The sequence below is a fragment of the Chryseobacterium taiwanense genome (assembly GCF_000813825.1).
Taxonomy (GTDB): Bacteria; Bacteroidota; Bacteroidia; order Flavobacteriales; family Weeksellaceae; genus Chryseobacterium; species Chryseobacterium taiwanense.
Genome location: NZ_JWTA01000001.1, coordinates 57,672 through 173,014 on the forward strand (window position 1 = coordinate 57,672; position 115,343 = coordinate 173,014).

The 115,343-nt window shown below is 34.2% G+C and carries 91 protein-coding genes and 1 riboswitch (2 of these 92 cut by a window edge); of the genes, 33 read left to right on the forward strand and 58 right to left on the reverse strand.

Features of this window, described 5'->3' with window-relative positions; translation table 11 throughout:
• Positions 1-133 carry the beginning of a M28 family peptidase gene (locus RM51_RS00270; protein WP_039363704.1) on the reverse strand. It extends 791 nt beyond the left edge of the window, so the window shows 133 of its 924 coding nt (coding positions 1-133); its start codon is at positions 131-133; its stop codon lies off the left edge, out of view.
• Between the two features lie 241 nt (positions 134-374).
• Positions 375-764 carry a DUF4293 family protein gene (locus tag RM51_RS00275; protein WP_039363707.1) on the reverse strand — a complete coding sequence of 130 codons (390 nt, stop codon included), beginning with the start codon at positions 762-764 and terminating at the stop codon, positions 375-377.
• Between the two features lie 144 nt (positions 765-908).
• Here RM51_RS00275 and rho point away from each other — a divergent pair, with 144 nt between their 5' ends.
• Both rho and RM51_RS00285 read left to right on the forward strand, forming a co-directional pair.
• Positions 909-2,735, forward strand: a complete 1,827-nt coding sequence (gene rho / locus RM51_RS00280) for a transcription termination factor Rho (protein WP_039363710.1) — start codon at positions 909-911, stop codon at positions 2,733-2,735.
• A gap of 273 nt (positions 2,736-3,008) precedes the next feature.
• Complete coding sequence (locus RM51_RS00285; RefSeq protein WP_039363713.1) at positions 3,009-3,605, forward strand: superoxide dismutase; 597 nt, start codon at positions 3,009-3,011, stop codon at positions 3,603-3,605.
• A 68-nt stretch (positions 3,606-3,673) separates the two neighbouring features.
• Here RM51_RS00285 and RM51_RS00290 read toward each other — a convergent pair whose 3' ends face one another.
• The 5 genes from RM51_RS00290 to RM51_RS00310 form a co-directional block, all read right to left on the reverse strand.
• Positions 3,674-5,506, reverse strand: a complete 1,833-nt coding sequence (locus RM51_RS00290) for a T9SS type A sorting domain-containing protein (protein ID WP_084110871.1) — start codon at positions 5,504-5,506, stop codon at positions 3,674-3,676.
• 21 nt (positions 5,507-5,527) lie between these two features.
• Positions 5,528-6,478 carry a hypothetical protein gene (locus RM51_RS19360; RefSeq protein WP_052248328.1) on the reverse strand — a complete coding sequence of 317 codons (951 nt, stop codon included), beginning with the start codon at positions 6,476-6,478 and terminating at the stop codon, positions 5,528-5,530.
• Positions 6,475-7,293 (reverse strand): hypothetical protein, encoded by an 819-nt coding sequence (locus tag RM51_RS19605; protein WP_052248329.1) that lies wholly within the window; start codon positions 7,291-7,293, stop codon positions 6,475-6,477. Before RM51_RS19605 ends, RM51_RS19360 begins: the two co-directional genes overlap by 4 nt.
• Positions 7,290-8,111: a hypothetical protein gene (locus tag RM51_RS19610; RefSeq protein ID WP_052248330.1), complete on the reverse strand. Its 822-nt coding sequence runs from the start codon at positions 8,109-8,111 to the stop codon at positions 7,290-7,292. Before RM51_RS19610 ends, RM51_RS19605 begins: the two co-directional genes overlap by 4 nt.
• 224 nt (positions 8,112-8,335) lie before the next feature.
• Entirely contained in the window at positions 8,336-9,535 is a 1,200-nt protein-coding gene (locus RM51_RS00310) for an endonuclease/exonuclease/phosphatase family protein (RefSeq protein ID WP_039363719.1), read from the reverse strand.
• A gap of 238 nt (positions 9,536-9,773) precedes the next feature.
• On the opposite strand from RM51_RS00310, the gene RM51_RS00315 reads away from it, so the two are divergent.
• From RM51_RS00315 to RM51_RS00340, 6 genes are all read left to right on the forward strand, one after another.
• The gene (locus tag RM51_RS00315; RefSeq protein ID WP_039363722.1) at positions 9,774-12,509 is read left to right on the forward strand and encodes a TonB-dependent receptor; all 2,736 of its coding nucleotides are present in this window, start codon (positions 9,774-9,776) and stop codon (positions 12,507-12,509) included.
• Positions 12,510-12,519: 10 nt separating this feature from the next.
• The gene (locus RM51_RS00320) at positions 12,520-14,589 is read left to right on the forward strand and encodes a DUF5689 domain-containing protein (RefSeq protein ID WP_039363725.1); all 2,070 of its coding nucleotides are present in this window, start codon (positions 12,520-12,522) and stop codon (positions 14,587-14,589) included.
• 193 nt (positions 14,590-14,782) lie between these two features.
• Positions 14,783-16,396, forward strand: a complete 1,614-nt coding sequence (locus tag RM51_RS00325) for a T9SS type A sorting domain-containing protein (protein ID WP_039363728.1) — start codon at positions 14,783-14,785, stop codon at positions 16,394-16,396.
• A gap of 3 nt (positions 16,397-16,399) precedes the next feature.
• The gene (locus RM51_RS00330) at positions 16,400-19,585 is read left to right on the forward strand and encodes a hypothetical protein (protein WP_052248331.1); all 3,186 of its coding nucleotides are present in this window, start codon (positions 16,400-16,402) and stop codon (positions 19,583-19,585) included.
• Positions 19,586-19,601: 16 nt separating this feature from the next.
• On the forward strand, positions 19,602-23,111 hold the full coding sequence (locus tag RM51_RS18940; protein ID WP_117590312.1) for a DUF6443 domain-containing protein: 3,510 nt from the start codon (positions 19,602-19,604) through the stop codon (positions 23,109-23,111).
• Between the two features lie 65 nt (positions 23,112-23,176).
• Positions 23,177-23,566 carry a hypothetical protein gene (locus RM51_RS00340; RefSeq protein ID WP_131667037.1) on the forward strand — a complete coding sequence of 130 codons (390 nt, stop codon included), beginning with the start codon at positions 23,177-23,179 and terminating at the stop codon, positions 23,564-23,566.
• Between the two features lie 110 nt (positions 23,567-23,676).
• On the opposite strand, the gene RM51_RS00345 is transcribed toward RM51_RS00340, so the two are convergent.
• The 5 genes from RM51_RS00345 to RM51_RS00365 form a co-directional block, all read right to left on the reverse strand.
• Positions 23,677-24,147: a DUF6702 family protein gene (locus RM51_RS00345; RefSeq protein WP_228375753.1), complete on the reverse strand. Its 471-nt coding sequence runs from the start codon at positions 24,145-24,147 to the stop codon at positions 23,677-23,679.
• Between the two features lie 58 nt (positions 24,148-24,205).
• The gene (locus RM51_RS00350; protein ID WP_052248333.1) at positions 24,206-24,955 is read right to left on the reverse strand and encodes an LOG family protein; all 750 of its coding nucleotides are present in this window, start codon (positions 24,953-24,955) and stop codon (positions 24,206-24,208) included.
• A 5-nt stretch (positions 24,956-24,960) separates the two neighbouring features.
• Positions 24,961-25,674 carry a nucleotidyltransferase family protein gene (locus RM51_RS00355; RefSeq protein WP_039363739.1) on the reverse strand — a complete coding sequence of 238 codons (714 nt, stop codon included), beginning with the start codon at positions 25,672-25,674 and terminating at the stop codon, positions 24,961-24,963.
• An 84-nt stretch (positions 25,675-25,758) separates the two neighbouring features.
• Positions 25,759-26,166 carry a RapZ C-terminal domain-containing protein gene (locus RM51_RS00360; protein ID WP_084110874.1) on the reverse strand — a complete coding sequence of 136 codons (408 nt, stop codon included), beginning with the start codon at positions 26,164-26,166 and terminating at the stop codon, positions 25,759-25,761.
• A 162-nt stretch (positions 26,167-26,328) separates the two neighbouring features.
• Positions 26,329-27,348, reverse strand: coding sequence for an aminoglycoside phosphotransferase family protein (locus tag RM51_RS00365; protein ID WP_039363744.1), 1,020 nt, complete (start codon positions 27,346-27,348; stop codon positions 26,329-26,331).
• Positions 27,349-27,397: 49 nt separating this feature from the next.
• Here RM51_RS00365 and xrtF point away from each other — a divergent pair, with 49 nt between their 5' ends.
• Both xrtF and RM51_RS00375 read left to right on the forward strand, forming a co-directional pair.
• Complete coding sequence (xrtF, locus tag RM51_RS00370) at positions 27,398-27,928, forward strand: exosortase family protein XrtF (RefSeq protein WP_039363747.1); 531 nt, start codon at positions 27,398-27,400, stop codon at positions 27,926-27,928.
• Positions 27,915-28,349 carry an exosortase F system-associated membrane protein gene (locus RM51_RS00375; protein ID WP_039363750.1) on the forward strand — a complete coding sequence of 145 codons (435 nt, stop codon included), beginning with the start codon at positions 27,915-27,917 and terminating at the stop codon, positions 28,347-28,349. Before xrtF ends, RM51_RS00375 begins: the two co-directional genes overlap by 14 nt.
• Here RM51_RS00375 and RM51_RS00380 read toward each other — a convergent pair whose 3' ends face one another.
• From RM51_RS00380 to RM51_RS00460, 17 genes are all read right to left on the reverse strand, one after another.
• On the reverse strand, positions 28,350-29,348 hold the full coding sequence (locus tag RM51_RS00380) for a cation diffusion facilitator family transporter (RefSeq protein WP_039363753.1): 999 nt from the start codon (positions 29,346-29,348) through the stop codon (positions 28,350-28,352). It lies immediately after the preceding gene.
• Between the two features lie 54 nt (positions 29,349-29,402).
• Positions 29,403-30,395, reverse strand: a complete 993-nt coding sequence (locus tag RM51_RS00385) for an aspartate-semialdehyde dehydrogenase (protein ID WP_039363756.1) — start codon at positions 30,393-30,395, stop codon at positions 29,403-29,405.
• Positions 30,396-30,426: 31 nt separating this feature from the next.
• On the reverse strand, positions 30,427-30,858 hold the full coding sequence (locus tag RM51_RS00390) for a hypothetical protein (protein WP_039363759.1): 432 nt from the start codon (positions 30,856-30,858) through the stop codon (positions 30,427-30,429).
• Between the two features lie 89 nt (positions 30,859-30,947).
• Positions 30,948-33,542, reverse strand: a complete 2,595-nt coding sequence (locus tag RM51_RS00395; protein ID WP_039363762.1) for a TonB-dependent receptor — start codon at positions 33,540-33,542, stop codon at positions 30,948-30,950.
• 213 nt (positions 33,543-33,755) lie between these two features.
• Positions 33,756-34,616, reverse strand: coding sequence for a carboxylating nicotinate-nucleotide diphosphorylase (gene nadC, locus RM51_RS00400; protein ID WP_039363765.1), 861 nt, complete (start codon positions 34,614-34,616; stop codon positions 33,756-33,758).
• 12 nt (positions 34,617-34,628) lie between these two features.
• A complete protein-coding gene (nadB, locus tag RM51_RS00405; RefSeq protein ID WP_039363767.1) occupies positions 34,629-36,200 on the reverse strand; it encodes an L-aspartate oxidase in 1,572 nt (523 codons plus the stop codon).
• Between the two features lie 30 nt (positions 36,201-36,230).
• Complete coding sequence (locus RM51_RS00410) at positions 36,231-36,857, reverse strand: NAD(P)H-dependent oxidoreductase (protein ID WP_039363770.1); 627 nt, start codon at positions 36,855-36,857, stop codon at positions 36,231-36,233.
• A gap of 104 nt (positions 36,858-36,961) precedes the next feature.
• Positions 36,962-38,953 (reverse strand): T9SS type B sorting domain-containing protein, encoded by a 1,992-nt coding sequence (locus tag RM51_RS18945; RefSeq protein WP_052248334.1) that lies wholly within the window; start codon positions 38,951-38,953, stop codon positions 36,962-36,964.
• Between the two features lie 91 nt (positions 38,954-39,044).
• Positions 39,045-41,297, reverse strand: a complete 2,253-nt coding sequence (locus tag RM51_RS18950; RefSeq protein WP_052248335.1) for a T9SS type B sorting domain-containing protein — start codon at positions 41,295-41,297, stop codon at positions 39,045-39,047.
• Between the two features lie 166 nt (positions 41,298-41,463).
• Complete coding sequence (rnhA, locus tag RM51_RS00425; RefSeq protein ID WP_039363772.1) at positions 41,464-41,940, reverse strand: ribonuclease HI; 477 nt, start codon at positions 41,938-41,940, stop codon at positions 41,464-41,466.
• A gap of 18 nt (positions 41,941-41,958) precedes the next feature.
• Positions 41,959-43,536 (reverse strand): replicative DNA helicase, encoded by a 1,578-nt coding sequence (dnaB, locus tag RM51_RS00430; RefSeq protein WP_039363776.1) that lies wholly within the window; start codon positions 43,534-43,536, stop codon positions 41,959-41,961.
• A gap of 156 nt (positions 43,537-43,692) precedes the next feature.
• Entirely contained in the window at positions 43,693-45,777 is a 2,085-nt protein-coding gene (locus tag RM51_RS00435; RefSeq protein ID WP_039363779.1) for a T9SS type B sorting domain-containing protein, read from the reverse strand.
• A gap of 153 nt (positions 45,778-45,930) precedes the next feature.
• A complete protein-coding gene (locus tag RM51_RS00440) occupies positions 45,931-47,166 on the reverse strand; it encodes an MFS transporter (protein WP_039363782.1) in 1,236 nt (411 codons plus the stop codon).
• A gap of 93 nt (positions 47,167-47,259) precedes the next feature.
• Entirely contained in the window at positions 47,260-47,625 is a 366-nt protein-coding gene (locus tag RM51_RS00445; protein WP_039363786.1) for a hypothetical protein, read from the reverse strand.
• Positions 47,626-47,693: 68 nt separating this feature from the next.
• Positions 47,694-49,193, reverse strand: coding sequence for a GH3 auxin-responsive promoter family protein (locus RM51_RS00450; RefSeq protein ID WP_039363789.1), 1,500 nt, complete (start codon positions 49,191-49,193; stop codon positions 47,694-47,696).
• Between the two features lie 128 nt (positions 49,194-49,321).
• The gene (locus RM51_RS00455) at positions 49,322-49,609 is read right to left on the reverse strand and encodes a hypothetical protein (RefSeq protein WP_039363791.1); all 288 of its coding nucleotides are present in this window, start codon (positions 49,607-49,609) and stop codon (positions 49,322-49,324) included.
• 233 nt (positions 49,610-49,842) lie between these two features.
• Complete coding sequence (locus RM51_RS00460; protein WP_039363794.1) at positions 49,843-50,238, reverse strand: hypothetical protein; 396 nt, start codon at positions 50,236-50,238, stop codon at positions 49,843-49,845.
• A 245-nt stretch (positions 50,239-50,483) separates the two neighbouring features.
• Here RM51_RS00460 and mfd point away from each other — a divergent pair, with 245 nt between their 5' ends.
• The 3 genes from mfd to pth all read left to right on the forward strand — a co-directional run bounded on the left by mfd (position 50,484) and on the right by pth (position 55,537).
• Entirely contained in the window at positions 50,484-53,849 is a 3,366-nt protein-coding gene (mfd, locus tag RM51_RS00465) for a transcription-repair coupling factor (RefSeq protein ID WP_039363797.1), read from the forward strand.
• A gap of 124 nt (positions 53,850-53,973) precedes the next feature.
• A complete protein-coding gene (locus RM51_RS00470) occupies positions 53,974-54,885 on the forward strand; it encodes a hypothetical protein (RefSeq protein ID WP_039363800.1) in 912 nt (303 codons plus the stop codon).
• Positions 54,886-54,973: 88 nt separating this feature from the next.
• Entirely contained in the window at positions 54,974-55,537 is a 564-nt protein-coding gene (pth, locus tag RM51_RS00475; protein ID WP_039363803.1) for an aminoacyl-tRNA hydrolase, read from the forward strand.
• Positions 55,538-55,592: 55 nt separating this feature from the next.
• On the opposite strand, the gene RM51_RS00480 is transcribed toward pth, so the two are convergent.
• From RM51_RS00480 to RM51_RS00520, 9 genes are all read right to left on the reverse strand, one after another.
• Positions 55,593-56,228 carry a carbonic anhydrase gene (locus tag RM51_RS00480; protein WP_039363806.1) on the reverse strand — a complete coding sequence of 212 codons (636 nt, stop codon included), beginning with the start codon at positions 56,226-56,228 and terminating at the stop codon, positions 55,593-55,595.
• 46 nt (positions 56,229-56,274) lie between these two features.
• The gene (locus tag RM51_RS00485; RefSeq protein WP_039363809.1) at positions 56,275-57,867 is read right to left on the reverse strand and encodes a SulP family inorganic anion transporter; all 1,593 of its coding nucleotides are present in this window, start codon (positions 57,865-57,867) and stop codon (positions 56,275-56,277) included.
• 142 nt (positions 57,868-58,009) lie between these two features.
• Positions 58,010-58,309, reverse strand: coding sequence for a hypothetical protein (locus RM51_RS00490; RefSeq protein WP_039363812.1), 300 nt, complete (start codon positions 58,307-58,309; stop codon positions 58,010-58,012).
• Positions 58,310-58,331: 22 nt separating this feature from the next.
• Positions 58,332-59,000, reverse strand: a complete 669-nt coding sequence (locus RM51_RS00495; protein ID WP_039363815.1) for a carbonic anhydrase — start codon at positions 58,998-59,000, stop codon at positions 58,332-58,334.
• 301 nt (positions 59,001-59,301) lie between these two features.
• Positions 59,302-59,856 (reverse strand): serine acetyltransferase, encoded by a 555-nt coding sequence (locus RM51_RS00500; RefSeq protein ID WP_039363818.1) that lies wholly within the window; start codon positions 59,854-59,856, stop codon positions 59,302-59,304.
• Positions 59,857-59,883: 27 nt separating this feature from the next.
• Positions 59,884-61,035 carry a glycosyltransferase gene (locus RM51_RS00505; RefSeq protein WP_039363821.1) on the reverse strand — a complete coding sequence of 384 codons (1,152 nt, stop codon included), beginning with the start codon at positions 61,033-61,035 and terminating at the stop codon, positions 59,884-59,886.
• Positions 61,036-61,596, reverse strand: coding sequence for an acyltransferase (locus RM51_RS00510; RefSeq protein ID WP_039363824.1), 561 nt, complete (start codon positions 61,594-61,596; stop codon positions 61,036-61,038).
• A 2-nt stretch (positions 61,597-61,598) separates the two neighbouring features.
• Complete coding sequence (locus RM51_RS00515) at positions 61,599-62,753, reverse strand: glycosyltransferase (protein WP_039363827.1); 1,155 nt, start codon at positions 62,751-62,753, stop codon at positions 61,599-61,601.
• A 6-nt stretch (positions 62,754-62,759) separates the two neighbouring features.
• Complete coding sequence (locus RM51_RS00520; protein WP_039363830.1) at positions 62,760-63,593, reverse strand: glycosyltransferase family 2 protein; 834 nt, start codon at positions 63,591-63,593, stop codon at positions 62,760-62,762.
• Positions 63,594-63,700: 107 nt separating this feature from the next.
• Between RM51_RS00520 and RM51_RS00525 the strand changes: the two genes are divergently transcribed.
• Genes RM51_RS00525 through RM51_RS00540 form a run of 4 tightly spaced genes read left to right on the forward strand, consistent with a single transcriptional unit; the run spans position 63,701 to position 67,889 of the window.
• Complete coding sequence (locus RM51_RS00525; RefSeq protein WP_039363833.1) at positions 63,701-64,471, forward strand: class I SAM-dependent methyltransferase; 771 nt, start codon at positions 63,701-63,703, stop codon at positions 64,469-64,471.
• A gap of 10 nt (positions 64,472-64,481) precedes the next feature.
• Positions 64,482-65,507 (forward strand): acyltransferase family protein, encoded by a 1,026-nt coding sequence (locus RM51_RS19250; RefSeq protein WP_117590313.1) that lies wholly within the window; start codon positions 64,482-64,484, stop codon positions 65,505-65,507.
• A 38-nt stretch (positions 65,508-65,545) separates the two neighbouring features.
• Complete coding sequence (locus tag RM51_RS00535) at positions 65,546-66,976, forward strand: MBOAT family O-acyltransferase (protein WP_039363836.1); 1,431 nt, start codon at positions 65,546-65,548, stop codon at positions 66,974-66,976.
• A 1-nt stretch (position 66,977) separates the two neighbouring features.
• Positions 66,978-67,889, forward strand: coding sequence for a hypothetical protein (locus RM51_RS00540; RefSeq protein WP_228375754.1), 912 nt, complete (start codon positions 66,978-66,980; stop codon positions 67,887-67,889).
• Here RM51_RS00540 and RM51_RS00545 read toward each other — a convergent pair whose 3' ends face one another.
• The 19 genes from RM51_RS00545 to RM51_RS00635 all read right to left on the reverse strand — a co-directional run bounded on the left by RM51_RS00545 (position 67,890) and on the right by RM51_RS00635 (position 87,220).
• Entirely contained in the window at positions 67,890-68,831 is a 942-nt protein-coding gene (locus RM51_RS00545; protein WP_039363842.1) for a glycosyltransferase family 2 protein, read from the reverse strand.
• Between the two features lie 51 nt (positions 68,832-68,882).
• On the reverse strand, positions 68,883-69,833 hold the full coding sequence (locus tag RM51_RS00550; protein WP_039363845.1) for a glycosyltransferase family 2 protein: 951 nt from the start codon (positions 69,831-69,833) through the stop codon (positions 68,883-68,885).
• Positions 69,834-71,630 (reverse strand): asparagine synthase (glutamine-hydrolyzing), encoded by a 1,797-nt coding sequence (gene asnB / locus RM51_RS00555; RefSeq protein WP_039363848.1) that lies wholly within the window; start codon positions 71,628-71,630, stop codon positions 69,834-69,836.
• 17 nt (positions 71,631-71,647) lie between these two features.
• Positions 71,648-72,415 (reverse strand): class I SAM-dependent methyltransferase, encoded by a 768-nt coding sequence (locus RM51_RS19430; RefSeq protein ID WP_052248336.1) that lies wholly within the window; start codon positions 72,413-72,415, stop codon positions 71,648-71,650.
• 37 nt (positions 72,416-72,452) lie between these two features.
• Positions 72,453-73,379: a glycosyltransferase family 2 protein gene (locus tag RM51_RS00565; RefSeq protein ID WP_039363851.1), complete on the reverse strand. Its 927-nt coding sequence runs from the start codon at positions 73,377-73,379 to the stop codon at positions 72,453-72,455.
• Positions 73,380-73,382: 3 nt separating this feature from the next.
• Positions 73,383-74,051 carry a Rossmann-fold NAD(P)-binding domain-containing protein gene (locus tag RM51_RS00570; RefSeq protein ID WP_039363854.1) on the reverse strand — a complete coding sequence of 223 codons (669 nt, stop codon included), beginning with the start codon at positions 74,049-74,051 and terminating at the stop codon, positions 73,383-73,385.
• Positions 74,052-74,069: 18 nt separating this feature from the next.
• Positions 74,070-75,002, reverse strand: coding sequence for a glycosyltransferase family 2 protein (locus tag RM51_RS18955; RefSeq protein ID WP_052248337.1), 933 nt, complete (start codon positions 75,000-75,002; stop codon positions 74,070-74,072).
• 9 nt (positions 75,003-75,011) lie between these two features.
• Complete coding sequence (locus tag RM51_RS18960; protein ID WP_052248338.1) at positions 75,012-75,956, reverse strand: glycosyltransferase; 945 nt, start codon at positions 75,954-75,956, stop codon at positions 75,012-75,014.
• Positions 75,957-75,960: 4 nt separating this feature from the next.
• Positions 75,961-76,779, reverse strand: coding sequence for a glycosyltransferase family 2 protein (locus tag RM51_RS00585; protein ID WP_039363857.1), 819 nt, complete (start codon positions 76,777-76,779; stop codon positions 75,961-75,963).
• A gap of 49 nt (positions 76,780-76,828) precedes the next feature.
• Positions 76,829-77,731, reverse strand: a complete 903-nt coding sequence (locus tag RM51_RS00590; protein WP_052248339.1) for a glycosyltransferase family 2 protein — start codon at positions 77,729-77,731, stop codon at positions 76,829-76,831.
• A gap of 87 nt (positions 77,732-77,818) precedes the next feature.
• Entirely contained in the window at positions 77,819-78,673 is an 855-nt protein-coding gene (locus RM51_RS00595) for a glycosyltransferase (protein ID WP_039363860.1), read from the reverse strand.
• Between the two features lies 1 nt (position 78,674).
• The gene (locus tag RM51_RS00600; protein WP_052248340.1) at positions 78,675-79,511 is read right to left on the reverse strand and encodes an FkbM family methyltransferase; all 837 of its coding nucleotides are present in this window, start codon (positions 79,509-79,511) and stop codon (positions 78,675-78,677) included.
• A complete protein-coding gene (locus RM51_RS00605) occupies positions 79,511-80,737 on the reverse strand; it encodes an ABC transporter ATP-binding protein (protein ID WP_039363863.1) in 1,227 nt (408 codons plus the stop codon). Before RM51_RS00605 ends, RM51_RS00600 begins: the two co-directional genes overlap by 1 nt.
• A gap of 35 nt (positions 80,738-80,772) precedes the next feature.
• Complete coding sequence (locus RM51_RS00610; protein ID WP_039363865.1) at positions 80,773-81,621, reverse strand: ABC transporter permease; 849 nt, start codon at positions 81,619-81,621, stop codon at positions 80,773-80,775.
• A 136-nt stretch (positions 81,622-81,757) separates the two neighbouring features.
• A complete protein-coding gene (gene rfbA, locus RM51_RS00615; RefSeq protein WP_039363869.1) occupies positions 81,758-82,621 on the reverse strand; it encodes a glucose-1-phosphate thymidylyltransferase RfbA in 864 nt (287 codons plus the stop codon).
• 22 nt (positions 82,622-82,643) lie between these two features.
• Positions 82,644-83,723 (reverse strand): dTDP-glucose 4,6-dehydratase, encoded by a 1,080-nt coding sequence (gene rfbB, locus RM51_RS00620; protein WP_039364549.1) that lies wholly within the window; start codon positions 83,721-83,723, stop codon positions 82,644-82,646.
• Positions 83,720-84,982, reverse strand: a complete 1,263-nt coding sequence (locus RM51_RS00625) for a hypothetical protein (RefSeq protein ID WP_039363872.1) — start codon at positions 84,980-84,982, stop codon at positions 83,720-83,722. Before RM51_RS00625 ends, rfbB begins: the two co-directional genes overlap by 4 nt.
• A gap of 1 nt (position 84,983) precedes the next feature.
• Positions 84,984-85,910, reverse strand: a complete 927-nt coding sequence (locus RM51_RS00630) for a glycosyltransferase family 2 protein (protein ID WP_228375755.1) — start codon at positions 85,908-85,910, stop codon at positions 84,984-84,986.
• Positions 85,907-87,220 carry a UDP-glucose dehydrogenase family protein gene (locus RM51_RS00635; RefSeq protein WP_039363875.1) on the reverse strand — a complete coding sequence of 438 codons (1,314 nt, stop codon included), beginning with the start codon at positions 87,218-87,220 and terminating at the stop codon, positions 85,907-85,909. Before RM51_RS00635 ends, RM51_RS00630 begins: the two co-directional genes overlap by 4 nt.
• A 227-nt stretch (positions 87,221-87,447) precedes the next feature.
• Between RM51_RS00635 and rimP the strand changes: the two genes are divergently transcribed.
• The 12 genes from rimP (at position 87,448) to pckA (ending at position 107,045) form a co-directional block, all read left to right on the forward strand.
• Positions 87,448-87,915 (forward strand): ribosome assembly cofactor RimP, encoded by a 468-nt coding sequence (rimP, locus tag RM51_RS00640; RefSeq protein WP_039363878.1) that lies wholly within the window; start codon positions 87,448-87,450, stop codon positions 87,913-87,915.
• 17 nt (positions 87,916-87,932) lie between these two features.
• A complete protein-coding gene (gene nusA / locus RM51_RS00645; protein ID WP_039363881.1) occupies positions 87,933-89,168 on the forward strand; it encodes a transcription termination factor NusA in 1,236 nt (411 codons plus the stop codon).
• Between the two features lie 80 nt (positions 89,169-89,248).
• Positions 89,249-92,239 (forward strand): translation initiation factor IF-2, encoded by a 2,991-nt coding sequence (gene infB / locus RM51_RS00650; protein ID WP_039363885.1) that lies wholly within the window; start codon positions 89,249-89,251, stop codon positions 92,237-92,239.
• A 297-nt stretch (positions 92,240-92,536) separates the two neighbouring features.
• Complete coding sequence (locus tag RM51_RS00655) at positions 92,537-95,413, forward strand: SusC/RagA family TonB-linked outer membrane protein (RefSeq protein WP_039363888.1); 2,877 nt, start codon at positions 92,537-92,539, stop codon at positions 95,411-95,413.
• A gap of 14 nt (positions 95,414-95,427) precedes the next feature.
• A complete protein-coding gene (locus tag RM51_RS00660) occupies positions 95,428-96,999 on the forward strand; it encodes a RagB/SusD family nutrient uptake outer membrane protein (RefSeq protein WP_039363891.1) in 1,572 nt (523 codons plus the stop codon).
• Positions 97,000-97,015: 16 nt separating this feature from the next.
• Positions 97,016-97,840 (forward strand): hypothetical protein, encoded by an 825-nt coding sequence (locus tag RM51_RS00665; RefSeq protein ID WP_131667038.1) that lies wholly within the window; start codon positions 97,016-97,018, stop codon positions 97,838-97,840.
• 95 nt (positions 97,841-97,935) lie between these two features.
• Positions 97,936-99,873, forward strand: a complete 1,938-nt coding sequence (locus RM51_RS00670; protein ID WP_039363898.1) for a putative porin — start codon at positions 97,936-97,938, stop codon at positions 99,871-99,873.
• 14 nt (positions 99,874-99,887) lie between these two features.
• The gene (bshC, locus tag RM51_RS00675; protein ID WP_039364551.1) at positions 99,888-101,474 is read left to right on the forward strand and encodes a bacillithiol biosynthesis cysteine-adding enzyme BshC; all 1,587 of its coding nucleotides are present in this window, start codon (positions 99,888-99,890) and stop codon (positions 101,472-101,474) included.
• 37 nt (positions 101,475-101,511) lie between these two features.
• Positions 101,512-103,437 (forward strand): LysM peptidoglycan-binding domain-containing protein, encoded by a 1,926-nt coding sequence (locus tag RM51_RS00680; protein ID WP_052248342.1) that lies wholly within the window; start codon positions 101,512-101,514, stop codon positions 103,435-103,437.
• Between the two features lie 66 nt (positions 103,438-103,503).
• A complete protein-coding gene (gene fabD, locus RM51_RS00685) occupies positions 103,504-104,379 on the forward strand; it encodes an ACP S-malonyltransferase (RefSeq protein WP_039363904.1) in 876 nt (291 codons plus the stop codon).
• Between the two features lie 13 nt (positions 104,380-104,392).
• On the forward strand, positions 104,393-105,295 hold the full coding sequence (locus tag RM51_RS00690) for a GYDIA family GHMP kinase (RefSeq protein WP_039363907.1): 903 nt from the start codon (positions 104,393-104,395) through the stop codon (positions 105,293-105,295).
• A gap of 130 nt (positions 105,296-105,425) precedes the next feature.
• Positions 105,426-107,045 (forward strand): phosphoenolpyruvate carboxykinase (ATP), encoded by a 1,620-nt coding sequence (pckA, locus tag RM51_RS00695; protein WP_039363910.1) that lies wholly within the window; start codon positions 105,426-105,428, stop codon positions 107,043-107,045.
• Positions 107,046-107,298: 253 nt separating this feature from the next.
• Here pckA and RM51_RS00700 read toward each other — a convergent pair whose 3' ends face one another.
• The gene (locus RM51_RS00700) at positions 107,299-107,706 is read right to left on the reverse strand and encodes a type II 3-dehydroquinate dehydratase (protein ID WP_039363915.1); all 408 of its coding nucleotides are present in this window, start codon (positions 107,704-107,706) and stop codon (positions 107,299-107,301) included.
• Between the two features lie 330 nt (positions 107,707-108,036).
• A riboswitch (SAM riboswitch) is annotated at positions 108,037-108,135 on the forward strand.
• Between the two features lie 83 nt (positions 108,136-108,218).
• On the opposite strand from RM51_RS00700, the gene RM51_RS00705 reads away from it, so the two are divergent.
• The 4 genes from RM51_RS00705 to RM51_RS00725 all read left to right on the forward strand — a co-directional run.
• On the forward strand, positions 108,219-111,128 hold the full coding sequence (locus RM51_RS00705) for a SusC/RagA family TonB-linked outer membrane protein (RefSeq protein ID WP_039363918.1): 2,910 nt from the start codon (positions 108,219-108,221) through the stop codon (positions 111,126-111,128).
• A gap of 17 nt (positions 111,129-111,145) precedes the next feature.
• The gene (locus RM51_RS00710; protein ID WP_039364552.1) at positions 111,146-112,639 is read left to right on the forward strand and encodes a RagB/SusD family nutrient uptake outer membrane protein; all 1,494 of its coding nucleotides are present in this window, start codon (positions 111,146-111,148) and stop codon (positions 112,637-112,639) included.
• Between the two features lie 499 nt (positions 112,640-113,138).
• Positions 113,139-113,558: a Fur family transcriptional regulator gene (locus RM51_RS00720; protein ID WP_039364553.1), complete on the forward strand. Its 420-nt coding sequence runs from the start codon at positions 113,139-113,141 to the stop codon at positions 113,556-113,558.
• 353 nt (positions 113,559-113,911) lie between these two features.
• Positions 113,912-115,343 carry the 5' portion of a heavy metal translocating P-type ATPase gene (locus RM51_RS00725; protein WP_394330992.1) on the forward strand. 218 nt of this gene lie beyond the right edge of the window, so only the first 1,432 of its 1,650 coding nucleotides appear in the window; it begins with the start codon at positions 113,912-113,914; its stop codon lies off the right edge, out of view.

Below are 115,343 nucleotides of genomic sequence, written 5' to 3' on the forward strand. Positions count from 1 at the left end.
TTCCGATTTCGCGGCCTTTCATTTCGTCAGAAGCTAATGTCGCCAAAACGGTATTGATTCTTTCTTTGGAAACTTCCTGTGCAAAAGAAAATATGGAGAAAAGTGAGAATGTTAAGTAGGTTAGTTTTTTCATTTAGAATAAGATTTATAATAATCTGTCGCACGTTTATTGAAAATGTTGCATCTGAATTTTTATTTCCCACAAATTGCATAGATCCCACAAATACTTAGTATGATGATATTATAATTTTCTAAAATAAAAATCCGCGCAATCATCTGTGAAATCTGAGTGATCTGTGTGATCTGCGGGAACTCAAACATAAAAAAACAGCTCCTAAAAAGAAGCTGTTCTCACTCAAAAAATCGTTGTAAGGTTATCGAAGTCTGTCTACAGATTTTACGAGCCTTTCATCTTTTTTGATATATATGTTTGCAATGAACAAACAGATAATCGCAATCAATGAAAAAATTGGCTCAATACCCTTCTCAGGAAATTGAATTCCTCCGGATAATTTTAGTAACCAGTAAATCAATATACCAATCAACAAAGCGTTTATAATGATGCTGATGTTGTTCAGCAAAATTTGTCTTTTTCTGTTTTTGAAGCTGAATACACTCAGTAATCCAACTAAAACAAGTGCAATACAGGCAATATTAAGTACAGGAAAACTATCAGAAATGATAACATCTTGTCCTGTAACGAACAGAAACACAGCAGCTAAAACTGCTAAAAAAGTCCATATAGTCTGTATTCTTTGTAGCATTGAATAGTAAATTCTAGGCAAAAATAATATAAATTTTGCACAATTCAAAAATAAGTGTAGATTTGCATTATACGAATGTACTTGAAAACAACAGTCACCGGACTTACTTTTCTTACTCACAATTAATTACATTTTTACATAAATATGTTTAACATTGAAACGTTAAGGTCAAAATCCGTAACGGAGCTGACTAAAATCTTAAAAGATTTAGGCGTTAAAGTTGCAAGAAACAGCAATGAGAATGATAAAATCTTTGCGATTCTTGACTTTCAGGCTTCCAACCCTAAAGTTGCTAAAGATTATTTCAACGCCACAGAAAGTAGTACAACTACTGAGGAACCTGCTGTAGAGAAACCAGTAAAGGCTCCGGCAAAAAAAGCTGCTCCTAAAAAAGCTGCTCCCAAACCTAAAGCGGAATCAAAACCGCAGATTGAAGAAAAGGTAGAAGAAAAAGAAATTGTTGCTGAAGAACCTGTGAAAGCAGAGGAAACAAAAGTGGAAATCAGTACTGAAGATACTCCGAGTGAATCTGCCTCAGCTGCAAATGCTAAGAAGAAAAGAAAAAGACTTCCTTCAGCAAATACAGGAAACTCTGAAAATCCTCAAGAAAAAACAGAAGTTCCTAACAATACAGAATCTCCAGAAGCTGCTTCAGCAGACGAAAAGCCGACTCCTTCTCAACATCAGGCTAGACCTCAAAAAGGTCAAAATCATCCGCAAAACAACGGAAACCAACATAAAAACCAAAACCAACAACATCATAATCAGCATCAAAATCAGAACAGGCAGCAACAGCAGCATTCTGAAAGAAATGATGAACACCAACAACATCATGAGCCGAAGAAGGAATTCAGCTTTGATGGAATGGTAAGTATTGAAGGTGTTTTGGAAATCTTACCGGATAACTACGGATTCTTACGTTCATCAGATTTTAGTTATATCTCTTCTCCTGATGATGTGTATGTTTCTACTGCACAGATCAGAAATTTTGGATTGAAAACCGGAGATACTGTAAAAGGGATTGTAAGGTTGCCAAAAGAAGGAGAAAAGTATTTTTCTTTATTGAGGCCAACTGAAGTTAACGGACGTGATCTTGCATTTATTAAAGATCGTGTTGCTTTTGAATATTTAACGCCACTTTTTCCTGAAGAAAAATTTAATTTAGCAGGAAACGGATCTACGATGTCTACAAGAATTGTTGATCTATTTGCGCCTATCGGAAAAGGACAAAGAGCAATGATCGTTGCCCAGCCAAAAACGGGTAAAACGATGTTGTTGAAAGATATTGCAAATTCTATTGCATCCAATCATCCAGAAGTGTATATGATGGTTCTTCTGATTGACGAACGTCCGGAAGAGGTTACCGATATGGAAAGAAGTGTAAATGCAGAAGTAATTGCATCTACCTTTGATGAGGCGGCGGATAAACACGTGAAAGTAGCCAATCTTGTACTTGCTAAAGCACAAAGAATGGTAGAATGCGGTCACGATGTTGTTATTCTACTAGATTCAATTACAAGACTTGCAAGAGCATATAATACGGTTACGCCTGCTTCAGGTAAAGTATTATCGGGAGGGGTTGATGCAAATGCTCTTCACAAACCGAAAAGATTCTTTGGTGCTGCAAGAAAAATTGAAGGAGGTGGTTCTTTAACGATTATTGCAACTGCTCTTATCGACACTGGTTCTAAAATGGATGAAGTGATCTTTGAAGAATTCAAAGGAACGGGTAATATGGAACTTCAGTTAGATAGAAAAATTGCCAACAGAAGAATTTACCCAGCAATTGATTTGGTTGCATCCAGTACTCGTAGAGATGATCTTCTTTTAGATGAAGTGACCTCTCAGAGAATGTGGATCTTAAGAAAATACCTTTCTGAAATGAATCCTATAGAAGCTATGGAATTTGTGGATAGAAATATCAAAGGAACTCGCAATAACGAAGAATTCCTTATGTCTATGAATAAGTAAATTAATTTAATATTGTTAAGAAAAAGCACAAACTTTCTGGGTTTGTGCTTTTTTGTTGGTTTGAACTAGAGAAATTAGAAAATTTTTAGGGATAATCTCTAATCATTTTAATTAAAACTGTCTCTTATTTTTCATACTCGATTTTTTTATTATAAAATTTAATTCATTCTAAATCAATATATCAATGTTAAAGATTTATTAAAGTAATCTCCATTTTTTGAATATAGGTCAAATTATGGCTAAATTTGGATTAATAACATTAAAAATAAAATTATGTCATTTGAATTACCACAACTAGGATATGCTTACGATGCATTAGAGCCGACTATCGATGCAAGAACTATGGAAATCCACCATACAAAGCACCACCAAGCGTATATCGACAACTTAAATAATGCAATTAAAGGTACTGATCTAGAAGGAAAAAATATAGAAGAAATCTGCCAGACTGGAACTGATAAACCAGCGGTAAGAAACAATGGAGGTGGTCACTTCAACCACTCTTTATTCTGGGAAATCTTAACTCCAGGTGGAAGCAATGAGCCTGTAGGAAATGTAAAAGCTGCTATCGAAGCTTATGGTGGTCTTGAAAAATTCAAAACTGATTTTTCTGATGCTGCTAAAACAAGATTCGGTTCAGGATGGGCTTGGTTGGTAAAAAATACTGATGGTTCAGTTTCTGTATCTTCTACTCCAAACCAGGATAATCCTTTGATGCCTGTTGCAGATGTAAAAGGAACACCAGTTTTAGGACTTGATGTTTGGGAACATGCGTATTACCTAAACTACCAAAACAGAAGACCTGACTATGTAGCAGCGTTTTTCTCTGTTGTAAACTGGGATAAAGTAGAGGAATTATTCAACAAATAATTGTTGATTTTCTATAAACAAAAAAGGTTCAGAATTATTCTGAACCTTTTTGTATTTAAGTTGTATAATTATTTAATAATTATAATTTTTGAGACTTGTTTTTTCTCTAAATTAATTTTTAATAAATAGCTTCCTTTTAAGATATTTTGAACATCTATTGAAGTCGTATTTCCTTTCAAGACAGATTTACCAGACATATCATATATTTCCCAAGAAATTAGTTTTTCATTTTCTGAAGTTATATTGATATAATTTGATGCTGGATTCGGGTAAATTTTAATATCCGAATTTTCAACGAATTCTGGTGTAACTTTATTGGCTAATCTTGATGATGAAGATTGTTGGGATGAAATGTTGCTATTATCTTCACATGGTGCAATGTATGCATGGAAATTTCCGGTATTATAACCAGATACATAGAATCCCTCCTTTAAAATGATTTCAAATGCAGCTCTAAAATCTACGGTAAGATTAGGATAAATAATCGAACTCGAGATAATACAACAGCTAGCTTGGAAATTCTGAGAAGTCGTAATTGGCTGATCCTTTTCGAAAGTTATTGCTTCTAAACAAGGATTAGGACAACTTTTAAATGAAACATCTGGTCCAGGAGGATTTGTGTTATTTATTACAACTGGTGTTTGTGGTATTCCACTAATTGTATAATTTAAAGTAGCTTTGATATTAAAATCTTGATTATTATTAGGACCTGAAGGATAAAAGTCTGAATAGTCAAGATTTGTGGAAAAAGCACCTGCAGGAGCAGAGGTAATAATCTTTGTACCTACAACATTATTGGAAGTGTCTAAAACCTGTATAGTTACATTGGTAAATGAAGCATTACTTGGTAATGTAATGTTACCAGAAACAGGAAGCGGAAACTTTGGACAATCTCTTGGTAAAGGATTTAGAGTTATCCCAGGGTTAAATGCTGGATTAGTACACGTAAATCCACAGAAATCATCGAAATATCCATATCCCCAATGGCCTCCTTGACCGCAATCACTTAAAATGATTTCTAAAGTTACTGTTTGTCCTATGAGATTAGCGGTGTTAATGTTTTCACATGCCCAATTAGTGTAAAGGACTCCGTTGTCCTTTTGGAAAAGAGGATTAGTTGGATTGGCCATTACATTTCGAGTAAAGATGGGTTGATTATTACTATTTAATAATTTTACCTGATAATATGGGTTAGTATTAGAGGTTACATGCACACTTCCACCATCTTGTAAAACTAAAGCAAATGCAAAACTGATTGAAGATTCATTTACTGTAAATGTTCTTGTCATTTTAGTGACATGATATAAGTATGGGTCAGTAGAATATGGATTACCTATTCTTATCGCACGTGTGCCGGTATTAACTCTTTGAAGAATCCCTCCTACTATTATAGGGTCAGGTATCGAATTATCTACGAGTGTTGCGTGTGCTGTTGGAGAAGCTGCAATTGGTGTAGTCGGATTATTGTTGAATATGCTCCATCCTGTGGATATTTTATTGTGAGCAAAGCTATAGCCATTTACAGATCCTCCGTTGTCTTCAAATCCCCCATTTACGCATCGCTGTAATTGCTTTGCGTAATAGTTATTTAATTTTTCTGGGTTTTCTTCAAAATAAAGATTTCTTAATCTTGCTTTTTTTGCGGACAGTAACTCACCTTGATAAGCTGAACCGGTTAATGCCTGCCCATTTTCATCCTTAATTTGATTTACCATATTAATAACTTTAGTAAAATCATAAGTACCTATATATTGATCTATAAAACCATCAATCTCGGCTTCTGTACTGCTTACTCTAGTTAGGCGAGCTTGCTCTTCTTGGCTATAAAGCTGTTCATAGCTTTGTGCTGTAATTTTCAAAACTGAAAAACACAGAATGATTATTATTAAAAATTTTTTCATGGAATTTCTTTGTATTAGTTTTTATTTTTTCGTTTCTAGAGCCTCAATTCTTTTCTGTTGTTCTTTGATTAGCTTGTTTTGTTCAATTATATAAAGAGTCAACTCTTCAATTTTTTGGAGAAGCTTAATTTGAAATTCACCCACATTTACACCGTCTTTTTCCATTTCTTTAGCAGAAGCAATTTCAGGTAAATGTTTTTTCTCTTTGATGTGTTTTTCTATTTCCTCTAGCTTTGGAAGAGCGTAGTCTTCTTCAAAAACAAAGTCAGCCGTTGGTGTAAGGGTGACTTTTATTTCTTTGGATTCTAATTTAGCGTCGATTTTTACATTGTCAGAGAATGAAGCTTTTCCGTTGACATCTAGTTTGTACTGCGGAGTAGTCGTTCCAATGCCTACATTACCGTTACCATCTATTCTTATTCTTTCATTTGATGACGTGAAAAAGCTTAAACCAAAATAACCAGAAAGAGTAACTCCGCGACCATCGTTAGAAGTTCCAGTAGGATATGCTTCTAAGAGTGACATTCCATAATTTGCAATCCCGTTTGTGTTGTCCGTTGTAATAAATCCAATCCTTCTGGTTGTATTTGGAGGATAGCTCCATCCTGTAGAATTAATATCGCCCTCAATATGTAGTCTTGTTTGTGGAGTTGAAGTTCCAATTCCCACATTTCCATCTCCTTTTATTATAAAAGGGATATTTCCACTCGCTCCAACATCTCTAACTCTAAAAAAATGACTGGCTTGAGCATTTTGAGTATTGGAGAATGACTCAACATCTATTGTGAATGCGTCTATGTAATTGGAACTTCCTGGTTGGTATACATGAAATTTAGCTTCAGGATTTGCTATTCCAATACCAACGTTTGTATTTCCAGAAGGTGTTGAAAGAGTGGCTCCATTTGGAGTATATATTTGAGCAGATAATATAGTGGAAGCAAAAATAGTTAAGGATAAAATTTTGTTTTTCATGGATTCGTTTTATTAATTTTAGATTCAAGCTCTTTTATTCTTTTATTTTGTTCAATAGTATAAAGAGTGAGCTCTTCAATTTTTTGTAAAAGCTTGATTTGAAATTCACCGACATTGACTCCATCTTTTTCCATTTCTTTAGCAGAAGCAATTTCCGGTAAATGTTTTTTCTCTTTGATGTGCTTTTCTACTTCTTCGAGCTTAGGGAGATCATAATCTTCTTCAAAAACAAAGTCTGCAGTTGGTGTAAGAGTTACTTTTATTTCTTTGGATTCAAATTTTCCTTGTAAGGATGCATTGTCCCCCTTTACTAAAAAGGTATCTCCTATTCTGGTTCCCCCCGAAAAATCATTGCCATAATTTAGTGACAATATATTGCCTGTATCGTGTACGATTGCTCTTCCTCCTGTTCCTCTAGCTTCATATTTCAGTTCTAAGTCACCAGCACCATTGTAAAAAAAATAATTATTATTGCTTGTTGCTCTGAAGGTTCCACTTACGTCTAAAGTAGCATAAGGATTTTCATTATTAATCCCTACATTTCCTGTACTTGCAATGTAAACGGTTCCCGATAATGATTTTAACTTTATATCTCCTGCTGTTCCAGTAAGATTTATTCCTCCATACCATTTTATGTCTAGGCCTCGAAAACCATTACTAAAAGTTTTGCTCGAAATATGGTAATGATCTTGTTCTGAAGGTATACCATATGTGGGTTTGTCATATAAATTTTTAAAGAAAGAGTCATCGTCTAAAACTTGGGCATTCAAAGATATTGATGACAATAAAATAGAAGTTAATAAGAATTTTTTCATGGATTATTTTTATTTATTTTAGATTTTAATTCTTTGATTTGTTTATTTTGTTCAATAGTGTGTAACGTAAGTTTTTCAATTTTTTCTTGCTGTTCTTTATTTAATTTATTTTGTTCAATTGTATAAAGAGTCAACTCTTCAATTTTTTGTAAAAGCTTGATTTGAAACTCACCTACATTTACTCCATCTTTTTCCATTTCTTTAGCCGAAGCAATTTCCGGTAAATGTTTTTTTTCCTTGATGTGTTTTTCTACTTCCTCAAGCTTTGGTAGATCATAATTTTCTTCAAAAACAAAATCAGCGGTTGGGGTAAGAGTTACTTTTATTTCTTTGGATTCAAATTTCGCATCAACTTTAACATTGTCTGAGAAAGAAGCTTTACCAATAACATCTAATTTGTATTGTGGGTTGGCAATTCCAACTCCGATATTTCCAGATTCCGAAATTGTTAGATTAGGTTCATTGTTTGATTGTGTTGTAAAATGCAAAGTTCTAGTTCCTTGTGGATTAGTGTAAATTCGAGCGTATTGGTCATTATTATTATTAATGAATAATATATCAGCAACATCTTGATTTCCTCTTAATAAAACATTTCCTCCGTCCATTACAAAATTTGATATATATAACTGCAAGTCTCCATTTGAAACACGTAAGTTACCACCATCTATATGTAGCATTTCAGTGGGTGAATTAGTACCTATTCCAGTAAAATTATTTGATGAGTTGACAGTATTTCCTACGACTCCATTAGGAACATAAATCTGAGCAGATACTACTGCAGAGGCAAAAATAGCCAATGATAAAATTTGCTTTTTCATGAATTGATTCGTTATTAGTTTAAGATTGATGAATTTTTCAATCCTTTGTGAATAACAAATCTAGTCAAAATTTTGAACGCTTGTTTAAATAATTGATGAATTTTATTTTACGGTAGTTAGACTTTTAAAAAATATTAATTCAATATTTGTTTTAATAAAAAATCAATGGGTATTGATTTGTATTTACATAAAAAAAGCACTCAAAATGAGTGCTTAAGCAATATTTATTTTTTTACATGTTCTCTTTGAACGATTGATACCGCAGGGAAGTGATCACTGTATCCTCCGGTAAACCTATCTCCGTCCCAAGAACGTAATGGGTAGCCTTTCCATTGTCCTTCTTTATTGACTAAATAAGGCGGAGCGTAAATTTCTGCTTTAAATATGGAATAGGTAGGTGTTATTTTTTCCGGAGAATATAAATTTTTTGAAACAATAATTTGGTCGAATAAGTTCGGAGCATCTCTATAGGCAAGAGAAGCAACTCCGGCTTTATATAATTTGTACATTAAATTATAATAAGGATATTTATCCGAAAGCTCACTTGGATCTCCAACTGCATTCAAGTGTTTCTTTAAACTTGGGCTTACTGGATCGTCATTATAATCACCCATTGAGAATAGTTTTATTCCTGGGTTTTCTGCCGTTACTTTATCCATTTCATTTTTTAGAACGGTTGCAGCGGTATTTCTTTTTGCTTGAGAAATAGCTTCGCCTCCTCTTCTTGATGGCCAGTGATTCATAAAAATTCCAACTTTTTCACCATCCAATAATCCTATGGCAACGACAATATCTCTGGTGTATTCTCTTTTTCCGTCTTCGTCAAAAATTTTAATTTCTTTTTTATAGGAATTAAGCACAGAAAATCTTGATTTTTGATAAATAATAGCCACGTCGATTCCCCTTGCATCGTAAGAGTTGAAGTGTACAATACCGTAGTTACTTTTTGCTAAAGCAGGTTGTTTGATCAAATCTTCAATTACCTGTCTGTTTTCTACCTCGATAAGTCCGCAAATAGCAGGATTGTCGTTAGTGTATTGTCTTCCTAGTTCGGAAATTACTTTTGCTTCGTTGGCTAATTTTTGATTGTAAAACTTAGTCCCCCATCTTTTAGGGCTATTTGCGGTGAAATCCTCCGCTAAAATTTGCTTACGGATTACTTTTTTACCAATTAAAAGATCATCACTCCATTCTCCTTTGTAGTCTTCAGTAGTTTCTAACAATTTTAAAGAATCTAATGGAACACTTCTGTGAAATGCAGGGTTTGAAACCGCTAAAGTTCCGTTGATATAATCGGCAGAAGGAATCGTGTCCCAAAGGTTTTCAACATTTAAAAATCCGACAGCAGCTCTTTTAACCTGTTTCTGCTGAGAAAACGTAAATCCGAAACAAAAAACGGCAATAACGATTAAATATTTTTTCATATTCTTAGTATTTTAAAAAAAATGAGGGGGTAAAATTACTAATTTTATATAACAATAAACATTAATAAAAATTCATGTATGTTTTTTAATATTTAATTGTAAAAAGGTGATATTTTTAGGATAATAATCGCAGGTTAAGAAAAATTAATAGAATAAATTATTAAAAATGTTTCCGTTAATGAAAATAGTTCTAAATTTGTTGCCCCCTAATTAAAGAAGGAGTTAAAAAAGTTTATATATGATAAAAAAACTATCCCTAATCTCTTTGTTTACGTTATTGCCTGCATCTTATTATTTTGCACAAACTACTGTTTTTGCCTATATTAAAGATCAGGATGGTAAGCCTCTGGAGAGAGCAGAAGTGGATCTTGCACAATCTGTAGATGATGTAACTGCAGATAAAATTGGATATTTCCAATTTGTAGATCTAAAGCCGGGTCATTATCTTATTACGGTTACGAAACCAAACTTTGAATCTAAGATTTTAGAGTTTGATGTAACTGCTGATGAGAAAAGAAAGAATCTAGGTGTGATTACACTTAGTGGTAATGTAGGATCAGATGCAGGTGTTGTGGTGATTGATGATTCAGCGAATGATACTGAAGATGGAGGTTCTGCTATGCAGCCTACTGTAGGACTTTTAAGTTCGGGAAGAGATGCATTTCAAAATGTATCGGCGTTCGAATTAGGAGCATACTGGTTCAGACCAAGAGGTGTAGACAACAGATTTGAGGATGTATTTTTCAATGGTGTTCCGATGTCTAAAAATGATGATGGAAGAATCGACTTCAGTAACTGGGGAGGTCTGAATGACGTGACAAGGTATCCATACGAAAATGTAGATAACATTACTCCTTCAGAATACACTTTTGGGAACTTGGGAGGTGTTGTTTATTACAATACTAGAGCTTCCAGCTACAGAAAACAGACTTCATTGGCGTATTCATTTACCAATAGAAGTTATTTGCATAGAGCATTAGCAACCTATTCTTCAGGTTTGTCTAAAAAAGGATGGGCATTCACATTCTCAGGAAGCAGAAGATGGGGGGATAGAGCTATTATAGATGGAGTATACCAAGATGCTTATGCATATTTCGGATCTATTGAGAAGCAATTCAGCGATAGGCACTCAATCAACCTGACAGGTTTCGGTTCTCCTACTTATAGAGCATCAAACTCTCCTAACACTCAGGAAGTATATGATATTATGGGTAAAAACTATAATTCATATTGGGGATGGCAAGACGGAGAAAAGAGAAACTCAAGAATCAGAAATGTATTTGAACCCGTATTTATGTTAACTGATTATTTGAAAATCGGTAAAAACTCTAACTGGACAAATACTGTTTCTTATCAGTTCGGAAGTGATGCAAGAAGCAGATTGGACTGGTTCCACGCAGCAGATCCGAATCCAACTTACTACAGAAAACTTCCGGGATATGGTCTTTTAACTGAAGAAGAATTTAAAGCTCAATCCCAAATCGATTGGAATTCTTTGTACAGTGCCAACCGTCTTAATCTTAAAAACCCGGACGGGACGGATAGAGGGGCTGTTTACTCAGTTGTAGAGGACGTTACCAAAGATCAGACTTTTAATTTCGCTTCTCACTTCGATACAAGATTAAAAGATAATTGGAAATTAAATATCAATTTCAATTATCAGAATCTAAAATCTGATAACTTCAGAAGAGTGAAAGACTTGTTGGGGGCAAATTTTGCTTATAACCAGAATGCTTTTGATGGAGATGTAAGCTACAATATTGATGATCCGAATGTACAGGCGAAAGAAGGAGACAGAACTCAGTATTCTTATCTTTTGACCAAAAACCATTATTCGTTGAACCTTTCATCAGAGGTTGATTTTGCTAAATGGAATGTAGTTGCCTCTGTTTTCTCTTCTTATTCAGAATCTTACAGAGAAGGAAATTACAGAAGTTATAGATTCCAAAATAACTCTAAAGGAAAAAGTGCTGTATATGATGCTTTAGACGCAGGTATTAAAGCGAAAATTACGTACAAAATCAACGGTAAAAACTTTATTGTTTATGATGGGGCATATTTTAGCTTAGCACCAACATTTAATGAAATTTATATCAACCCAAGAACGGTAGATTACTTAACTCCAGGAGTTAGAAATCAGGTGATTAACTCAAATGATTTGAGCTATATCATGAGAGGTCAGATTTTGAAATTGAGACTTTCCGGATTCTTAACTACAATTAGCAACGCTACAGAAATCTCTAGATACTATGCTGATGTGCAGAGTGGTTCTGGAACAGCTTTGAGTACTTTGGTAAACGAAGCAATGAGTAATGTAAACAAAAGATACATAGGAGCAGAACTTGGTTTTGATGTAAAAATACTACCTACTTTAAATGCAACTGGAGCTGCAAGTGTTGGAGAATACAAATACACAAGTGATGCTGATGTTTCTACGTTTGATGATATTAACCGTTTTAGAGGAGAAGATTTCTGGAGAGGAAAAGCACAAATTAAAAACTATAAAGTTGCAGGAACCCCTCAGAAAGCATTCTCTTTCGGATTAAAATATAACTCTCCAAAATATTGGTGGGTTGGAGCTTCAGCAAACTATTTAATGGATCAATATGTTGATATTTCGGCATTGAATAAGACTCCTTATTTCTATACAGATGCAGGAGGAAACCCTATTGAAGCAGCAACTCCGGAACTTGTGAAGCAGCTTACGGCTCAACAGAAGTTTGACGATCAGTTTATGTTAAATGCAAATGCCGGAAAATCTTTCGTGTTTGGAAAATACAGAATGGGAGTTAGTATTTCTGTAAACAATATTCTAAACAACAGAAATTATGTAACCGGAGGTTTTGAACAGGGGAGAAATGTAAACTTTGATGATGCACTTGCAGATTCTCAAAGAGCAAGACCTTATTTCAGTCCAAAACTTTGGTATGATAAAGGAATCACTTTCTTTACTAACGTGTATTTAAGATTCTAAAAAAAATATTATGAAAAAATATAATTCAATTCTAAAATATATTTTCATTGTTGTAACGGCCTTACTTATTACAGGTTGTGTACATGATGATAAATACGATGCTCCTAATCTTGATGATTATCAATGTAGAAACGCTGATTATTATGTTACAGGAAAAGGAAAGGATTTAACAAAGTTGACATTGACGGCTTTGAAAGCTAAAGCTCAAAATGTAACCCTTACAGATAAGGCTTATATAGAAGGGTACGTTTCTTCATCCGATGAAACAGGAAATATTTATAAAACAATTTACATACAAGATTCTCCAACAGACCCGACAGAAGGTTTAACAGTAAGTGTAGATGCAGTAAGTACGTATACCAAATTTCCACAAGGGTCTAAAGTCTATATAGAGATAGAAGGTCTTGCGCTTAGCTCTTATGGTGGAGTAACACAATTAGGAATGATTACCGATGCAGGAACAAGAATTCCAGAAAAATATGTTCCTGCTCATATTTATAGAGATTGTAGCGTAAAAGCAACGATTACTCCTAAAGTAATGACATTTGCACAGATGGTTACTGCAAATGATAAATATATAGGATGTCTTATTCAGGTAAATAATGCAGAGTTTGATAGCAAAATTTTATGTATGAACTATGCTCCGGATGCTACTACAGTAGATAGAGTAATCAGAGATAACAGTACTACAACGACAAGAATTGTAAGAAACAGTGGATATGCATCTTTTGCGAACCAAATAATGCCTTCAGGGAATGGTAAATTTGTAGGGATTTATAGTAAATACAACTCTACCTACCAATTATACATCAACAGAGTTACCGATCTTGAAATGAATAAGTTTCCTCGTTTAGACGGGATTACGGCTGATCCTTGTAAATTCAGCGATACAGGACTTACTCAGAAAACAATTGCTGAAGTAAAACAATTGTATACAACAGGAAACTGGAATCAGATTACAGGAGATTACTATGTAAAAGCTCAGGTAACAGCAAATGATGAAACTGGAAACTTATATAAGTATGTTTATATTGAAGATGCTACAGGAGGTCTTAGATTTAATATCAATAAAACAAACCTTTATCAGGATAATCGTTTCAGAGTAGGAAAAGATATTTATATTAAATTAAAGGATCTTTATGTAAGTAATGTAAGCGGAGAAATACAGCTAGGTGGTTTATATAGTAATAATACTGCTTTCGGAGGTATTGAAGAAGTTAACATTTACAAAAGTGTTTTTGATGGAAATGCTCCGATAAGAGATGTATCTTCTACTGAAAGAACAATCTCTCAACTTACGAATGCTGATGTAGGAAGATGGATTAAATTGAAAGATGTGCAGTTTAAAGATTCAGATTTATATCAACCTTATGCTTCTGGAAGTACTACAAACAGAACACTAATTGATTGTACTGGGAAAACAATTGTTTTAAGAACAAGTAACTACGCAACATTTGCAGGAAAAGATGTATCAGGAGGAAAAGGTGATGTTTATGCGATTCTAAGTGCATATAACGGGACTTACCAACTTTGGATCCCTTATCAAATCAATGCAAACTTAAGTAATCCAAGATGTGACGGAAGTGTATACGTTCCATTATCAACAATTTATGGAGACGACTTCTCTTCAGGTTTTGCAAACTGGACAACAGTAAGTGTAACGGGGGCTGAAGTATGGACTATTTCTAATCAAGGGAATTCTGGAAACAACTATGCGATGATGAATGGTTATGCTTCCGGAAATAAAGTTAACGAAGACTGGTTGATTTCTAAAGAAGTAAGCTTGGTAGGAAAAACAAAAGCCTTTGCTTCCTTTACAACAGATGTAAGATATGTTGGAAATGCTTTGCAGATATATGCAACAGATAATTATACAGGAACACCTTCTACAACAACATGGACATTGCTTTCGGCAACACTCGATACAAATACTGCTGCTTATGGAGATTGGGTAAGCTCTGGAAATTTAAACTTAAGTGCTTTCTTAGGTAAAAACGTAAGAATTGCCTTCAAATATACTTCTACGACTTCTGCAGCGGCAACATGGGAAGTAGATGATTTCAAGATTAAAGGACTATAATACGTAATCTATTAATAAAAAAACGGTAAACTCAATTTAGAGTTTGCCGTTTTTTTTATTAATAAAACTAAATTGAAAAAATGTTTTTTTTGATAAATTATAATTTGTATTGATGTTATAATAATTCTTTTAAAAGTGAAGTAAAAATGATATTTTTGTAAAAATTTCAATAAACTAACACTTTGAAAGCTAGATGAAAAAACTCTATATGGGTGCATATTTCTTATGCACGGTTTTGAGCGTTTCGGCTCAGGAAGTTCTATGGCAGAAAGACATCAAATCCTCAACCCAGGATTTCTTAAGCCAGGTCACTCCAACGGTGGATCTACAGTACTTAATTACCGGAAGTTCTATTCAATCAAAAAAACTCTCCACAGATAATAAACAAAATAACGGTTACGATTTCCATTTGGTGAAACTCAACCAACAGGGAGAAGAAGTCTGGGAAAAATACTTTGTGGGAAAGAACCACGATTACCTTTCAGCATCACTATCCACACAGGAGGGAGGCTTTGTTTTAGCAGGAACCACTTACTCTGGGAAAGGTCTTGATAAAAAAGACGATTCCAAAGGAGGATCTGATATCTGGGTGATCAGAATCAATGAATTCGGAGACGAATTGTGGCAGAAAACCATAGGAAGTACCTCTGATGAAGAAGCCAGAGCTGTCATTCAGACCACTAACTTAGGATTCGTTGTGGCAGGAAATGTTCAGAACTCTTCACAAGGCTATGGATCTAAAGATGTTCTTATTGTTAAATTAGACAAAAATGGAAAAGAAGTTTCCCAACTCATTCTGGGCGGAAAAGGTTTAGATGAAGTAGAAAAAATGATTCCGACAAGAGATGGAGGAGTTTTATTAGGAGTTTATTCCAGAAGTTCCGGGTTGCGTGATTCGGGGGCGAATTCGGTTACTGGTACTACAACCTCGAATCCCGTATCTCGCTATCCCAAATCCTCGGACAACTTCGGTGAAGGCGATTACTGGATTATTAAGCTGAATAAAGACGGAAAAGTAGAATGGGAAAAGAACTATGGAGGAACAGGAGATGATCACCTGAGAACATTAGCCATGACCACTTCAGGCTTTATCATAGGAGGCGAAAGTCGTTCAGAACGGTCAGGCAATAAAACCGTAGGCATAGAAGAAGGCACCGATCTTTGGCTGATCTCATTAAACGAAAGAGGCGAAGAGATCTGGCAGAAATCCTACAACTTCAAAAACAGAGATGTTCTGATGGGAATGCATGTGATCTTAGGGCAGAATCAAAGAGAAAAGAATAAAGATCTTACCAAAGGAGTTTTACTCGGAGGGTATACTCAGGCAGAAGGAAGAATAGAAACCGATGATGAAACCTTCTGGATGCTGTATATCGATGAAAATGGGAATGAACAGTGGAGAAAACATGTAAAAGGAGAATCCAGAAAGAGAGAAGAAAGGCTTTCGGATATCCGACTAAACAGAGATGGATCGATTATTCTTGCAGGAACCAGTGCCGAAGAATTAGGCAAAGAGAACTGGAAGATTGTAAAGCTGGGAGATCAGCAGGTAGATCAATTGATTGAGAAACAAGATATCAAGATCTATCCGAATCCTGTATCCGATTATGCGTATGTAGAAATCGGTTTTGATTTCAAGGAAGCGGATATCATCATGTATGATATGGCAGGAAGGCAGCTTCAGAGTCTGAAAACCAAGAATAAGGTAACAAAGATCAACACCCAGCCTTTGATACAGGGAGCTTATCTGATTACGATTAAAACGGATACAAATAAAACAGCAAATGCGAAACTGATTAAGAAATAAAAGATGAGAAAAATATATTTAATAATAGGTATTATTCTAAGTAATAATTTGTTTTCACAAGCAATAACAATAGGTGATGGAGAAAAAATAGAAAGTACTCTTAGCAAAATAGTAGAAGATGAAGATAATATAAAGATTCCTTTATATACAATAAAAGTAGGAAATCTTACTTATCCAATTGAAATATCTTATAATATATCTGGGATTAGAGTAGATGATGTTGCATCTGATATTGGATTAGGATGGGCTCTGACAGATTCATATATAAATAGGGAAGTTTATGATAAAAAAGATGTAGATCAAACAGGAGACGGTTTTCCCCCGTTTTGGAATATACCGGATTCTTCTTTTAAGGGATCGCAGTATGTAATGGCTGGGCATATGGCAGCATTTGAAAATCAAAAAGGGTATCAAAAGGTTAAAAATAATAATATTATTGAGCATTATAATACAAATATTGGAAAACAGGATTATGAGCCAGATATTTTTAATGTTTACATACCTAATAATCAAACAGCTTTCTACTATCCAATATCATTAAATACTGCAAAAGAATTATATAATAAAAATTCAATTGTTACACAATACATAGAGGAAATGTTTATTAATTATACTGTAGCATCTGTTTATTCGACACCAAATGTATATCCGCCAGGTTTAATTAGTCAAAATAGATCATTTTTTGATTATAAAAACTTTAAAGTAAAATTAGATAATGGCATTGAATATTATTTTTCAGATATTGATTTTGTACATGAACCTAGCTTTAGAAAAAGACCTTTAGCACCTAGTTATTATATGAATCAAAAAGATGATGTATTTAATCCTCCTAATATTGAAAAGTGGCATATTTCAAAAGTAAAGGACCCAATGACTACTGAGGAGATTAATTTTCTCTATGAAAATTATACTACAGAAGAAGCTGATAATAAGGTCGCTCCATCTAGTTTTGATTCACAAAATAAACCCTATCTAAGAGGGGGGGCATTTTCCAATCTGACTTATAGAAATAACCAATATATTACAAATGATTGTTATATTTTCAGTGATGATGACAATAATTATTTAAATAGAACATATAAAAGATATATTCAAAAGAAAAGAATAAAGACAATTGCCTTCAAAAATGGTACAATAAACTTTGAATATGGACTAAATAGACAGGATTTTAAAAATGGAAAAGCATTAACAAGAATTGAAATAAGGAACAAGGAGAATAAACTAGTCAGTAGCTTTGACTTTACTTATAGCTATTTTAATTCGGAACAGTATAGAAATGATTACAGTAAAAGATTGAAACTAGAATCTGTTACTTTTATAGACGGAGGGAAATATTCCTTTGAATATTATGAAAATGATAAAATTCCGCAAATAGGAAGTTTTAATAAAGATTTCTTTGGTTATTGCAATACATCTAATGATGATTTTATTAATGCTGATGATCTTATTTCTAAAGATTTGGTTCTTCCTAAATATTATTATTATCCGGATAAATTTGAATATTCATTATTACCGTATGATATTAATGGGCAGCAAAGATTTTCTTTAGGTGGCATGATTAATAAAGAACCAAATGATTTAGCAAAAACATGGTCTTTAAGGAAAGTGATTTATCCGACTAAAGGCTATACTATTTATGATTTAGAAACCAATACATTTAATTTATGGGGTACAACTGTTAAAGGACCTGGTGTACGAATAAAATCAAAAACTCTATTTGAATCGACGAATGATCCTCATCCTAGGATATTAAGCTATAACTATAATTTGCCTGATGGGAAAAGTTCTGGAACACTATATAATATTCCTTTAGTAGGATACCCTGTGAAAAAATTCTTTATGTCTTATGTAGATGATTATGGAACGTTATTCTCAGCAGGAGGAAGTTTTAGTGGTGAGCCGGATTTATACAAGCGTTTTTTTCTATATCAAAATCCTTCCGGAGGAAAAGCCCAGATAAAATATTCATTAATAGAGAAAAATGAATTAGATAAAAAAACTGTAAACCAGTATGAAACAAAAATAAGTCAATCTAAAAGACATTTCAGGGCTTTTTATCCGAATAATGGAATTAATGATTTTGACACACACTGTATATCTGAGTTTTTATATACCAATAGCGCTGTAGGTATTGATAATACTAATTTTATAAATCATTATTTAATTAACTCTAAGCTATATGAGGGAAATAATATTGTTAAGGAGATTCAAAAAAGCTATAAAAATAACAGTAATAAAGAAAATATAAATGCTAATAGTCCACATCCTGCTTTTTTTCATAGTAACTTTGTAAGAAATGCGGTTAAGCGTTTTAAAGGAGATCCTGGCTATGATTATGTTAATTTAATACATACCGATCGAGAATATTTTACTAGAAGTAATTATTTAATAACAGAAGTAGTCAAGGAATATTTACAAAATGGTGAAATTATAAAGACCACAGGTTATGCTTATACAAATACTGTTGCAGGTAAAGATCCTGTTTTAACAATAATTGGGACTCAAGATGGTTTAGGAAATACATATACCACAAATCTATTCTATGCAACAGATCAATACACTTCTTTAGTAAATGAAAATCTAATAGGAAACCTTATTGGCCAACAAAAATTAAAAAACAATAATCAATTATCTTTTTCAATGAATGGCTATGGGAATAATAATTCAGTATTTCCAGACGCTATAATTAATATAAGCCCTCTACAAAACATAAAAAGCAGTATTAAATTTGACACATATGATGATAAGGGAAATTTAAGAGGGTACAGAAAAGCGGATGGAACCCCTGTCTCAATAATTTTAGGTTACAACCAATCCTTGCCTATTGCTATTTTAGAAGGAATTAGTTATAATGCTTTGCTTCAAGAAATATACTATACTCAAACAGGAACTCCTGTTTCGGACATTAATGATCTAGATATTGTTCAATTATCAAACCAAGATATAGATAGTACTTCGGAGCAAATTTTAATTCAAAAATTAGACGAGTTTAGAGTTAATCCAATGTTTGATGGATACCAATGTAAAATTACAACTTTTACCTATGACACTTTAATCGGGGTAACCAGTAAAACCCTGCCGTCTGGTACTAGAGAAATTTATAAATATGACAGTGCTAGCCGACTTGAGAGAATAGAAGATAAGGATGGGAATGTAATAAAAGAATATAAATATAATTATAAACAATAATTTATTTTGAATAACTATGAAGAAACATATATTAATATTAAGTTTATCGTTTATAACTATATTGTCATATAGTCAAACACTTACTGAAAATTATGTGCAGACTAAAATTTACTTAGAGCCAACTACTAATACAAATAACTCTAATGTAAAGAAGAACGAAAATATTCAATATCTTGATGGATTAGGTAGGCTCAAGCAGACTATAAATGTCAAAGGTTCTCCAACCCTAAAAGATATAGTGACTTATTTTGAATACGATGAATATGGTAGACAAGCAAAGCAATATTTGCCAGTACCTCAATCAACAAGTCAAAATGGGAATTACTATACATCCCCCCTTGCTGGTGCTAATGTAGTTTATGGTTCTGAAAAAATTTTTTCTGAGAAAATCTTCCAAAATTCTCCACTAGATAAATTAGCACAGCAAATACAAGTAGGAAATGATTGGACAGCTAAACCTATTAATTATAATTATGCAGTCAATATATATTCAGATGCAGTAAGACAGTTTGAAACGACCACAACTTGGGGAGCTGGTAATATTACTGAATCAACAGTTAATATCTCAACTAATTTCAATTATAATCCCAGTGAATTATATAAGAAAATTATAGATGATGAAGATGGTAATAGAATAATTGAGTTTAGTAATAGTTTTGGGCAAATTGTATTACAAAGAAAAGTCATCAGTACTACAGAAAGTGCTGATACTTATTACATTTATAATGAATATAACCAATTGGCTTTTGTATTACCTCCAAAAGCAGTGTATGCTTTTATTGATGAATATGGAGCTGGTATTGATGATTTTATCCCAACCTATATACTAGATGATTTATGCTATCAATACAAATATGATGAATGGGGAAAGCTGGTAGAAAAAAAAGTACCAGGAAAAGGATGGGAGTATTTAGTCTATGATATGCAAGATAGATTGGCATTAGTTCAAGATGCTAAATTAAAAGATGAAGGGAAGTGGCTCTTTACTAAATATGATCAATTTAATAGACCCCTTTATACCGGACTTTTTAGCAGTAATGACGGTCGGACTCAGCAGCAAGCTAATTTAGAAAGTATAATAAAAAATAATGAAAAAAGAGCGTCGTCAAGTTGGAATAATAGTGGGATAGATAACTATTATACAAATACTGCTTATCCCAATAATAATTTGAAGTTATTAACTATTAATTATTATGATACTTATCCGCCTTTTCTATCTGGGGTTACTTTACCTCAATATATTATCAATACTAACCAAACTGTTCTTGGAGACGACCCTCTTCAAAACAATAATATGAGTACTAAGAATTTATTAGTGGCGTCATACATAAAAAATATTGAAGATGATAATTGGACAAAGAATTATACTTGGTATGATAAAAAAGAACAAGTTATTGGTAGTCATTCAATCAATTACTTAGGAGGGTATACTAAAATTGAAAAAGAGTTGGATTTTATAGGAACAATTCTACAAAATAAAACATATCATAAAAGAGGAAGTAGTGACTCTGAACGTGTAATTGTAGAAAATTTTGAATATGATAATCAAAACAGACTCAAGAAACATTGGCATAATATAACAGGAACTCCCGAACTATTGAGAGAAAATAGTTATAATGAACTATCACAAATAGTGAATAAAAAAGTTGGTGGGACAGGTGCTATCCCTTTACAGAGTATTGATTATCAGTACAACATACAAGGGTGGATGACTAAGATTAATGACCCACAAAATTTGAATGGAAAGTTATTTGGATATGAAATCAAATTCCAAAATCCTGAAAATGTGGCTACTTTTCCTGCAAAATATAATGGAAATATTTCTGAGATAGACTGGAGAACGTCTAATGGAAATATTTTAAAAAGATATAATTATAAATATGATGGTTTAGATAGATTAAGAGATGCCGTTTATGAAGAGCCATTGGCCACAGTACCTCATACAAATGGTTATGGCGAATCTGTAACCTATGATTTAAATGGAAATCTAAAAAGTTTAAAAAGATTTCATGGTATTACTAATACTCCATTATTGATAGATGATCTAGATTATAATGTTTATAAAGGAAATCAATTAATTAAGATTGTGGATAATAGCTATAATAGTTTAGGTTATCCTTCTACAAGCGGGAATAATATAGGCTACGATGTAAATGGTAATATGATTAATCACATAGATAAAGGAATTACGACAATAGGTTATAATTATTTAAATCTTCCATCTGCTATTAATCTTACTTTAAATTCAGGAATATTGAATTATAAATATAGAGCTGATGGAGTTAAGGTTGAAAAAAAATATAGTTATTATAATCCTAGAGGAGGACAATATATTACATCAACAATAGATTATCTTGATGGTTTTCATTATACCGGAGGGTTATCTTTTGTTGCTACCGCTGAAGGCTATTTTGATTTCACAACTGATCGATATGTATATCAATACAAAGATCAAGTAGGGAATATTAGACTATCCTATTATAAAGATATGTTTGGAGCAACTGCAATTGACAAGGAGACAAACTATTATCCATTTGGTCTAGAATATTTTGGAGCTAACGGAACATATCCTTTAAACAGAAGCTATCTTTATGGTTTTCAAGAACAGGAAAAGCAAGAAGAAACAGGATGGAACTCATTTAAATGGAGAAATTATGATCCTTCATTTGGAAGGTTTTTTAATGTAGATCCATTATCAGAAAAATATGCATATCAATCACATTATAATTTTTCAGAAAATAGAGTTATTAATTCAAGAGAATTAGAAGGGTTAGAAGCTGTGGATAATAATAAAGTAGATGATTGGGGAGGGTTTGATGGAAAAGGGGTATCCCCTTCAGAATTAGCATGGTATAAAATAGATACAAGAAATGAAAATGATATTAATGCTGGGATGCATGAAGTAGGTATGAAATCTTGGCTAAATCAGGACCGTGGTTTTAATAAAGATCTGGCAAAAGAAAATGATGGAGATAATGATTTAAGTTGGCTGGGAATTGACAGTAAAGAAAGATTTCAAGAAAATCTGGAAACATATAATAAATGGACGAAGGAAACAGGTGGAGATAAAATCGAAAGAGAAGCTTATCTTTTCTTTGGAACATTTTTTGCAGCGCCCTTTGTCTTACCTCAAATAGCAACTTTAACGGGTGCAACTTCTGCCAGTTCTTATTTAGGTGCATCTCTTATTAGAGGAACTGTAGATGTAACACTCCAAAGTAGTCTTAACGGGAAAATAAATGTTACACAAACGCTTATAAATGCTTTTGTTGGCGGAGGAGGAAGCGCTTTGAATAAAGCAGGAACAGCAGCTACTAATGTTTCTCTTAATGCAATTAACAATTCGGTAAATGGAACATATACAAGTGTTACAAACGGAGGGGTGAGAGGAGTAGCCACTTTATTAATTATGACTGCGGCAAGTCAAGGAGGTGGAAATACAGCTGTGGGTAGCGTAATATATGAAGGAATGATACAGAGTTCAAGTACTGCTGCCGATATTGCAATTAACAATGAGGTGAAATAAACATGATAAATAAGCAAAAATCTATAGTAATCGGGTTATTAATTTTTGGATTGCTCATTTATGTAATGAAATATAAGATTATTAAAAACCCTCAAGTTGGGATATTAAAGAATACTAAATATACAATAGGAAAAATAACTTCGAAATTTAATTATAATAAAAGAAGACCAGGTTATGATTTTATATTTGTGTTCAATAATGATCGAAAAGAAGGGCATCAAAATGGAAGTTTTATTCCCGGGCACAAATATTTAGTGGCCTATGATTCAACAAATATTAAAAATGGCTTTCTGATATTAGATAAATTCGACGTTACAGACTCTCTTGAAAAATATCATCTTTCTGATAAAGATCAGGTGTATTGGGAAGGATGGTCATTGCAAAAAATACCATTTCAGTATGATAAAAGTGATATTGGACTTGAAGTGAAGGAGGTAATTAATAGCTATAGATAAAAAATACTAAAAGCTAGTTATAGATTTTATGGATAAAGTAAGTTTAAAGGATGGAAAATAAAAAAGCCACTGCAGTTGCAGTGGCTTTTTTATTTAATTGATTAACTTTTTTAAAAACCAACTTCATTCACCTCTTTTCCTCTTTGGAAATTCATTGTTTTCTGTTTTCCTTTATAAGCAATAGTAACCAGGTTAATTTGCTTTGGAAAAGCACTTAGAAGTATCGTATTTTTTATCTTTAAACTATTGATATCCGAAACACCGCCGGTTTCAAAATACACCCATACAGTTTCTCCGCTTACCTGACTTCCCGTAAAAGTAATTGTTTTAGGAGCGCCATTGACGTACACATCAAAATTGTTATTTACATATCTTTTTACTTCTGCTTCAAATCCTGCCGTGTTAGGGTTTATTTTAATAGCATCTGAAATATGATTTGTATTCATTTTTGTGGTAAACTTCAATGTCTTGCTTCCGTCAATATAATCCACTTTCGTCATTGAAGAGAAAAAGTCTACATACATAAAACTCATTAACACAAAAAATGTTAAAATTCCTGATATATATAAAAGTTTTTTCATCTTAATTAATAGATTTATAATCATCCTTTTTTGGTATAAGTCACAAATAATATGCCAATTAAAAATTTACGTTCACAGAATACTTATCGTAGAAGGCCTTAATATGTGCTACCGCTTCATCAGCAGTATCTACCACTCTGTACAGATCCAAATCTCCTTCAGAAATCATGGCGTCTTTTAGTAAAGTTGATTTAAACCAGTCTAATAATCCACCCCAAAATTGAGATCCTACCAATACAATAGGGAATCTGCCTATTTTTTTTGTCTGAATTAAAGTTAAAGCTTCCGTAAGTTCATCCAAAGTGCCAAAACCACCCGGCATCACAACAAATCCTTGAGAGTACTTTACAAACATTACTTTTCTTACAAAAAAGTAATCAAAGTTCATTGAGTAAGATTTATTGATATAAGGATTGAAATGCTGTTCAAAAGGAAGATCAATATTTAATCCGATCGATTTACCTTTTGAATTGAAAGCTCCTTTGTTACCTGCTTCCATAATTCCCGGTCCACCTCCTGTGATAATACCAAAACCTATTTTTGTGATTTTCTCGGCAATTTCTACTGCCATTTGGTAATATTTGCTTTCCGGCTGTAATCGTGCAGAGCCAAATATAGAAACACAAGGACCTATTTTAGCCAGTTTTTCATAACCGTCTACAAACTCAGCCATCACTTTAAAAACCATCCAGCTATCTTTGGTAATGGTTTCGTCCCAGTTTTTTTGTTTTAAACTGTTGTGTAGCTTCGTTTCGTTAATATCAAATTCCGGATTAACCAGACTTTCGTCTCTTTCATTCATTTCCATGGCAGTTATTTAAAATGTTTCTCGGCTTCTATTACAGATTCTGGTCTTCCTACATCGATTAAAATACTGTTGTGCACAAATCCATGTATATGCTCAGTATGCATAAGATCCAAATATTCTTCCATGATAGAAAATTTGCCGGTTCGTTTTATTTTATTAAAAATGCTTGGGTTTATACAATGAACACCACTAAAAGCAAGTGCTTTAAACCCTTTATTAAATTCAGCGAGCCTTTGTTCTCCGGTTTGCACATTCAGCCATCCTCTCAATACCATTTCATCATTAAAAAGCAATTTTCTGGAGCTTTCTCGATCTGAAACCGCTAAAGTAGCAAAATCTTTTATCTTTTTATGATAGCTTACCAATGCATCAATATTGATATTCGTTAAAATATCTGCATTCATGATCAGGAAGTCTTCCCCATGATCCAGGAATTTTCTTGCAAAAACCAGTCCACCTCCGGTTTCTAATAACTCTTCAGATTCATCAGAGACTTCAATAGTACAGCCGAAATAATCATTTTTTTTAAGAAAATCAACGATCTGATTTCCAAAATGATGAATATTGATGACAAAATCTTGGATTCCAAAACTTTTAAGGTACTTGATGTTTCTTTCCAAAAGCGGAATCCCATTCACTGTTGCCAGTGCTTTTGGATGATGATCGGTAAATGGTTTTAATCGTGTTCCTTTTCCTGCTGCGAAAATGAGAGCTTTCATTATTTAATAATTGATAGGTGATGAATGATGATTGATAAATATAAACAGTTTTTTAATAATCATTTATAGAGTATCGTTTATCATTTACGAATTAAGTTGATGCTGTTCGTCGTGGTGAAGGCTGATTTCAACTTTATCACCATATTTTTCTTCAATAAAATGAGTAATTTTTATTGCGGAATATACAGATCTGTGCTGTCCTCCTGTACAACCGAAATTGATTTGCAGGTTTTCAAAACCTCGATCTATATAATTATCGATATTGATAGAGATAAGAGATTTGATCAGTTCTAAAAATTTTGGCATTTCAGTATTTGTTTCCAAATATTCCTGAACACCTATATCGTTTCCTGTTTGCGTTTTATATTCTTCAATTCTTCCTGGATTTAGAATTCCTCTGCAATCGAAGGTAAAACCACCTCCATTTCCTGAATCATCTTTCGGAATTCCTCCTTTTTTATATGAAAAACTGTGAATGTCTATGTGTAACATTTTCTTATGTATTTAAATTTTGAACAATACTGTTCTTGATATTTTATTATTAATTTATTTTGTCATTCCGTAGGAATCTCAACTTAGTTTTTAGAGATCCTTCGGCTTCGCTCAGGATGACAAATCCAGTCTAATTTTTTATTCTAAGCTTATCGGGGGATTTTAGGTATTTAAAATCTCCTTAATTTTCAACTTAGTTTTTTCCAAACTCAATTGGTGAATTACTTTTTCCAGTTCTGGATAACCTTTTATATCTTCCCAAGTTTGTGCAAATTCTGTGATGTTTTCAATGCCTTTTTCAATACTTGCAATGAAATGTTGTTTTCTCTGAATAAGCCCTCTGAAACCATACGCTCCCAAAACCTGTAAGAATCTCATTAGTTGAATAGGTTTAACCGAGTTTTTTAGTTGATGTTGGGTTTCTAGATTTTCAAATTGCTGAATGTAAAAATCAAGCATTTCATTTTTAAAATTTTCAGGAAAATTTGCTTTTGCCTGAAACAGAAATGAAATCACATCATACATTAACGGGCCATACATTGCGGACTGATAATCGATAAAGGAAACATTGTTATCGTTATTCACCATAATGTTTCTTGCCTGAAAATCTCGTATCATTAATCCTTTTGGTTCAAGGTTCTCAATGAGCAAAACAATTTTCTTAAACTCTTTCAGAAGAGAAGATTTATGATATTCAAGTTCCAGAACGTCAGCAACGAAATTTTTAAAATAATATAAATCATGAGTCACGGGGAGATCATCATATTTTTCGTATTCAAACGTTTTGCTATAGTCTATTTTATTCTGGGTAAGAATCTGTAGCTGATAAAGTTTTTCTAAAGTCTGCTGAACCAAAGATTTTACATTTGAAGATAAACCTTCTTTAGCAATTACTTCAGAAAGTGTTGTTTCTCCTAAAAATTCCTGAACGTATATTTTTCTGTCTTCAGAAATTGTAAAAATAGTAGGAGTATTCAGATGTAATGCTGAAAAAATTTCAGAATAATAAAAAAAACTTTCGTTTTCCTGAATATTTTCGTTGTACGTGATGATGTATTTTCGGTTGTCGGATTGAGCCCAAAAATTCACCCTCGCGGAGCCGCTTTGAGCCAAGGTGACGAATTCGGAAGATTTTTTACCAAGATAATTTTCAAAAAATCGTTTTGCGTTTTCAGAAATCATAATATGAAACAAATATACTAATTTACAGTCTAATTTTTATCTTTGCATTATGCTAAAGGATTTCAAACCGGTACTAAGCATTTTATTACGTTTCATCATCATTTATTTGGTGTTGCTTTTTGCGTATCAGTTTTACCTGAACAGTTTTAAAGAAATGGGGCTTGATCCTTTTTCTCGTATGATTGCAGAACAGGTAAGGCTTTTCCAGAACGCATTAGATTATCCTACCATGCTGTACAATGATGTAAAAGGGGAGCAGGTTTGGTTTCATGTAAAAGGAGACTATGTCACGAGAATGGTGGAAGGCTGTAATGCTGTTTCTGTAATGATCTTATTTGTGTCTTTTGTTTTAGCGTTCTATAAAGGAATTAAAACTTTCATTTTTGTAATTATAGGCTTGCTTATTTTATATATAATGAATGTTTTGAGGATTACGGGGTTAAATATTGTTGTGGCTGATCATCCTGCGTATAGTAAAATGGCTCACGATTATGTATTTCCGGCTGTAATTTATGGAACGGTGGTTTTGCTTTGGCTAATTTGGATCAAATGTTTTGCACTGAAAAATGAAAATTCTTAGTTGGTTTCTCGTAATAATAGGTGTTTTTGGTCTTGTAAGTGTGAGAATGCTTGAAGATAAGTTGTTCTACGATCCTTTTCTTACTTATTTTCATGAAGCGAATAAAAACCTGATTTTTCCTTCTTTTGAATGGGGAAAGTTAGTTCTTGGATATCTTTTTAGATTTATTTTAAACCTTTTGTTTTCCTGTTTAATTATTCAGTGTTTGTTTAAAAATAAAGAATGGACAGCTCAGGGAGCTATTCTCATTACGATGATTTTCGCAATCACTTTTCCTATTTATTTGTATTGTATTTATTCTCAATTTGAAATAGGATATCTCTTTTCTTTTTATATGAGAAGGTTTGTAATACAGCCTTTGGTTTTACTTTTGGTAGTTCCATTGTTTTACTATAGAAAGCAGATGCTGATGAAAAACTGATTATTCAGCAGTGTGTTTTTCGACACGCGTTACATTTTCAGGAGTCCATTGTACTCTTTTTACAAAGTCTTTTTCGCGGGCAGGACAATTCATAATTTGGCAGACAGGACAGGAGACAGGTCTGCAATCATCCATGTGGAAATTAAATTCCACGCTTCGTTTGGTATTTTTAGCTAAAAGAATAATCACTTTTTCCATTTCGCTATGTGCTTCACGAAGACTGTAATACCAAGGAAGTGTGATGTGCGCATCAATATGAAGGGAAGCTCCAAATTGTTGGATTTTCATATTATGAACGTCGATCCATTCGGTTCTTCTGTTTTCTTCCAGTAAAGCAATAATCTGATTGAGTAAATCGGGGTCTTGTTCGTCCATAATTCCGCTTAAAGACTTGCGAACGATCTTGTATCCGACAAAAATAATATAAGCTCCAAAAACAAGTGCAACTACGGAATCAATCCAATATATTTTTGTGAAGTAAACTATAATTAAACTTATGATAACACCAAGAGTTGTAATTGTGTCTGACTGTAGGTGTCTTCCTGATGAAATTAGAACTAAAGAGTTTTCTGCTTTTCCTTTTTTAATGGAAATGTATCCCAGTAAATAATTAATAATTGCTGTTCCGGCAATGATCCAAATTCCAAGGTCTAATTTGTTTAAAACTTTTCCGACCAATAAGCTGTGAACACCTTCGTAAATAATCATAACTCCGGCAATAGCGATCAAAGCTCCTTCAATTCCTGAAGTTACGAATTCAACTTTTCCATGACCGTAAGGATGGTCTTCATCTTTCGGTTTTGCGGCAAGATGTAGAGAATAAAGCCCCATAAATGCACTTACTACATTCACGATACTTTCCATGGCATCAGAAAAAACCGCATCGGAATTGGTCAGCTTCCATGCGATGATTTTTCCGATAAAAAGAATAACTCCAAAAGCTGCGATGAGTTTTTGAAAGGCTAATTTATCTTTATTATGAGTCTTTTGAACGTTCATAGGTTTGATAAAAAAAAGAATCTCAATTTTGAGACTCTTTTTTATTTTGTTAGTTTATACTAAGTTGTTTGCTACAATATATTCAGCGATTTGTACCGCATTGGTTGCGGCTCCTTTTCGCAGATTGTCTGCCACAATCCAGAGATTAAGTGTTTTCGGCTGCGAAAGATCTCGTCTTATCCTTCCTACAAAAACTTCATCTTTTCCTTCTGAGTAAAGCGGCATTGGATATTCATTGTTTTTCACATTATCCATTACTATAACTCCAGGAGTTTCAGATAAGATTTTTCTTACTTCATCTAAATCAAATTCATTTTCAAATTCGATGTTTACACTTTCTGAGTGACCTCCCTGTACAGGAACTCTTACTGCTGTAGCTGTCAAATTAAATGTGTCATCACCTAAAATTTTCTTAGGCTCTTTCATTAATTTAATCTCTTCTTTCGTGTAATCGTCATCAGCAAATACATCACAGTGTGGAAGTGCATTTTTGAAGATTTGGTAAGGATATACTTTTGCAATAGAGTCATCTCCGCTGATTTCACCGTTTAATTGGTCAACGGCAGCTTTACCGGTACCTGTTACAGACTGGTAAGTAGAAACGATTACTCTTTTTAAATCGTATTTTTTGTTCAAAGGTCCTAAAACCATTACCAATTGAATCGTAGAACAGTTCGGATTTGCAATAATTTTATCTTCTTTTGTCAATACATCAGCATTGATTTCAGGAACGACCAGTTTTTTATCAGGATCCATTCTCCAAGCTGAAGAATTGTCGATAACGGTTGTTCCTACTTCAGCAAAAAGGGGAGCAAATTCAAGAGAAGTTCCACCACCTGCAGAGAAGATAGCAATATCCGGTTTGGCAGCTATAGCGTCTTTCATGCTTACAATCGTAAATTCTTCCTGTTTATACTTCACCTTTTTACCAATAGATCTTTCCGATGCTACCGGAATTAATTCGGTGATAGGGAAGTTTCTTTCTTCCAGAACTTTAAGCATAACTTGTCCAACCATTCCTGTTGAACCTACTACAGCTACTTTCATTGATTTAATTAATAATTTTTTGTTAATATATTTATGCCCCGAAGACTCTTGTCCAAGGGAACGCGAATGCAAATAAGCCAACCGCAATCAATCCCATGATTACCACTCCTAAAGAAATTGTATCATTTGATTTTACTTTTTTATTGACAATCGTCATTAAAACTGCTGCGATCAACATTGAAAATGGATGTTCTACATACTGGAATCTTAATTCTGCATTTTTCATTACTTCTCCCATATTAAGTCCTTTTGTGAAATTAGTAATCAACATAATGATTCCCAATAAAAATTGAATGTGGAAGAAAATCATCGTGAAAAGTGTAGTTTTCTTAAGAAACTTGTTTACTTTTCCACTGAATCCGAACATAGTCGCCAAAAGAGCAATAATAAATAATGCTACCAAAAGCAATTCTAAGTACCCAAAGCCTTTGTGGGCATTAAGTAAAATCTTGTAAAAATCCATATTTTGTTTTTTCTGTTTTTTCTGGATACAAATATAACAAAAATCCCAGCGATAAGCTGGGATTTAGTATTTTAAAATCTAAGATAATATTAGAAGTTGAATGATAGGTTTGCGGCCCATGTTCTTCCAAATCCGAAGAATACTCTGTTACCATTAGCAATACCTTTGTACATTCTACCAGCATCTTGATATGTTTTACCTAAGTCTGGATCTCCAGCTGTTGTAATTTTATCATTTCCAAAGATATTTGTTGCTCCATCTTGGATGTATGTTGTATCAAATAGATTGTAAACGTTCGCTCCAACTGTAAAATACTGATTAGCATTTTTTAATCGAATTTTATATGATACACCAATATCTGTTAGATTGTAATCAGGTAATTTTAATACCCCTCTGTCTTGATTTGCTATATTTGAGAAAGTCGCAATATCAATAGAAGAGTAAAGTTTACCTACATATCTCCATCCAGCATAAATACTTAAGTCTTTTACTGGTTTTACAGTAGCTCCTAATGAAGCGGTCATTTGTGGGATACTGTTGCTACTTGTTCCTCCAACTTTTACTTTATCAAGATAAAGAGTAGTCGTATTTGAATCACCTGCTACAGTTAAAGGATTGTTATTTCCGTCAAATGTCGTTCCAGTTGCATTTCCTTTATAATAGTAATCTCCCCAAGAGAACATACCATTAAACTCTAAGAATTTATTAAGTTTATAAGTAGCATCAACTTCAACTCCTTGGTGAATTTCTGTAATTCCATTCATTTCAGCATAAGCATCTGTCACATCCGGAACTTGAATAGTTCTTCTTAATGCTCTATCTTTCCACTGTGTTCTATAAACGTTCACATTAGCAGTAAAGTTTGAAGATCTAAATCCATATCCAACTTCTGCTGAGAAAATCTTCTCGTTAGTTAGCTGAGGATTTACAACTTGCTGGTTGCTTGGGTATACGGTGTTCATGAATGGCTGCTTACTATAGTAACCAACATTTGCAAAAACATTATGGTTTTCATTGATGTTATAGTTAGCTCCCCCTTTAATATTATATCCAAATATGTTTTTGAATCCCGTTTTTCTATTTACAGTTTGGTTTCTTTGTACTGTAACACCATCTTGGATGAATTCATCAATTCTCTGATATCCTTGATTGGAAACGGATCCCTGTAAAAATGCAGATAATTTATCTTTTGTATATTCTACTTGACCAAATCCACTGTACCATAATACTTCACCGTCATTACTGAATCCAATTCTTTCATTTAAAGGAACTTGGCTTCCTCCAAAAGGATTCCATGTTAATTTTTTATAATCGGAAGTTGCTGTTACAACGTTTGGTGCAATATTTTTATTGTTGCTATCCTTATATCCAGCAGCTCCGTATAAATCTGAAATAACTTGGTAATGGTATCCATAATAATATCTATCATCAGTACCTACTGAGAAATTCCAATTATCATTAATTTTATGTTGGAAGTTTGCTAATATACCATACCAGTTATGAGAGTTGATACTAGCTCTACGAATTAAAGTACTTCCTGCACCAGCAGTGTTTACATTAACTGCAGCATTTTCAGCAAAAAGTTTGTCATAGTTATAAAGACCTTGTGCATCTCTAAAATAAGGCTGCCCGTTTACAACTGTTGAAAGAGTTCTTCCATTTACTCTACCAAGATCAGCAGTTCCTCCACCTCTACCATTAGACATGTAAGCTACAGTACTCAACTTTGATTTTTCATTGATATTCCAGTCCCAGTTAAGCATGATAACTGGTTTATTATAATAGTTAGATCTATTGGAAAGAGCTACTCTTCTTCCTTCAGTATTTGTATAATATCCCCAATCTGAATTATAAGTTCTGTCAGGAGTACCATCATTATCTGGATTATATTTTATGTAATCGGAAATAAGAGGAGCATAAGATCTTTGATCGTGCCATTGAGGAGCTCCAGTGATTGTAAATTGAAAGTTATGTTTTTTATTTGCCTCCCAACCTAATGCAAAGAAATATGCATATGATTCATAATCTGTATTTTGAACATAAGTTGCCCCCGACTGTCTACTCATTAAGAAAGATGAAGACCATCCCTTGTCAGACTTACCAGTATTATAAGCAAATGAAGTTTTTAAATAATCGTTGTTACCAACTCCTAATCTTACAATACCACCTTTTTTCATGTCTGCAGACTTTGTGATAAAGTTCATTGTACCTCCAACTGATGCAATAGCCAATTTAGAAGAACCTAAACCTCTCTGTACCTGCATGAAACTTGTAACGTCAGCTAATCCAGTCCAGTTTGAGAAATAAACAGTACCTCCTTCCATATCGTTTACAGGCATACCGTTTACCATTACCGCAATGTTTCTAGATTCAAAACCTCTCATAACAATCTGAGAGTCTCCAAATCCACCACCACCTTTTGTAGCATATACAGATGGAGTTGTGTTTAGTAATTCAACAAGCTCTTGGTTTCCTTGTCTTTCTAGAATCTGTGCAGCTTTAATTGTAGATACTGCCACTGGTGTCTTTCTATCTTTAGCGATATCAGTAACACCTCTTAGGATTACCTCTTCAATGTCTTTAGACCTTGTTTTAGCAGAGTCTTGAGTTTGTTGAGCGTAATAGACACTAGCTGTAGATAGTGTAATTATCGCAGTTAGCATCGATTTGTTGATTAATTTCATAATCGTTAGTAATAGTTAGATTTAAATTTTATGCAAAATTCGGGAAATATTCTTTAACTATTATTAACTTACTGTTAATTTTTATTTAATCTTAATAATGATTAATTTATTGATTTTCAGATGTTTAAATTTTATGCAATGCATAATATGAAAAAAATCATATTGCTTAATTATCAAAAAACATGTTTTGTTTTTGATAAAAATGCAATTTTTTTAAAGAATCGCTTTTAAACTTAAATCCATGTTTTCAGCGGAATGCGTTAATGCACCGGCTGAAATAAAAGTAACTCCTGTAGCAGCAATTTCTTTTAATTGTTCGCGTGTGATTCCTCCGGATGCTTCAGATTCGCATGAGCCGTTAATAAGCTGAATCGCTTGTTTCATGGTTTTTACATCCATATTGTCAAGCATGATTCTGTCAACTTTTGCGTCAATTGCTTCCTGAACTTCTGCAAGGTTTCTGGTTTCAACTTCTATTTTTAACTTCTTTTTATTTTTTTTAACGTAATCTTTAGCCATTTTTACGGCATTCGTAATGCTTCCATTATAATCAATATGATTGTCTTTTAGCATGATCATATCATAAAGACCGTATCTATGATTGGTTCCGCCCCCAATTGCAACGGCCCATTTTTCACAAACTCTGAAATTGGGAGTGGTTTTTCTTGTATCTAAAAGTTTAGTTTTGGTTCCTACTAATCTGGAATCCCAGTCGTGGGTAAGGGTTGCAATGCCACTCATTCTCTGCATACAATTAAGAACAAGTCTCTCAGTAGAAAGGATAGATCTTGCAGTTCCGGTAACAATAAAAGCAACGTCGCCTACTTTTACAGTATCACCATCTTTTACAAAGGTTTCAACCTTTAAGTCTTTATCAAAAGTTTTAAAAATAATTTCAGCTAATTCAACTCCGGCAAGAATGCAATCCTGCTTTACTAAAAGTTTAGCTTTTTGTTCCAGATCTTTTGGAATGGTAGAAAGGGTAGAGTGGTCTCCATCCTGAATATCTTCTTCCAAAGCATTTTTGATGAACTGTTTTAAAACTTTATCTGTAACGTATGCTGGTCTTTTCATATTGGTAATGCTTTAAGCTAAGTCTTTATTGTAAAATGCTCCTTTATTTTCCGTCATTTCCATAGATTGTGTAATGATGAGGTGAGCAACGGTTGTTAGATTTCTCAATTCTGATAACTGTGGAGAGAGAATAGAGTAGTGGTAAATTTCATTAACGGCAGCGGCGATTTCCTGGTGTTTTTGCAAAGCCATGTTCAAACGTCGGTTGCTTCTTACAATTCCTACCAAATCGCTCATCATTTCCTGCAATTGTTTTCTTAAATAAGATACAATGACCATTTCATCCATGATTTTCATACCTTCTTCATTCCATTCCGGAACAGCTTTTAAATCATCGAAATTAAAATTGTTTTCATTTAAAAGATCAACGGTTTTCATAGCGGCATTGTGTCCGAATACCAATCCTTCTAATAATGAATTTGATGCCAATCTGTTGGCGCCATGAAGTCCTGAGTTGGTGCATTCTCCGACAGCAAAAAGATTTCTGATAGAAGACTGTCCGTCTTTATCAACTTCTATTCCGCCCATTAAATAATGACAAGCCGGAACCACTGGAATCAATTGTGTGAAAGGATCAATCCCTTCGTCTTTACATTTTTTATAAATATTAGGAAAATGTTCTAAGAATCTTTCCTGATTCATTTCTTTACAATCTAAGCCTACATATTCATCTCCTGTGATTTTCATCTCGGCATCAATGGCTCTGGCAACAATATCTCTTGAGGCTAATTCTTCACGCTCATCATATTTTTGCATGAATTTTTCACCTCTTTTTGTTCTCAATTTTGCACCGTCACCACGTACTGCTTCGGAAATTAAAAACAACATTCCATCCATTTTGCTATACAAAGCGGTTGGATGAAATTGGTAGTATTGCATATTGGAAACTTGTCCTTTTGCTCTTGCCACAAAAGCGATTCCGTCTCCTGTTGCTATCGTTGGGTTGGTAGTGTTTTTGTACACGTGACCGGCTCCTCCGGTTGCAACTAATGTTATTTTTGATGTGATTTTTTTAATCTGCTTAGACTTTTCGTCTAGTATGTAAGCTCCATAGCAATGGATGTCGCCTTCATTCAATTCTTTTCCCGGAACGTGGTGTTGAGTAATGATATCGATTACGTAATGGTGATCAAGAATTTCGATGTTTTCACTTTTGTTGGCAGTTTCAAGTAAAGCTCTTTCAATTTCGAAGCCTGTGATATCTTTATGATGTACAATTCTGTTTTCGGTATGCCCGCCTTCTCTTCCTAATGCAAATTCTCCATTTTTTTTGTCAAAATTTGCTCCCCATTCTACAATTTCTTTAAACCTTGTCGGTGCTTCTTTTACGACCATTTCTACAACATCGCGTTTGTTCTCTCCGTCTCCGGCACGCATGGTGTCTTCAATGTGTTTGTCGAAATTATCCTTTTTAGAATCTGTAACTACAGCAAGACCGCCTTGTGCGTATTTGGTGTTGCTTTCGTCTTCGTCGGACTTTGTTACGATGATTATTTTGGCATCAGGAAGTTGCTCAGAAACTTTTATGGCATAAGAAAGTCCCGAAATTCCGGAACCGATTACTAATACATCCGCTTTTATCATATCCTTAGTTTAAGACAATTGTCTAAATAATTAAATAAATTTAAACAATTTTTCGTTTGGTTTTCTTACTTTTTTCATGTGCTGGAAATGATCTTCCTCCGAGCGGTAGCCTAATGCAAGGGTGACGGTTACTTTTTCGGTTTCAGGATTTATCTCTAAAATTTCTTCAATAAGTTCCTGACGGAAGCCTTCCATCGGACAGGTGTCTACACTTTCTATCGCGGCAGCATACATAAGATTTGCTAAAACGATATAAGATTGTTTTTCTGCCCAATTGAAAATTTCATCTTGAGTTTTTTGATTAATATGTTGGTTGATGCTGTTTCTAAAAAGATCCAGCTTTTCCAATGGTGTTTCCCTTACTTCAGATATATGTCTGAAATATCCGTTAATATAGCTGTCATCAACAGTTTTTTTGGAAATAATTACGATTAAATGAGAGCAGGTGGAAATCTGGGAAGGATTGTAAAATGCAGGAATGAGCTTTTGTTTCATTTCTTCACTTTCTACCACCAATATTTTATAAGGCTGAAGACCAAGAGAGCTTGCCGATAGTTTTCCTGATTCAAGAATATTCTGCAATGTTTCTTGAGGAATCGTTTCGGTGTTAAATTTTTTCACAGAATATCTTCTGCTTAAAGCCTCTAAATAATTCATCTTACAAATTTAATAATTGAATGCGAGAAAACGGATTTAAAAGACAAAAAATAAGGATTACTTCAAATTGAAATAATCCTTACTTAAAATATTGATAATCGTTATTATTCTCTATTTTTTACAAGTATCCATCCAGAATATTTGAAAGGAGTATTTTTCTTATCGTTTTCATTCCATGTTATAGAATACCAGTAGTTTCCAGTAGGTACTTTTCTTCCTAGAGTGGTGCCGTCCCATTTGTAATTATTGGATTTGTCACCTTGGTGAATTTTTACTCCGTATCTGTCAAATACACTGAATGTAAGATTTTGTTTATGCGCTAATGCTGAATAATCAATAAAATCATTGACACCGTCTGCATTTGGTGTAATAACATTAATTAAGTTAGGTACAACAATATCGATTACGATAGGTTCGCAATCATAGGCATCTTTTACATATACTGTATTGTCACCTCTCGGTACATTTGCAAAAACGTTTGAATCTTGCCAGCTGATATTATCCATAGAGTATTTATATGGAGCAGTTCCTCCTGTTGCGTATACTGTAACTGTATTGGTTGCAATGTCAATACTTGAAACAACAGGCTGTTCAGAAGGGTATACTTTTACGGTTTGTGTGGTCCAGCATTCTCCAGTCTTTAACTGTACCCAATAAGTACCTACTGTAACATCAGATATAGACTGTGTTGTAGCTCCAGTACTCCATTTATATCCGTCAAAATCAGGACCTGCATCTAATGTTGTCTTATCTTCAAAACAAATAATCTTATTTTTTAAAACTGTTGAGAAAGTAGGAGGGAATACCTGTAGAGTAATCATTGCAATTTCAGAACATTCGTAGATGTTAGTTACCGTTACATATACAACTCCGTTTGGAGCGATATACTGATCCGGATTTAGAATTTCATTAGTGCCGTTTTGTGCGTCAGTTAATGAAGGGTAATATTTTTTAGTAACACCTGATGTAGTGGTTATTGCTGCCGTTGTAAGGTTGAAAAGTCCTGTAGATGTATTTTCCGGTCGGAAGCAAGATCTTAAAGTGGCACTGTTTACAGTTACTACAGGTGCGACGTTTAAGACGACTTTAGCGTCATTATTATCACACAATACCGATGTAGGATCCTTTATCACTACAGAAATATTTGTTGTAGCACTATATTGGAAATGTGTTGGGTTTGCAATAGGAGTTCCACTTCCTGTAACATAGTATGTGAAAGTATAGTTAGTAGGAGTTGCTGTAAACTGCGAGTTTAAAGTTGTTAAATCAATAGTAGAAGTTCCCGTAGAATCAGGGCAAATAGTTTTGGTAATTGTAGTTGCCAATAACGGAATTTTGTCTACGTATACTTTTACGTTTTTAATTGAATGTCTTGCTCTTGCGCCTCCAGTAGAAGCAGAGAATCCAAAATAGCCTACGGTCATTGCAGCTGCTGCACCTGCCGGAGCAAAAGACTGGTTACAGATAAGAACACCGTCCAAAGTTATTTTTACAATCCAGTTTGCCGGAGCGTTGGGATCAACTTCACCAGTTACTTCAACATGCTTATAGGTCGCTCCTCTGAAGTTTTGAGTAGGGTTAAGGTCTGGTGAGTGAAAAGAGCTTCCTGGCGTATTGAAGTATTCAACATTATTACTATCTGTTGTGTTGGCAACCTGTCCGTAAGCTACGTGCACTTTACTCATTTGAGCTGTAGTTGTGTTATTATAGGTATCAAATGCAACGATAAATCCAATTGCATTTTGAGAGACTCCGATTCCTGATCCTAATACACTTGCAACAGGTGGATTAGCCAGATACCAGAATGCGATACCGTCACCGTTATAACTTTGTGGTGAATCTATTCTAAAATCAAACTCCACTCTCCATTTGTCGCAATACTTTAAGTTGATCGGTTCATTTAGTCTTATCGATCCTGACTGATCATTAAGATCTGGAGTAAGTTGAATGAAGTCTGTATTTACACTGGCAGGAGAAACCATTGTCCATCCAGTAGTGCTCACCGGGTTTCCTGAAAGCTGATACGTTTGAGCAGAAATTTTCTGGGAGATTATTGAAAATAAGGCTATAAAGCCTAAAAGTAGAATTTTTTTCATGTGATGAATGCTATAGTTTTTGGGGGATTTTTAATTTATTTCGAGAATAAAGGAGGGCACTTGCATAGAAGCGCCCCCAAATCCTAATTCATTATTCTCTGTTTTTTACCAATACCCATCCATTATACTTTGTTTGAGTATTGTTTTTATCGTTTTCGTTCCAAGATATGGTATACCAGTACGTTCCTGTGGTCAGTTTTTTACCGCCTGAAGTTCCGTCCCACTTGTAGTTTCTTGTTTTGTCTGCTTCAAATTTTTTGTTACCATATCTGTCATAAACTACAAAATTTAGATTCTTCTTGTAAGCTAAAGCGCTATAGTCTATAAAGTCGTTAATGTTATCTCCGTTTGGAGTAATTGCATTAATCAGATTCGGAACAGTGACTTGTATTTGAATAGGTTCACAGTTATAGAAATCTTTTACAAAAATTTTGTTTTCTCCTCTTGGAAGCCCTGTAAATACATTAGAATCCTGCCATGTAACTCCATCTAAAGAATATTTGTATGGGGCACGTCCTCCAGAAACATTTACAGTAATAGTATTGTTTACAATATCTAAACTTGTGATTACAGGATCTGCTGCTGCATTTACCCTTACTATTTGTGTAGTAATACAATTGCCTGTTTTTAATTTTACCCAGTAGATTCCAACAGGAACATTTTGAATAGATTGAGTAGTTTCTCCCGTACTCCATTCATAACTGGCAAATCCAGCTCCTGCATCTAATGTTGTTTTATCATCAATACATATTGTTTTGTCTTTAAGAACAGATGAGGTTACAGGTGCTATTACACTTAGTCTGATTTTCTTAATAATATAACAAGAGTTTAATCCTTTTATTCTTACATAAATTTCTGTACTTGTAGAAATGTAATTCGTTGGATTAGCAATTGGATTTGTTTCAGCTAAAGCATCTGTTAATGTTGTATAATATTTTTTAGTAATTCCTGCTTCTGTAGAAACATTGGCTGTATCTAAATTGAAAGAAGCTGTAGTAGGAGCTACCTCAATGAAGCAAGATTGTAATGATGCATCCGTAGAAACCGGTAAAGGAAGGAAGCTTAGTGTAATCTCCGCATTTCCTGTACAACCTTGTGGAGTAGTTACCTTTACATATACTTTTCCTGGAATAGAAACATAAGCATTGGGTGTCGTAATTTCATTGACATTAGCAGTTAGATCGGCCAATGTTTTATAGAATTTTTTTGTCACACCAGGTACAGCAGTTACAGGGGCGTTATTTAAATTGAATGTTGCAGTGGTTGCATTATTGTTATTACACTCGCTTATTGTAACATTGTTTGCCGTAAACGGAGATAAATTCAGTTGTATTTTCCCGTCTGGGTTATCACAGAGAATCGCCGAATTATCTTTTACAATTACATTTACAGTTGTATTGGCATTGAATTGAAAGTTCGTTGGGTTAGTAACCGTTGTTCCGTTTGCAATATAAGTAAATGTATAATTGGCTGGATTTGTCACAAACTGGCTATTGTAAGATGTTAAATTTGCCGTTGCATATCCCGTTGTAGGATTAGGGCAAAATGTATCTGTAACTGTTGCATTGTTTAAGGCAACTTTATCCATGTAAACTTTTACATTTTTAATAGAATGTCGAGATCTTGCACCTCCCGTAGAAGCTGAAAATCCGAAATAGCCTACAGTCATCGTTGCAGCTGCACCAGAAGGAGCAAAAGACTGGTTGCAGATTACAACTCCATCAAGCATTATTTTCACAATCCAGTTCGCTGGATTTGCTGGGTCTACTTGACTGCTAACTTCAACATGTTTATACGTTGTTCCTTGAAAAGGCTGAGTCGAATTAAGATCCGGTGAGTGAAAAGAACTTCCTGCAGTGTTAAAAAATTCTACGTTATTGGTATCTGTTGTATTTTGTACCAATCCATATGCAACATGCACTTTACTCATTCCTGAGCTTCCTGTAGAGTTATTAAAAGTATCAAAACCTACAATAAAGCCTACTGCGTTTTGAGAAACCCCAATTCCGGAACCTAATACACTGGCTACAGGAGGGTTAGCTAAATACCAAAACGCAATTCCATCTCCGTTATAAGTTTGATTGGAATCCATCCTGAAATCAAACTCTACTCTCCATTTGTCACAATATTTTAAGTTGATTGGTTCGTTTAAGCGTATAGAACCTGACTGGTTATTTGTGTCGGGAGTAAGCTGTACAAAATCAGTATTTACTACGGCAGGAGAGACTAAAGACCAGCCGGTAGTATTGACCGGGTTTCCTGTCAGTTGATACGTCTGTGAGAGGAGATTTCCGGAAATACAAAATAAGATTATCGATAAAAAAGATAATAAAATTTTATTCATTTAAGAGGAGGTTTAGTTAAACGTGTAAATATATTAAATCTTGTTGATATAATATATATTTACTGTTAAATTTATCTTAAACGATGTTTATTTATCAATAAATGATAAAATGGAAAATGAAAAATGGATGGAATTTTATCTATAATTAGATTAAATAAAATTAGATTTAGAAGAGTGAATTCCCTTCTAAATTTTCAAAATAAGTGTCTATTTCTAGAGCGTTGGAATTGGCTGCGGCAACAGCAAGTTTATCACAAAGTTCATTCTCAAAATGACCTGCATGACCTTTTATCCAATGCATTTTGGGAGTATGAAGATTGTAAAGCTCAACAAATCTTTTCCAAAGATCTGGGTTTTTTACATTTTTCCAACCTCTTTTTATCCACCCGGAAATCCAATTTTGGTTCACCGCATCGGCTACATATTTACTATCTGTGTATACATGAATGTCGTTTTCGGTAGATTTTAATTTTTCAAGAGCGGTGATAACAGCTAGAAGTTCCATCCTGTTATTGGTGGTTTTTCTAAAGCCTTTGGAGAATGTTTTCTGATATTTTTTTTCAGGTACACGCATAAGAATTCCGTATCCTCCTTTTCCGGGATTTCCGCTGCAAGCGCCGTCAGTGTATATTTCGATTCTCAAATTTATTTACTCTAAATCTTAAAAAGGGAAATCGTCATCATCGTCAAAATCATTCATCGAAGATCCTGAAACTTGAGAACTATTCGGAAGATCAAATGCTGCTCCCGGCTGAATTGTTGTTTTAATTTTATCAAAACCACTTGGTTCATTTTGTCCAAATCCGGAAGCTCCGCCATCGAAAGCTGCTTCAACATCACCAAATTTTGCAAAGTGCTTCAAGAAAGATAATCTTACATCCGCGGTTGCACCATTTCTGTGTTTTGCGATGATAAGTTCTGCTTGGTTTTCTGTAGAAGTTTCCTGTCCTTCCTCATCATTATCCCAAACGGTAATTTTGTAATATTCCGGTCTGAAGATGAAAGATACAATATCTGCATCCTGCTCAATCGCTCCGGATTCCCTCAAGTCAGAAAGCTGAGGTCTTTTTCCCGGACGGGTTTCCACACTTCTTGATAACTGGGAAAGTGCAATAACCGGAACGTTCAATTCTTTTGCAATAGCCTTTAATGAACGTGAGATCATAGAGATTTCCTGTTCACGGTTTCCTGTTCCTTTTCCACCGCCACCTGCAGTCATTAGCTGAAGGTAGTCGACCATGATCAATCTTACTCCATGCTGCATTACCAATCTTCGGCATTTTGCACGGAAGTCGAATATAGAAAGTGAAGGAGTTTCGTCAATATATAAAGGAGCATTCTCTAATTCTGATACATTGGAGAATAATCTTTGCCATTCTTCATCATCTAACGTTCCTTTTCTTAATTTTTCTGAAGAAATTCTTGTTTCAGAAGCGATCATTCTGGTAATAAGCTGTACCGAAGCCATCTCAAGAGAGAACAATGCCATTGGAATTTTATGACCTACGGCAATATTTCTTGCCATTGAAAGAAGGAATGCTGTTTTTCCCATCGCGGGACGTGCTGCAATAATAATAAGGTCGGAATTTTGCCAACCCCCTGTTTCTTTATCCACATCTCGGAATCCTGAAGGAACTCCGGAAAGCCCTTCTTTGTCCTTCAATGATTTGATGGTGTCGATAGCTTGTTTTACTAATGAGTTTGCAGTATCGAATCCTTTTTTGATGGTTCCGTTTGTAATTTCAAAGAATGACTGTTCTGCTTTGTCTAAAAGTTCAAAAACATCTGTCGATTCTTTGTATGAAGAGTCAATAACGTTTGCAGAAACATTAATTAAACTTCTTAAAATATATTTTTCCAGAATAACACGAACGTGATATTCAATGTGGGCAGAAGAGCTTACTCCCATGGTAAGATCAATAATGTAATGGTCTCCACCTGCCTGATTCAGCTTGTCTTCTTTTTTCAGATCCTGAATAATGGTCATTAGGTCAACCGGATGGTTACCTTCATAAAGTTTTAAAATGGTAGAGAAAATAACCTGATGTCTCGGATCATAAAAAACCTCTGGAGTAAGTAGGTCTATTGAATGATCTAGTCCTTTTTTATCAATTAAAAAAGTACCGATAACCAATTTTTCAAAATCTACTGCATTAGGAGGCATTTTTCCATCCGCAATTGACAGCTCTTTCGCAAAGTTTCCGTGGGTAAGAGATGATAGTGTTTCTTTCTGCGCCATAATATGCAAAGATAGTTTTTTTGAAAAGCAATAAAAAAATAGTAACCAAGATTTTAGTGTTGATAAGTTTAAAATATTAGTACTGAAAGGCTTTTTCTTCGTGCATAAAAAAATCACTCCTAATAGAAGTGATTTTTTATGGATTAAAAATTTAATTTATTCTCTGTTTTTTACCAATACCCATCCGCTGTATTTGGTTTGAGTATTGTTTTTGTCATTTTCATTCCAAGAGATAGAGAACCAGTAGGTTCCTGTTAGGATTTTCTTGCCAGATGCAGTTCCATCCCATTTATAATCTCTGATTTTACCCGCTTCATACAGTTTATTACCATATCTGTCATAGACAATGAATACTAAGTTTTTCTTGTATGCTAGAGCGCTATAGTCTATATAATCATTTACGTTGTCTCCGTTTGGTGTAATCGCATTGATAAGATTTGGAACAGTTACCTGAACTTCAATTGGTGTACAGTCATATGAATCTTTTACATATACTTTATTTTCTCCTCTAGGAAGCCCTGTAAATACATTAGAGTCTTGCCAGTTAATACCATCTAAAGAATATTTGTACGGAGCTGTTCCTCCGTTGGCTGTTACTGTAATTGTATTATTTGTAATTTCTATATTACTAATAACAGGTTGATCAGAAGGATATATGTTTACTTTTTGAAGAGTGAAGCATTTCCCTGTTTGTAGCTTTACCCAATATGCTCCAACCGGAACTCCCTGTATTGTTTGAGTGGTAGCTCCTGTGCTCCATTCGTAGCTTACAAATCCAGGACCTGCATCTAGAGTGGTTCTATCTTCCATACAAATTGTTTTATCTTTTAAAATTGCTGATTTTACAGGAGGTAAAACAATAAGAGTAAGCTTAGCAATTGAATAACACTGATCTCCGCTGTATACTCTTACATAAGCAACTCCATTAGTAGAAATATAATTGGTAGGAGTGAAAATCTCATTAGTGCCAGTAACAGCATTCGCTAAAGTTGCGTAGAATTTCTTCTGAGGATTGGTAAGTGTTGATACGTTTGCTGATGTAAGATCAAACGATGCAGTTGTTATATTTTCTTCAATGAAACAAGATTCAATTGTTGCATCATTGACGATAACTAGAGGGTAGAATTTTAAGGTAATTTCTGCAGTATTACTACATCCATCAGTTGTAATTATTTTTACATATACTTTTTTCTCTGTAGAAATATAATTGGCAGGAGTTGTAATCTCATTAGTTCCTGCATTCAGATCATTGAGAGTAGGGTAATATTTTTTTGTAGCTGTACCTGAAAAGACAGCAGCAGTAGTCAAATTGAAAGATCCAGTACCTACGTTATTGTTGTTACATGCATAAACGGTAGCATTACTTACTGTGATGTTTCCTTGTTTAAACTTGAATTTCCCTGTTTGGAAGCATCCATTAATAGGGTTTGTTGGGTTAGTCGGATCTGTATATTTTAATCTGTAATAGTAAATAGTTACCGCATCTACCATGATAGGTGCTGTGATTGGATTTTGTCCGGTTATAGCATCATTACTATTAGTGTGATATGTAATCGTGAAATTAACATTTCCATTTAAGATTCCTGGAGTCAATGTGCTGAAATCAAACATGGTAGGTAGTACACATCTTGGAACTTCGTTAGGCGCAGTTGGATCTGTTGGATTAGGGAAACCTGGAGTTACAAAAGGGTTTGGAGTTAGTGCTGGGTTATTGAATGCAGAAGTCAATGATGCTGTTCCTCCCCAAGTTAAAGAGAATCCATTAGCAGAACTTAAAAAGTTGTCAACAAGCAAATAATAGGTTTCACCAGCTAAAACATCCATGTAAGCGCTCCAAGTTCCATTTGTCGCAGTTCCTGTTAATGTTGTATTCAAACCAGTTGGTCCATCAGCTCCGTTATAATTGCATCGGATTGGTGAAGCCCCGCTTATTGCACTACAAGGTAAATTAGGACCATATACAGCAAAATCATAATCGTCTGCAAATACATTTGGGTTGATGGTGAAAGTTAAAGTTCCTGAAGTTGCAATAGTAAATGCATACCAAACAGAAAAGTGCTCACCTCCTTTAAGACATAAGTTTTCTCCGGCAGGAACTGGAAGTTCTTGTGTGTTCCCTGAACCGGTAGGAGTATAGGACAAATCTGAATTTCCACAGACAGGTATTGATGAAACACAATCCGACTGTGAATAATATATTTGATAAAGAAATAAAATGGAAAAGAGTAGTAGTTTTTTCATTTTAAAATATTTTTTGAGGATAAAATTAAAAAGTAACGACAAATGTAAAAATATTTTATCAAATAATAGGGAGTTTTGTTAAAAATACCTAAAATGATGAAATTTTCAATAATTTAACTTGAAGAATTTTAATTAGTTGATAAAAAAATATGCTTAATACTGCATTTTTCTTAGCTTACTATTTGTACTGCCTACTAATAAAGCAATTAAAACAGTCATGCTTCCACCAAATATGACAGAGCGGACAACGCCAAGTATTTTTGCCATAAGTCCACTTTCAAATTGTCCCATTTCATTACTAGACATAATGAAAATAGAATTTACACTAAGTACTCGTCCACGAATATGATCCGGAGTTTTCAGCTGAACAATGGTTCCTCTGATCACTACAGAAATTCCATCTAACATTCCGCTTATAACCAAGAACATGAAAGAAAGCCAATATAGTTTAGATAAACCAAATCCTATAATACATAGACCAAATCCTGCAACCACAACCAATAAAATTTTCCCTTGATTTTTTCTTAAAGGAACGATAGATAAGATGGTAATAATACACATGGATCCTATGTCGGAAGCTGCATTTAGAAGTCCAAATCCTTCAGCACCTACTTTCAGTATGTCTGTAGCAAATACAGGGATCATGGCAACGGCACCTCCAAAAAGAACGGCAAACATGTCAAGGCATAATGCTCCCAAAATTTCTTTGGTTTTAAAAATATAAGAAATCCCTTCTCTCATACTTTCTACAACATTTACAGACTCTTTTTTATATTCAGAATGTTGTTTTTTGAGTTGCCAGAAAAATAGAGAAGCTAAAGTAATCAGCCCAATGATTACAAGTAATGTCCATTTTACCCCAAAGAAACCGATTAAAAACCCTCCAAATGCATGTCCGCATACTGAAGAAATCAGGAATGTAGCCTGGTTTAAAGTGATGGCGTTCGGAAGATTTTCCTTTTGTACCATCTTAGGAATCATAGCGGGAACAATCGGTCCTATGAATGCTCTGGCGATTCCTGTGAAAAAAATGACGGTGTAAATAAAATAGGTAATCTGATGCCCTGTAAAATGCATGGTTACATTTAGAAAAGCAGGAATTAATAAAAGCCCGATTAAAAATACATAGGCGTAATTACAAATAAGCAAGAGCCTTTTCTTTTCATTCATGTCAATCACGTGTCCTGCATAGAGCGCACAGCTTACCGCCGGAATTACTTCTGAAAGCCCAATTAAACCTATAGAAAAAGGATCTTTTGTAAGTTGATATACCCACCATCCCAATAAAGTGGCAAGCATTCTAAATGCTAATACAATAAAAAATCTTCCGGTAAGAAGATTCCTGAATTCAATATTTTGTAAAGTTTTTAGGGGGGTAAAAGAAATCATGCACAAAAATAGGCCTAAATATTCATTTAGACCTATCAGTATATTATAAATTCAAATGATAAATCAAATACCGCCTGAAAGATAAAATCTATTTTAGTTGTCCGCTCTTGAAGCACTAATTACTATTGCTGCAACTCCTGCTGCTCCAATCACTACTGCTCCTGCTGCTGTTCTTGCTTTTCTAATATCTCTTACAGCTGCTACATTAGACTTTGGAATGATAACCTCTGTACTGTCTTTTTTTCCTGCTGTACCGATAAGATTGTTACCATCTACATTACGGAATAGTATTTTTTGATTTTTAGATCCATCTTTCATCATTACAGTATACATTCTTCCTGCTTCAAGATTAGAATAATTGTTTTTCGCAGTATCATCTGTGTACTTTGTAGTTGCACAAGATGAAATTACAAATAAAGACGTCAGTAAAGATGATTTTAAAAGTACAGATGCTTTCATTATATTTTTTAGTTTTTCAAATTTATAATTTTTTTCGAATATACGTTTTCGGAATTGAAAAAATGTGTTTAAAGTTTATAAATTTCCAATAAATCTGCAATTTTTCTGTCATTGGCAAGTCTTGGAATTTTATTTTGTCCGCCAAGCTTACCTTGTGATTTTGCATATTCATTAAACGCATTCTTCTTAAGTTTTGATATATGAAGCTTTTGCAAAATATTTCCAGATATTAAATCGTCATAGTATGTATTTCGCTTTCTTAGCTGATCATCAAGCTCATTTTTAAACATGTCTAAATTTTCAGGCTCTTTTTCAAACTCAATAAACCATTCGTGATAAGGAAGCCCTTCATGAGGGTTTACTTGTGGAGCAAGATGAAATTCGGTAATCTGTGCCGGAAATTTGTCTAGGGTTGCTTTCATCGCTTCTTCTACTTCAAATGCAATTACATGTTCTCCAAATGCTGATGTGAAGTGTTTTGTTCTTCCACTCACTAAAATTCTGTGTGGATTTTTATCGATAAATCTTACAACATCGCCAATCGAATACGCCCACAAACCTGAATTGGTCGTTAAAATTAATGCGTAATCCTTATTGAGTTCAATATCTTTTAAAGTCAGCCTTCTTGCATCTGGTTTTCCGTATTCTTCAAGCGGAATGAATTCGTAAAAAATTCCGTGATTAGTTAAGAGAAGTAATCCTTCCTTTGTATAATCATCCTGGAAGGCAAAAAATCCTTCTGAAGCAGGGAAAGTCTGAACGATGTCTACTTTTCCTCCCAATAATTCCTCCATTTTTTCACGATAAGGCTCATAATTAACGCCACCGGTGACTATTAATTGAAGATTAGGGAAAAGCTGTTTTATTTTTTTACCATGTTTTTCAATTAATTTCTCGAAATACATGATCAACCAAGGTGGAATTCCCGAAATTAAGGTCATGTTCTCTTTTTCGGTTTCCTCAACGATTTTATCAACTTTTGCTTCCCAGTCTTCCATGATATTGGTTTCCCAGCTTGGGAGTCTGTTTTTTTGGAGATAATTCGGGATGTGATGTGCCACAATTCCGGAAAGTCTTCCTGTATTTATCCCAAAAGATTCTTGGAGTTCAGGACTTCCCTGTAAAAAGATCATTTTTCCTTTTACAAAATCTGCATTGTTTTTTTTGGCGATGTAATGAAAAAGTGCACTTTGGGCTCCTTTAATTTGGAAAGGCATTCCTTCCTTAGAAATCGGAATATATTTTGATCCTGATGTTGTTCCCGAAGTTTTTGCGAAATATTCAGGCGTCTCCGTCCACAGGATATTGGCTTGTCCTTTTTTTACCCTTTCGATATAAGGTTTAAGGTTTTCGTAATCGGCAACCGAAACTTTTTCCTGAAAGTCTTTTACCGATTTTATATTCTCAAAATCATGTTCCCTTCCAAAAAGCGTTTTCTTGGCAGTATCTACTAGAGATAAAAGAAGGTTTTCTTGATCTTGTGCTGCATTTTTCTTGAATTCTTCAGCTTTTTGGACGTGCTTTTTAGCCCAAATCAATGCCGCATTTTTCTTTAGGAAGTTTAACATGGTTCAAATTTATAAATAACTAAAGAATCTGCCCACATTTTAAGAAAATATGCAATAAAAAAACCGATGAATGAGTGTACATCGGTTCTTCGAAATTTGATTATGAAAATAACAACTATGTGTTGAGTTTACTTGTTTTCTTTGTATCTTTTATCAGGAGTACCATCTTTTTTCAGCTTTTTATTCTCCTTATATCTTTTGTCCGGCGTTCCGTCTTTCTTCATTTTTGCTGCTGTTGGTGCAGTAGCAGGTTTTGCGGTTGTAGCGGTTTGTGCTGTTTTAACATCTTTAGCAGCTGTTTTTGTTGTAGTTTTAGCAACATGATGAGTGGTTGTAGATGTTGCTGGAGTAGTTTGTTGAGCGGTAGCAAGTCCAAGTCCTAAAGCAATAGACATTGCTGTAAAAAATTTTTTCATAATGATGATTTTGTTTGTTTTTCTTATCCAAAGGTATACAAAAACCAGGCTGAAAATTTAGTTTTTAGAAACTTAACTAAAGTTTATTACAGCTTAAAAAAATCTTAAACCTTAATACTTTACAGGGAAAAATAGATTTTATACAGTAAGCCTTTTCCTGTACTAATAATTGATAAAAAAGACCCGCTTTTCAATTATGAAAAACGGGTCGGGTATAATAGGAATAGTTGATTTTATCGGGTGCAATTAGCAGTCCATGTTTTACCTTCTTTTGAGAATAGGATTTTTAATTCATTATTATCAATTCTTATATAAGAGGTCGCAGTAGATCCTATCATAACAAGAGTGTTGTCACCTTTTTGTTCAAATTCTACTCCGTTTAAATCGGGAATACCATCGGAAAAAGCAAAATTATATTTTGTGCCGCTTGCAATTTTGGTTACAAAAACACTTCCGTTATTGGTGCTTATACTGGTAGATCCTCCGTCATTATAAGAGATACTTCCTCGGTATGTTCCTGCAAAAAAATCATTATTTGCCGGGTCGTCGTCATCACTGCACGACGAAATGGTCGTGACGGTCAAGAATAGAAGCATAAAAACTCCTAGAATTTTCACTAAATTTTTCATAATACTATTTCTTTAAGGTTTGGTAAGGTTAAAATGCCAAACAATATGCCGAAAGAGAATTAATTGAATTTTTTAACAAATCTTTGGTAAGTATTATGAGAAATTATAACTTTTTTGTTATTTCACAGTCATTTTGAAGCGGATTTTCAAGATGAAGACTAATTTGTTGTTTTTCACTATCTTTGTCATGATAAACGATTTCAGAAAGTACTGAAATCGCTTTTGTCGTTTATACCATATTATTTATGCAGTTAAAAACCATCAACGAAAAATTCCTTCCGGACTTACTTAAAAACGAATTTGGAAAGGAAATTTTTATTCAATTGGAAAACAATCAACATATTTCTGTGAAAGGAAGTGCAGGGTCTTCGGTTTCAATTTTTGTGGCTGAACTTTTCCTTACGCAGAAAAAACATATTCTATATCTGGTTGATGACAAAGAAGATGCTTTGTATGCCAATACGGAAATGGAAGATTTGTTGGGAAAAGATAAGGTCTTATATTTCCCTGCAACGCATTTAGAACCCTATCAGATTGAAAAAACGCAGAATGCCAATTTGGTATTAAGGACAGAAGTGATCAACAAAATTACTTCCAGTAAATCTCCGAAAGTGATTGTGGCTTATTCGGGAGCGTTGTCTGAGAAGGTTTTGAAAAAAGAAGACTTCAAAGCGATTTCACACCATATTAAAGTAGGAGATCAGCTTGATTTTGATTTTGTGGATGAGTTATTGAATCATTATAATTTCCAACAGGCAGATTTCGTTTCCGAACCGGGAGAATTTTCTGTGAGAGGTGGAATTGTCGACGTTTTCTCGTTCTCAAATGAAAAACCATACCGTATCACTTTCTTTGGAAATGAAGTGGAAAGCATCAAAACGTTTGATATTGAAACACAGCTTTCCATAGAAAAAGTGAATGATTTTCAGTTGGTTTCCAATATGAACTTTACAGTGACGGGAAGTAGGGTTTCATTACTTCAGTTATTGCCAAAAGAAAGTTTCGTGATTTCTAAAAATGGGATTGTCGGAATGCAGAAGCTGAAGACATTCTACGAAAAATCGTTGGTGAAATATGATACTTTAAATAAGGATATTGCTCACAGATCACCACAGGAATTATTTATTTCAGATCAGGAATTCTTATTCGATTATAAAAAATTTAAAACGGTAGATTTCGGAAGTGCTTCTATTGAAGGATTGATTGAGTTGACAGAAATGAAAATTGATCAGACCGCACAACCTACTTTCCACAAAAATTTTGAATTACTGATTGAAGATCTTGAAGGAAAACAGAATACAGGTTTTGATACTTGGATTTCCTTCTCTACCGAAAAACAAAAAGAAAGATTAGAATCTATTTTCGAGGAGTTGGAACATCAGCTTCCTTTTAAAAGTTTTAAATCTGAACTTCACGAAGGTTTTGTAGATAATGATCATAAAATTTTAGTCTATACAGATCACCAGATTTTCGATCGATACCAAAGATATAAAGCGAAAAATACCTTTGCAAAATCAGAGCAGTTAACGCTGAAAGATTTAATGTCTTTAAAAATTGGAGATTATATTGCCCATATCGATCATGGAATTGGAAAATTCATGGGGTTGGTGAAAGTGAATAACGATGGGAAAATTCAGGAATGTTTTAAACTGACGTATAAAAACGGAGATCTATTGTATGTAAGCATTCACTCGCTGCATAAAATTTCGAAATATAATGGACCGGATGGAAAAGAGATTGTTTTAAGCAAATTAGGTTCGCCAACCTGGAAATCCCTAAAACAAAAAACAAAAGCACGAGTAAAACAGCTTGCTTTTGACTTGATAAAATTATACGCTCAAAGAAAATCAGCAAGAGGCTTTGCGTTTACTCCCGATTCTTATTTACAAAATGAATTGGAAGCAAGCTTCCTTTATGAAGATACTCCGGATCAGGAAAAAGCTACGATCGACGTGAAAAAAGACATGGAAGCTGATACGGTGATGGATCGTTTGGTGTGCGGAGATGTTGGTTTCGGTAAAACGGAAGTAGCGATTCGTGCAGCGTTCAAAGCAGCGACTGATGGAAAACAGGTTGCAGTGTTGGTTCCTACTACGATTTTAGCTTTCCAGCATTATAGAAGTTTCAAAGAAAGATTAAAAGATTTTCCGGTAAATGTTGGGTATGTAAACCGTTTCAGAACAGCAAAACAAAAGTCTGAAACATTAGAAGATCTTAAAAATGGTAAAGTTGATATTATCATAGGAACTCATCAATTGGCAAGCAGTTCTGTAAAATTTAAAGACTTAGGACTATTGATTATTGATGAAGAACATAAGTTCGGGGTTTCTGTAAAAGATAAATTGAAAACACTGAAAACTGATGTGGATACTTTGACGTTGACAGCGACACCCATTCCGAGAACTTTACAGTTTTCTTTAATGGCTGCGAGAGATCTATCGGTAATCAAAACACCACCGCCAAACAGACAGCCTGTTGATACACAATTAATAGGATTTAGTGAAGAAATTCTTCGTGATGCTGTTTCGTATGAATTGCAGCGTGACGGACAGGTATATTTTATCAATAACAGGATAGAAAACCTTAAAGATATTGCAGGATTAATTCAAAGATTGGTTCCTGATGCAAGAGTAATTACCGGTCATGGACAAATGGAAGGGAAGCAGCTGGAAAAAAACGTCCTTGATTTCATGGATGGAAAATATGATGTTCTGGTTTCTACAACTATTGTTGAAAGTGGAGTAGACGTTCCGAATGCGAATACGATTTTCATTAATGATGCTCATCGTTTCGGAATGGCAGATCTTCACCAGATGAGAGGTCGTGTTGGACGAAGCAACAGAAAAGCGTTTTGTTATCTGATTACGCCTCCTTATGATATGATGACGGCAGATGCAAGAAAACGTCTGGAAGCCATCGAGCAGTTTTCTGATTTGGGAAGTGGTTTCCAAATTGCGATGAAGGATTTGGAAATTCGTGGAGCCGGAGATTTATTGGGTGCAGAACAAAGTGGATTTATTAATGAAATGGGATTTGAAACCTATCAGAAATTAATGCAGGAAGCGTTGGAAGAACTAAAAGACGATGAGGAATTTGAAAATCTTTTTGAAAATGAAGAAGACCGAAATAAACTTTTTAAATCTACAAAAGATGTAAATATTGATACTGATCTGGAGTTAATGTTACCAGATTGGTATATTTCGAATACTGAAGAAAGACTATTGCTTTATCAGAAATTGGCAGAAATAGATAGTGAAGAGAATTTATTGAAATTTGAGTCAGAATTGATCGACCGTTTTGGGGAACTACCGAAGGAAGCCGTTAATTTATTAAAAAGTGTGAGTCTAAAATGGCTGGCTGCAGAAATCGGATTCGATAAAATTGTAATGAAGAATGGGGTATTTTTAGGGTATTTTCCTAGTAATCCTCAAGATAAATTTTATCAGACCGATAAATTCAGACATATCATTACTTATCTTACCCAGAATCCGGCAGAAGCACAGCTGAAAGAGAAAGTAGGGAAGGAGGGAAACAATCTTATGATGAGAAAAGATAAAGTGAGAAATGTAGATGAGGTCAATCTTTTATTAAAAACAATTTTAAAAGTATAGGAAAATACTAATTACCTTGTTTTAAGGTTTTTATTGTTGCTGTTTTTGTGAGAAAATAAATAAAAATGTAATTTTTATGCAAAAAAAAATTATATTTGTGGAAAAATAAATAATCCTTTTAGAAATGAAGCAACTTTTCTACTTTATTTTACTTGTAGCAGGTATTTCCTCTATCCATTCATGTAAAGATTTGGCTGATGAAAATGGAGATCCTCTTGTAGACCTTAATACAAATACAGGCCTAAATGGCGCTAGAGCATTACATCAGGAGATTACGGATTTTGCTACCGTTGCTGATTATCATTATTCAGGATTGCTTTTAACGAAAGTAAACAATGGAGCATCAATTACTGATATCGCCTATAGTGGTGACAGAGTAAGCAAAATAACTTTTGACGGGTTTTTAGATTCAGATAATGACGGAACTCTTGATCCAGGTAGAGTGACTTATACACAGTTATTTACTTATGGAGGTTCAGGAAGATTAGAATCAATTACAGAGAACAGAAATTTGTATAAAATAGCAGGTACTCCTCCGGCTCAGGTTTTGGATAAACAAACAAAGACAATTTATACTCTGAAGTACAATGCGTCTACAGCAAAACTTGAGACATTGAGTATGAAAACAGGTTTAGACGTATCTGGAACTCCTTTTGAATATACTGCATATTCAGAAACTGAATATACTTATTTGGGAGACAATGTATCTAAAGTTAGAACAGGATTTGGAACCATTACTGCAGGTGTTAACGATCCTATCGTTTGGACTTATGAATATGGATTTATGAACTACGATGATAGAATAAGCCCATATACTTTACTACCTTTTGCGTATAAAATTTCATACTTGTTGTCTACGCCGTTCTATGGTCACAGAAGCTTAATGTTATCTCCGAATAGCCCATCTAGAGCATCTGTTACCTTTTTACCTGTACCGGTTCCTACACCAGTAGTTACCTCTACAAACTTTACGTATGATCCACAGACATATTTGACAAAAGCATACGGAATAAACTATATTTATAAACCTTTGTAATTAAAAAAATAAATATATTTAAAAAACTCAATTCTCTTTAGGATTGAGTTTTTTATTTTTTATCTCTTAATTTTGTAAAAAATTTTAAATGAAATATTTAATTGTAGGACTTGGGAATAAAGGTTCTGAATATGAAAATACACGTCATAATATAGGATTTAAAGTTGTTGAGAAAATAGCAGAAACTCTTGAAGTTCCTTTTAATACTAGTAATTTTGGTTGGTTAGCAGATGGGAAATATAAAGGAAGAAGAGTTTTACTTTTAAAACCGGATACGTATATGAATCTTTCAGGAAATGCAGTAAGATACTGGATGCAGAAAGAGAATATTCCTTTAGAGAATGTCCTTATCGTTACGGATGATCTTGCTCTTCCTTTTGGAACTTTAAGGCTAAAAGGGAAAGGATCCGATGCAGGACACAATGGTTTAAAGAACATTATTGAAGTATTGCAGACTCAGAATTATGCGAGACTCCGTTTTGGGATTTCTGCGGAATTTTCTGAGGGAAAGCAGGTCGATTACGTATTAGGTACTTGGAATGAATCGGAAGCAGAGAAGCTTCCGGAAAGAATTGAGAAATTTTCTAAAGCCTGTCTTTCATTTGTTTTTGCAGGACTTAACAATACAATGTCAGCTTTTAATGGTAAATAAAAAAATCGGCGGGGAGCAAAGCTCCCCGCCGATTTTTTAAAGCATTTTATATAAATTATAACCAAGTGACAGCACCGGTTTCTACATCGTAATTTGCTCCTACGATCTTAATTTTACCTTCTTTTTCAAGGTTTTTCAACGTAGAGCTTTGTTTACGGATGTCTTCAATAGCGCTTCTTACGTTTTGTTGGTTTAATCTTTCAAGCAATGAACTGTTTTTTGAAGATCTTTCTTCACCTTCTTCAATTACCTCCTTAATGATAGGGTCAAAATGATTGATAAGGTGATTCAAGTTATCCATGCCTAATCCTTCGATTTGTGCTGCGTCTAGCCCTCCTTTTAAGGCACCACACTTAGTATGGCCTAAAACGACAATAAGTTTTGAACCGGCTACATTACAACCAAATTCCATTGATCCTAAAATATCCTGATTTACAAAATTACCTGCAATTCTGACACTGAAAATATCACCCAATCCTTGGTCAAAGATAAGTTCTGCAGAAGTACGGCTGTCGATACAGCTTAAAACTACGGCAAAAGGCCATTGTCCTTCACGAGTAGCATTTACTTGCTCCAAAAGGTCTCTGTTGGCTTTTAAGTTATTTACAAATCTTTGATTTCCTTCCTTTAAAAATTCTAATGCTTTTTCAGGAGTAATAGTTGACTGAGTTTCGTATGTATGTGCTTTCATATAATGTATGTAATGTTTAAAATTAAAAAAAATAATAATATTGAGCTTACATTGCTCTTCTGTGTGTAATTAAAACATGAGAATCTTGACTGCTCTCATAATCTTTGTACGATGTTTTGAAACCTATAAGTTCTACATTGATGTCTTCCTCTTTTGCACGGATATTGGCAAAATCCTGAATCATTTCCAGAACATCAGTCGTGATGTATGAAGTTCCTCTTGCATCAATGGTTACGTTAGAATTCGATTTAATGTTTTTTAATGTCTTTTTAATAGCTGCTTTATTTAGAAAAGATACCTCTTCTGCTAATTTAATATTAATTCCATCAGCATCATTTAATTTTTCTCTGCTTAAATAGTAAGCTCTCTTCATATTCCCTTGAAGAATGTAGAAAACAGAAATAGCTAAACCTATTCCCACCCCTTTCAAAAGATCAGTTGCTACAATAGCAACTACAGTCGCAACAAAAGGAATAAACTGGAATTTTCCTAAATGCCAGAAATGTTTGAATGTTGCAGGTTTCGCCAATTTATATCCTACTAAAATCAATACCGCTGCTAAGGTAGCAAGAGGAATTAAATTCAAAATCATAGGAATTGAAAGTACACAAATTAATAATAAAACACCATGAATTATTGCAGAACTTTTTGAGGTTGCACCGGCATTAGCATTAGCAGAACTTCTTACCACTACTGAGGTCATAGGAAGTCCACCGATAAGAGAACTTACCAAGTTTCCAATTCCCTGAGCTTTCAATTCAAGGTTCGTATCTGTGATTCTCCTTTGTTTATCCAATCTGTCAGAAGCTTCAATACAAAGCAACGTTTCAATAGAAGCCACGATAGCAATTGTAGCGCCTACAATCCAAACTTTAGGATTTGAAAACCCTGTGAAATCAGGCATAGTAATCAGATTTTTAAAATCATCAAATGACTGAGGAACAGGTAGTACCACCAAATGTTTAGGGCTGATTGCTAATGAACTTCCTGTCATTTTGAAAACTTCATTTAATAAAATTCCCACCACTACAGCAACCAAGGCTCCCGGAAGCATTTTCATTCTCTTTAAAGAAGGTATTTTATCCCAAGCTAAAAGAATGGCAATAGAAACTAAAGTCACAATAATAGCTCCCGGATGAACGGCTCCAAATAATTCAGTGAAATAATTAAAATTCAATCCATTGTCAAAAATAGATTCGTGTCCTTCATAATCCTTATCAAACCCTAATGCATGGGGAATTTGTTTTAAGATAATGATGATTCCGATAGCGGCAAGCATTCCTTCAATAACGTTGTTGGGGAAGTAATTTGAGATACTTCCGGCTCTTACGAAGCCTAAAACTAACTGAATGATACCGGCAACCATCCCTGCGCAAAGAAATAATTCAAATGCACCTAGATCGGTAATAGCAGTTAAAACAATTGCTGTTAAACCGGCAGCTGGACCGGATACAGAAATATTTGAATTACTTAAAGTTCCTACTACCAAACCTCCTACAATTCCGGCGATAACTCCTGATAATGGCGGAGCTCCCGATGCTAAAGCAATTCCTAAACATAAAGGAAGTGCAACTAAAAATACCACGAGTCCTGAAGGGAAATTCTCCTTTATTCCTCCTATTAATGATGTTTTTTTCATGATATGAAAATGTGTAACTATAACTGATCAGCTGTGAATAATCAGTTATAAAAAAGATTGAAAAATTAATTTTTAAAGTACATATCGATTCAATACCTAAAGCAGGTATGAAGACAATAAAAAACTTATTAGACGATAAAAATTAAGCTTCCGGAGGCGGAGAAAATATGGTAAGTAGAGGTGAAAGATGAAAATCATCATCAATCAGTACAAAAGATTTACCTGTTAAATCAGGTTCGAAAAATCTAAGATAATCAAATACATCCAAAGGTTTTGGAAGTGTTTTCTCGTAGACGATAAAAGAAGATGGAGAAGAGTGAGGTTCTTCCTCATTCACGATTACATTGGTTTGAAGGAGGTCCCAATCAAAAACTGCAGCAATACTCGGTAGTGCTGTAAAGTTTAGGAAAACCATCAATGTAATAATACTCCAAAGTTTCATTTAGTTGGTTTTTAGAAAAATATTACTTTTTCTTTCGGCTCATTACCCAGTCAGAATCCGTAAGGTTATAGATTTTTTGAATGTCTTTTAAGATCTTTTCAAAATCAATCTCCAAATCAATAATTTTTCCGGTTCTAAGATCAAAAACCCAGCCATGAACAAGAGGATACTCTTCTAAAATATATCTTTCCTGTACACAAGCCATTTTCACAACGTTGATGCACTGTTCTTGCACATTAAGTTCTACAAGTCTGTCATAACGTTTGCCTTCATCCTCAATAGAATCCAGCTCTGCTTGGTGCAATCTGTATACGTCACGTATGGTTCTCAGCCAAGGATTCATCAATCCTAAATCCTGAGGCGACATTGCTGCTTTTACACCTCCGCAGTTATAATGTCCACACACAATGATGTGATTCACTTTAAGATGTTCTACTGCATATTGAATAACTGCAGTGGAACTCATGTCCAGCGTATTGACAACATTGGCAATGTTTCGAGTCACAAAAACTTCTCCCGGTTTCATTCCCATCACTTCCTCTGCCGTCACTCTACTATCTGAACATCCAATATAAAGGAATTCCGGATGTTGAGTTTTTGCAAGTTCATGAAAGAACTCAGGGTTTTCTGCAACTTTAGATTCTACCCATTTTCTGTTGTTTTCGAAAATAACGTCGTATGATTGTGACATAAAATAAAATTTAAAAGTGAATAATTATTTATTTCGTTTAAATTATTTTCAAATTCAATAGATTGAATCAATAACTATGCAAAAATATAATTTTTGTAGATAAAGTAAGTGGTTTTAACAAAGTTTAATATTAAAATATGCTTAAAATCATATTGAATTCAGGATAAACTCTGTGTTTACATAACTTTATTACAATTAAAATAATCAAAAACGTAAGATAAAATTACGATAAAAATTTAAAAACTATTTAAATGTGATGAGGGAAGTTATGCGTTTAAGTAAAACAGAATAACGAATTTATCTATATTTTATAGTTGATATATCCTTCTGTAGCATTTTCATTCGGGTAAATTGTTGCAGGATTTCCTGTTACAATAGAATTGGAAGGAACATCAAAATTCACATATGAGTTTGGCGCAATAAGAACATTATTTCCAATTTTTATATTTCCGACGATTACTGCATTGGGGCCGATCCATACTTCATTTCCAATTTCAGGGGAACCTTCATTTTTACCTCTATTTTGTTGTCCGATGGTAACGCCTTGTGCGATATTGCAGTTTTTGCCGATGATTGTTTTAGGATTAATGACCAAACTTCCCCAATGTCCCAAGTAAAAACCTTCCCCAATCTGTGTTTCCGGATAGATCTGGAATCCATACTTGATCTGAAAATGTCTCAACGTCATTCTCCAGAAAAATCCTAACACCGGAACTTTTCCCAATTGCTGGTTTTTTCTCAAAATATAGATGAAATGCAGATTCGGGTTAATGCACTTTTTCCATATTTTAAACATAGAAAGCCATTGTCCGCTTTCCCGGTAAAAATCTTTTTGTATGGTCGAATAGTTTGACATTAGAACAAAGATAAAAAGAAAAATGATTTACAATTCATCTAAAATTCTCATAATAGTATTCACTGAGTTTTCTAAACTGAAAGGTATTTGGTAATCTTTTAAATTTTCCGAATATGGATTAAAATGCTCAGGATTTTCCAATGCTTTTTTCATTCCAAAATAAATTCCTTCTTCTGAGTTTTCAATGATTAATCCAAGTTCTCCGTCCTTTAACATTTCTCTTACTCCTGAAACATCAGTTGCAATAATTTTTTTCTTTAAGGTAATAGCTTCAAAAAGAACGGTAGGAAAACCTTCATACCTCGAACTTAGTATATAAAAATCAGAATGTTCAAAATAAGGATAAGGGTTATCCGTAAATCCAAGCATAGTTGCCGTATTGTCAACATCTAATTCTGATTTTAAATTTTTGATATTTTCAAAATCATACCCGTCACCTACGATTAAAATATGGTGTTGAAACCCTTCATTCAATAGTTTTTTATGTACTTTCAATAACCTATCGAATCCTTTTTGAGGAAAAACAGTACCTACAGAAATAAAAGTAGGAATGGTATGATCAAAAGTATAATTGAGAACAGGTGCTGAAGCTTTAGTTAATACTTCTTCAGTGTCTAAAGGATTGTAAATTTTTTCAATTTTCTGTTGCTCGTTTTCATTTTGAGCCAGATTAAGAAAAGTTTCCCTTATTTTTTCTGAAATAACCATGATTTTGTCAAAACCAAAAAACTTCCTTATTTCTTCATTGGTATAGATTTTTACTTGTGTAAGGTCATTGTGAATCCACACAATTTTTTTTGAATTTTTTAAAGGAGAATTTAGAATTTCGTCTCTCATTCCATGAATGGCAGCAAATTCAATATCATATTTTTTGCCATTCAGTTTTCCTTGATAGAGTAGTTTTGGAAATTTTTTCAGTAGTTTTTGATAAATCACTCGGTATATTTTCTGTGGAATATCCTGAATTCGGTTAGTGGTAATCATCTCACCTTTGTTCAGATATAAAATGTTGATCCAATTAGGAACTTCACTAAGGTATTTTCCTGAGTATAAATTAAGCAAAAGATCAATTTCGTATTTGTCTTGCGGAAGATTTTTAAGAAAAGTAACCAATACTTTTTCAGCTCCTCCATGTCGCAGAGAGCCTATTCGAATCAGTATCTTTTTCTTTTCTGTCATTTATTTTAACGGTTTGTAGGTGTGAGGAAGATGTTCTTTGATATAGGCATCTAATTGTGGGCGAACCAGTTCAAGCTCTCTCGGATACATTACATTGTTTGCTAATAATTTATCTCCGTATTCTTCGATGGTACAGATGAATTTTGCCGGAACACCTGCAAAAACACTTCCTTTAGGCATTGATGTGGTGAGAATAGAACCTGCTCCCAACACACAATTGTCCTGCATCTCTACACCGGGCATGATGATTGTGTCTGCTCCTATCAGACATTGTCTGCCAATTTTTATTCTTCCGAAAGTCCGTACATCTTTATATTTTTCAAAAAAATGAAGGGCGTTTTGTCCGCCATCATGATTCACAAACCTTACATTATTGGAAAACGTTGTTTCATCGCCAATTTCAATCAGAAAAGGCTCGGTACCGAATTCAGGAACTTCTACAAAACGTACGTTTTTTCCTACTTTTAGTCCTTTAGCAATACATACCTTCAGATAAATGTTTTGTATCATTCTTTGATAGGAGGTATGGATTTTAAGAATCAGACGGTAAATAAAAAGCATTTTTATTTTTTTACTAAGTTAGTAATGATATTTTCAACAGCATCAAAAATTTTCTGATTGTCAAACTGTTTTTCAATATCTTTCAGGTTTTCTTGAATTGTTGAGACGTATTCGCGTTCTGTAAGGAATTTTTTCATGGCTTCATACATTTCCTCAGTTTCATAGTTGATGAGGTGTCCGGTTTTTCCATGAGCGATCATTTCAGGAATTCCTCCCACATTGGTTGAAATAATAGGTTTTTGAAGAATCAGTGAATCGGCAATAATTAAAGGCCAGCTTTCTGATTCAGAAGGAAGAATAAAAAAGTCGGCATTTTTCACATACGGATACGGATTAAGTAATGAACCTAATAACTGAAAGCTTTCGGTAACCCCTAATTCTTGCGCCTGTTTTTTTAGATTTTCTTTTTCTTCACCATCACCAATAACAACAATATGATGGTCAAATCCCTCTTTTAGTAATCTTGCATGGGCTTCCATGAGTTTATGAAATCCTTTTCTGCTGTGTAATCTTGCAACAGAAGCAAAAACCGGTTTTTGTGGAAATTCAGGCTGAAAGGCTTTTGCTTTTTCTTTCAGCTCTTCAATTGGAATTGCATTTAAGATTACCTGATTTTCAGGAAGTGTAAGATTAGGATATGTTTCTACCAAAATATCTCTGGTCTGCTGAGAGCCGAAAATAAAATAATCGAATTGTGGAATTTGATATAAAATATTGGGTACCAAAGATTGAAGTTTGGGTAATGTAATGTCAGAATGAAACCAGCCAATTTTTTTTGAATCTTTATTGACAGAATTTAATACTGATGAAAATGCAGCATACGTTGGAGCTATTTCCACATCAAATCTTTCATTCAGTAGTTTATCTGCTATTTTTGGATTATTATGAGCTTTTTGAAGATTATATTTTCTTTTCGCAAGCTGAATATTCTGGATAAAAGAATTTTTTGAAAGATCTTCTTTCCCTTTTTCAAGATATACCTTTCTTACATGGCTCGGAAATTCATTACGCAGTTCTCCCTGATTAATATTTAAACATACTGTCATTTCGAACTTTTCTCGATCGAGATGATTCAGCATACTTAATATCACTTTTTCAACTCCGCCCATTTCCATAGAACGGTGCCTGAAAAGAACTTTTATTTTATCATTTTTCATCTTAGCTCATAATTGTTGAAAGAATATTCTGAGTTTTTTTTGTATACGGTAAGAAATCGAGTTCTGATATTCCAGAAGATCATAAATCTCTTTTGCACTGCTATATTCAGTAGGAATTTTTTTTCCATTGATGAATTCTAAATTTCTCCTTTTCATTGCATTGAAAATTACTTTAGAAAAATATTCGCGTGATTTGGGTCTATTGTCATTTTGAGAAATTCCTCCGGAATGGTTTCTGTAGAGATAATTGGGCTCATTAATATATTTTACTTTCCCTTTTTCATACATTTTAAGGTAAAGATCCTGATCTTCAGCAATTCTCATACTGGTATTGATCTTTTCGGTCTGTTCATAGATTTCTTTTCTGAAACACACAAAATGTACGATATGAACAGGACAATTAAAAAAATAAGGATCATTATTTACCACCTGCATTCCCGATTTGAATGTTTCAAGAGGTTTCAACCGTTCATCACATTGTACAAAACTGGAATAGGTGAGAACCGTTTTTTTGTCTTTCTTAAAAACATTTATACTAGATTCCAGGGCATTAGGTGTAATGGCATCATCCGGATCTACAAAGCCGCATATTTCTCCGGTTGCAAGCTCTATCAATTTACTTTTTGTGATTCCGACTCCACTGTTTTCGGAATTTTTGAATACTTTAAAACGTGGGTCATTGCAAATGATCTGATAAATAATTTCGAGAGAATTGTCTGTTGAAGCATCATCCAAAATTACAGCCTCCCAATTTTCGTACGTTTGGGAGATGATGGAATCATAACAGTTTTTAAAAAATCTTCCGTTATTATAATTGGCAATGAGAATTGAGAATTTCATTCGGAGACTAATAGTTTGGTGATAAAGATTATTTCAAAAATATAATTATTCTTTAAAATAGGCAATTGAATGAAAATCTTTATTTTTGTTTTATTAAAGCAGACACAGTGAGTGAAATAACAAGAGTTTTAAAAACGTTTATAGGCTATTTAAAAAGACCTGATCTCTATCCGGAACTTGGGAGGAAAATCCTGAAAAATACGATCAATAGGAATAATGCGTTCAAAGGAAAAGAAAAAGCAAATTCTTGGGCATCTTCTAAAGCTGTTTCCCAGGAAGAAGCAATTACTAAGCTTTTCGGAATGCATTCAGGATCCTTCAAGGAGGAATTTCAAGATGTTTTGAAGTATTCCGAAGAAAGAGAAAAAGAATGTCCTATCAAAATGGGCGGAGCTGGAGCTCTGGAACTTATTTATTATGCTTGCGAATTTTCAAAAGCTCAACATGTTGTGGAAACAGGTGTTGCTTATGGCTGGTCTTCACTGGCGGCTTTACTATCATTAAAAGAAAGAAACGGGACGCTTTATAGTTCTGACATGCCATATCTTGGGCAGAATGGCGATCAGTATGTAGGATATGTTGTTCCAGAAGATCTTAAATCCAACTGGAAACTTTTCCGTTTTGCAGATAAAGAATCCCTGCCGAAAATATTCACCGAAACTTCTAGTTTTGATGTTATTCATTATGATTCAGACAAAAGCTATGACGGGAGAGTATGGGCTTATCAGGAACTTTACCGCAATTTGAGAAAAGGAGGAGTGTTTATCAGTGACGATATTGGAGACAACTCTGCGTATCAGGATTTCTGTGAAAATAATGGGATTGATACTACGGTGGTGGAATTTGAAGGAAAATATGTGGGTGTTTTTATAAAATAAGATCAGATCTTTGAAAATTACTCAGATTACCTTTACGCGATTTGTTGCTGCAATGGCAATTGTGATTTCGCATTTCAATAAAGATGTATTTCTCTATAAAATTCCCTATCTCTCTGAAGTGTTTCAGAGAGCCAATGTTGGGGTAAGTTACTTTTTTATTCTTTCCGGTTTTATTATGATCGTTGCGTATCATAAAAAAGAAAAGATCGGGTATGCAGATTATTACAGAAATAGATTCGCAAGAATTTATCCGTTGTATGTAGTCGGTTTGCTGCTTCTTTGGTTTACACGGGAAGAAAAATTTGTGTTTACAGATATTCTTCTGTATCTCTTCGGATTACAGAGCTGGATTCCCGGTAAAGCAATGGTTTTAAATTTTCCGGGCTGGTCAATCTCCGTTGAGTTTTTATTTTATTTGCTGTTTCCTTTTCTCTACAACTATTTATACTCGAAAAAGAATAAAAGTATCTGGGTGATCACCATTTTGATCTGGATAACTACGCAGATTTTTTCGAATCTGTATATGAATTCGGGCTTTTACAGAGGACCTCATACGGAAAGTCATGATTTTATAACCTATTTCCCTCTGCTTCATATCAATGAATTTTTAATAGGTAATCTTGCCGGATTGTTCTTTATTAAAAACCATCAGCAGAAAGATTTTGATTTTTCAATAAGCCTTATTTTTATAGCGATTTTATTGTGCTTAATATTCGTTCCGCTATATTTCCATAACGGATTAATGGGTGTGTTGTTTATCCCTCTTATTATTTTAATTTCCCGAAACAATGGTGTTTTAACGAAAGTATTTGCTTTAAAACCTTTAGAATATTTAGGCGAGATCAGTTATGCGATTTATATTACACATATTCCTGTGTTATATATTTTGAGAAAACTGATCTGGAAAAAATACATTTTTGATATTGATGTCATGTTTGGAATTTATATGGTTTTTCTCCTTCTTTGTTCCGCTTTATTTTATCAAATCATTGAAAGCCCTGCAAGAGAATTTTTGAGAAAAATCAAATTAAAATGATTACTTTTAAAAAGATTAGTTTTTTAGAAACATAATATATGCTGTTTAATTCATTCAGTTTTTTGATCTTCTTACCGATTGTATTCATACTCTATTGGTTCGTTTTTCATAAAAAATTTCAGTATCAGAATATTTTGCTTCTTTTTGCAAGCTTCTATTTTTATGCCTGTTGGGACTGGAGATTTATGTTTCTTCTGCTTTTTTCCATATTGCTGGATTATATTTCAGGAATTAAAATTCAAAACAGTTCCGGTAAACATGAAGCAAAAATATGGTTGACACTTAGTATCGCTATTAATCTTGGATTTTTAGGATTCTTTAAATATTATAATTTCTTTATTGAAAGCTTTGCTGAATTATTGAATGGTTTTGGGCTGAAGGTAAATGTATGCCTGCTGAATATTGTTCTCCCTGTTGGAATCTCATTTTATACATTTCATGGTCTTTCGTACGTCATTGATGTTTATAAAAAGAGAATTTCTTCCGAGAAGAATTTTGTTGATTATGCTGTATTTGTAAGCTATTTCCCATTGCTTGTTGCAGGTCCAATCGAGAGAGCAACCCATCTTTTACCACAGATTCAGCGGAAAAGAACTTTTAATTATGAGCAGGCTGTAGATGGGTTACGACAGATTCTTTGGGGCTTTTTTAAAAAGATGGTGATTGCAGATAATTGCGCTCCTCTCGTTAATGAGATTTTTAATAATTATCATTCTGAAAGCTCTATTACCCTTGTTTTGGGTGTGATCTTATTTGCTTTCCAGATTTACGGGGATTTTTCAGGGTATTCTGATATTGCTTTAGGTGTTTCCAGATTGTTTGGAATAGAACTGCTTAAAAACTTTGCTTTTCCGTATTTCTCAAGAGATATTGCTGAGTTTTGGCGAAGATGGCATATTTCTCTTTCTTCGTGGTTCAGAGATTACCTTTATATTCCTTTAGGAGGAAGTAAAGGAGGATTGTGGATGAAGGTCAGGAACACATTTGCTATTTTCCTCGTTTCAGGATTTTGGCATGGTGCGAACTGGACTTTTATTATTTGGGGAGGTTTGAATGCCATTTATTTTCTTCCACTTTTATTGGCGAACACCAATCGACAGAATCTTGAAGTTGTTGCTAAAGGCAGGTTGCTTCCCAATTTAAAAGAATTTTTTCAGGTGATCATTACGTTTGCCATTACCTGTTTTGCATGGATATTTTTCAGAGCCGATTCGGTTTCCGAAGCTTTGATGTATATAAAAAATATGTGTACGGGAAAATTACTGTTATCCAATCCTTTTCCGACTAAGGTTTTTGCTTTAATAGGAATCATGCTTTTAATAGAATGGATCAACAGAAGCCAATTTCATGGCTTAGAAATCAAAAGGTTTAATCCGTGGCTGAGAAGACTTTTATATGTGTGTTTTATCTATATAATTATCCGATATGCGAATTTCGGGAATAATGAATTTATTTATTTCCAGTTTTAAAATGAAAAGATTCTTATTAAAAATATCGCCCTATCTTTTAGGAATTATCCTTCTCTTTGCTGTATTAGGAGCATTTGCAGATGGAAATACAGATGATAATTACAGACATTTTGCCGTTCCGAAACCCCAGAATATTATTTTGGGAGATTCAAGAGGTTCACAGGCGGTAATTCCGGATGTTTTGAAATCGAAATTATCAACAGAATTCGATAATTTTTCATTGAATGTTGTAGAATCACCATATGGAAAAGTCTATTTGGAAGCATTGAAAAGAAAACTGGATCCGGAAACAAAAAATGGTGTTTTTATTTTAACCGTAGATCCGTGGAATTTATCGCTCAATAAAAATATAAAAAGTAAAAAAGAATATCCTGAAGAACATTCTCCGCTAAAAAATATGCACTTTTATAACTGGTCTCCTAATTATGAATATCTTCTGAAAAATTACTCAAGAAGCTGGTTTAAGATTTATCTGGAAAGAGAAGAGACAGGGAAATCGAATACTTATCTTCATAAAAATGGCTGGCTTGAAGTGAATGTTGATATGAACAAAGATTCTGTTGCGGTAAGAGAGAAAAATAAAATTGAATTTTATAATAAATTGGCTTCGAAAAATAATTTGTCGGCGGCAAGGATACAGGCTTTCGAACAAATAATAAACTATCTTACACCTAAAGGAAAGGTATTTATTGTAAGAATTCCGGCTTCAAAATCAATCACTGACATTGAGAATAAAAAATATCCGGATTTTAGTAAATTAATGAACGAAATCGCCAATAAGAACCCTATCAAATTCTTTGATTTTTCTGCTTCTTATGACAAATATCTCTATACAGACGGGAATCACATGTATAAAGAATCCGGAAAGGTTTTTTCTTCACAGATTGCAGATTCTATTCGCGCAAATCAATAATTAAAAAAGCTCTTTGCGGAAATTAATATTGTAAAGTCCAGATCGGATACTCTTATAATCCGTTATCATATATTTAAAGATCATTCCCCATTTTTTCAGAAAAGGAGCATTAGCTATTTCCCAGCTTCGGTACGTTCTTTTGATATGTCTTTTAATGTCTTTGGGAACGGTAAGCTCGTTTTCTGCCCAGTTGTTTACTTCTTTCCAAAGCATCACTCTCGTTATTGAAGGCCTTACTTTCTTGGAGTCAACCTGAGTAATTCTATTACTTTCATGAACACCTCTCATGGCAACTGCTTCATTCAGAATTCCGGGATAGAAATTGAGATAATAGGAACTTCTGAATAAAAATTCCGTGTCCTGATGCAATCTGAGATGGGTTTTGAAAATGGGACGCGCTTTTTCCAATAAAGGTTTTCTTCTCAGGGTAAGTGCATCAATACTGAAAAGTCCAAAGCTTCCTTTCATATTCAGCATACCCGGAAGTACATCTTCAGGAGAATGTTTTCTATAAACAGTGGTAAGACGGTCACCAAACAACGAATAATACTGTTCTTTGGCTTTTTCAGAGTAATAATGTACTCCTAAAGCTCCGTAAACAGCATCTACTTCCTGATCTTCAAATAATTTTTTCTCAGCATCAAATCTATTGGGAAGATAATAATCATCTGCATCAAGAAAGGCAATAAAATCTCCGGTTGCTTTTTCAATACCAAGGTTTCTGCTTGCTCCGGCTCCGTGATTTCCTTTATCGGGATGTTGATGCAATTTTACACGGTCATATTTTTTTTCAAGGTTTTGGCAGACTTCCAATGCATTGTCGGGAGATTGATCTTCCACCAAAATAACTTCAGAAACTTCATCAAATTGTAATGCAGATTCTACAGCTTGTGCAACATATTTTTCAGCGTTGTAAACAGGGATGATGACGGAAATTTTCATTACAATAATTAATTTTACTTGATGTCTGTGGGTAAATATAAAATTCTGTATTTATATCGTTGGTTTCATTAATGCATGGAAACGATACCTAGTCTTTAAAAGCTCGGGATATTTAATACAATTGATAAAATACGAAAAGTATTTATTGAAACCCGTTTCATTAGCAATTTTAAAGCTGAGGTAATTTAATTGTATTCTTTTTGAATAGGATAAGTTAAGCTTTTCCGCAATGCTCCATTCATATAATGATTGATGAAGAAGGAGATTGTTTTGATAAAATTTTTTTGAATAAGGTTTTATTTTGGTTATTCTATTATCATCATGTACACCTCGTATTGCGATAGCTTCATCAATAATTCCTGATTTCAAATGGGATAAATAAGCCAGTTTTATAATGAAATCTGAATCCTGATGTACACGAAGTTTTTCGTTGAACCTCAAATCATGTTTTTGAAGTGCTGATTTTTTTAATGTTAATGTATTCAGATGAAAAAAAGTGCCGAAAGTTTTAGCTGTTAAACCAAGAAGTCCTTTAAATACTTCTTCTCCTTCAGCGTGATAATTAACGGTAGTAAGTGTCGTATCTTTAAATTTATTCTGAAATTCCTCTTTTCCTTTTTCACTTAAATATTCAACGCCGATTGCTCCGAAAACTCCCTCTATATTAGGGTTGTTAAACATCGATTTTTCAGCATCAAACCGATTCGGAAGATAATAATCATCTGAATCTAAAAAAGTAATAAACTCACTTTGTGCTTTTTCAAGACCTAAATTCCTTGTTGCTCCTGCTCCATGATTTCCTTTATCAGGATGTTGATACAATTTTATGCGGGAATCCTCGGCAACAAGTTTTTCACAAATGGAAAGAGAATGATCTTGAGAAGCATCTTCTATCAAAAGAATTTCTTTTACCTCTTCAAACTGAAGAGCAGAATGTACAGCTTTTTCTAAAAATTGTGCTGCATTGTAAACGGGAATAATAACAGAGATACTAAGAGCCATTTACAAAAATTTAGAATGTTGAGATGCCCATAAAGCAAGCTGAAGAAGGTTCCAGTGCTTTTGGCCTTTATCCTGAAACTTTTGGGCTGCTTTAAAATCGATATAATTGAAAACCTTTTGGTTTTTGTCTTTTAATAATTCATCAGAGAATTGTAGCAGGCTTTCTTCTTCAAACCAGTTTTCGATTCCCAGGCCAAAACCTTGTTTGTTTCTGTTTCTGATGGTTTCTGTCCAGTAAGAGTTCATTGATTCTCTTAAAATGATTTTATCGTTCTCCGAATTTATTTTAAGTTGATCCGGAAGCTGAATGCAGAATTCGGCGAAATCACTATCTAAAAACGGAGTTCGTACTTCTAAAGAATTGGCCATTGCCATACGGTCTGATTTTACCAGCATATTTCCGGGTACAAACTTCTCAAGATCGGTTCGCATAATGTCATTCAGAGAGTTTCTATCTGCTTCGAAACTGTAAGGTTGCTGATAGTTTTGAGTAATTCCTAAAGATGCTCTTTCATTGTTGTCAAAGAAATTTCGCACTTCATTCTGATGGAAATCCAGAATAGAGCCGTATTGAATGTTTTTTTGTGAAATGTAGGAAATCTGCTTTACGTTTTTATATAATTTTTGCCCAAATTGCGCCAGAATATTTTGATAGCTGAAATGCTTTTTCATTTCATGTTCTACTTTATAGAAACTATAACCGCCAAATAATTCATCACCTACATCTCCGGAAAGAACGACTTTCAGGTTTTTTCTTGCACTTTTACAGATCTCAAAATGCGGAACACAGGAACGGTCAGCGAACGGTTCATCCAGAAAAGGAGCTACTTTCAGAATTCCTGAAACCAGATCTTCTTTCTTTTCGTGAATTTCAATATGTTTGGTATTGTATTTTTCTGCAATTTCTTTGGCGTATTTAAGCTCACTTTCCTCGTGGTCATATCCAAAACTGATAGTAGTTTGATGAGGTAAAAACTCATTGACCATGGCAACAACAGAAGATGAATCCAGACCTCCGCTTAGAAAACTTCCGACTTCAACGTCGGCAATCAACTGTTTTTCGATCGCAGATCTTAATAGGTAGGTAAACTCTTCTTTAGCTTCTGAAAGACTCAAAACGCGATCTTTTTTCGGAAGACTGTAATATCTTGAAATTTCAATTTTCCCTTTTTTCCAAATCAATTGATGAGCAGGAGGAAGAGAAAATATATTACTATAAATACTTTGATACGTACTTACATAACCATATTGAAGATAATGGGAGAAGGCTTCCTGACTAATTTGAGGTTCAATGAGTCCACTTGCCAGAATTGCCTTGATTTCAGAGGCAAAAATAAATTCCCCATTTTTCCCATGAGCATAGTAAAAAGGTTTTTCACCAAATCGATCTCTAGCGCAGAAAAGCTGTTGCATTTCATCATCCCAAATGGCAAAAGCAAACATTCCGGGAAGATCATGAATGAGCTGTTCTTTTTTTCTCTGATACATAGCGAGAATCACTTCCGTATCAGATCCTCCTTGATAAGGATATTCACAGTATTGTTTTTTGATAGCCTGATAACCGTAAATTTCGCCATTCAAAACAATGCATTCGTTTTTTGAATTGGAAAACATGGGTTGTTTCCCATTTTCTGAAAGATCAATGATGGAGAGTCTTCGGTGACCTAATACAGTATTTTCGAAATATTCATGATGGGCAGAATCCGGACCGCGATGGGCTATAGCATCCGTCATTCTCTGAATGGCTTCAGAGTAATTTTTAGCATTTTTGGTAACGATTCCGGCTATTCCACACATAGGCTATTTCTTCTTTATTAAATGGATAGAGTCGGTTTTTCACAGTAGAACAGATCTTCTAAAGGATTTACGCCCATTCTTGTATAGGTTTCGGAAATATTAATCCTGTGAACGATAAATCCGGCACTTTCTAAACGTTGTACATAATCTTGTCCGTAGATTCTTACATGATCGAATTGACCGAAAAGCTCTTCTCTTTTTTTTGGATCAGCAATGGTAAAATCTTCTACGGTTTCCCTTGTGTTTTTGGAAATAGGAACCTGTAAAATGGCTTTTCCTCCAGGTTTTAAAACACGCTGAAGTTCCTGCATTGCTTTAATATCTTCCGGAATATGTTCTAAAACGTGGTTACAGATAACCAGGTCAAAATGATTGTCTTCAAATGGCAGATGAAGTACATTCATGTTTTGTACATGTGCAGGATAAGTATAACCTGGTGTAAACAGATCACCACAGATATATTCATTAAAATCCTGTTTCAGAAGAACATTAGATAATTTAGGCTCCGGAGCAATATGTAAGATGCTTCTGTTTTTGTTTTTTGGAAGCTTGAGTTCTTCAATGATGAACGCATACAATAATCTTTCACGATCTCTGGAATGGCATTGGTAACATCCTGCAGCTCTTCTTCCGCCTCCAACAACTTCTTTTTCTCTGAGAACAGGAAGATCATGACCCACAACCTCCAGATCTCTGGAAGTATAGCCACAGAAAGGACAATAATAATTATTTCCCGAATGAGCCTGAAGCTTAATTTTGTTTTTAATTCTTGTGATCAGTGACATTTTTATTTTTTATATGCAGATATATTCTAAAAACATATCAAATGTATGTATTTAGAAAAGTTAAACCAATTTGTTGTACCTGATTTCTGATTTCTGATAGCTTTTTTTCTTCTTTTGAAATTTTTCGGTATTTCTCTAGAAGTGTTTTGTATTCGGATGTATTTCCTGTCAAAAGGTTTTTCAGAATGCTTTTTCGCAAAGATTTTTTTTCGAAAATAATAGCATTCGGAAGATTAGGATTGATCATTTTGGTTTCAATACTAAGATCTTCATATTTTTTAGGATCAACTTTTTTAAGATTTTGTTTTCCGTCGTGTACCACTTTACTTTCTGGAACAAGAAGGATTTTCTTTTGATGAAAATGAACTCTGTTTACATATTCTATGTCTTCTCCATAATGAAAAAAATACGGATTGAATCCTCCTACAGTTTCAATGGTATTTCTGGGAATCAGCCAATGAGCAGCGTTGATGAAGTTCATTTCGTAATATGGCTTTAACTTTTGAAAATACAGATCAGAAATAAGCCTATTTTTTTCAAAATTGTGAGCGATATATTTGTCTAAAAAAATATCAAGAAGCTGTTCACTTCCATCCAAGTGCATCGGACTTAAAATTCCTATTTCTTTTGGATTAGGATGTTGTTCGTAAACTTTTAGCAGTTTTTCAAAGCTGTCATGATAGATCCACGCATCCTGATTCATCAGGTAGAAAAAATCAGCTCCATTTTTATAGGCTTTTTCAATTCCGATATTATTGGCCTTTCCAAAACCTAAATTGTTTTCAGATTGAATGAAATCCACTTCAGGAAAATGAGTTTGAATAAAATTTTGTGTTCCGTCTGTTGAGCAATTATCAATTACAATACATGTAACGGGAACAGAAGATGATTTTAGACTGCTAAAACATTTTTCTGCCCATTTCATGGCATTATAAGTGACTATGATGACGGAAACTTTAGGCATAGTTTATAAATATTTTTTGACTAATTCTGTCAGATAATCTTTAGGTTCTTTTCCTTTAAAATAATCAGTTGTTTCTTCACCGAATTCGACAGTATAAAAATCACCGTCACTAATTTCTTGATAAGAAGATTTTGTCCCGATCTCTGTTTCTAATGCAGAAACAATTTCTTTTGGCATATAATAATACGGATAAGAGAAGTTTAGAACTTTATTCTGCTTTTTGTTTCGTAATCCTCCAATAAAAGAACTCAGATCTTCTATTCCTAAAATTAATCGTCGGGCTTCTGTATGGATTTCAAAACAATCGTTCTGAAGAATTTTATTTTTAAAGAAATTAAACAGGGTATTAGGATTTCCACCTTTCCCTATAAGGTTTCCAATTCTTAAGATTAAATAATTGTCGGAATGATTAACAATATATTCCTCCATTGCTTTTTTGTGACGTACATATTGACTTTCCTGTTTAGACTGATCAAGAATGCTTAACGTTGAAAAATAGAAAAAGCGCAAGTGAGGATATGAGGCTAAAGCATTTTGAAGTAAAGTAAATTCTCTTTGAAATTCAGAATCTTTTGTTTCGAGTGAATTTGATACACCCGAAGCAAAAAAAAGAGCGTCATTTGAGTCAATGTTTTGTAACGATTTTGCTATGAGACCATTGCCTATAATCATTTTTATCTTAGTGTTTAGTTATACAAAACTATTATTTTGTTCTTTGATATTGTACTTCTGTTTTACCGTATGAAGTCCCCATTTTATGACAAGATACAGTTTTAATGGATGGAAAGAAAATTTTGACAATGTATTATTGATTAAATATCCTCTTGCAGCACTTTTAAATTGTTCCTTAGTGATACTTTTAGAATACGTCATCAATGTATAATAAAAATATTTTTTCAGTGAAGAAGGAGCGTAATTTTTACCATATTTCAGGATGAACGGAATAATCGCAAAGTCCTTTTTCATGGTTTCATAGGCCACATTTTTTGATAGGCTAGCTGCAAACTGACGATACGAACTTAAAGTATCGGATAAAATTTTAACCTTTCCATAGCAACCTGCCAATAAATATAAGCATCGGTCTGCGGAAAGAATATCTGTCGGGAAATCAGGTTTCAGAATATCTTTTCTAAAAAATAGAGTAGAGGTCTGCATGATTTTGATGTCCGTAAGATCTTCGTGGGAAAGTTCATGATTGATGTGCTGAGAAAATAAATGATCAGGCTGATCTGTATCTTCATAAATAACCAATGAATCTCCACCAATCGCTGAAAAATCATTGTTGTTCTCTAGAAAATCAAATTGCTTTTGAAGTTTTTTAGGGTCAATGAAATAATCATCTCCATCTAAAACAGCTATATATTTGCCCTTTGCTAGATCAAAAGAGTGCAAAGTGTTTTTTACATATCCTAAATTAGGGATGTTGTTGTAATAACGGATGCAATCGCCTTTTGGATGGGATTTTTTTATATCAACAACTACTTGTTCAGTATTGTCGGGCGAATTATCATTACAGACCACAATTTCAAAACTCCCACTAAAGTCTTGATTCAGGACACTCAAAAGGCATTCTGAAATATATTTTTCGTGATTATATGTGGTAATACAAATGCTTACATCCATAATGATTTGCTAATATCGGAAAATATCAGTGAATTTAAGATCCAAATACTGATGTTTAACGCATTGTAAAATATATTTTTTTCTATTCAGGAAATTTAAATTCTTTAAATAAGAATTCCTTTGTTTTAAAAACTTGGAATATAAATCTGTTTTTTTTATATCTTCCTTAGGAAAAAGTTTTTGTGCTGCTTGTAAAGAAAAAAGATAGGGCCACACCATTTCGTTGAAATCTTTTTTTGCTGGACTAATTGTATCTGATTTAGAGGTTTTCATTTTCTGTTCACGCAAACCACAAACCTGATCTTCATGTTGGCGGTAGAATGAAAGCGTTTTCGGGATAAACCCGATTTTATTTTTAAAGCTCAGTTTTTGAGCAATTTCGTAATCGTGAGCTAGCGTGAAGTTTTTTAAATCATATTCTTTTAATGCCGTTTTTCTGACTGCAAGGGCGCATCCCAGAATAAAACTTCCCTGTATCTCCACTTTTATAAAAAGCTCTTCATTTTTTATTGCATCAATGATATCTTGATATTGAATATGTTTCCAGTTAAGATAAGAATGTTCTAAAATAGTTTCATCATCATTCACCAAAATCAAATCATTAAAAACGGCGTCTTTATTGGGATTGTTTTTGAAGAAATTGAGTGTTTCTTCAAGCTTCTCAGCTTTCCAGATGTCATCCTGATCACTGGTCACAATAATATCCTGTGAGCACAGATAAATAGATTGTTCAAAATTTTTAAAATACCCGAGATTGGTTTTGTTGACATGAATTTTAAAAATATCCGGATATTGCTCTTTATAAGTTCGTAATATTTCCAGGGTTTTATCTGTGGAGCCATCATCACACACAACAATTTCTGTAGGCTGTACAGTTTGCTGTATGATGGTATCTAATTGTTCGGCAAGATATTTTTCGCCGTTATAAGTACAGATGGCTACTGAAATATTCATGAGTTTATTTTCCGAAAAAATTTAAAATACGATTCATCAAAACATTTCTTTTACTGTTTACTAAATTTTTGAGATGTTGATTTTCTCTTTTTAGCTTTTGATTTTCGTGATAATATTCTTTAAGAGAATTCAGGTTCTTATAAAATACTTCAGGATGTTTATGGTAAATATAATCCCGAAGAGAAGCATCATTTTTTTGCATAGCATCTACGTTTCTTGATTCCGGTTTGATTCGGTAAAAGAAACAGATTTCATTGAGATGTTTTACTTTCAACTGATTTTTATCTGCTGAAAGATGGATCCAAAATTCCCAATCTTCATAACCTCCTTTCATTGCAGTATCGTAACCTCCAATTTTTTTCCAGTCACTTTTCTTAAAAAAAGCAGAACAAAATATTTGATTTTCCATCAAAAAGGATGGGTAATCGAATGGTTCGGAAGCAAAAATGCCACTTTTTTCACCAAAGTATTCTCCGATAGAATAAATGATATCAACATTATTTTGGAATTCTTTTGAGGCAAGCTCTAAATATTTTGAACCTATTTTGTCATCTCCATCCAAAGGTAAAATCCATTCTCCGGATGCTTTTTCAATGCCTAAGTTTCTTGCTGAAGATACTCCTTCGTTTATCTTTTTTAAATATTGAAAACGAGAATCTTTTTCGATCCATTTTTTTACTACATCTTCAGTGTGATCCAATGAACCGTCATCCACAATAATACATTCCCAATCTGTATACGTTTGATCTGAGACAGATTGCAGACATTCATCCAAATATTGATCTTGGTTGTAGCAAGGAATTATGACTGAAATAATTGGCATATTGTGTTTATGTTATCAAATATAATAAATGTAGAATTAGTTAAGATAATTATTGAGCTTTTTTATTAATGTAATAAACTTTTCGGGCTGCTTTTAAAAATTGCTTTATTTGAAATTTTTTTAAATAATAAAATGCAACTTTTATATTAACTTTTGAGTTTTCATAATAACTCGTACTAAGATAATTTTCAATTGTTTCCTCTACAAAACGATCAGGAAGTTTGTCACTAAATTGACAACTTATTCTTTCCTGTAATTGATGAATAGCTTGCTTTTTTAGTTTTTCATATTGGTCAGAACCTGAAATACTTTCTGCAGAAATCCTTACACTTACCAATAATTTTGGAATGTATTGAATATAACCGTTTTTAGAAAAGTCTAAAAGAGATAAATCGTCAGTTCCCCAAGCCAAAGGTAATTTTACAAATTTTTGTTTTTTTACAATTTTAGTTTGATAAATATTTTCTGAAAGGCTGCTGCGAATTTCTACTTTATATTTTTTTATAAAAATTTCGGCTGCGGATACTTTATCGAAGTTATAAATGTGGGATTCCAGATGATTGTTATTTTCATCAATCCATTGTTGACCGCACTTTATAAGAGTAATACCGTTTTTTTGTACAGCGGGCAAAATCTTATAAAATTCTTCTACAAAATCTGGAGAAATACAGTCGTCATCACCTAAAATCTGAACCCATTCTTCCTGTACATTTTCAAGAATTCTTTCCCATTGCAAAGCTAAATTCTGACCACCAATATTACTTTTGTATTCAAAATAATGATAGTTATTTTTTTCAAAATACTTATCAATAATTGGAAGTGGATTATTAGGACTTGCATCGTTACCAATATACAGGGTGAAGTTTTGATTGGTTTGCGCCGCCACAGATTTCAAGGTTTCTTCAAAGAAATCTATTTTGTAATAAGGAATGATGATCGCAAGTTGATTCATTAAAATATATACAATAAGGAGTAAACTTTTGTGAGGAGTTATTTCTTCACTTAATATTACAAAAAAATATTAAATAATGGGTTAATTCTATCCTTTGTAAAAAGCTTTAGGATATCGAATGATGATTTTAAAAAACTTCAATATTTCAGAATACTTGTTTTTAGAAAGATTAAAAGGGAGAAAACGAAAAACCAGAAATATATTTTTAATATTAGCCGTGTAATAAGTGTAAAACTGATGTAAAAACTTTATATATAATTCGCCTTCTAATTGAATGTCTTTAGAGGAATTATAATTACTTCCAACAAATTTCCTGACAAGAATGTTGTTGTCAAACCATGTTTTATCAGGATTTCCTATCGAAAAATGTTCAAGTAAAATATCCGGAACAAAATAGTTTGTATATTTTTTACTAACTCTTAAACTAAAATCAGAATCATAACCATGAAAGCCTTTGAGTGATGTGCTGAATTTAAACTCATCAAATACTTTTTTGGTTACAGCCAGAAATACACCATCAACTGCAAAAATTTTGGTTTTTTGATGATGGTTTATCTGTTCATGAATAATTGTGTTATCAATATCTCTTTGAATGATATTTAAATGATTGTATCTATTATCAGGAAGATGCCAACCTGAAGGTGTTTTCGGAACATAAGAAGAACCTGCTAGACCAATAACACCTATATCTTTCGGTGATAAATGATGGAGTAGTGTTTGTCCCCAATTTTCTGTATGAAATTTTACGTCTTCATGAAGAAAAAGAAAATTGTTATAAATGGCTTTTGCTGCTCCTTTATTATAGGCTTCACATATTCCCATTATTCCAGGATTATTGATAGAAATAATTTCATAGTCTATATTACCAATCGTTTCTGCAATATTTTGAGTAAGTTGCTGAAGTAAATTGGGTTTATAGGTAGAAATTATTATTGAAAGCATTTTATTTTTTTCTATAACAAAATATATTTAGCTGCTGGTTGAAGGCTTTTGGCTTTTCATTACAGAAAGGATGGATAATAGTCTCCCCTGCAACTCGAATATAATATTCAAATCCTTTCGACTTTAACAGGTTAAGGATTTCGCCTAAATTCTGTTCTTCATCTAATATGCCATGATATTCTAAGAAAAGGTTTTTTACATTTGTTAGAGAATCGGCAATGTCAAATATTAATGTATTTTCAGCGCCTTCAATATCAATTTTTAGAAAATCTACGGGTTGCTGCAAAAATTTTTTCAGGTCTACCGCTTTCACGGTGATAACCTGATTCTTTTTTGCAAAATCAGTCACGCAAGATCCTGCTAAACCTCCTTCAGAATAAAACTGAAGATCTTCGTCTTTTATCCAAACAGCTTCTTGTCTTATCTCAGTAGACGGATGTTGAAAGGTATTGATGTTCTTTTCAAGTATGTTGAAAATGTTTTCGTCGGGTTCAAAAGCGAGAATCTTAGCTTTCGGGTATTTTCTCTGGAAATATAGTAAGCTTACTCCAATGTTCGCACCACAATCTATAATGTAAGGACTGTCATTATCATTCTCAAACAAATAAATATCCTCGCCAAAGATTTCTTCTAAAGAATGTAAAAGAGACGGACCGTGAGAAAAGGCGAAGTCTAAACCAAAAACTTGTGCAGTTTCCTGTTGAAAAGTAGTAGATTCTGTCAGTCGCTTTTTTTCTTTAGGACTAATGCCAATTTTAGGACTGGGTACATCCTGAACGTTTTCAAAGTACCTTTCTCTCTTATATATTTCGAGCAGTTTTTTTATTTTTTGTATCATTATTCCCAATGGTATTTTCCGAAAACGGCTCCATAGTCGTAATCGCCATGTTTAGAAAGGTATGAACCGGTATCTATTACAACAAATTTACAAACATCTTCTACCATATCCAGTTGCTGTATTTTAGGTTGATTAATAAAAGCGTGGATCGAATATTTTCCTCTGGCCAATAAATTAGGCTCTAAGGTTAAGATCATTTCTTCACTCACAAAATCTCTTTCACAGGAAAAAATTCGTCGCTTTCTTGCATCTAAAATAGTAACGAAAAAACTTGCGTTTTCAATTTTCTGGTTGATTCCTATGGTGAATCTGAAATTGATAGGTTCATCATAAGTATATTCTTTGGAAACTGTGCCATTACTTTTAAAAACGTCTATTTGTTTAATAAACATGTTTTTATGGCTGGTTTCTCCTTGGTTGGTATATGTGATGTCTTCGTTTTCAGCATTAAGGTAGGTTCCAATGGTGTCTATAGCAGTACCTATACGCTCTACTTTTCCTTTATTTAATAAAATTCCGGTGTTACATATCTGAGCAACAGAGTTTAGATCGTGGCTTACAAATAATACCGTTCTTCCTTCTCCTTTGCTGACATCTCCCATTTTTCCAAGACATTTCTTTTGGAATTCTGCGTCACCAACAGCCAGCACTTCATCTACAATAAGGATTTCTGATTCTAAATGGGCTGCAACGGCAAATGCTAATCGAACATACATTCCTGATGAGTATCTTTTCACAGGAGTATCAATGTATCTTTCTACGCCTGAAAAATCTACAATTTCATCAAATTTTCTTGTGATTTCTTTGCGGGTCATTCCTAAGATAGCTCCGTTTAAAAAAACATTTTCGCGGCCAGTCATTTCAGGGTGAAAGCCTGTTCCTACTTCCAATAGGGATGCAATTCTTCCGTTGGTGTATATTTTCCCGGTAGTAGGTTTGGTTACTTTGCTTAAGAGTTTTAAGAGGGTCGATTTTCCGGCTCCATTTCTTCCGATAATTCCTACAGCATCACCTTGTTCTATCTCGAAATTGATGTCGCGTAAAGACCAAACATAATCGGAATTTCCTTTTGTTGCTCTGTCATTGGCTTCACCGATTTTTAAATACGGATCTTCCATACCTCTTATTTTGTACCAAAATCGGTTGAGATCATGAGAGAGCGTTCCGGTTCCTACTTGGCCGAGACGGTATTGCTTTGATATGTTTTCTGCTTTTAAAGCTAGCATCTAATTAACTTCTATAATATTAAATTTTAAATACCTTATACGGTATCCATAAATGTTTTTTCAACTTTATTAAAGATGATAAGACCTATCATAAAGATAATGAAAATTATAATTGTACTGATTCCTAACATTAGCGGAGAAAAATCTCCAACCCCAAGCCAGGAATATTTGAAACATTCGAAAATGCCTGTAAGAGGATTGTAATAGGATACTTTTTTAAATACTCCGGTGAGTGCTGAAGCTGGATAAATGACGGGTGTTGCATACATATATAAACTCACGCCAAATCCTAAAATCATATTGAGGTCTTTGTATTTCGTGGTAAGAGATGAAAATATCATTCCGGTTCCTAAGGCAAACACGGCCATTAAGAGAATCAAAAAAGGAGTAATTAAAATCCACCACCAGTTAGGATGTATTTCTCCCTTCGATAAATAATAAATCCATACGATTACAAACAGAAGCATTTGTACTCCGAATCGCATAAGGTTTGAAATAACAATGGAAATAGGGGTCACAAGTCTCGGGAAATATACTTTTCCAAAAATGGCAGCATTTCCTGAAAATGTATATGATGTTCCTGTTAATGCAGAAGAAAAATAGTTCCAAAGAGTTACTCCAGCTAAGTAAAATAAAAGTTTTGGAGCTCCATCCGTTGGCAGATTGGCAATTTTTCCAAAAACGATCAGATACACTATCGTTGTTAAGATAGGATTGATAAAAAACCAAATAGGACCTAATATTGTTTGTTTAAAGCCTGATACAAAATCTCTCTTTACAAACATATATACAAGATCTTTATATCTCCAGACTTCTTTTAATTTTAAGTCAAATAAAGAGTGTTTGTCTTCTATTGTTTCTGTCCACTTTTGTGGTTGATCCATTCGTGTTTTTTTTAATTACTTAAATACTTTTCATTTTTAATAAAAAAGTCTCAACTAAGGTATTAATATTTGTTGGGATAACAAAAAAACTATCAACGAATAGTTGATAGTTTAACAATATTTTAAAATTTTGATTTTACTTTTTTATTAAGTTTTTCAGATATTCACCATATCCGCTTTTGCCATATTTAACTGCGGTTTCAAGAAGCTTTTCTTCATTGATGAATTTATTTCTCCATGCAATTTCTTCAATGCATCCGATTTTGAAACCTTGTCTTTTCTCAATAACACTTACAAATTCCGAAGCATCATGAAGAGAATCGAAAGTTCCGGTATCCAGCCATGCTGTTCCTCTGTCAAGAACGCCTACTTCCAGTTTTCCTTTTTGAAGATAAACATTATTGATATCCGTAATTTCTAATTCGCCTCTGTGTGATGGCTGAATATTTTTAGCAATTTCCACAACTTCATTATCATAAAAGTAAAGTCCGGGAACTGCATAATTGGATTTTGGTTGTAAAGGCTTTTCTTCAATAGAAACCGCTTTGAAATCTTCATCAAAATCTACAACACCATATCTTTCAGGATCTGAAACATGATAGGCAAAAACAACACCCCCATCAGGATTGGTCTTGTTTTTTAATAAGGTGCCCATTTCTGATCCGTAAAAAATGTTATCCCCTAAAACAAGTGCAGCAGGATCGTTTCCAATGAATTGATCTCCTAAAATAAAAGCCTGCGCTAATCCGTCCGGACTTGGCTGAACCACATATTCTATATTACACCCGATCTGAGAACCGTCTCCTAAAAGCTTGATAAATCCAGCCTGATCATGGGGAGTTGTGATAATCAAAATGTCTTTAATTCCCGCCAGAAGTAATGTTGATAACGGATAATAGATCATTGGTTTATCATAAACCGGCATCAATTGTTTACTTACGGCAATAGTAAGAGGGTATAATCTCGTTCCTGAGCCACCAGCTAAAATAATTCCTTTCATCTAACGTATTGTGATTTTGAATTTAATTATATTGTTTTTCGTAGTAGTTTTGGTAATCTCCATTGGTTACATTCTCCAACCATTCCTGATTTTCTAAGAACCAGTCAATTGTTTTTCCTAATCCTTCTTCAAAAGTTACAGACGGCTTCCAACCCAAATCTTTGTTCAGTTTCGTGGCATCAATAGCATAGCGCTTATCGTGTCCTGGTCTGTCTTTTACATAAGTAATTAGTTTTTCAGAGTATCCTGAAGGTTTTCCTAGTTTTTCATCCATCTGCTTGATAAGCTCTTTTACCAAATCAATATTTTGCCATTCGTTGAAACCTCCGATGTTGTAAGTTTCTCCGGTTTTCGCCTCATTAAAAATCTGATGAATAGCTTTAGCGTGGTCAATGACAAATAGCCAGTCTCTTGTATATTTTCCGTCTCCGTAAATTGGAAGAGGTTTTTCATTGATGATATTCGAAATACAAAGAGGAATCAGCTTTTCAGGAAAATGATTCGGACCGTAATTATTAGAACAGTTAGAAACAATAAATGGCATACCATAAGTATTTCCATAGGCTCTTACCAAATGATCTGAAGCTGCTTTGGATGCAGAATAAGGAGATTGAGGGTCATAAGACGTAGTTTCTAAGAAAAAACCTGTTTCTCCTAAGCTTCCGTATACTTCATCTGTTGAAACATGATAAAAAAGGTTCGTTCTTTTTTCGTTTGGAAATCTTCCATGAGTGTGCTCATCGTTCAATGTCCAGAATTCTTTACAAAGATTCAACAAATTGGCTGTTCCGTTTACATTTGTATTAATGAACGCCATTGGATCTGTGATGCTTCTGTCTACATGACTTTCAGCAGCTAAATGAACCACGGCGTCAGGATTATATTTTTCAAAGATTGCTCTTAGTTCTTCAGGCTTTGTGATGTCTGCTTTTTCGAAAACATAATTAGGTTCGTTCTCGATATCTTTCAGGTTTTCAAGATTTCCTGCATAGGTAAGAGCATCAAGATTAATAATCGTAGTTTCAGGATTATTCTTTACGAATTCTCTTACAACATGAGAGCCAATGAATCCGGCACCGCCGGTAATAATGATATTTTTCATTTTAATGTTTTCAAAAAGGAATTTAGCGTCAAAGATATTAAAAGTATTATCAAAATAAGAAAAGGACAATACCAAATAAAAAAATCTATATGTTTGTGAATATGTGCATGCTGTTGAAACAGAATAAACCAGCTGAAAGGGGCTGCAATAGAAAACCACGTTGTGAAAACCAATCTTCTGTCAATGTTTTTTATGTATAAATAAATTGAGCAAACAACACCTAGAAACAAAATCGTAGCAAACGGTATTTTTATCAATGTGAAATCTTCATTAATGAAAGAATTTCCTAAATATCGGGTAATAATATCTAAGTGAAACTTCTTTAATAAGATCAAATAATTTTGGCTTTGATCATAAAAATATTCACTACTAGATCTTCTGAAAAAAGCATCTTTAAGATGATAAATTCCGGTTTGGATATTTCCGGTAAGAAAGTAAAACTGATACAACAAAAAACTAATATTAATCAGTAGAGGAATCGCTAAGATGATAAAATGTCTCCAAATGAAATTCCAATAAAATGAAATCTTATTTTCAAAAAGGTAATATATATAAGGAATTGAAGAACTGATTAGAAATACAGTAATAAATTCAAATCCGGTAAACCAGAATTTTAAAAAGAAAAGGAATGAAAGCGTAAAAATATATTTTCTGAAATCCGGACTTTTATTCTTTTTAAAAAGCAGTAAGCCATATACAAAAGGAAGAAAATACACCCAATTACACCACCAACTACTTTTTCCATATAGAAACAGCCAATAATTAGGTAGAAGGAGTAGAAAAGTAATAGCTGAAACTCTAAAATTAAATTTTTGACTAACCCAATAAAGAAATAGAGTTAATAAAATACTTAAGGAAAGAGAATTAAAGATTCTGAAAATTTCAAGATTGATAACATTATCAAAACCGAAAGCTTTATCAAATAAACTGTATAAAATTGCTTGTCCACCAATTTGGGTTTTGTACGGATCATAAGCTGTTTTTTCGGGGATTTCATTCCTGATATACTTCTCGTAAACCTGCTTTCCGACGATAGATCTTCCGTTTCCGCTGTCTTTAAAATAATAGGTTCCGGTAAATCCGCCATCATCCATGATTTTTCCGTGCTCGGAATTCATGATTTTTCCAATGACAAGCGTTTCTGATTCTTCAAGTTTACTATATTCAAATTTTTCTTTAGGAATCAGATGAAATGCATTGAACTGTGTATTCAAAAAGAAAAGTAGGGTAAACAGTAAAAACCAGAATTCTTTTTTCATGCTAGTTGGTGTTATTATACCGCACTTTGAAATTCTTTTTGTCAATAATACTAATGTTGTCCAAAATTAAACCTGTGGCAAGAGAAAGTATGGAAACGATAATGAGCATGATTGAAAAAATTAATGTGGGAACTTTATAAACATATTGATATTCAAAATATTCTCGGATAGGAATAATCATAAAGAGAATTCCCAACACAAAAAGGACAATAGAAACCATCCCGAAAAATAAAAGAGGTTTATAAAGTCTTACAAGATTGAAAAAAAGTTTAATAACCTTGAATCCGTCGGTAAAAGTGTTCAGTTTTGAAACACTTCCTTCCGGTCTGTCTCGGTAATTAATAGAATATTCTTCTATCGCAAGTCCGTAATGCAAAGCATAGATGGAAAGATCAGTTTCTAATTCAAATCCTTTAATGGAACTTGCGTAATTTTTAACAAATTTTCTTGAAAAAATTCTGTAGCCGGAAAGAATATCCTTTAGTTCCGAACCAAAGAAAATATTGATGAGGTTTCGAACCAGATTGTTTCCGAAATTGTGAAAAGCCCTTTTATTTTCTTTTTTATAACTCTTGTTAGAAAGCCTGTCCCCAACAAGCATGTCACAGTTGTTTTCAATAAATTGATCTACCATTTCACGAATACATTCTACAGGATAGGTGTCGTCGCCGTCTATCATGATATAAAGATCAGCATCAATTTCTCTGAACATTCTGAAAACAACATTCGCTTTTCCCTGTTTTTTTTCATTCCCGACAATGGCACCTGCTTTTGTAGCAAGTTCTACAGTGGCGTCTTTAGAATTGTTGTCGTAAACAAAAATTTCAGCTTCAGGAATATGGTGCTGAAAATCCTTAACCACTTTTTCAATAGTTAAAGCTTCATTGTAGCAGGGTACTAAAACTGCTATTTTAGGTGAGAGAATCAATTTGTAATCGTTTTTCTACCGATACTTTTATAATAAAAACCATTCTGTGCAGGAATCTCCAAAGGATACATATTTCTTCCGTCGAAAATAACCTTATTTTTCATTTTCTCACCCATCAGTTTAAAATTTGGATTTTTAAACTCAGGCCATTCCGTTGCAATGAATAATGCATCTGCATTTTCAAGAGCTTCGTACATGGTTTTTGCATATTCGATCTTGTTGCCCAATACTTTCTGCACATTCTTTTCTGCAACAGAATCATAAGCAATAATTTTTGCTCCTTTCTTTAATAATAATTCAATATTATCCAGTGAAGAAGCTTCTCTGATATCGTCGGTATTCGCTTTAAAAGCAAGTCCCCATAAAGCGATGGTTTTTCCTGCAATGCTTCCTCCGAAATATTGTTCGATCTCAGAAACTAAAATGACTTTCTGAGAGATATTAACGTTTTCTGTAGCTTCAAGGATCTGAAAATTAAATTCTTCGTCTTTTCCGGATTTAATTAAAGCTTTTACATCTTTTGGAAAACAGCTTCCTCCATATCCAATTCCCGGGAATAAGAATCTGTGTCCGATTCTATCATCGCTTCCCATTCCAAGACGTACCTTGTCAACATCGGCACCTACTTTTTCACAATAATTTGCAATTTCATTCATGAACGTGATTTTTACTGCTAAAAATGAATTGGCTGCATATTTTGTAAGCTCCGATGATTTTTCATCCATGAATATAATAGGAATGCCGGTATTGGTAAATGGCTGGTAAATTGTTGCCATGATTTCTTTAGCCTTTTCCGAACTTGATCCAACGACTACTCTCGCAGGATTCATTGAGTCTTCAACCGCAAAACCTTCGCGTAAAAATTCAGGGTTTGAAACCACATCAAAAGGAAGGTCGGTTTTTGAGGCAATCACATTTCTTACCTTATCTGCTGTTCCTACCGGAACTGTACTTTTATTTACAACTACTTTGTATTCCGTCATCATTTCACCAATAGAATTGGCAACCTGTAATACATAAGAAAGGTCTGCAGAGCCATCTTCACCCGGAGGAGTTGGTAACGCAAGATAAATAACCTCGCTTTTATCCAAAGCTTCTTTTAAATTGGTGGTGAAAAATAAACGTTCTGCCTGTATATTTCTAAGGAACATTTCCTCAAGATTCGGTTCATAGATAGGAACGATACCGTTTTTCATTCCTTCCACTTTCTTTTCATCAATATCAACACAGTAAACCGAATTTCCCAATTCTGCAAGTGTAGTTCCTGTTACCAAGCCTACATATCCTGTTCCTACTATTGTAATATTCAAAGTATATGTTTTTAATAATTCATGACAAAAATACTAAAAATACTCTCACAGTTTCCGATAATTACGATTTGGTTCACGGTTCATTTACAATAAAACTTATTCGTCTGATTATTAGACTTATTTGTGTTTTAAGTAAAAATGTATTATATTTGCAAAAGATTTACGGATAAAAACAATGAGAAGGCTTCTGAGGAAAGCCTTTTTTCGTACAGTAAATCATAAAAATTATGGAGTTTAGAAAAAGAATAGAAGAATTATTAAACGAGTTCCTTGAGACCAGAAAGGATTTGTTTCTGATAGATTTAAAGATTTCTGCAGGAGACGATATTACGGTGATTTTGGATGGTGATAATGGAGTTTCTCTTCAGGATTGTTTAGATGCAAGCCGCGCCATTGAATTTAATATGGACCGTGAAGAGCATGACTTTAGTCTGCAGGTAATGTCTGCAGGGTTGAGTGAGCCGTTGGCAACACCAAGACAGTTTGCGAAAAATATTGGAAGAGATATTGATATTTTATTGAATGACTCTTCTAAAATTGAAGGAGAACTGGCAAAAGTAGACGAAGAAAAAATTACTTTGGTTCTACGTTACCGTAAGCCGAAAGATATCGGTAAAGGAAAAGTGGATGTAGAGGAGGAAAAGGAAATTCCTTACTCTGAGATTAAAAAAGCTCTAGTAGCAATTAAATTTTAAATAAGAAAAAAAGATAAATGGATAATATAGCGTTGATTGAATCCTTTGGTGATTTTAAAGACGAAAAAGGGATCAGTAAGATCGATCTGATGGCAATTATTGAAGATTCTCTTAAGACTCTTTTGAGAAAAAGATATGATTCTGATGATCATTTTGATGTGATTGTAAACCCTGATAAAGGAGATTTTCAGATATTCTTAAACAAAACAATTGTTGAAGACGAGATGTCTGAAGATGATGATCTTGAAATCGAGATCTCTGAAGCAAAGAAAATTGACCCGACTTTTGAGGTGGGTGAAGATTTTACAATGGAAATTCCTGTGGCTCAGTTAGGAAGAAGAAACATTCTTACCTTGAAGCAGATTTTGGCAACAAAACTTCAGGAGCACAATAATGCAATGCTTTATGAGCAGTTCAGAGATAAGATCGGGGAGATTGTGGTAGGAGAGATTCACCACATCCGTCACAAGCACGTGATTCTTTTAGACGATGAAGGAAATGAATTTATTCTTCCGAAAGAAAATCAAATCCCGTCTGACTTCTTTAAAAAAGGTGAAAACATCAGAGCTATTGTAGAAACAGTAGATTTTAAAGGTTCAAAACCGCAGATTATTATTTCCAGAACTGCACCAAAATTCCTAGAGAAATTATTGGAGCTGGAAATTCCTGAGATCCAGGACGGAACAATTATGCTGAAAAAAGTAGTGAGAATTCCTGGTGAAAAGGCGAAGATTGCAGTAGATGCTTATGATGACAGAATCGATCCGGTAGGAGCATGTGTGGGTGTGAAAGGATCAAGAATTCATGGCGTTGTGAGAGAGTTGAAAAATGAGAACATCGATGTGATTCAGTGGTCTAAAAACCCTGAAATTTTGGTGAAAAGATCTTTAGGAAATGTTACCATCAATAAAATTGACATCAACGAGGAGGCGAACTATGCACTAGTTTATACTCCGGTTGAAGAGATTTCTAAAGTGATTGGAAAACAAGGGCAGAATATCAGACTGGCTTCTTGGTTGTCCGGATACGAAATCGATGTATACAGAGAGTCTAGTGAAGATGACGATGTTGAATTGAGAGAATTTAATGACGATATCGAACAATGGATTTTGGATGAATTTAAGAAAGTAGGTCTTACAACTGCTAAGTCTGTTTTGGATAAAGAGACTGAAAGTCTTCTGAATATGGTAGATCTTGAAGAGGAAACAATTGAAGATGTGAAGCGTATTCTTAGAGAAGAATTTGAAGATTAAGATTTAGGAAATAAATTTTAATGAACAGTAAAAAAGAAATACTTTAATTTTAAGAATTAAAAAAACAGTAAAAATAATAAATGCCAAAAATTAGATTAAATAAAGCGGTTAAGGAATTCAATATTTCGATGTCCAGATTAGTAGAATTTTTACAAGCTAAGGGTATCGAGGTTGAAAGCAATCCTAACGCTCAATTGGAAGAAGCGGCATATTCTGCATTGGAGGCTGAGTTTGCCAAAGACGGTGAACAACGTAAAGCTTCCCATGAGGTGGTGATCACAAAAGTTCCGGAAGAAAAACTGGAAATTGAAGAAAAGAAAACCCCTGAAGTAATAAGAGCTAAAGCTAATAAACCAGAAACTAAAATTTTAGGTAAAATAGATTTGGAATCTGCAAAACCTGAAGTGGAAGAAGCTCCGGTTGCTCCTATAGCAACAGTGGAAGAAAAGAAAGAAGAAGCTGTTGTAGTAGAAGAGCCAGAAGTGAAAGCTGCTCCGGAAAAGCAAGAGTTTAAAGTTTTAGATAAAATCGATTTATCACAAATTGAATCTAGAAATAGACCGGTAAAAAAAGACAAGCCAAAAGTGGAGGAGAAAAAAGTAGAAGAAAAAGCTGTAGAAGAAAAACCGGTTGTACAGGTGAAAGAAACTCCTAAACCTGTTGTAAAAGAAGCTCCGCAAAAAGTGGAAGAGGTAAAAAAAGAAGAACCGAAGGCAACTGAAGAAAACCAGGAACCTCAAAAAATTGAAACAGTTTATCAGAAACTGGATGGACCTAAAATTGTTGGAGAGAAAATTGATTTGACTCAATTTGCACCGAAAACAGGTCCTGGAGCTAAAAAGAAAAGAAAAAGGATTGAGAAACCTGGCGGAAACAATAATCAGCAAGGTGGAAACAATCAACAAAACGGAAACAACAACAATAACCAAGGAGGCGGTCAAGGAAATCGTACTCAAGGACAAGGTGGTCAAGGAAACCGTCCTCAAGGTCAAGGTGGACAAGGAAATCGTCCTCAAGGTCAGGGAGGTCAAGGTGGAAACCGTTTTGGAAATAATAATCAAGGGAATCGTCCACAAGGCCAAGGAGGTCAAGGTGGAAACAGAGGAGGTTTCAACAGAGGAGGACAAAACAACAGACCAGGTCAAAGAACGATGCCTGTTGAATTGACAGATGAACAAGTTAAAAACCAAATCAAGGAAACTCTTGAAAAACTAACCAATAAAGGAGGGAAGTCTAAATCTGCTAAACACAGAAAAGATAAGAGAAATTTCCGTAGAGAACAAGATGAGCGTCAGCAAGAGCTTGATGCACAAGACAGAACATTAAAAGTAACTGAGTTCATCACTGTTGGTGAATTGGCAAGTTTAATGAATGTTTCTCCTACAGAAGTTATCTCTGCTTGTTTCTCTCTCGGAGTTATGGTTACCATGAACCAGAGACTGGAAGCTGATACTTTATTGTTGGTAGCAGATGAGTTTGGTTATAAAATTGAATTCTCAGATGCAGATCTTGAAGATACAGATGCAGATGATGAAATCGATACTGAAGAGAGCTTATTGCCTAGAGCACCTGTTGTTACAGTAATGGGACACGTTGACCACGGTAAAACATCATTACTGGATTATATCAGAAAGACCAACGTTATCGCAGGTGAATCAGGAGGAATTACGCAGCATATCGGAGCATATAATGTGAAATTGGAAAACGGTCAGAGAATTACATTTTTAGATACTCCTGGTCACGAAGCCTTTACGGCGATGAGAGCAAGAGGAGCTCAGATCACGGATATTGCAATTATCGTAATTGCTGCCGATGATGATGTAATGCCTCAAACGAAAGAAGCAATTTCTCACGCTCAGGCTGCAGGTGTTCCAATGATTATTGCAATCAACAAAGTAGATAAGCCGAATGCAAATCCGGACAATATCCGTCAACAACTTTCTGGAATGAATATTCTAGTGGAAGAATGGGGAGGGAATGTTCAGGCTCAGGAAATTTCTGCTAAATTCGGTAATAACGTAGATGTACTATTGGAGAAAGTTTTACTTCAGGCAGAAATGCTTGAACTAAAAGCAAATCCTGAACGTGCTGCAAACGGAGTTGTTATTGAAGCATCTTTAGATAAAGGTAGAGGTTATGTAGCAACAATGTTGGTTCAAACCGGAACACTAAGAGTAGGAGATTATGTTGTAGCAGGAAAAAATCATGGTAAAGTAAAAGCTTTGCTTGATGAAAGAGGGAAGAATCTTGCTGAAGCTGGTCCGTCTATTCCGGCAACGATCTTAGGATTGGATGGTGCTCCAACAGCGGGAGATAAATTCCGTGTTTATGCTGACGAAAGTGAAGGTAAAGCTATCGCTAACAAGAGAGAACAGCTTCAAAGAGAACTTTCTATCAGAACGAAAAAACATACTACGCTTGAAGAATTAGGAAGACGTATTGCTTTAGGTGAATTCAAAGAATTGAACATTATCCTTAAAGGTGACGTAGATGGTTCTGTAGAAGCACTTTCTGATCAGTTACAAAGACTTTCAACAGAAGAGATCAGCGTAAATATCCTTCACTCAGGTGTAGGACAGATCACGGAATCTGATATCAACCTAGCTGCAGCGTCAGATGCGATTATTATCGGATTTAACGTAAGAGCTGGTGCAAATGCTAAAGATCTTGCAGATCGTGAGGAAATTGAGATCAGAACATACTCTGTAATCTATAAAGCGATTGATGAAGTAAAAGAGGCGATGGAAGGAATGCTTTCTCCGGAAATTCAGGAACAGGTAATTGGTAATGTTGAAATCCGTGAGGTATTCAAGATTTCTAAAGTTGGATCAATTGCTGGATGTATGGTTCTTACCGGAAAAGTAACAAGAAACTCTAAAATACGTTTGTTAAGAGACGGAATTGTGAAATTCGATGGAGAGCTGGAAAGCTTGAAGCGTTTCAAAGATGACGTAAAAGAAGTTACCAAAGGATACGAATGTGGATTGAACCTTAAAGGATATAATGATATCGAACAAGGGGATATTCTTGAGGTATATGAAGAGGTAGCAGTGAAGAAAAAACTGAAATAATTCATTGTAAATAAATGAAAACCACTTTCTTAGAAAGTGGTTTTTTATTTACTGTTAATTTGTAATTATTCTAAATAATAATTTGACTTTTGAAAATATTGTGTTAAAAGTTTTTTTAACTAATTATATTTTGCATTTTATAGAATGATTAAACGTAATTATTATTGATTTTAGTTTTTTTGTGTATAAATGTAGTTTAATGTGTAAAAAAAACTCTAAAATATGTATCTCGAAAACTTGTGAATGTTAATATTTATTAACATATTTGCCCATTAAAATATATTAAAATTTGTTAATATGAATGTTAAACTACGTGTATTAAGTGCAGGTGCTTTGTTTTTTGTAGGACAGGCTATTCATGCACAAAAAAAACCAAAAGACACTGCTTCGAAAGAGACTAAAATTGAAGAAGTGGTTGTTTTAGGGTATTCAAAAACTATTACTAAAAAAAATTCAACAGTCGCTTCAAATACTGTGGGTGATGTATTTTTAGAGAATAGACCGAATACCAATGTTTTGACATCTTTACAGGGAGCTGCTCCTGGTGTTATCATGAATGGGGGGTCAGGAAGTCCTGGATCTGCCAAATTTAGTTTGTTAATTCGTGGAACGAGTTCAATTAGTGGTAATACGGATGCTTTAATTGTTATTGATGATATTCCATCGAATGCTTCTGAGTACAGAAACTTGAACCCGAATGATATTGAATCAATGACTGTGTTGAAAGATGCTGCTGCAACTGCAATTTATGGTAATAGAGGAGCTAACGGTGTTGTTGTTATTAAAACAAAAAGAGGAAAATATGGCAGTGGAATGAAAGTCTCTTATACGGGGATGACAGGGATGTCATTAAGACCTCTTGATAAATATAATCTTGCAAATACTGATGAATATTTGGATATTATGAGATTGTATGGTTTGACTTCTGGTGCTGCTTATGATAAGGCTATAGCTGGACAAAAAGCAGGAATTAATACTGATTGGAAAAAAGTTTTCTTTAAGCCGGAAATGTTCCAATCGCATGATGTGTCAATTTCAACAGGTGGTAAAAATGTTACTTCCTATAATTCTTTTGGGTATATGCAACAAGGTGGTGCTGTACCAACGACTGATTTTAAAAGATTTACTGCTAGGTCAAATGTTCAAATGAAGTCCAATGATGAAAAGTTAACGGTTAATTCACAATTAGGGCTTGCTTTCTCTAGAAGAAATGAATTGTTTGAAGAAACTAGTACAGGTATAAGAAATAACTCTGTTCAAAATCCACTTTTGGGAGTTCTTCAGGGGTTACCTTATTTAGCTCCTAATGCATATGGAAATGGTCAAGGTTTGTTTAACGCAATTGGAACTAACTTTAATAACGGAAATAATATCTATGTATTAGAGAACTTGATGACTAAAGGGAATCTTCCAAATTATGTTGATCAGGTGTCTATTACAGGTAACTTAGGAGGTTCATATCAATTTACAAAAAACTTTAGTTTAAATAATAAATTTGGCGTTGACTATAGACAGAGTGATAGAATTTCTGGTAGAGCACCTTGGGCTTATTTAGCTTTGGCGACTCAAGGAGCCAATAAGTATACTGGTTATGAGGATCAAAGTACAACAAGAGATTTAAGTATTAATAATGTTGTTTCTGCATCTTATAACGGACAAACTGGAGATCACACTGTAGATGCTACAGTAAGTATGGAATATAATAAAGTTTATTATAGAACAACAACTAGAAGACAGAACGGGCTAGATCCAAGAACTTATGTTCCTGGTTCTGGAACAGGATATGTACCTTTTGATAATACGGCTACATCTCCTTATGTGCCATCTGTAAGTGGTTCTAGAGTTACAGCGGGGACTCTAGCTTATTTTGCAAATGTGAATTATGACTATGCTGGTAAATATGGTTTTAGTGGTACAATTAGAAGGGATGCTAGTTACAGGTTTATAGGAGATAATCAATGGGCTACTTATTGGGCTGTTGCAGGTAGATGGAATATTGATAAAGAAAGCTTTATGGATGGATCTACATTTAGTAATCTAAAGCTAAGAGCTTCATATGGTACCAATGGTAATCAGAATATTGTAGCAGGTCAACCTGGGGTAAATCCTTTACTTACTGCTAGCCAAGTTGTAAGAGATTTATATACAACACCTACAGGATATGGTAACGTACTTGGTTTAGGCTTTGCTTACGGTAACCCAACAGTACAGTGGGAGGATGTAGCGCAAGCCAATATTGGTTTAGATTTTACTTTGCTAAATAATAAACTAGAAGGAACACTTGATGTTTATCATAAGAAAACTACAAACTTGTTTAGCTCAATTCCTGTATCAGGAGTAACAGGTTCTTATGCGGTTAGTGGTAATAATGGTTCGATGACTAATAAAGGTATTGAACTTGGATTACGTTATAACATTTTCAAAAATGATGATTTTAGAGTAAGTGTGTTTGCTAACGGTTCTTATAACCAGAACAGGGTAAATGAATATACAATTAATGGTGACCCAACACCCGGTTCTACTGTTAATATTGCTGGGCACCAATTATATGAATGGTATGTATATAAATATGCGGGTGTGAATAAGAGTAATGGTAATTTATTATTCTATACTAAAGATGGTGGCGTTACAGAAACTCCTGATGTTAATGATGCACAATATCTAGATGTTAGTATTGTTCCTAAATATGCAGGAAGTTTTGGATTTGAAACAGGTTATAAAGGCTTTTTCTTTGACGCATTATTTACTTTCCAACAAGGAATTAAAAAATTCGATAATGCTTTATATTGGTTAGCTAATCCTGAAGGTTTAGGTTCTACGGCAGTCGGTTCAGGAAATATGTCTACAGATTTATTAGGTGCTTGGACTCCACAGAACTCTAATAGTGATATCCCTAATCTAAAAGCAACGAACTGGGGGTATACTGCTGATTCTGATTATTTTGTGAAAGATGCTTCATTCCTTAAAATAAGATCAGCAACTATCGGTTATCAGCTTAGTAAAGACATGTTAAAGAATATGCCAATTACTGGTCTTAAAATATATCTTCAAGCTGAAAATATTTTTACATGGACTAAGTGGAGAGGTTTTGACCCTGAACCAATTACATCATCTAGTTTGAGTATTTATCCAAACCCAAGGATGTATACAATAGGGGTAAAAGTTGATTTTTAAATTAAATAATTACAATGAAAAAAATATTTTATATATTATCGGTTTTCTTAGTGATGTCTTCGTGTAACGATGCACTAGATATAGTACAGGATGGAGAAATTAATGATCCCCAGACTGCTTTTCAAACGGTAGAAGATATGCAGAAGTTCCTTAATGGAAGTGTATATCCATCCGTAGATCCATTGAATGAAATTAATTTCACTTCACTTTTTACAGATGAAATAGGTTTTGGACCAGCTGGAGTAAGTACTACAGATATCTTAACGCACAGATGGGTATTAAATTCTACATCAGGTGATGCTGCTGCAATTTGGGTTAGTAACTATAATATTATTAATAAAGCTAATATTCTTTTGAATGGTAGTAAATTAATTGATTTTAATACACTTTCTCCTGCAAATCAAGCTTTATATACAAGTATATTAGTACACACAAGAGCACTTAGAGCGTATGCTTATATCAATTTAGAATCATATTTTTCTCCAAATATGAAAGATGCAAATGCTTTAGGTGTAATGTTAGCTACTGAACCTGCTGATTTATTTGAAACGAAGTTGCCGAGAGTGAAAAATTCAGAGATCTTTGCTTTAATTGAGTCTGATTTACAGTATGCTCTTACAAACTTTAATTCCACAAGTGTAGCATCTACTACAATTACAGCTACTGGACAGTTTCGTGACTTTCATTATTTGTTAAAGCCTGCAATTCATGCGATGGCAGCAAGGTATTACAATTATAAAGGTGATGATGCAAATGCAAAAGTAAATGCTACTACTGCGATCACATCAAGCACGATAAACTTAGCTCTTCCTAATACTACTGCTGTTGCAACTTCATACCAACGTATGTGGGAAGATGCAGCTGGGTCAAGAGGCGAAATTTTGTGGTCTTTATACAGACCTAATAGTTCTACAGGTTCTTGGTCAAATATTGCAAATCTTTGGACGACTAACTCGACGGATATTAATGGCTCTGTTAATTTCGATATGAGCAGAAAATTATATACTCTTTTAAATCAACTTCCAGGAACAGATGTAAGAGGTCAAGTATTTGTTGATGCTTCAAGTCAGTTCGATGCTTTTTATCCTAACGGTGCTAACCCAAGAGAGGCTGATGTTATTGTAATCAATAAATACCCGGGTAAACCAGCTCCTTTAGCAAGTGCAACAATGCAATTGAGAAATGATATTAAAATCTTTAGATTGTCTGAAATGTATCTTATTTTAGCTGAGGTTGCTGTTCATGAAGGGAATTTAACAACTGCGGCGACGCGAGTTAGAACTATTAGAGGTACTAGATCAGTGGGTGGTTTAGCCGCTACAATTACTTATACTTCTGCTCAGCAAGCTTATGCAGATATTCTTTTAGAAAGAAGAAGAGAACTATCTTTCGAAGGTCATCGTTATGTTGATTTGAAAAGAATGGGGGTAGCAGCAGGAGTTGGAATCGATAGAGATGTGTATGATGATGATAATTCAACTATGCCTCTTACATTGCCGGCTAGTGATTATAGATTTACACTTCCTATTCCGTTGAGCGAAATGAATGCAAATTCTAATGTTCAACAAAATCCTGGTTATAATTAATAATACATTTAATTTTATGAAAAAGTTTGCATTTTTAATATTGGCTTTTATAACTATCTTCTTAAATAGTTGTAAAGATGAGCCTACAACATATGAAGGTGATCCTTACTTACATTTTAATAAGGAAGTACAAGGTGAAGCCGTTGTAAAATCTGGTACAGGTTCTACAACTGTTAATATAGAGTTTGGAACTGTTATTCCTTTGTCAGGTGCTGCTCAGGTTAAACTAGTAGTAGATAAAACTGTTTCGACAGCAGTAGAGGGTACCGATTTTCAGATTGTTAATCAGGATCTAACTGTTCCTGCAGGACAAGCTACAGCTCAATTTCAAGTGAAATTGCTTGAGGCTACTGCTACTGTTGAGCCTAAGCTAATAGTATTCAAACTACAATCTCCTTCTATTGGGAATAGTACTTTTGCTCAAACATATATTTTAACATATAATAAATCTTGTCCATCTTCGGCATTTGTTGGGAATGGGATTTTTAAAAATACTGTAGCTAGCTATAATGCTCCTAATACTGATTATACAATTCAGGATTTAGGTGTAACTGGTGGTGTAGGAACATTGAAAATTGTAGGATTTAAAGCTTTAGGTGGTAGTTTAACTTTAAATTACGATCCTGAAACAGCAGTAGTTACAATTCCAGATCAATATATGGAATATGATTCAAACGGAGGACAAGAATGGGTTAAAAAAGCGTCTGATGGTAGCAAGTCATCATTCAATGCTTGTACAAGAATATTAAAATTACGTGTTGAATATATTGTCAAAAATCCAACTACTGGTGCTACAATTGGTACTTTTGGTGATTATGATGAATTATTTGTAGGTCAGTAATTTAATAAGTAATTATTATAATAATAAAAACCCTGTCGAAAGACGGGGTTTTTTATTCCCCATTATTTCTTATTTTTGCTACACAAAAGCAATAAATGAAATACATATTTCTTATCATACTCTTTTTGGGTTTTACAGCCCAAGCTCAAATAGTTAATCCTAAAGATAAAAACTTGGCTCCACAAAAAGAAGGAGACTCTGTGATTGTCGATTCAGGGAAAAAAGACTCTTTAAAAATATTTAAGCCTACTATAAACGATTATCTATATCAAAAACAATATGGAGAAAAGAAGGTTTTTGATACCGTATTGACGTTTGATAAAACAAATGTTTTTTCACAATATAATAACAGAGATAATTTTGGAAAAGCTCAGCTTGCGAATATTGGTTCAGGCTTTAATCCTTTGTCTTATGAAGTGAATGCAGAACAAAATCTCGCCCTACTTCCTACAAACAAATCGTACGGAATTTTAGGAGTTGATGACATTCATTATTATGATGTAAAAACACCTACTGCAACGTTTGTTTATCATAATGCAATGAAAAATGGGGCAGCTCTGAAATCCACCTATACTCAAAATATAGGGAAGAGATTTAATTTTGCATTAGAATATATGGGACTTCGTTCTCAGGGTCTTTATAGAAATACATTAGCCGCGAACAATAATACCTTGTTTTCAGGGCGCTATGTTTCTAAAAAAGGAAACTATGAATTGTTTGCCCATTACTTGCATCAGAATGTAAATAATCAGGAAAATGGAGGGATTGCTATTGACAGTGTCTTTCAAAATGGAGATAGCAACTCGAGCAATAGACAGAACATTCAGGTTAATCTGGCAACTTCAAGTTCTCAATTTTCCTATAGAAGATATTATTTGACTCATCAGTTAACGCCTTTCAATTCAGAAAAATTTCCGTTTAAAATAAGACATACCCTTTCCCATGAAGGAAATAAATATTATTACGGACAAACAAGTTTAGAATCTTATTGGTATAGTCTTCCTGCGGAAATTGTGGATGGAGCATTGTATGTTTCAAAAAAATATTCGGATAACTTTAGCAATACATTTAGTTTGGTTTTCGATAATGAAAAATTCAAGCTTGATGCGGGAGTTCGATATCAGATGTTAAAGTTCGGAGCTTCTGAAGTTTCACTGACGGATTTGGTAATTCCTAATGAACTGAAAGAAAACAGGATTGGAGCAGTGGGAAATATGCAGGTCAAATTATTAGATAAAATTCAATTGAATTCGTTCCTTGAGTTTTCTAACGGAAGCCAGTTCGGAACCTATCTTAAAACAACGAATAATTTAAAATTTGAACCGATAAAAGATTACTTTGTCAATGCAAAAGTAAATTTCCAAAGTGTTTATCCCTCTTTCAATTATTTGATGAATACTTCTGTGTATAAAAAGTTTAATTATTATCTTCAGGATGCAAAGAACCAAACGGTAACAGAGATTGGAGGTAATATCAATTTGAAGTGGTTCAAAACAGAATTGTTCGTTAATTATTTTAGAATCGATAATTACACTTATTTTGATAGTAGTGCAATGCCTAAACAAAGCGATAGCTCACTGAATATTTCCCAAATCGGGGGAGATGCTACTTTTAGCTACGGTAAATTTCATTTGAATACAAGAGTACAGATTCAAAATGCATTGACTAATAAAGATCTTTTGCCAATGCCAAGCTTTATTGGAAGAGCTAACTTTTTTTATCAGGCAAAAGCATTTAAAGATGCTGCAGAAGTTCAAATAGGAATTAAAGCGTATTACTTCTCAAAATTCGCATCAAGAGAATATTTCCCAATACTTAACGAATATATTTTACCTTCTTCCAATTCATTTTCAATTGGGGGACAACCTATGATTGATGCATATTTTAATATGAAGGTTAAAAAAATGTTCTTTTTCATAGAAGGGCAACAAGTTGGGACTCTTCTTTCACATAACAAAGCATACGCTTTTCCACATTATCCAACCTATGATTTTAGGTTAAATATTGGGATCGTATGGTATATGTTCAACTAAAATGTACACAAAAGTTGAAAACTATTAATAAAATATCATTTCACGATATTCAGAGTATTCCTCAATTAATAAAAGATTTTTTAAATCAACAGATTGAGGGATTTGAAGAAAATATATTTTCTATAGATAATTTTAAAAATCAGATTCATGTAAAGCAAAATGCTTTTTCTTCGGAACAGCGTACGGTTTTACATAATGCTCTTGAAAAGCAACTTTCAGAGGTTACACTTTCTTCAAAGCAGAAAGAAAACTTAGAGAGCTTAAAATTACCGAATACATTTACGATTACTACCGGTCATCAGCTGAATCTTTTTTCAGGACCGGCTTTCTTTGTTTATAAAATTTTACAGACGGTAAAAACTTGTACCTATTTAAAAGAAAACTTTCCGGATTTTAATTTTGTTCCAGTGTATTGGATGGCCTCAGAAGATCACGATTTTGCGGAGATCAACCATTTTAAAACAGAAGGGAATTACTATGAAATGAATGAGAAATCGGGTGGAGCTGTAGGAAGAATACCTATTCATGATACCCATCTCATTTCAGAATTTGAAAAAGAATTTAAAGATTCTATTTTCGGAACAGAGCTTATCTTAATGTTAAAAGAGTCTTATAAGACGGGAAACACATTGACGGATGCCATCAGAATTTTGGTCAACAGACTGTTCTCTGAATTCGGATTATTAATTTTAGATGGAGATTCTAAAGAACTTAAAAATCAGATTAAAGGAATTTTCAGAGATGAATTACTTAGTTTTAGTTTAAATAAAAATTCCAAAGATAAAGTTGACTTCCTTACCGAGAAATACGGAAAAGTTCAGGTAAATCCTCGTGAGATTAATTTGTTCTATCTTTCAGAAACAAGAGACAGAATTGATTTTGATGGGAAAAACTATTTCATTGTAGACAAAAATATTTCATTCACAGAAGATGAAATCTTAAATGAGCTGGAAAATACTCCTGAAAAATTCAGTCCGAATGCTTTGATGCGTCCGGTGTATCAGGAATGTGTATTGCCCAATCTGGCTTATATCGGAGGAAATGCGGAAATCATGTATTGGCTCGAACTGAAAGATTATTTCAAAAAAATAAATATTCCTTTCCCTGTTTTGATACCGAGAAATTCTATGTTATTTCTAAAAGAAAAGACATTAGGGAAAATTCAGAAATTAAACCTTAAAATAGAAGATTTTTTCGAAAATTTCACTACAATTATCAATCGTAAAATAGTTGAAGATAATAGCATCTTAAAACTTTTAGACGAAAAAGAAAATCTGTTGATCAATAATTTTTCTGAATTGAAAGTTATTGCAGAAACGACAGAAAAATCTTTTGGGAATATGGTAAAAGCGGAAGAGGTAAGACAGCTGAAATCATTTAACAGAATGAAAAAACGTCTTCTTCATGCAGAGAAAATAAAACAAAGCGAATTGCTGGAAAGACTGGAAAATCTATTTCTGGATGTACATCCTTCCAAAAACTGGCAGGAAAGAGTCTACAACTTTAGCGTATTTTTTGCGGACTTTGGGTATTCGTGGCTTGAAACTTGTTTAGAAGAAATGGTGGTTCAGGAATCCAAATTGATTATTGTTGCCATTTAATTTTAAAGAAGTATTTTTGTAAATATAACGATCTATTATGATAAAGAGGTTTTTTATTTTATCCAGTATATGTATGGTTTTGGGAGCATCTGCTCAGAAATCGCACACCGTTGTAAAAGGTGATACTCCTTACAATATTGCTAAAAGATACGGATTAACTGTTGATGAATTACTTAAACTGAACCCTAAATTTAAAGAAGGGAAATTGGCTATTGGTGATGTTTTAACGGTGAAAACCGGAGCAACTTCAGCTACTAAAACAACCATCGCTGAAAAACCAAAAACAAATACTGCGACTCAATACGGGAAAATTGTTTTGCAGCCTAAGCAGACGATCTACGGAATTACGAAACAATATCATATTTCCGAAGCAGATCTTAGAAAATATAATCCCGAGCTTGAGTCTCACATGAAAATAGGAGACGAGATCACTTTGCCGTTGGAAAATATCAAAAAATATGGAGGAAGTGATCAACATATTGTTGTAACTCCAACGACAGTAACCTCTAAACCTGTTGAAAAGCCTATTGATACCAATACCGTTGCAGACGGAGAATATGTGATACAGGCAAAAGACAATTATTACAGAGTTTCAAAACAATTCAATATTACCCAAAAAGAATTATTTGCTTTAAATCCGGGGTTAGAAGAAAGAGGATTGAAACCGGGAGAGAAAATTATCGTTAAAAAATCAAATACAGATATAATTTCTGAACCAGTAAGCTCAAAAGAGAAAATGGATTCAGGAAATACAACCGTTACAACTTCAGAAGCGGTTGCGGGAGATGACTTTGTTACGTATACCGTTCAGCAGGGAGATACTGTCTTTTCTATTGTAAACAAATTCGGAATCTCTATTGATGAATTAATCGCTTTGAATCCTGATTTATCACATGGTTTAAAAACCGGAATGGTTTTAAAAATAAAAAAACTGGATCCTGCTTATATAAAGAAAAACGGAGACGCACTAAGTGTTGTGTTGATGCTTCCTTTCGGATACAGTACTAACGAAACTCAGTACAGATCAATGGCAATGGATTTTCTTACAGGAGCAAAACTAGCGATTGAAAGAAATGCGAGAAGCGGTCAGAAGCTGGAAATTAAAATCGTGGACTCTGGTAATGAAGGAACCTTTAAAAATTCTTTAACACAGATCAATCCGGATAATACAGATTTAATTATTGGTCCGTTCTTCAAGTCAAATGTTATCGATGTTTTAGACTTTACAAAAAATCAAAAAATTCCGATTGTTGCTCCTTTTGCAAACTCCCCGGAATTATACAACTACAGCAATCTGATCATTGTAGAAACAAACGATCAGACCTATGCTGATAAAATAGTAGATGAAGTAAGAGGTTCTTATTCTGATCAAAAAATTTATATCGTTGCAGACAGTAAAAAAACGAATGCAAACTATATTAAGAACGGTTTAGAAAAAGCGCTTAAAAAACCTAATGTAGTGATCGTGAATTCTGCTTCTGAAATTCAGTTGGATCAGAATATGATGACGGGGCAATCTGCTCCAGTGATTGCTATTTTGGCAAACGACAGTAATGATGTGGGAGAAGTGTTTGCTAATAAAGTAATTGCTCTTTCCAAAGACGTACAAGGGATGAAAGCATTCAGTATGTATTACGTTCCTGTTTTTGAGAAAAAAATAGATGAACTTAGTCAGGCAAACTTAGTCTATCTTATGGATAGAAAGATCAATGCAGAAGGTGGTTTTGAAAAAGAAATTTTAGCAGCGTACAAAAGCAAATATTGTAAAACTCCTCCTAAATATGCAATCATCGGGTTCGATGTAGTGAATGATATGTTGACGAGAGAAAATAGAAAAGGGGAGATTTTCAAGCAAATGAACAAAGTACAGACTCAGTTGGCAACCAAATTTGAGTTTGTAAAGTCAAAAGCAAATGGCGCTTACGTAAATACTGGTTACAGAGTAATTAGGTTGGTTCCTTAAATGATTTAATTCACTTAAAGGTATTCTTAATTATACTTATATTTGCAAAATATTTTAAATCAATACATGAAAGCACTTGTATTTCCTGGGCAGGGTTCTCAGTTCGTAGGAATGGGAAAAGAATTGTATGATTCTCGAAAAGACATTAAGGACTTGATGGAATCTGCCAATGAAATTTTAGGGTTCGACATCCTTTCTATTATGTTTAATGGAACAGATGAAGATCTTAAAAAAACTGAGGTTACTCAACCTTCAATTTTTATACATTCAGTAGCTGCGCTTAAAGCAGTAAACGGTCTTGGAGCTGAAATGGTTGCAGGGCATTCTTTAGGAGAATTTTCAGCATTAGTTGCCAACGGAGTTTTATCTTTTGATGACGGTCTGAAATTGGTTTCTGAAAGAGCAAAAGCAATGCAGGCAGCTTGTGATGCAAATCCAAGTTCTATGGCGGCGATTTTAGGATTGGAAGATGCTAAAGTTGAAGAGATCTGCGCACAAATTAGCGGAATCGTGGTTCCTGCAAATTACAACTGTCCCGGACAATTGGTGATTTCTGGTGAAACAGTTGCTGTTGAAGAAGCTTGCGTAAAATTAAAAGAAGCAGGAGCAAAAAGAGCATTGTTGTTACCTGTAAACGGAGCATTCCATTCTCCATTGATGCAACCTGCACAAGAAAGATTGGCGGCTGCAATTGAGCAGACAAAATTCAGAAATGCAACCATTCCTGTGTATCAGAACATCACAACTACGGCTGTTACAAATCCTGAAGAAATCAAGCAAAACTTAATTGCACAATTGACAGGTCCTGTAAAATGGACACAGTCAGTTCAAAATATGATTAAAGATGGAGCAACTAACTTTATTGAAGTTGGTCCTGGAAAAACGTTACAAGGATTGATCAAGAAAATTGATGGTTCTGTAGACGTGGCTTCTGCAATCTAATTAAATAAAAATCATGGGCGAGATATTTTCACCGGGAAAGCTAATGCTTACTTCAGAATATTTCGCAATGGATGGAGCTCTTGTCTTAGCGGTACCTACCAAGCTGGGACAAGAGTTTTCTTTTGTAGAAAAAGGTGATGAGAAATCCCTGATTTTCTGGGAAGCCTATCATCAAAACAAACTATGGTTGAAAGCTGTCATCGATTACCAAAACTGGCAGATCTTGGAAACCAATATTCCTACAAGTGCTGAATTTATTTTAAAAACATTAAAAAACGTTCAGGCACTTTCTACTATTAAATTCAAAAATAACTTTACCTATCATTTAAAGACCAACCTTCAGTTTCCTGCAGACTATGGTTTGGGTAGTAGCTCTACTTTAATGACTAATCTTGCGGAATGGTCACAGATTGATCCTTTCTATTTAAATAAGATAAGCTTGGGAGGCAGCGGTTATGATATTGCGGTGGCAAAAGAGAAATCTGCTGTCCTTTTTCAGAGTGTTCCTGAGATTAAATATGAAAAGGTGAATTTCGATCCATCTTTTAAAAATGAGCTCATTTTTATTCATTTAAATCAGAAGCAGGATAGCCGTGAAGGAATCAATCTTTATAAGTCAAAAATAAAGTCCCAAAAATTGGTTGACGAATTTTCGAATCTTACAAGAAATATTTTAGTATGTAATGAATTGGAAAATTTTTCTCAACTAATGTTGATTCATGAGCAAAGAATTTCTAATTTTCTTGAAATTCCGACAGTTAAAGAGAGGTTGTTCGCTGATTGTCCGATATTTATAAAAAGTTTGGGCGCTTGGGGTGGAGATTTTGTAATGAGCTCAAAATTTGAGGGCTTTAAGGACTATTTTTGGGGAAAAGGTTTTCACACAATTTTTGAGTATTCCGATTTAATCGATTGATAAACAGTTTTTTATAAACTTGTTTTTTTATTTGCCATTCTGACTTATATCATTATATTTAGACCACTTTTAACAATTAATTAATATTAATTTTGTTAAACAAAAAAAGAAATAGAAAAATATAAGTAAAATGAAAAACGCTAAAATCATCCAAGATTTAGAAAAATTAGGGATTAAAGGAGACTATGAAGTAATATATAATCCTTCGTATGAAGAATTATATCAAGCTGAAGTTTCTCCTGATAATCAAGGGTTTGAAAAAGCAGAGCTTACGGAATCTGGTGCGGTATCGGTAAAAACAGGAATTTTCACAGGTCGTTCACCTAAAGATAGATATATAGTTCAGGATGATGTTACAAGAGAAACAATTTTCTGGGATGGTAAAGTAAACTTGCCAACTACGCCGGAAATTTTTACCTCTTGTAAAGATTTAGTGCTGAACCAACTTTCTGGTGCGAAAAAGATCTATGTAGTAGATGCTTTCTGTGGAACAAATACAGATACTAGACTAAAAGTAAGGTTCATCGTTGAAGTAGCGTGGCAGGCACATTTCGTTACTAATATGTTTATCCGTCCTTCTCACTATGAGTTGGAAAACTTCGGAGAACCAGATTTCACTGTAATCAATGGTTCTAAAACAACAAACCCGAACTGGGAAGCTCAAGGATTAAATTCTGAAAACTTCGTAATGTTCAACCTTACTGAAAAACTTCAGATCATTGGAGGAACTTGGTACGGTGGAGAAATGAAGAAAGGAATGTTCGCGATGATGAACTACTATCTTCCATTAAAAGGAATGGCTTCTATGCACTGTTCTGCAAACGTAGGAGAAGAAGGAGATGTTGCTCTTTTCTTCGGACTTTCAGGAACAGGAAAAACGACATTATCTGCAGACCCGAAAAGATATTTGATCGGTGACGATGAGCATGGTTGGGATAACAATGGAGTATTCAATTATGAAGGAGGTTGCTATGCAAAAGTAATCGACCTTTCTGCTGAAAAAGAACCGGATATTTTCGCTGCGATCAAAAGAGATGCATTATTAGAAAACGTTGTAGTAAATGATGGCATTGCTGATTACACAGACGGATCTATCACTGAGAATACAAGAGTTTCTTATCCGATTTATCATATCAATAAAATTGTTTTGCCTTCAAAAGCAGGACACGCTAAGAAGATTGTTTACCTTTCTGCAGACGCGTTCGGAGTATTGCCTCCGGTTTCAGTGTTGAATGAAGATCAGGCACAATACCACTTCCTTTGCGGATATACATCAAAATTAGCAGGAACAGAAAGAGGAATTACTGAACCGGAACCATCTTTCTCTCCGGCATTTGGTGAAGCATTCTTAACATTGCACCCAACAATGTATTCAAAAACATTGATCGGAAAAATGAAAGAGCATGGTGCAAAAGCTTACTTGGTAAACACAGGTTGGAACGGTACAGGAAAAAGAATTTCTCTGAAAGATACAAGAGCGATTATTGATGCAATTATCGATGGTTCTATCGAAAATGCACCTAAAACAATGGTGCCTATCATGAATCTTGAAATTCCTACAGCATTACCAAACGTATCTGAAGGTATCCTTGATCCTAGAGATACTTATAACGATGCCTCAGAATGGGAAGAAAAAGCAAAAGACTTAGCTGCAAGATATATCAAAAACTTTGAACAGTATTGTGATACTGAAGAAGGTAAAAAACTGATTCCTTCAGGACCTCAGTTGCAAGAGCAAACAACAAACTAAAAATAAAATCCTCATCATTTGATGAGGATTTTTTATTTTATACTCCCGCAGATTTCACAGATTTTCGCAGATGATTGCGCATAATCTTTTAATTTTAAAATAAACATGCATAGAGATCTGTGAAATCCGTGGGGATTATTTCAAACTCAAAATAGCATATATAAACTTCCATTTTCTACTCCCTTCTTCAAATTAAAAATATAATTATTTTCAAACATCTGCGTGATCTGTGAGATCAGCGAGAGAACATTACTTATTTCAAGCTCAAAACAGCCAGCCTGTAACCATCCATTCCAAACCCAGACAAAACTGCATCGGTATTCGTTGCAGTCACGGATTTCTGACGAAACTCTTCTCTTTTATAAATATTGCTAATGTGAACTTCCACTTTCTGTTTTTGGATGTTTTTTAAACAGTCAGCAATTGCATAAGAATAATGCGTAAAAGCTCCCGGATTGATCACCAATGCATCAAAATCATCTACTTGAAGTCTGTTGATGATTTCTCCTTCAATATTCGATTGGTAATAAGATATTTCATGAGAAGGAAATTCGGATTTCAAATTTTCCAAATAATCCTCCATTGAAGTTGTTCCGTAAATTTCCGGTTCTCTTGTTCCTAATAAGTTGAGATTAGGTCCATTGACAATTAAAACTTTCATTCTATAAAATTAAAAAGTTTTTTGAATTAATCGTACGTCAGTTCGAGTGTTTTTCGGAATTTAATGAAGAAAAATGTATCGAGAACTGTCTTAAAACTCAAAAATCGACTCAAAATAACGATAGAAATCTTGTTTCCAATCCAAATTAAAACTGAATTTTATTCATTACATTATTTTCAATGATATTTATCATATTTAAAAATTTAACATTTTTTATAACTCTCTATTTTTGTAGGTTTTAAAATAAAATTAAGTTAATTTTTATAAAATTTATATTTAAAATTTTAAAGTCTACTTGTTTTGTAGACTTTTTGTTTTTAGATTTGCAACGGCTTATAAAGAAAGATGGAGGGAACTGACCCTGTGAAATCTTAACAACCTGCATCGTGTAAGGTGTTACATTCAGCCTTGAAAAAGGAAAGATGAGCAAAGTGTTAATCATGATTATTGATGCTATTTGCTGTCTTTTTTATAAAAGGCTAATATTTAATAAATAGCAAATAAAGTTAATTATGATTAATAAAAATTTAATGATTTCTAAAGTTTGGATTCCGCCAGTCGCTGCATTCTTTCTGGGAGTGGTCAATGTGAATGGTCAGGAAGTAAAAAAAGATACACTTCATGAAAAAGAAATAGATGAAGTGGTTGTCGTAGCTTACGGAAAAGCTAAGAAAACCAGTTATACAGGTTCCGTAGCTACTATTTCAAGCGAAAAAATTAATAACAGACCTGTTACCAATATAACAAAAGCCTTGGAAGGACAGGTTCCGGGACTTCAGGCGGTAAGTTCTTCGGGACAGCCGGGTTCTACAGCTTCAATCAGAATCCGTGGAATTGGTTCTATTAGTGCATCGAGTAATCCATTATTTGTGGTAGATGGAATTCCTTTTGATGGGAACATCAACTCGATCAGTCCGAATGATATCGAATCCATCAGTGTACTGAAAGACGCTACGGCAAGTTCATTGTATGGTTCCAGAGGAGCAAACGGTGTGATTATCGTGACTACAAAATCCGGAAAAAGAGGCGAAGCAAGAGTAAACTTTAATATAAGCCAGGGTTTCTCAAGCAGAGCAGTGAAGGATTACGAGCAGGTAACGACCGATCAATACTTTCAATTGTATTGGGAAGCCTTGAGAAACGGATATACATCAAGTCAGGTTTCTTCACAACAGGCTGCACAGATGGCAACTGATAATTTGGTAAACGCTTTGGGAATCAATCCTTATGGGACAAGTTATGTGAAACCTGTAGGAACAGACGGGAAACTTTTGCCGGGAGCAACTGCCTTATGGAATGATAACTGGAAAGATATTTTGCAGAGAACTGCTTCCAGAAATCAGGTAGATCTGGATTTCAGCGGAGGAAATGAAAAAAGCAATTATTTTTTCTCTTTGGGATATTTGGATGATAAGGGAATCGCGATTGAATCTGGGTTTAAGAAATACAGCACAAGATTAAAGATCAATTCCGAAGTCAAAAAATGGCTGAATGTAGGAGCAAATTTAGCCTACACAAACAGTCTTCAGGAAGCTCCGCCTTCATCAGATTCTAGAACGGATAATGTGATCAATGCGGCGAGAATCATTCCGTCTTTCTATCCTTACTATGAAAGAAATGCAGATGGTAGCTACAAACTGGATGGAAGCGGAAATTATATTTATGATTTCGGAAAATACAGACCGACAAGTGCTTTGCAGAATGAAAATGCGGCCGCAACCTTGCCTTTGGATAAAAACGAAAACAGAGAAGACAACTTCTCAGGAAAAGGATTTGCAGAATTTACGTTCTTACCGGAATTGAAATTCAGATCGAGCTTTTCAGTTGATCTGGTGAATTATAATGGTCATTATTATACCAACCCATTGTTGGGAGAAGGTGCGGAAATTGGCGGTTCGGTGACGAAAACAAATTCGAGAACGCTGTCTTATACGACAAGTAATATTTTGACGTACGATAAAAAATTCGGACAGCATCACATCAATATTTTGGGTGGGCAGGAATTTTATCATTACGAATACCAGACGATTTCGGGAAGCAGAAGCCAGTTCTCATTGCCGTATTATTATGAGCCGGATGCAGCAGCGTTGTTAGGAAGCTTCACCGGAAATAGTGATACGTTAGGATTGCTAAGTTTCTTAGGAAAGGCAGAATATGACTATAAAAACAGATACTTTGTTTCAGGATCGGTGAGATCAGATGGCTCATCAAGATTCTCTCCCGAAAACAGATGGGGAACGTTCTGGTCTGTCGGAGGTTCTTGGAAAGCATCAAACGAAGACTTTATTAAAAACTTAAATGTCTTCAATCAACTAACCCTTCGTGCAAGTTACGGAGGTCAGGGAAATGATAAACTAAGTACGTATTATGCTTACCAAAGTTTGTATACTTTTTACAATAACTTAGGAGAAGGAGGAACGGTTGCGAGTAAGTTACCAACTCCGGATCTGAAATGGGAAACCAATCTCAATTTAAACGCAGGTGTTGAATTCGCGATTTTAAATAATAGAATTAAAGGGAACGTAGAATATTTCCAGCGAAAAAGTAAAGACCTTTTATTCGGAATGCCTTTGGCGCCGTCATTAGGATTTAGCGAATATCAGGCGAATATTGGAGAGCTTAAAAATACTGGTTTCGAGTTTTCATTATTCACTACGCCTATCAAAACAAAAGATTTTGAATGGAATGTGGATGTGAACTTAAGTACGCTGAAAAATGAGATCACCAAACTTCCAAAAGGTTCCATTGTAAGCGGAACCAAACTCTTGCAGGTAGGAGGTTCTGTCTATGATTTCTATATTCCGGAATGGGTAGGAGTAGATCCGAACAACGGAAATCCGCTTTGGAAAACCATCACCACAGATGCAAGCGGCAATACCGTAGAAGGAACCACTTCAGAATATGCAAAAGCAACGAAAACATTACAGGGCTCATCACTTCCGAAAGTAATGGGAGGGATTACGACAAGTTTAGCATACAAAAACTTTGATTTCTCCACCTTAGTATCATTTGCGATCGGAGGAAAAATTTTAGATACTGATTATACCATGATGATGCATAACGGAAGTTCGGCGGGGAGAGCATGGAGCTCAGAAATGCTGAACAGATGGACGCCTGAAAATCCTTATACGGACGTTCCGAAATTAAGTACAACAACCAATAACTGGACTTCGACGTCATCAAGATTTTTATACTCAGGAACGTATGCGAGAGTAAAAAATGTGAGTTTAGGATATACTCTTCCATCAGATTATTTTGAAAGAATCGGATTGAAGAAATTCAGAGTATATGTTCAGGCAGAAAACCTTCTGACATTCTACAAACACAAAGGAATGGATCCTGAACAGACATTGGATGGAACAACCTATTACAGATATCCTGCGATGAGAACGATTACTTTCGGGGTACAGGCAACTCTTTAACATTTAAAATGAAAACAATGAAAAAATTAAAATATATATCTTTTGCAGTAATCACAGCGTTGTCTTTAATTAGTTGTGAAAGTGATTTGGAGACAGCTCCAACCAATCAGGCGAGTGAAGAAGAGGTTTTCAAAACGGCAGAAAGCGCAGAAACGGTTATCAACGGAACTTGGGCAAAATTTAATAACGACGGAACTACGTACGCAAATATCGGGTATTCAACAGTGTTGAGAACAAGCGATGCGATGGGAAGTGATGTGGCGGTTTTAACCAATAAATACGGTTTTCCCGGAGCTTACGCCTTCACGGATCTGGTAAATAATACAGGAAGTAGACCTCTTTATATCTGGAATTCTTTGTATTCTGTAATCAATAATATGAATAATGTTATTGCAAGAATTGATGCAGCAGAAGGAAGTCAGGAAAAGAAAGACCAGGTGAAAGGTCAGGCAAAAGCGTTGAGGGCTTTTTGTTATTTAAATCTCGCGAGTTTTTATCAGTTCAGTTATTTAAAAGATAAAACAGCGTTAACCGCACCGATTTATACAGAACCAACAACGACAAGTTCTGTAGGGAAGAAAAAAGCCAGTCTCGAAGAAATTTATACTTTAATTAAAAGTGATCTTACAGACGCGGACAATTTACTTCAAAACTATTCAAGAAATAACAAAGATAAAATTGATAGATCTGTTGTAAATGGATTGTTGGCAAGAGTTTACCTAAATACAGGCGACTGGACAAAAGCAGCAGCTTCTGCAAAAATTGCAAGAAATGGTTATGCTTTAATGACAACCGAAAAATATAAAGACGGTTTCAATGACATCAGTAATGGAGAATGGATTTGGGGACACGGACAAACGCAGGAACAGTCGGGTGAAAGCTATGCTTTTCACTTTTTAGATGTGTCGTCTTCAGGAAGCTATTACTACAGCTTTATGGCTGATCCTTACTTTAAAGATTTGTTTGATACCAATGATATTCGTTATTCTCTCTTTTCATGGGATGGGAATCCTGGAAGAGAAGGGCTTTTACGATATGCTAAATTTAAATTTAAAGCTAATCTGATTGCTGATATCGTTTTCATGAGAGCTGCTGAAATGTATTTAATTGAAGCTGAAGCCGAAGCCAGAAACGGTAATGTAACAAATGCCGTAACCGTTTTAAATCAATTGAAATCAGCAAGAAATGCCAATCAGTATTCAGGCTCTTTAGCACAAAATGATGTCATTAAGGAAGTCTTAATTGAAAGAAGAAAAGAATTGTTCGGCGAAGGATTCTCTTTATCAGATATTATCAGAACGCAGGGCACAGTCGTGAGAAAACCGTTTACCAATTCAAGCGGACAGGCGATTCAGGTGCAGATTACCACTCCCGATGGAGTGGTGAAAACAGTGAACGGGAGAGGACATACCATTTTTGCATTCCCAGATCAGTCGGCGTTCGTAGCCAACAGCAGATATTACTTATTCTCAATTCCGCAAAAAGAAATAGAGAATAATCCCAACTTATAGTTTAGTTTTTAAATTTCTCGAAAGAGGAGAAGCCATTGCTTTTGCGATGGCTTTTTTATTTTACCTATTTTGTATTGAAAATAAAACTCTGCGTTAATAAAGAGCGGAGATTTCAAAAAATACCTGATTTTTGGCGTTCCAAACCCCATCCGATAGGTTCCTGACGTATCTTTTGACGTTCCAAGCCCCTTTTATGAGGTTGTTGACCCCAAAAATGACGTTGGGTAACGCCAATTTTGCCGTCCCGAACGTATAATTTGGCGTTCCGAACCTCAAAAATGGGGTTGTACAACGCCAATAAAGGCGTCTGAAACCCCAAAATTGGGGTAAAGGACGTCATTCAAGATCAGTAGTTGAAGTTTGCAATAGTATTGCAACGAACTTAGAAATATTTTTGCCTGCTTTAGTAAACATTTAATAGATGTAAACTGAGATGCTTAATGATAAAAGCATTCAAAAAACAACTAACTTTGAGAGAAGAACATCAAAATCCTGTAGAATGAAAGTAGATATCGAAAATAAATTAATGGACAAAAACACCAAACCTACAAGTATGAGGATTTTGGTGTATGATTTTCTGAGTTCTCAGGAAGCAGCTTTGTCATTATCTGAAATTGAAAATCATTTTGAAAATGCAGACCGTACTACCATCTACAGAACTTTGAAAACCTTTGAAGAAAAGGGAATCGTTCATAGCATTCAGGAAAATACAACGACAAAATATAAACTTTGCGACGATGGTTGCGATGAAAGTACCCACAAAGACTGGCATCTTCATTTCTATTGCAAGATTTGTAAACAGACCACCTGTAAAGAAGATATTTCTTTTCCAGAAAATATGCAGACCAATTTCAGGATCGATGAAATAAGACTTTTTACTAAAGGAATTTGTGAAAACTGTCTCGAAAGTTTGCAATAGTGTTGCATTCACTTTAATTCTAATTTTGATTAAAATTTTAAGTTATGGAAGAATGCTGTAGCACAAAACCCAAAAAAGAGCACAACCACAATCATGAAGGGCATGATCACGATCACGGCCATTCTCATGATACAGGAGATCAATCTGTGTTTCAGATGTTTCTCCCTGCGATGGGCTCTTTTGCGTTATTACTCATAGGGATCGCTTTAGATCATTATATAAAACCCGATTGGTTTGCCGGCTGGATTCGTTTAGTATGGTATTTGGTTGCCTATATTCCCGTTGGACTTCCTGTTTTAAAAGAAGCGTATGAAAGTATCACAAAAGGCGATGTTTTCTCTGAATTTTTCCTGATGGGAATCGCAACCGTAGGCGCTTTTGCCATAGGAGAATATCCCGAAGGTGTTGCGGTAATGCTGTTCTATTCGGTGGGTGAGGTTTTTCAGGCAATGGCGGTGACCAGAGCGAAAAGCAATATCAAATCTTTACTCGATCAGCGTCCCGATGAGGTGACTGTTTTAAAAGGTGGAAAACCTGAAATTGTAAAGGCAGAAAAAGTAAATATCGGTGAAATTATTCAGTTGAAATCCGGAGAAAAATTGGGATTAGACGGAGAATTATTATCCGAAACCGCTTCTTTCAATACCTCTGCATTAACGGGTGAAAGTAAACCTGATACCAAGAAAAAAGGAGAAACTGTTTTAGCCGGTATGATTAATTTAAATACCGTTAGTCAAGTAAAAGTAACGACCGCTTACAAAGACAGTAAGCTGAGCAAGATTTTAGAATTGGTTCAGAATGCAACCGCTCAGAAAGCACCGACGGAATTATTCATCAGAAAATTTGCAAAAATTTATACCCCCATTGTTGTATTTCTGGCTATCGGAATTACTTTGTTACCGTATTTCTTCGTTGAAGACTATCAATTTAAAACATGGCTGTACAGAGCATTGGTCTTTCTGGTAATTTCTTGTCCTTGTGCGTTGGTGATTTCCATTCCATTGGGATATTTCGGTGGAATAGGGGCAGGAAGCAGAAATGGAATTTTATTTAAAGGAAGCAACTTTTTAGATATTCTGGCAAATGTTCAAAATGTAGTGATGGATAAAACCGGAACGATGACAGAAGGTGTCTTCAAAGTACAGGAAGTAAATTTTAATGCTGAATTTAATAAAGACGAGATTTTAAAATTAGTCAATGCTTTAGAAAGTAAAAGTTCACATCCCGTTGCAACGGCAATCCATGAATATGTCGGAGAAATCGATCATGCCATTCCCTTGGAAGATGTGGAGGAAAGTGCAGGACACGGCTTAAAAGCAACCATCAACGAAAAAGAACTATTAGTTGGAAATTTCAAGCTGATGGATAAATTGAACATCAATTACAACATAAAATCTGAAAATATTGTCTACACATTAATTGCTGTGGCTTATGATAGAAAATTTGTAGGATATCTTACGATAGCAGATTCTATAAAAGAAGATGCGCAATTAACCATCAATAAATTAAAATCATTAAACGTAAAAACCACGATGCTGAGTGGCGACAAAACCTCCGTTGTACAGTACGTTGCTGATACCTTGGGAATTCAGAATGCATACGGAGATCTTTTGCCTGAAGATAAAGTAAATAAAGTCAAAGAAATTAAAGCAAAAAATCAAACCGTTGCCTTTGTTGGAGACGGCGTGAATGATGCTCCCGTTGTGGCTTTAAGTGATGTGGGAATTGCCATGGGCGGATTGGGAAGTGATGCAACGATTGAAACCGCAGATGTAGTTATTCAGG

Bases quoted from the DNA above. Each gene is read 5' to 3' on its own strand.
- RM51_RS00275 (WP_039363707.1), bottom strand. From the start codon at position 764: ATGCTACAAAGAATACAGACTATATGGACTTTTTTAGCAGTTTTAGCT.
- rho (WP_039363710.1), top strand. From the start codon at position 909: ATGTTTAACATTGAAACGTTAAGGTCAAAATCCGTAACGGAGCTGACT.
- RM51_RS00285 (WP_039363713.1), top strand. From the start codon at position 3,009: ATGTCATTTGAATTACCACAACTAGGATATGCTTACGATGCATTAGAG.
- RM51_RS00290 (WP_084110871.1), bottom strand. From the start codon at position 5,506: ATGAAAAAATTTTTAATAATAATCATTCTGTGTTTTTCAGTTTTGAAA.
- RM51_RS19360 (WP_052248328.1), bottom strand. From the start codon at position 6,478: ATGAAAAACAAAATTTTATCCTTAACTATTTTTGCTTCCACTATATTA.
- RM51_RS19605 (WP_052248329.1), bottom strand. From the start codon at position 7,293: ATGAAAAAATTCTTATTAACTTCTATTTTATTGTCATCAATATCTTTG.
- RM51_RS19610 (WP_052248330.1), bottom strand. From the start codon at position 8,111: ATGAAAAAGCAAATTTTATCATTGGCTATTTTTGCCTCTGCAGTAGTA.
- RM51_RS00310 (WP_039363719.1), bottom strand. From the start codon at position 9,535: ATGAAAAAATATTTAATCGTTATTGCCGTTTTTTGTTTCGGATTTACG.
- RM51_RS00315 (WP_039363722.1), top strand. From the start codon at position 9,774: ATGATAAAAAAACTATCCCTAATCTCTTTGTTTACGTTATTGCCTGCA.
- RM51_RS00320 (WP_039363725.1), top strand. From the start codon at position 12,520: ATGAAAAAATATAATTCAATTCTAAAATATATTTTCATTGTTGTAACG.
- RM51_RS00325 (WP_039363728.1), top strand. From the start codon at position 14,783: ATGAAAAAACTCTATATGGGTGCATATTTCTTATGCACGGTTTTGAGC.
- RM51_RS00330 (WP_052248331.1), top strand. From the start codon at position 16,400: ATGAGAAAAATATATTTAATAATAGGTATTATTCTAAGTAATAATTTG.
- RM51_RS18940 (WP_117590312.1), top strand. From the start codon at position 19,602: ATGAAGAAACATATATTAATATTAAGTTTATCGTTTATAACTATATTG.
- RM51_RS00340 (WP_131667037.1), top strand. From the start codon at position 23,177: ATGAAATATAAGATTATTAAAAACCCTCAAGTTGGGATATTAAAGAAT.
- RM51_RS00345 (WP_228375753.1), bottom strand. From the start codon at position 24,147: ATGAAAAAACTTTTATATATATCAGGAATTTTAACATTTTTTGTGTTA.
- RM51_RS00350 (WP_052248333.1), bottom strand. From the start codon at position 24,955: ATGGAAATGAATGAAAGAGACGAAAGTCTGGTTAATCCGGAATTTGAT.
- RM51_RS00355 (WP_039363739.1), bottom strand. From the start codon at position 25,674: ATGAAAGCTCTCATTTTCGCAGCAGGAAAAGGAACACGATTAAAACCA.
- RM51_RS00360 (WP_084110874.1), bottom strand. From the start codon at position 26,166: ATGTTACACATAGACATTCACAGTTTTTCATATAAAAAAGGAGGAATT.
- RM51_RS00365 (WP_039363744.1), bottom strand. From the start codon at position 27,348: ATGATTTCTGAAAACGCAAAACGATTTTTTGAAAATTATCTTGGTAAA.
- xrtF (WP_039363747.1), top strand. From the start codon at position 27,398: ATGCTAAAGGATTTCAAACCGGTACTAAGCATTTTATTACGTTTCATC.
- RM51_RS00375 (WP_039363750.1), top strand. From the start codon at position 27,915: ATGAAAATTCTTAGTTGGTTTCTCGTAATAATAGGTGTTTTTGGTCTT.
- RM51_RS00380 (WP_039363753.1), bottom strand. From the start codon at position 29,348: ATGAACGTTCAAAAGACTCATAATAAAGATAAATTAGCCTTTCAAAAA.
- RM51_RS00385 (WP_039363756.1), bottom strand. From the start codon at position 30,395: ATGAAAGTAGCTGTAGTAGGTTCAACAGGAATGGTTGGACAAGTTATG.
- RM51_RS00390 (WP_039363759.1), bottom strand. From the start codon at position 30,858: ATGGATTTTTACAAGATTTTACTTAATGCCCACAAAGGCTTTGGGTAC.
- RM51_RS00395 (WP_039363762.1), bottom strand. From the start codon at position 33,542: ATGAAATTAATCAACAAATCGATGCTAACTGCGATAATTACACTATCT.
- nadC (WP_039363765.1), bottom strand. From the start codon at position 34,616: ATGAAAAGACCAGCATACGTTACAGATAAAGTTTTAAAACAGTTCATC.
- nadB (WP_039363767.1), bottom strand. From the start codon at position 36,200: ATGATAAAAGCGGATGTATTAGTAATCGGTTCCGGAATTTCGGGACTT.
- RM51_RS00410 (WP_039363770.1), bottom strand. From the start codon at position 36,857: ATGAATTATTTAGAGGCTTTAAGCAGAAGATATTCTGTGAAAAAATTT.
- RM51_RS18945 (WP_052248334.1), bottom strand. From the start codon at position 38,953: ATGAAAAAAATTCTACTTTTAGGCTTTATAGCCTTATTTTCAATAATC.
- RM51_RS18950 (WP_052248335.1), bottom strand. From the start codon at position 41,297: ATGAATAAAATTTTATTATCTTTTTTATCGATAATCTTATTTTGTATT.
- dnaB (WP_039363776.1), bottom strand. From the start codon at position 43,536: ATGGCGCAGAAAGAAACACTATCATCTCTTACCCACGGAAACTTTGCG.
- RM51_RS00435 (WP_039363779.1), bottom strand. From the start codon at position 45,777: ATGAAAAAACTACTACTCTTTTCCATTTTATTTCTTTATCAAATATAT.
- RM51_RS00440 (WP_039363782.1), bottom strand. From the start codon at position 47,166: ATGATTTCTTTTACCCCCCTAAAAACTTTACAAAATATTGAATTCAGG.
- RM51_RS00445 (WP_039363786.1), bottom strand. From the start codon at position 47,625: ATGAAAGCATCTGTACTTTTAAAATCATCTTTACTGACGTCTTTATTT.
- RM51_RS00450 (WP_039363789.1), bottom strand. From the start codon at position 49,193: ATGTTAAACTTCCTAAAGAAAAATGCGGCATTGATTTGGGCTAAAAAG.
- RM51_RS00455 (WP_039363791.1), bottom strand. From the start codon at position 49,609: ATGAAAAAATTTTTTACAGCAATGTCTATTGCTTTAGGACTTGGACTT.
- RM51_RS00460 (WP_039363794.1), bottom strand. From the start codon at position 50,238: ATGAAAAATTTAGTGAAAATTCTAGGAGTTTTTATGCTTCTATTCTTG.
- mfd (WP_039363797.1), top strand. From the start codon at position 50,484: ATGCAGTTAAAAACCATCAACGAAAAATTCCTTCCGGACTTACTTAAA.
- RM51_RS00470 (WP_039363800.1), top strand. From the start codon at position 53,974: ATGAAGCAACTTTTCTACTTTATTTTACTTGTAGCAGGTATTTCCTCT.
- pth (WP_039363803.1), top strand. From the start codon at position 54,974: ATGAAATATTTAATTGTAGGACTTGGGAATAAAGGTTCTGAATATGAA.
- RM51_RS00480 (WP_039363806.1), bottom strand. From the start codon at position 56,228: ATGAAAGCACATACATACGAAACTCAGTCAACTATTACTCCTGAAAAA.
- RM51_RS00485 (WP_039363809.1), bottom strand. From the start codon at position 57,867: ATGAAAAAAACATCATTAATAGGAGGAATAAAGGAGAATTTCCCTTCA.
- RM51_RS00490 (WP_039363812.1), bottom strand. From the start codon at position 58,309: ATGAAACTTTGGAGTATTATTACATTGATGGTTTTCCTAAACTTTACA.
- RM51_RS00495 (WP_039363815.1), bottom strand. From the start codon at position 59,000: ATGTCACAATCATACGACGTTATTTTCGAAAACAACAGAAAATGGGTA.
- RM51_RS00500 (WP_039363818.1), bottom strand. From the start codon at position 59,856: ATGTCAAACTATTCGACCATACAAAAAGATTTTTACCGGGAAAGCGGA.
- RM51_RS00505 (WP_039363821.1), bottom strand. From the start codon at position 61,035: ATGACAGAAAAGAAAAAGATACTGATTCGAATAGGCTCTCTGCGACAT.
- RM51_RS00510 (WP_039363824.1), bottom strand. From the start codon at position 61,596: ATGCTTTTTATTTACCGTCTGATTCTTAAAATCCATACCTCCTATCAA.
- RM51_RS00515 (WP_039363827.1), bottom strand. From the start codon at position 62,753: ATGAAAAATGATAAAATAAAAGTTCTTTTCAGGCACCGTTCTATGGAA.
- RM51_RS00520 (WP_039363830.1), bottom strand. From the start codon at position 63,593: ATGAAATTCTCAATTCTCATTGCCAATTATAATAACGGAAGATTTTTT.
- RM51_RS00535 (WP_039363836.1), top strand. From the start codon at position 65,546: ATGCTGTTTAATTCATTCAGTTTTTTGATCTTCTTACCGATTGTATTC.
- RM51_RS00540 (WP_228375754.1), top strand. From the start codon at position 66,978: ATGAAAAGATTCTTATTAAAAATATCGCCCTATCTTTTAGGAATTATC.
- RM51_RS00545 (WP_039363842.1), bottom strand. From the start codon at position 68,831: ATGAAAATTTCCGTCATCATCCCTGTTTACAACGCTGAAAAATATGTT.
- RM51_RS00550 (WP_039363845.1), bottom strand. From the start codon at position 69,833: ATGGCTCTTAGTATCTCTGTTATTATTCCCGTTTACAATGCAGCACAA.
- asnB (WP_039363848.1), bottom strand. From the start codon at position 71,630: ATGTGTGGAATAGCCGGAATCGTTACCAAAAATGCTAAAAATTACTCT.
- RM51_RS19430 (WP_052248336.1), bottom strand. From the start codon at position 72,415: ATGTCACTGATCACAAGAATTAAAAACAAAATTAAGCTTCAGGCTCAT.
- RM51_RS00565 (WP_039363851.1), bottom strand. From the start codon at position 73,379: ATGCCTAAAGTTTCCGTCATCATAGTCACTTATAATGCCATGAAATGG.
- RM51_RS00570 (WP_039363854.1), bottom strand. From the start codon at position 74,051: ATGATTATAGGCAATGGTCTCATAGCAAAATCGTTACAAAACATTGAC.
- RM51_RS18955 (WP_052248337.1), bottom strand. From the start codon at position 75,002: ATGGATGTAAGCATTTGTATTACCACATATAATCACGAAAAATATATT.
- RM51_RS18960 (WP_052248338.1), bottom strand. From the start codon at position 75,956: ATGAATATTTCAGTAGCCATCTGTACTTATAACGGCGAAAAATATCTT.
- RM51_RS00585 (WP_039363857.1), bottom strand. From the start codon at position 76,779: ATGCCAATTATTTCAGTCATAATTCCTTGCTACAACCAAGATCAATAT.
- RM51_RS00590 (WP_052248339.1), bottom strand. From the start codon at position 77,731: ATGAATCAACTTGCGATCATCATTCCTTATTACAAAATAGATTTCTTT.
- RM51_RS00595 (WP_039363860.1), bottom strand. From the start codon at position 78,673: ATGCTTTCAATAATAATTTCTACCTATAAACCCAATTTACTTCAGCAA.
- RM51_RS00600 (WP_052248340.1), bottom strand. From the start codon at position 79,511: ATGATACAAAAAATAAAAAAACTGCTCGAAATATATAAGAGAGAAAGG.
- RM51_RS00605 (WP_039363863.1), bottom strand. From the start codon at position 80,737: ATGCTAGCTTTAAAAGCAGAAAACATATCAAAGCAATACCGTCTCGGC.
- RM51_RS00610 (WP_039363865.1), bottom strand. From the start codon at position 81,621: ATGGATCAACCACAAAAGTGGACAGAAACAATAGAAGACAAACACTCT.
- rfbA (WP_039363869.1), bottom strand. From the start codon at position 82,621: ATGAAAGGAATTATTTTAGCTGGTGGCTCAGGAACGAGATTATACCCT.
- rfbB (WP_039364549.1), bottom strand. From the start codon at position 83,723: ATGAAAAATATCATTATTACCGGCGGTGCCGGATTCATTGGCTCTCAT.
- RM51_RS00625 (WP_039363872.1), bottom strand. From the start codon at position 84,982: ATGAAAAAAGAATTCTGGTTTTTACTGTTTACCCTACTTTTCTTTTTG.
- rimP (WP_039363878.1), top strand. From the start codon at position 87,448: ATGGAGTTTAGAAAAAGAATAGAAGAATTATTAAACGAGTTCCTTGAG.
- nusA (WP_039363881.1), top strand. From the start codon at position 87,933: ATGGATAATATAGCGTTGATTGAATCCTTTGGTGATTTTAAAGACGAA.
- infB (WP_039363885.1), top strand. From the start codon at position 89,249: ATGCCAAAAATTAGATTAAATAAAGCGGTTAAGGAATTCAATATTTCG.
- RM51_RS00655 (WP_039363888.1), top strand. From the start codon at position 92,537: ATGAATGTTAAACTACGTGTATTAAGTGCAGGTGCTTTGTTTTTTGTA.
- RM51_RS00660 (WP_039363891.1), top strand. From the start codon at position 95,428: ATGAAAAAAATATTTTATATATTATCGGTTTTCTTAGTGATGTCTTCG.
- RM51_RS00665 (WP_131667038.1), top strand. From the start codon at position 97,016: ATGAAAAAGTTTGCATTTTTAATATTGGCTTTTATAACTATCTTCTTA.
- RM51_RS00670 (WP_039363898.1), top strand. From the start codon at position 97,936: ATGAAATACATATTTCTTATCATACTCTTTTTGGGTTTTACAGCCCAA.
- RM51_RS00680 (WP_052248342.1), top strand. From the start codon at position 101,512: ATGATAAAGAGGTTTTTTATTTTATCCAGTATATGTATGGTTTTGGGA.
- fabD (WP_039363904.1), top strand. From the start codon at position 103,504: ATGAAAGCACTTGTATTTCCTGGGCAGGGTTCTCAGTTCGTAGGAATG.
- RM51_RS00690 (WP_039363907.1), top strand. From the start codon at position 104,393: ATGGGCGAGATATTTTCACCGGGAAAGCTAATGCTTACTTCAGAATAT.
- pckA (WP_039363910.1), top strand. From the start codon at position 105,426: ATGAAAAACGCTAAAATCATCCAAGATTTAGAAAAATTAGGGATTAAA.
- RM51_RS00700 (WP_039363915.1), bottom strand. From the start codon at position 107,706: ATGAAAGTTTTAATTGTCAATGGACCTAATCTCAACTTATTAGGAACA.
- RM51_RS00705 (WP_039363918.1), top strand. From the start codon at position 108,219: ATGATTAATAAAAATTTAATGATTTCTAAAGTTTGGATTCCGCCAGTC.
- RM51_RS00710 (WP_039364552.1), top strand. From the start codon at position 111,146: ATGAAAAAATTAAAATATATATCTTTTGCAGTAATCACAGCGTTGTCT.
- RM51_RS00720 (WP_039364553.1), top strand. From the start codon at position 113,139: ATGAAAGTAGATATCGAAAATAAATTAATGGACAAAAACACCAAACCT.